The 115,343-nt window shown below is 55.4% G+C and carries 107 protein-coding genes, 1 tRNA gene, 1 other RNA gene and 7 pseudogenes (1 of these 116 only partly in view); 69 read left to right on the forward strand and 47 right to left on the reverse strand.

The genetic code is table 11. From position 1 onward, the window contains the following. Positions 1–12: 12 nt before the first annotated feature. From N6V40_RS00590 to N6V40_RS00620, 7 genes and pseudogenes are all read left to right on the forward strand, one after another. A pseudogene (locus N6V40_RS00590) lies at positions 13–470 on the forward strand (23S rRNA (pseudouridine(1915)-N(3))-methyltransferase RlmH). 82 nt (positions 471–552) lie between these two features. Then, positions 553–1,005 carry a hypothetical protein gene (locus N6V40_RS00595; RefSeq protein WP_131090476.1) on the forward strand — a complete coding sequence of 151 codons (453 nt, stop codon included), beginning with the start codon at positions 553–555 and terminating at the stop codon, positions 1,003–1,005. Further along, the gene (locus N6V40_RS00600; RefSeq protein ID WP_131090477.1) at positions 989–1,291 is read left to right on the forward strand and encodes a transcriptional regulator; all 303 of its coding nucleotides are present in this window, start codon (positions 989–991) and stop codon (positions 1,289–1,291) included. The genes N6V40_RS00595 and N6V40_RS00600 overlap by 17 nt, the downstream gene beginning before the upstream one ends. A 48-nt stretch (positions 1,292–1,339) precedes the next feature. Next, positions 1,340–1,909, forward strand: coding sequence for a nitroreductase family protein (locus N6V40_RS00605; RefSeq protein ID WP_131090478.1), 570 nt, complete (start codon positions 1,340–1,342; stop codon positions 1,907–1,909). Between the two features lie 183 nt (positions 1,910–2,092). Beyond that, positions 2,093–6,755 (forward strand): annotated as a pseudogene (locus tag N6V40_RS00610) (ATP-dependent helicase). 25 nt (positions 6,756–6,780) lie between these two features. Beyond that, positions 6,781–7,605, forward strand: a complete 825-nt coding sequence (locus N6V40_RS00615; protein ID WP_131090480.1) for a DNA-formamidopyrimidine glycosylase family protein — start codon at positions 6,781–6,783, stop codon at positions 7,603–7,605. Positions 7,606–7,643: 38 nt separating this feature from the next. Further along, complete coding sequence (locus N6V40_RS00620) at positions 7,644–8,657, forward strand: pseudouridine synthase (protein WP_131090680.1); 1,014 nt, start codon at positions 7,644–7,646, stop codon at positions 8,655–8,657. Positions 8,658–8,706: 49 nt separating this feature from the next. Here N6V40_RS00620 and N6V40_RS00625 read toward each other — a convergent pair whose 3' ends face one another. Continuing rightward, positions 8,707–8,991, reverse strand: a complete 285-nt coding sequence (locus tag N6V40_RS00625; protein WP_131090481.1) for a hypothetical protein — start codon at positions 8,989–8,991, stop codon at positions 8,707–8,709. Between the two features lie 368 nt (positions 8,992–9,359). On the opposite strand from N6V40_RS00625, the gene N6V40_RS00630 reads away from it, so the two are divergent. Next, complete coding sequence (locus tag N6V40_RS00630; RefSeq protein ID WP_262199678.1) at positions 9,360–10,001, forward strand: GNAT family N-acetyltransferase; 642 nt, start codon at positions 9,360–9,362, stop codon at positions 9,999–10,001. 199 nt (positions 10,002–10,200) lie between these two features. Here the strand turns inward: N6V40_RS00630 and N6V40_RS00635 are convergent, their stop codons facing one another. Next, positions 10,201–10,995, reverse strand: a complete 795-nt coding sequence (locus N6V40_RS00635) for an alpha/beta fold hydrolase (RefSeq protein WP_262198527.1) — start codon at positions 10,993–10,995, stop codon at positions 10,201–10,203. A 908-nt stretch (positions 10,996–11,903) separates the two neighbouring features. Between N6V40_RS00635 and N6V40_RS00640 the strand changes: the two genes are divergently transcribed. Then, positions 11,904–12,236, forward strand: coding sequence for a hypothetical protein (locus N6V40_RS00640; RefSeq protein WP_262198529.1), 333 nt, complete (start codon positions 11,904–11,906; stop codon positions 12,234–12,236). A gap of 68 nt (positions 12,237–12,304) precedes the next feature. Further along, positions 12,305–12,826, forward strand: coding sequence for a GrpB family protein (locus N6V40_RS00645; protein ID WP_262198531.1), 522 nt, complete (start codon positions 12,305–12,307; stop codon positions 12,824–12,826). A gap of 294 nt (positions 12,827–13,120) precedes the next feature. Here N6V40_RS00645 and N6V40_RS00650 read toward each other — a convergent pair whose 3' ends face one another. Together N6V40_RS00650 and N6V40_RS00655 are read right to left on the reverse strand one after the other, a co-directional pair. Further along, a complete protein-coding gene (locus N6V40_RS00650) occupies positions 13,121–13,897 on the reverse strand; it encodes an SDR family NAD(P)-dependent oxidoreductase (protein ID WP_262198533.1) in 777 nt (258 codons plus the stop codon). A 154-nt stretch (positions 13,898–14,051) separates the two neighbouring features. Beyond that, positions 14,052–15,500 carry an MDR family MFS transporter gene (locus tag N6V40_RS00655; RefSeq protein ID WP_262198535.1) on the reverse strand — a complete coding sequence of 483 codons (1,449 nt, stop codon included), beginning with the start codon at positions 15,498–15,500 and terminating at the stop codon, positions 14,052–14,054. A gap of 208 nt (positions 15,501–15,708) precedes the next feature. Between N6V40_RS00655 and N6V40_RS00660 the strand changes: the two genes are divergently transcribed. Then, a complete protein-coding gene (locus N6V40_RS00660) occupies positions 15,709–16,248 on the forward strand; it encodes an NUDIX hydrolase family protein (protein ID WP_131090487.1) in 540 nt (179 codons plus the stop codon). A 2-nt stretch (positions 16,249–16,250) separates the two neighbouring features. Here the strand turns inward: N6V40_RS00660 and N6V40_RS00665 are convergent, their stop codons facing one another. Continuing rightward, complete coding sequence (locus tag N6V40_RS00665) at positions 16,251–17,342, reverse strand: FUSC family protein (protein ID WP_262198537.1); 1,092 nt, start codon at positions 17,340–17,342, stop codon at positions 16,251–16,253. 133 nt (positions 17,343–17,475) lie between these two features. Here N6V40_RS00665 and tgt point away from each other — a divergent pair, with 133 nt between their 5' ends. Then, complete coding sequence (gene tgt, locus N6V40_RS00670) at positions 17,476–18,771, forward strand: tRNA guanosine(34) transglycosylase Tgt (protein ID WP_262198539.1); 1,296 nt, start codon at positions 17,476–17,478, stop codon at positions 18,769–18,771. 71 nt (positions 18,772–18,842) lie between these two features. On the opposite strand, the gene N6V40_RS00675 is transcribed toward tgt, so the two are convergent. From N6V40_RS00675 to N6V40_RS00695, 5 genes are all read right to left on the reverse strand, one after another. Then, positions 18,843–19,298: a GNAT family N-acetyltransferase gene (locus N6V40_RS00675; RefSeq protein WP_131090490.1), complete on the reverse strand. Its 456-nt coding sequence runs from the start codon at positions 19,296–19,298 to the stop codon at positions 18,843–18,845. 9 nt (positions 19,299–19,307) lie between these two features. Beyond that, positions 19,308–20,909 carry a DUF6297 family protein gene (locus N6V40_RS00680; RefSeq protein WP_262198542.1) on the reverse strand — a complete coding sequence of 534 codons (1,602 nt, stop codon included), beginning with the start codon at positions 20,907–20,909 and terminating at the stop codon, positions 19,308–19,310. Next, positions 20,899–21,201 (reverse strand): AAA family ATPase, encoded by a 303-nt coding sequence (locus tag N6V40_RS00685; protein WP_396268135.1) that lies wholly within the window; start codon positions 21,199–21,201, stop codon positions 20,899–20,901. The genes N6V40_RS00680 and N6V40_RS00685 overlap by 11 nt, the downstream gene beginning before the upstream one ends. After that, entirely contained in the window at positions 21,114–21,593 is a 480-nt protein-coding gene (locus tag N6V40_RS00690; RefSeq protein WP_262198546.1) for an ABC transporter ATP-binding protein, read from the reverse strand. The genes N6V40_RS00685 and N6V40_RS00690 overlap by 88 nt, the downstream gene beginning before the upstream one ends. 65 nt (positions 21,594–21,658) lie before the next feature. Next, entirely contained in the window at positions 21,659–22,369 is a 711-nt protein-coding gene (locus tag N6V40_RS00695; RefSeq protein WP_262198547.1) for a queuosine precursor transporter, read from the reverse strand. Positions 22,370–22,773: 404 nt separating this feature from the next. Here N6V40_RS00695 and N6V40_RS00700 point away from each other — a divergent pair, with 404 nt between their 5' ends. From N6V40_RS00700 to N6V40_RS00730, 7 genes are all read left to right on the forward strand, one after another. Beyond that, positions 22,774–23,430: a TetR/AcrR family transcriptional regulator gene (locus tag N6V40_RS00700; RefSeq protein ID WP_262198549.1), complete on the forward strand. Its 657-nt coding sequence runs from the start codon at positions 22,774–22,776 to the stop codon at positions 23,428–23,430. A gap of 124 nt (positions 23,431–23,554) precedes the next feature. Beyond that, positions 23,555–24,169 (forward strand): hypothetical protein, encoded by a 615-nt coding sequence (locus N6V40_RS00705; RefSeq protein ID WP_131090495.1) that lies wholly within the window; start codon positions 23,555–23,557, stop codon positions 24,167–24,169. Positions 24,170–24,203: 34 nt separating this feature from the next. Then, entirely contained in the window at positions 24,204–25,025 is an 822-nt protein-coding gene (locus N6V40_RS00710; protein ID WP_262198550.1) for a hydroxymethylpyrimidine/phosphomethylpyrimidine kinase, read from the forward strand. A 371-nt stretch (positions 25,026–25,396) separates the two neighbouring features. Further along, positions 25,397–25,873, forward strand: coding sequence for an FBP domain-containing protein (locus N6V40_RS00715; RefSeq protein WP_262198552.1), 477 nt, complete (start codon positions 25,397–25,399; stop codon positions 25,871–25,873). A 380-nt stretch (positions 25,874–26,253) separates the two neighbouring features. Next, positions 26,254–26,547 carry a hypothetical protein gene (locus tag N6V40_RS00720; protein WP_262198554.1) on the forward strand — a complete coding sequence of 98 codons (294 nt, stop codon included), beginning with the start codon at positions 26,254–26,256 and terminating at the stop codon, positions 26,545–26,547. 5 nt (positions 26,548–26,552) lie between these two features. Beyond that, positions 26,553–29,315, forward strand: coding sequence for a S8 family peptidase (locus tag N6V40_RS00725; RefSeq protein ID WP_262198555.1), 2,763 nt, complete (start codon positions 26,553–26,555; stop codon positions 29,313–29,315). Continuing rightward, positions 29,303–29,539 (forward strand): hypothetical protein, encoded by a 237-nt coding sequence (locus N6V40_RS00730; RefSeq protein ID WP_262198557.1) that lies wholly within the window; start codon positions 29,303–29,305, stop codon positions 29,537–29,539. Before N6V40_RS00725 ends, N6V40_RS00730 begins: the two co-directional genes overlap by 13 nt. Positions 29,540–29,627: 88 nt before the next feature. Here the strand turns inward: N6V40_RS00730 and N6V40_RS00735 are convergent, their stop codons facing one another. The 3 genes and pseudogenes from N6V40_RS00735 to N6V40_RS00745 all read right to left on the reverse strand — a co-directional run bounded on the left by N6V40_RS00735 (position 29,628) and on the right by N6V40_RS00745 (position 33,769). Continuing rightward, positions 29,628–30,881 carry a glycoside hydrolase family 3 N-terminal domain-containing protein gene (locus tag N6V40_RS00735; protein ID WP_262198558.1) on the reverse strand — a complete coding sequence of 418 codons (1,254 nt, stop codon included), beginning with the start codon at positions 30,879–30,881 and terminating at the stop codon, positions 29,628–29,630. 69 nt (positions 30,882–30,950) lie between these two features. After that, positions 30,951–32,276, reverse strand: a complete 1,326-nt coding sequence (locus N6V40_RS00740) for a Y-family DNA polymerase (RefSeq protein WP_131090500.1) — start codon at positions 32,274–32,276, stop codon at positions 30,951–30,953. 393 nt (positions 32,277–32,669) lie between these two features. After that, positions 32,670–33,769: pseudogene (locus N6V40_RS00745) on the reverse strand (NAD(P)H-dependent flavin oxidoreductase). A 455-nt stretch (positions 33,770–34,224) separates the two neighbouring features. On the opposite strand from N6V40_RS00745, the gene N6V40_RS00750 reads away from it, so the two are divergent. From N6V40_RS00750 to N6V40_RS00775, 7 genes and pseudogenes are all read left to right on the forward strand, one after another. Next, positions 34,225–35,436, forward strand: coding sequence for a YbfB/YjiJ family MFS transporter (locus N6V40_RS00750; RefSeq protein ID WP_262198560.1), 1,212 nt, complete (start codon positions 34,225–34,227; stop codon positions 35,434–35,436). Between the two features lie 59 nt (positions 35,437–35,495). Next, a complete protein-coding gene (locus N6V40_RS00755; protein WP_131090502.1) occupies positions 35,496–35,927 on the forward strand; it encodes a tautomerase family protein in 432 nt (143 codons plus the stop codon). After that, positions 35,924–36,664 carry an alcohol dehydrogenase catalytic domain-containing protein gene (locus N6V40_RS00760; RefSeq protein WP_262198562.1) on the forward strand — a complete coding sequence of 247 codons (741 nt, stop codon included), beginning with the start codon at positions 35,924–35,926 and terminating at the stop codon, positions 36,662–36,664. The genes N6V40_RS00755 and N6V40_RS00760 overlap by 4 nt, the downstream gene beginning before the upstream one ends. Before the next feature lie 26 nt (positions 36,665–36,690). Beyond that, the gene (locus tag N6V40_RS00765; protein WP_262198563.1) at positions 36,691–36,915 is read left to right on the forward strand and encodes a hypothetical protein; all 225 of its coding nucleotides are present in this window, start codon (positions 36,691–36,693) and stop codon (positions 36,913–36,915) included. A gap of 31 nt (positions 36,916–36,946) precedes the next feature. Beyond that, positions 36,947–37,510 carry a pyridoxine/pyridoxamine 5'-phosphate oxidase gene (locus N6V40_RS00770; protein WP_131090504.1) on the forward strand — a complete coding sequence of 188 codons (564 nt, stop codon included), beginning with the start codon at positions 36,947–36,949 and terminating at the stop codon, positions 37,508–37,510. Positions 37,511–37,634: 124 nt separating this feature from the next. After that, positions 37,635–37,811 (forward strand): annotated as a pseudogene (locus tag N6V40_RS17550) (LysR family transcriptional regulator); the annotation flags it as partial. Positions 37,812–37,949: 138 nt separating this feature from the next. Continuing rightward, a complete protein-coding gene (locus tag N6V40_RS00775; protein WP_242632608.1) occupies positions 37,950–38,486 on the forward strand; it encodes a substrate-binding domain-containing protein in 537 nt (178 codons plus the stop codon). 255 nt (positions 38,487–38,741) lie between these two features. Here the strand turns inward: N6V40_RS00775 and N6V40_RS00780 are convergent, their stop codons facing one another. The 3 genes from N6V40_RS00780 to N6V40_RS00790 form a co-directional block, all read right to left on the reverse strand. Then, positions 38,742–39,158 carry a LexA family protein gene (locus N6V40_RS00780; RefSeq protein ID WP_131090506.1) on the reverse strand — a complete coding sequence of 139 codons (417 nt, stop codon included), beginning with the start codon at positions 39,156–39,158 and terminating at the stop codon, positions 38,742–38,744. 77 nt (positions 39,159–39,235) lie between these two features. Continuing rightward, complete coding sequence (locus N6V40_RS00785) at positions 39,236–40,372, reverse strand: glycosyltransferase 87 family protein (protein ID WP_242632620.1); 1,137 nt, start codon at positions 40,370–40,372, stop codon at positions 39,236–39,238. Between the two features lie 232 nt (positions 40,373–40,604). Further along, on the reverse strand, positions 40,605–41,810 hold the full coding sequence (locus N6V40_RS00790) for an MFS transporter (RefSeq protein WP_262198567.1): 1,206 nt from the start codon (positions 41,808–41,810) through the stop codon (positions 40,605–40,607). Positions 41,811–41,925: 115 nt separating this feature from the next. Between N6V40_RS00790 and N6V40_RS00795 the strand changes: the two genes are divergently transcribed. Further along, positions 41,926–42,780, forward strand: coding sequence for an NAD-dependent epimerase/dehydratase family protein (locus N6V40_RS00795; RefSeq protein ID WP_165477394.1), 855 nt, complete (start codon positions 41,926–41,928; stop codon positions 42,778–42,780). A 106-nt stretch (positions 42,781–42,886) separates the two neighbouring features. Here the strand turns inward: N6V40_RS00795 and N6V40_RS17185 are convergent, their stop codons facing one another. Together N6V40_RS17185 and N6V40_RS17190 are read right to left on the reverse strand one after the other, a co-directional pair. Further along, the gene (locus tag N6V40_RS17185) at positions 42,887–43,435 is read right to left on the reverse strand and encodes an NAD(P)/FAD-dependent oxidoreductase (protein WP_315973737.1); all 549 of its coding nucleotides are present in this window, start codon (positions 43,433–43,435) and stop codon (positions 42,887–42,889) included. Then, complete coding sequence (locus N6V40_RS17190) at positions 43,432–44,163, reverse strand: NAD(P)/FAD-dependent oxidoreductase (protein ID WP_315973738.1); 732 nt, start codon at positions 44,161–44,163, stop codon at positions 43,432–43,434. The genes N6V40_RS17185 and N6V40_RS17190 overlap by 4 nt, the downstream gene beginning before the upstream one ends. A 526-nt stretch (positions 44,164–44,689) precedes the next feature. On the opposite strand from N6V40_RS17190, the gene N6V40_RS00805 reads away from it, so the two are divergent. Next, entirely contained in the window at positions 44,690–45,691 is a 1,002-nt protein-coding gene (locus N6V40_RS00805; protein ID WP_262198570.1) for a hypothetical protein, read from the forward strand. Between the two features lie 348 nt (positions 45,692–46,039). Here the strand turns inward: N6V40_RS00805 and N6V40_RS00810 are convergent, their stop codons facing one another. After that, positions 46,040–47,224, reverse strand: coding sequence for a sensor histidine kinase (locus tag N6V40_RS00810; protein WP_131090512.1), 1,185 nt, complete (start codon positions 47,222–47,224; stop codon positions 46,040–46,042). A gap of 306 nt (positions 47,225–47,530) precedes the next feature. Here N6V40_RS00810 and N6V40_RS00815 point away from each other — a divergent pair, with 306 nt between their 5' ends. From N6V40_RS00815 to N6V40_RS00825, 4 genes are all read left to right on the forward strand, one after another. Beyond that, positions 47,531–48,205, forward strand: coding sequence for a response regulator (locus N6V40_RS00815; protein WP_131090682.1), 675 nt, complete (start codon positions 47,531–47,533; stop codon positions 48,203–48,205). Positions 48,206–48,341: 136 nt separating this feature from the next. Beyond that, positions 48,342–50,141, forward strand: coding sequence for a Clp protease N-terminal domain-containing protein (locus tag N6V40_RS00820; protein ID WP_315973739.1), 1,800 nt, complete (start codon positions 48,342–48,344; stop codon positions 50,139–50,141). Next, positions 50,063–50,899 carry an AAA family ATPase gene (locus N6V40_RS17195; RefSeq protein WP_315973740.1) on the forward strand — a complete coding sequence of 279 codons (837 nt, stop codon included), beginning with the start codon at positions 50,063–50,065 and terminating at the stop codon, positions 50,897–50,899. Before N6V40_RS00820 ends, N6V40_RS17195 begins: the two co-directional genes overlap by 79 nt. A gap of 208 nt (positions 50,900–51,107) precedes the next feature. Further along, entirely contained in the window at positions 51,108–51,461 is a 354-nt protein-coding gene (locus N6V40_RS00825) for a GNAT family N-acetyltransferase (protein WP_262198572.1), read from the forward strand. A 53-nt stretch (positions 51,462–51,514) separates the two neighbouring features. Here the strand turns inward: N6V40_RS00825 and N6V40_RS00830 are convergent, their stop codons facing one another. After that, entirely contained in the window at positions 51,515–51,721 is a 207-nt protein-coding gene (locus tag N6V40_RS00830) for a hypothetical protein (RefSeq protein WP_165477385.1), read from the reverse strand. Between the two features lie 163 nt (positions 51,722–51,884). On the opposite strand from N6V40_RS00830, the gene N6V40_RS00835 reads away from it, so the two are divergent. Beyond that, the gene (locus tag N6V40_RS00835; RefSeq protein ID WP_207306532.1) at positions 51,885–52,439 is read left to right on the forward strand and encodes a hypothetical protein; all 555 of its coding nucleotides are present in this window, start codon (positions 51,885–51,887) and stop codon (positions 52,437–52,439) included. A gap of 62 nt (positions 52,440–52,501) precedes the next feature. Further along, a complete protein-coding gene (locus N6V40_RS00840; protein WP_131090514.1) occupies positions 52,502–53,164 on the forward strand; it encodes an alpha/beta hydrolase family protein in 663 nt (220 codons plus the stop codon). 8 nt (positions 53,165–53,172) lie between these two features. Here N6V40_RS00840 and N6V40_RS00845 read toward each other — a convergent pair whose 3' ends face one another. Further along, entirely contained in the window at positions 53,173–53,886 is a 714-nt protein-coding gene (locus tag N6V40_RS00845; protein WP_315973741.1) for an AAA family ATPase, read from the reverse strand. A 4-nt stretch (positions 53,887–53,890) separates the two neighbouring features. Continuing rightward, entirely contained in the window at positions 53,891–55,312 is a 1,422-nt protein-coding gene (locus N6V40_RS00850) for a helix-turn-helix transcriptional regulator (protein ID WP_242632622.1), read from the reverse strand. Between the two features lie 282 nt (positions 55,313–55,594). On the opposite strand from N6V40_RS00850, the gene N6V40_RS00855 reads away from it, so the two are divergent. From N6V40_RS00855 to N6V40_RS00875, 5 genes are all read left to right on the forward strand, one after another. Next, positions 55,595–56,215, forward strand: a complete 621-nt coding sequence (locus N6V40_RS00855) for an AAA family ATPase (RefSeq protein ID WP_131090516.1) — start codon at positions 55,595–55,597, stop codon at positions 56,213–56,215. 9 nt (positions 56,216–56,224) lie between these two features. Then, entirely contained in the window at positions 56,225–56,827 is a 603-nt protein-coding gene (locus tag N6V40_RS00860) for a HutD family protein (RefSeq protein ID WP_262198576.1), read from the forward strand. 328 nt (positions 56,828–57,155) lie between these two features. Continuing rightward, positions 57,156–58,469 (forward strand): isocitrate lyase, encoded by a 1,314-nt coding sequence (gene aceA / locus N6V40_RS00865; protein WP_131090518.1) that lies wholly within the window; start codon positions 57,156–57,158, stop codon positions 58,467–58,469. 78 nt (positions 58,470–58,547) lie between these two features. Further along, the gene (aceB, locus tag N6V40_RS00870; RefSeq protein WP_262198579.1) at positions 58,548–60,185 is read left to right on the forward strand and encodes a malate synthase A; all 1,638 of its coding nucleotides are present in this window, start codon (positions 58,548–58,550) and stop codon (positions 60,183–60,185) included. A 348-nt stretch (positions 60,186–60,533) separates the two neighbouring features. After that, the gene (locus N6V40_RS00875) at positions 60,534–61,400 is read left to right on the forward strand and encodes an alpha/beta hydrolase (RefSeq protein ID WP_262198582.1); all 867 of its coding nucleotides are present in this window, start codon (positions 60,534–60,536) and stop codon (positions 61,398–61,400) included. Here the strand turns inward: N6V40_RS00875 and N6V40_RS00880 are convergent. After that, positions 61,397–61,966: a histidine phosphatase family protein gene (locus N6V40_RS00880; RefSeq protein ID WP_262198584.1), complete on the reverse strand. Its 570-nt coding sequence runs from the start codon at positions 61,964–61,966 to the stop codon at positions 61,397–61,399. The two genes, N6V40_RS00875 and N6V40_RS00880, sit on opposite strands and share 4 nt — an antisense overlap. A gap of 243 nt (positions 61,967–62,209) precedes the next feature. Between N6V40_RS00880 and N6V40_RS00885 the strand changes: the two genes are divergently transcribed. Then, positions 62,210–63,559 (forward strand): amino acid permease, encoded by a 1,350-nt coding sequence (locus N6V40_RS00885; protein WP_262199679.1) that lies wholly within the window; start codon positions 62,210–62,212, stop codon positions 63,557–63,559. Positions 63,560–63,627: 68 nt separating this feature from the next. Here N6V40_RS00885 and N6V40_RS00890 read toward each other — a convergent pair whose 3' ends face one another. Beyond that, complete coding sequence (locus N6V40_RS00890) at positions 63,628–64,347, reverse strand: YoaK family protein (protein ID WP_131090522.1); 720 nt, start codon at positions 64,345–64,347, stop codon at positions 63,628–63,630. 135 nt (positions 64,348–64,482) lie between these two features. Here N6V40_RS00890 and N6V40_RS00895 point away from each other — a divergent pair, with 135 nt between their 5' ends. Continuing rightward, positions 64,483–65,169: a DsbA family oxidoreductase gene (locus N6V40_RS00895; RefSeq protein WP_131090523.1), complete on the forward strand. Its 687-nt coding sequence runs from the start codon at positions 64,483–64,485 to the stop codon at positions 65,167–65,169. Between the two features lie 31 nt (positions 65,170–65,200). Here the strand turns inward: N6V40_RS00895 and N6V40_RS00900 are convergent, their stop codons facing one another. Together N6V40_RS00900 and N6V40_RS00905 are read right to left on the reverse strand one after the other, a co-directional pair. Continuing rightward, on the reverse strand, positions 65,201–65,818 hold the full coding sequence (locus N6V40_RS00900) for a LytR C-terminal domain-containing protein (protein WP_131090524.1): 618 nt from the start codon (positions 65,816–65,818) through the stop codon (positions 65,201–65,203). 81 nt (positions 65,819–65,899) lie between these two features. Continuing rightward, the gene (locus N6V40_RS00905) at positions 65,900–66,202 is read right to left on the reverse strand and encodes a type II toxin-antitoxin system VapB family antitoxin (RefSeq protein WP_131090525.1); all 303 of its coding nucleotides are present in this window, start codon (positions 66,200–66,202) and stop codon (positions 65,900–65,902) included. Positions 66,203–66,593: 391 nt separating this feature from the next. Here N6V40_RS00905 and N6V40_RS00910 point away from each other — a divergent pair, with 391 nt between their 5' ends. Continuing rightward, entirely contained in the window at positions 66,594–67,634 is a 1,041-nt protein-coding gene (locus N6V40_RS00910) for an isopenicillin N synthase family dioxygenase (protein WP_262198590.1), read from the forward strand. 81 nt (positions 67,635–67,715) lie between these two features. Here the strand turns inward: N6V40_RS00910 and N6V40_RS00915 are convergent, their stop codons facing one another. Both N6V40_RS00915 and N6V40_RS00920 read right to left on the reverse strand, forming a co-directional pair. Further along, on the reverse strand, positions 67,716–68,105 hold the full coding sequence (locus N6V40_RS00915) for a VOC family protein (RefSeq protein ID WP_262198592.1): 390 nt from the start codon (positions 68,103–68,105) through the stop codon (positions 67,716–67,718). 132 nt (positions 68,106–68,237) lie between these two features. Further along, positions 68,238–68,325, reverse strand: a tRNA-Ser gene (locus N6V40_RS00920). 188 nt (positions 68,326–68,513) lie between these two features. On the opposite strand from N6V40_RS00920, the gene N6V40_RS00925 reads away from it, so the two are divergent. The 10 genes from N6V40_RS00925 (at position 68,514) to N6V40_RS00970 (ending at position 80,192) form a co-directional block, all read left to right on the forward strand. Continuing rightward, positions 68,514–70,046 (forward strand): HNH endonuclease signature motif containing protein, encoded by a 1,533-nt coding sequence (locus N6V40_RS00925; protein WP_262198594.1) that lies wholly within the window; start codon positions 68,514–68,516, stop codon positions 70,044–70,046. A gap of 111 nt (positions 70,047–70,157) precedes the next feature. After that, positions 70,158–70,254: signal recognition particle sRNA small type (gene ffs / locus N6V40_RS00930), an RNA gene on the forward strand. 27 nt (positions 70,255–70,281) lie between these two features. Then, positions 70,282–71,202, forward strand: a complete 921-nt coding sequence (gene gluQRS, locus N6V40_RS00935) for a tRNA glutamyl-Q(34) synthetase GluQRS (protein WP_131090529.1) — start codon at positions 70,282–70,284, stop codon at positions 71,200–71,202. Between the two features lie 9 nt (positions 71,203–71,211). After that, a complete protein-coding gene (locus N6V40_RS00940) occupies positions 71,212–73,716 on the forward strand; it encodes a DNA polymerase III subunit gamma and tau (protein WP_315973742.1) in 2,505 nt (834 codons plus the stop codon). A gap of 251 nt (positions 73,717–73,967) precedes the next feature. Then, on the forward strand, positions 73,968–74,750 hold the full coding sequence (locus tag N6V40_RS00945) for a hypothetical protein (protein ID WP_262198596.1): 783 nt from the start codon (positions 73,968–73,970) through the stop codon (positions 74,748–74,750). A gap of 91 nt (positions 74,751–74,841) precedes the next feature. After that, the gene (gene recR, locus N6V40_RS00950) at positions 74,842–75,642 is read left to right on the forward strand and encodes a recombination mediator RecR (protein WP_131090531.1); all 801 of its coding nucleotides are present in this window, start codon (positions 74,842–74,844) and stop codon (positions 75,640–75,642) included. 197 nt (positions 75,643–75,839) lie between these two features. Then, positions 75,840–77,546: an MFS transporter gene (locus N6V40_RS00955; protein WP_262198598.1), complete on the forward strand. Its 1,707-nt coding sequence runs from the start codon at positions 75,840–75,842 to the stop codon at positions 77,544–77,546. A gap of 10 nt (positions 77,547–77,556) precedes the next feature. Then, the gene (locus N6V40_RS00960) at positions 77,557–78,033 is read left to right on the forward strand and encodes a MarR family winged helix-turn-helix transcriptional regulator (RefSeq protein ID WP_131090533.1); all 477 of its coding nucleotides are present in this window, start codon (positions 77,557–77,559) and stop codon (positions 78,031–78,033) included. Positions 78,034–78,148: 115 nt separating this feature from the next. Beyond that, on the forward strand, positions 78,149–78,700 hold the full coding sequence (locus N6V40_RS00965) for a hypothetical protein (RefSeq protein ID WP_131090534.1): 552 nt from the start codon (positions 78,149–78,151) through the stop codon (positions 78,698–78,700). A 205-nt stretch (positions 78,701–78,905) separates the two neighbouring features. Next, on the forward strand, positions 78,906–80,192 hold the full coding sequence (locus tag N6V40_RS00970) for an aspartate kinase (RefSeq protein ID WP_131090535.1): 1,287 nt from the start codon (positions 78,906–78,908) through the stop codon (positions 80,190–80,192). A gap of 79 nt (positions 80,193–80,271) precedes the next feature. On the opposite strand, the pseudogene N6V40_RS00975 reads toward N6V40_RS00970, so the two are convergent. After that, positions 80,272–81,881 (reverse strand): annotated as a pseudogene (locus tag N6V40_RS00975) (alkaline phosphatase D family protein). 440 nt (positions 81,882–82,321) lie between these two features. Here N6V40_RS00975 and N6V40_RS00980 point away from each other — a divergent pair. The 3 genes from N6V40_RS00980 to N6V40_RS00990 all read left to right on the forward strand — a co-directional run bounded on the left by N6V40_RS00980 (position 82,322) and on the right by N6V40_RS00990 (position 84,147). Further along, positions 82,322–82,846, forward strand: coding sequence for a GNAT family N-acetyltransferase (locus N6V40_RS00980; protein WP_131090537.1), 525 nt, complete (start codon positions 82,322–82,324; stop codon positions 82,844–82,846). Between the two features lie 105 nt (positions 82,847–82,951). After that, on the forward strand, positions 82,952–83,407 hold the full coding sequence (locus N6V40_RS00985; protein ID WP_131090538.1) for a DUF6176 family protein: 456 nt from the start codon (positions 82,952–82,954) through the stop codon (positions 83,405–83,407). A gap of 92 nt (positions 83,408–83,499) precedes the next feature. After that, a complete protein-coding gene (locus tag N6V40_RS00990) occupies positions 83,500–84,147 on the forward strand; it encodes a nucleoside/nucleotide kinase family protein (RefSeq protein WP_262198600.1) in 648 nt (215 codons plus the stop codon). A 141-nt stretch (positions 84,148–84,288) separates the two neighbouring features. On the opposite strand, the gene N6V40_RS00995 is transcribed toward N6V40_RS00990, so the two are convergent. From N6V40_RS00995 to N6V40_RS01005, 3 genes are read right to left on the reverse strand one after another with little or no spacing between them, the layout of a single operon-like run. Next, entirely contained in the window at positions 84,289–84,960 is a 672-nt protein-coding gene (locus N6V40_RS00995; RefSeq protein ID WP_131090540.1) for a response regulator, read from the reverse strand. 2 nt (positions 84,961–84,962) lie between these two features. Continuing rightward, positions 84,963–85,268 (reverse strand): ATP-binding protein, encoded by a 306-nt coding sequence (locus tag N6V40_RS01000; protein WP_262198602.1) that lies wholly within the window; start codon positions 85,266–85,268, stop codon positions 84,963–84,965. A gap of 13 nt (positions 85,269–85,281) precedes the next feature. Beyond that, positions 85,282–86,610 carry a Spo0B domain-containing protein gene (locus N6V40_RS01005; RefSeq protein WP_262198604.1) on the reverse strand — a complete coding sequence of 443 codons (1,329 nt, stop codon included), beginning with the start codon at positions 86,608–86,610 and terminating at the stop codon, positions 85,282–85,284. Positions 86,611–86,841: 231 nt separating this feature from the next. On the opposite strand from N6V40_RS01005, the gene N6V40_RS01010 reads away from it, so the two are divergent. Beyond that, entirely contained in the window at positions 86,842–88,266 is a 1,425-nt protein-coding gene (locus N6V40_RS01010; RefSeq protein ID WP_131090542.1) for a CitMHS family transporter, read from the forward strand. Positions 88,267–88,282: 16 nt separating this feature from the next. Here N6V40_RS01010 and N6V40_RS01015 read toward each other — a convergent pair whose 3' ends face one another. Beyond that, complete coding sequence (locus N6V40_RS01015) at positions 88,283–88,897, reverse strand: mycothiol transferase (protein WP_262198606.1); 615 nt, start codon at positions 88,895–88,897, stop codon at positions 88,283–88,285. A 75-nt stretch (positions 88,898–88,972) separates the two neighbouring features. Here N6V40_RS01015 and N6V40_RS01020 point away from each other — a divergent pair. From N6V40_RS01020 to N6V40_RS01030, 3 genes and pseudogenes are all read left to right on the forward strand, one after another. Beyond that, positions 88,973–89,871, forward strand: a pseudogene (locus N6V40_RS01020) (3-methyladenine DNA glycosylase). Between the two features lie 33 nt (positions 89,872–89,904). After that, entirely contained in the window at positions 89,905–90,333 is a 429-nt protein-coding gene (locus N6V40_RS01025) for a hypothetical protein (protein ID WP_131090545.1), read from the forward strand. A 79-nt stretch (positions 90,334–90,412) separates the two neighbouring features. Beyond that, complete coding sequence (locus N6V40_RS01030) at positions 90,413–91,960, forward strand: cation:proton antiporter (protein WP_262198609.1); 1,548 nt, start codon at positions 90,413–90,415, stop codon at positions 91,958–91,960. On the opposite strand, the gene rlmD is transcribed toward N6V40_RS01030, so the two are convergent. Beyond that, the gene (gene rlmD / locus N6V40_RS01035; RefSeq protein WP_131090547.1) at positions 91,957–93,087 is read right to left on the reverse strand and encodes a 23S rRNA (uracil(1939)-C(5))-methyltransferase RlmD; all 1,131 of its coding nucleotides are present in this window, start codon (positions 93,085–93,087) and stop codon (positions 91,957–91,959) included. The two genes, N6V40_RS01030 and rlmD, sit on opposite strands and share 4 nt — an antisense overlap. 180 nt (positions 93,088–93,267) lie before the next feature. Between rlmD and N6V40_RS01040 the strand changes: the two genes are divergently transcribed. Then, positions 93,268–94,311, forward strand: a complete 1,044-nt coding sequence (locus N6V40_RS01040; protein ID WP_131090548.1) for an ankyrin repeat domain-containing protein — start codon at positions 93,268–93,270, stop codon at positions 94,309–94,311. 3 nt (positions 94,312–94,314) lie between these two features. Here N6V40_RS01040 and N6V40_RS01045 read toward each other — a convergent pair whose 3' ends face one another. Next, positions 94,315–94,614, reverse strand: a complete 300-nt coding sequence (locus N6V40_RS01045; RefSeq protein ID WP_315973743.1) for a YchJ family protein — start codon at positions 94,612–94,614, stop codon at positions 94,315–94,317. 331 nt (positions 94,615–94,945) lie between these two features. Between N6V40_RS01045 and purS the strand changes: the two genes are divergently transcribed. The 5 genes and pseudogenes from purS (at position 94,946) to N6V40_RS01070 (ending at position 100,208) form a co-directional block, all read left to right on the forward strand. Further along, the gene (purS, locus tag N6V40_RS01050; RefSeq protein WP_038991933.1) at positions 94,946–95,197 is read left to right on the forward strand and encodes a phosphoribosylformylglycinamidine synthase subunit PurS; all 252 of its coding nucleotides are present in this window, start codon (positions 94,946–94,948) and stop codon (positions 95,195–95,197) included. Between the two features lie 70 nt (positions 95,198–95,267). Beyond that, a complete protein-coding gene (gene purQ, locus N6V40_RS01055) occupies positions 95,268–95,990 on the forward strand; it encodes a phosphoribosylformylglycinamidine synthase subunit PurQ (RefSeq protein ID WP_262198614.1) in 723 nt (240 codons plus the stop codon). Continuing rightward, complete coding sequence (gene purL, locus N6V40_RS01060) at positions 95,944–98,259, forward strand: phosphoribosylformylglycinamidine synthase subunit PurL (RefSeq protein WP_131090551.1); 2,316 nt, start codon at positions 95,944–95,946, stop codon at positions 98,257–98,259. The genes purQ and purL overlap by 47 nt, the downstream gene beginning before the upstream one ends. 215 nt (positions 98,260–98,474) lie before the next feature. Further along, a pseudogene (locus tag N6V40_RS01065) lies at positions 98,475–99,517 on the forward strand (LLM class flavin-dependent oxidoreductase). 19 nt (positions 99,518–99,536) lie between these two features. Then, complete coding sequence (locus tag N6V40_RS01070) at positions 99,537–100,208, forward strand: NADPH-dependent F420 reductase (protein ID WP_396268157.1); 672 nt, start codon at positions 99,537–99,539, stop codon at positions 100,206–100,208. 51 nt (positions 100,209–100,259) lie between these two features. Here the strand turns inward: N6V40_RS01070 and N6V40_RS01075 are convergent, their stop codons facing one another. Both N6V40_RS01075 and N6V40_RS01080 read right to left on the reverse strand, forming a co-directional pair. Then, on the reverse strand, positions 100,260–100,889 hold the full coding sequence (locus N6V40_RS01075; RefSeq protein WP_131090553.1) for a cysteine hydrolase family protein: 630 nt from the start codon (positions 100,887–100,889) through the stop codon (positions 100,260–100,262). 50 nt (positions 100,890–100,939) lie between these two features. Next, positions 100,940–102,022: an LLM class flavin-dependent oxidoreductase gene (locus N6V40_RS01080; RefSeq protein ID WP_131090554.1), complete on the reverse strand. Its 1,083-nt coding sequence runs from the start codon at positions 102,020–102,022 to the stop codon at positions 100,940–100,942. An 81-nt stretch (positions 102,023–102,103) separates the two neighbouring features. On the opposite strand from N6V40_RS01080, the gene N6V40_RS01085 reads away from it, so the two are divergent. Continuing rightward, on the forward strand, positions 102,104–102,688 hold the full coding sequence (locus tag N6V40_RS01085) for a CGNR zinc finger domain-containing protein (protein WP_131090555.1): 585 nt from the start codon (positions 102,104–102,106) through the stop codon (positions 102,686–102,688). Between the two features lie 19 nt (positions 102,689–102,707). On the opposite strand, the gene N6V40_RS01090 is transcribed toward N6V40_RS01085, so the two are convergent. Beyond that, on the reverse strand, positions 102,708–104,090 hold the full coding sequence (locus N6V40_RS01090) for an FAD-dependent oxidoreductase (protein ID WP_242632611.1): 1,383 nt from the start codon (positions 104,088–104,090) through the stop codon (positions 102,708–102,710). 162 nt (positions 104,091–104,252) lie between these two features. Continuing rightward, entirely contained in the window at positions 104,253–104,600 is a 348-nt protein-coding gene (locus N6V40_RS01095; RefSeq protein ID WP_131090556.1) for a zinc ribbon domain-containing protein YjdM, read from the reverse strand. Between the two features lie 210 nt (positions 104,601–104,810). On the opposite strand from N6V40_RS01095, the gene N6V40_RS01100 reads away from it, so the two are divergent. Continuing rightward, positions 104,811–106,013, forward strand: a complete 1,203-nt coding sequence (locus N6V40_RS01100; protein WP_131090557.1) for a siderophore-interacting protein — start codon at positions 104,811–104,813, stop codon at positions 106,011–106,013. Between the two features lie 151 nt (positions 106,014–106,164). Here N6V40_RS01100 and N6V40_RS01105 read toward each other — a convergent pair whose 3' ends face one another. Further along, entirely contained in the window at positions 106,165–106,488 is a 324-nt protein-coding gene (locus N6V40_RS01105) for a hypothetical protein (RefSeq protein ID WP_262198622.1), read from the reverse strand. 344 nt (positions 106,489–106,832) lie between these two features. Between N6V40_RS01105 and N6V40_RS01110 the strand changes: the two genes are divergently transcribed. Next, positions 106,833–107,540 (forward strand): HNH endonuclease family protein, encoded by a 708-nt coding sequence (locus N6V40_RS01110; protein ID WP_131090559.1) that lies wholly within the window; start codon positions 106,833–106,835, stop codon positions 107,538–107,540. Positions 107,541–107,600: 60 nt separating this feature from the next. Here the strand turns inward: N6V40_RS01110 and N6V40_RS01115 are convergent, their stop codons facing one another. Next, positions 107,601–107,885 (reverse strand): hypothetical protein, encoded by a 285-nt coding sequence (locus N6V40_RS01115; RefSeq protein WP_262198624.1) that lies wholly within the window; start codon positions 107,883–107,885, stop codon positions 107,601–107,603. 208 nt (positions 107,886–108,093) lie between these two features. Between N6V40_RS01115 and N6V40_RS01120 the strand changes: the two genes are divergently transcribed. Continuing rightward, the gene (locus N6V40_RS01120; protein WP_262198626.1) at positions 108,094–110,448 is read left to right on the forward strand and encodes a bifunctional metallophosphatase/5'-nucleotidase; all 2,355 of its coding nucleotides are present in this window, start codon (positions 108,094–108,096) and stop codon (positions 110,446–110,448) included. Between the two features lie 73 nt (positions 110,449–110,521). On the opposite strand, the gene N6V40_RS01125 is transcribed toward N6V40_RS01120, so the two are convergent. The 6 genes from N6V40_RS01125 to N6V40_RS01150 form a co-directional block, all read right to left on the reverse strand. Beyond that, positions 110,522–110,845: a putative quinol monooxygenase gene (locus N6V40_RS01125; RefSeq protein ID WP_131090562.1), complete on the reverse strand. Its 324-nt coding sequence runs from the start codon at positions 110,843–110,845 to the stop codon at positions 110,522–110,524. 4 nt (positions 110,846–110,849) lie between these two features. After that, the gene (locus N6V40_RS01130) at positions 110,850–111,269 is read right to left on the reverse strand and encodes an MmcQ/YjbR family DNA-binding protein (protein ID WP_131090563.1); all 420 of its coding nucleotides are present in this window, start codon (positions 111,267–111,269) and stop codon (positions 110,850–110,852) included. 11 nt (positions 111,270–111,280) lie between these two features. After that, positions 111,281–111,697 (reverse strand): CoA-binding protein, encoded by a 417-nt coding sequence (locus N6V40_RS01135; protein ID WP_131090564.1) that lies wholly within the window; start codon positions 111,695–111,697, stop codon positions 111,281–111,283. A gap of 108 nt (positions 111,698–111,805) precedes the next feature. Continuing rightward, on the reverse strand, positions 111,806–113,224 hold the full coding sequence (locus N6V40_RS01140; RefSeq protein WP_131090565.1) for an NtaA/DmoA family FMN-dependent monooxygenase: 1,419 nt from the start codon (positions 113,222–113,224) through the stop codon (positions 111,806–111,808). Positions 113,225–113,226: 2 nt separating this feature from the next. Continuing rightward, positions 113,227–114,444 (reverse strand): acyl-CoA dehydrogenase family protein, encoded by a 1,218-nt coding sequence (locus N6V40_RS01145; RefSeq protein WP_131090566.1) that lies wholly within the window; start codon positions 114,442–114,444, stop codon positions 113,227–113,229. Between the two features lie 90 nt (positions 114,445–114,534). Next, positions 114,535–115,343, reverse strand: the 3' portion of a protein-coding gene (locus N6V40_RS01150; RefSeq protein WP_262198630.1) for a MetQ/NlpA family ABC transporter substrate-binding protein. It continues 67 nt past the right edge of the window; 809 of the gene's 876 nt are visible here — the last part of the coding sequence; its start codon lies off the right edge, out of view; the stop codon is at positions 114,535–114,537.

A 115,343-nucleotide genomic window follows, 5' to 3' on the forward strand; every position in this document is an offset into this window, starting at 1 on the left:
AACAATAGAAGCATGACAATCAAGGTGCTGGCAGTTGGCAAGAAACATGAGTCGTGGGTAGACGAAGGAATTTCCCGCTACGAAAAACGACTAAAAAAACCTTTAACCTCACTTGGCAGTTGCTCAACCACTCGTCTCGCGAAAACGATGCGGCGCGCACCGAAGAGTCCGCACGCATCTTGGCAAAAATTGATGACCGCGACTTTGTGGTGCTACTCGACGAGCGCGGCAAGAATGTCGACTCTCCAGCACTGGCAAACACGCTGCGCTCCCCTATCGATTCTTCGCGCAACGTCGTGATCATCATCGGTGGAGCCTACGGAGTGGATCCAACGGTGCACGCCCGCGCCGACTTCACCTGGTCCCTATCCAAGCTGGTTTTCCCTCACCAGCTGGTGCGCCTGATTCTGACCGAGCAACTCTACCGCGCGCAGGACATCTTGGCCGGTGGAAAATACCACCACGTGTAAGTCAACACGTTGACTTTCCAATATGGAAAGATAAGACTTTCCGTAACGGAAAGGGAGTGCCATGCCTTCGTCAAAGGATCAAATGGAACAGGATCGCGCGGTCAAGCTTCTTCAATCGGTCGAGCAAGATTCACAACAGATGGTTAGAGCTTCTGGTAATCCCCGTGGATTACTCACCACCGTCGTCGCGGTCTCGGCTGTCATCTTCACGTTGTTCCAGGCTTTTCCGCCACAAGCCTATTGGTTAGCGATGCTCTATCTTCCGTTGATCCTTTGGTATGTCTTGGCTCAACGCCGTCGGGCCAAACCACGATCGTTGCTCAACAGTCCCACCCTTCTGACAGGCGCTTACGCAGGGTATTTCTTTCTCTGCATCCTGCTGATCAATTGCCTCAGGTTCTGGGAAGCCACACATCTCTCAGAAGTTCTCGCGAAAATTCTTGTCACGTTCATCAGCGGCATGTTTTTGGTGACCAAGATGCAATCGGCCTACAACAAGGCGCGTATCGAGGACGGCAATGACCAAGTCCACTAGCAGCGCTCGGTTTGATGAGCTGATCCACGCGCCGCTTCGTTTACGGATCTGCGCGAGCCTGGCGCCGGTTCAATGGGCGGAATTCACGCACCTCAAACAGATCCTCGGTGTTACAGACTCGGTACTCAGCAAACACCTCAAACAGCTCAGCGATGCAGGTTACGTGCAAGTTGAACGCTTCACCAAGCTGGGCCGCAGCCACATGCGCGTTTCACTAACTACGTCAGGGCGTCGAGCATATGTTGGCCACGTCGCTGCGCTTCAAGAAATTACTGTGGGTAAATGACGCAGTGGTTTTAGGGTGCTTGCACAGCACTGTTAGAGAATAAAAGGCATGACTCAATGCCACGTCCCAGATGAACCTACAATAATTCATCCTGCGCTGGCTGGACGGTACAGTCCGGTTCGATTCAACTCCACCCTCACGCTCACAACTGCAGAGGTCCACGCGCTACTAGATGCAGCTAGGCACGCACCGTCGGCGGGCAACTCGCAGCCATGGAAATTTATCGTTGCACGACGAGGCGATGCGAATCATCAGAGAATCGTGCGGCGTCTAGCTCGAAGCTCATCGCTCTGGGCGCCAGCCGCTTCGCTATTGGTGGTGAATCTTGCTCACACCCTCGTTGAAGGCACAGCGGATTGGGAGTATTCAGAGTTCGCTCACTACGATCTCGGGCAAGCCGTCGCGCATATGACATTTCAGGGTCTAGCTATGGGACTAGCAGCACACCAGTTCAGGGCATTCGACCGAGATGGCATCACTTCTGACTTCGTTATTCCGCACCACTGGGAGGTTACTTCGATAACCGCATTCGGCACTGCCACCCACGCTGCTGGTGAACTAGCCTCTTCGGGAACCAGCCGAGAACGGATGAGCTTGGACGAGATCATCTGGTCATGAACCGGAGCAGGTTTGAACTTCCGTACCAATGCTTAGTGCACTATCCAATGTTATGACTCGGGTCCACCAATGCCTCTGAACGATGGACGGTAACCAACGGCGAGGACCCGAGACGCCGAGGCAGCACAATGATTCAAAGATGCCGTTCTCGAACTGTCGTGGGTAGAACGTAGTATCGATTCCATGAGTGATGTGCTTTCCCGGTTTGGTGCGGCCACCCGCAAGTGGTTCACCGACGTCTTCACTGCGCCCACGGTTGCGCAAAGTGGCGCTTGGGAATCCATCTCCGATGGGAAGCACACCCTGGTCATTGCCCCAACCGGTTCAGGTAAAACCCTAGCCGCGTTCCTCTGGGCTTTGGACCGACTGCACCACGCAGAACTGGATACTCCAGCGCTACCGGGACTGGAATCCGATGCGGATCACCCTGTAGGCAACGGCACCAAGGTCCTCTACATTTCGCCGTTGAAGGCCCTCGGCGTGGACGTTGAGCGCAACCTGCGCTCCCCACTTGCTGGCATTCGCGCCACTGCACACGAAATGGGTCTAACCCAGCCTTCGGTATCGGTGGGCGTACGCTCGGGCGATACCCCGGCCAATCACCGGCGCAAGCTGCTCAAGGATCCACCCGAAATCCTGATCACCACCCCCGAGTCGCTCTACCTGATGCTCACCAGCCAAGCGCGTAAAACCTTGGCTGAGGTACACACCGTCATCATCGATGAAGTCCACGCCATCGCCAATACCAAGCGTGGGACCCACTTGTCGCTGTCTTTGGAACGCCTTGATGCGTTACTGCCGACTCCGGCGCAACGCATCGGACTCTCGGCCACAGTGGAACCACCCGAAGAGGTTGCCCGGTTCTTGGCAGGCTCCGCACCGGTGAATATTGTGCGCCCACCATCCACCAAAAAGTGGAAACTGGCCGTACGCGTCCCGGTGGAAGACATGACCGATTTGCCTTCGGCTGCCGGCGCTCACGATTTAGGGCCTAGCTCGTCCCCCACAGCATCGGCAAGCATCTGGCCACACGTGGAAAATCAGTTGGTGGATCTGGTGCTGGAAAACCACTCCACGATTATCTTCGCCAACTCCCGCCGGTTGGCCGAGCGCCTGACCGGACGACTCAACGACATCTACGCTGAGCGTGAGGGATTCAGCGCAGAGGATACGTCCACCTCGTCCCCAGCAGTTTTGATGGCTCAAGCCGGTTCTACCGCTGCCGCCCATCCCGAAGCACCCTTGCTGGCCCGCGCCCATCACGGCTCGGTGTCCAAGGATGCGCGCGCCCAGATTGAAGAGGATCTGAAGCTGGGCAAGCTGCGCGCGGTGGTGGCCACCAGCTCGCTGGAACTCGGTATCGACATGGGCCTGGTGGATCTGGTCATCCAGGTCGAGTCCCCCAACTCCGTCTCCTCTGGTCTGCAACGTGTGGGCCGTGCCGGACACCAAGTCGGTTCTGTCTCTCAAGGCATCTTTTTCCCTAAGCACCGCGCTGACCTACTCTCCACTGCACTGGTGGTCACACGCATGTGCCAGGGAGCAATCGAAAAAATGGTTATCCCGGCCAACCCGCTGGATGTGTTGGCCCAGCAGACTCTGGCCGCAGTGGCCATGGACGACTTGGAAGTTGAGAAGTGGTTCGAGACCGTACGCCGCTCCGCTCCCTACCAACAGCTCCCACGCAGCGCCTATCTGGCCACCTTGGACATGCTCTCGGGCAAATACCCCTCAGATGAATTTGCCACCCTGAAGCCACGGCTGATTTGGGACCGAGATGCCGGCACATTGGTAGCGCGCCCTGGAGCGCAACGCTTGGCCGTGATTTCCGGTGGCACCATCCCAGACCGTGGACTTTTTGGTGTCTTCCTAGCCGGGGCCGAAGATGACAAGGCTCCCAAGCGTGTGGGTGAGCTGGATGAAGAAATGGTCTACGAGTCGCGGGTGGGTGACGTCTTTGCGCTCGGTGCGACCAGCTGGCGCATTGAAGACATTACCCATGACCGAGTGCTGGTCACCCCAGCCTTTGGCCAACCCGGCAAACTGCCTTTCTGGCACGGTGACGGTCTGGGCCGTCCGGTGGAACTTGGTGCGGCGCTAGGTGAATTCACCACGAGTTTGCTGGCCAGCGAACGAAGCGAAGCGTCAGGTGTTTTGCGTACCGGTGGGTTGGATGACTACGCAGCCAATAATCTTCTGAACTATTTGGGTGAGCAGCGCCGGGCGACCGGTCAGGTGCCCAACCATCAGAACTTTGTGATCGAGCGGTTCCATGATGAGCTTGGCGACTGGCGGGTCATCCTGCATTCTCCCTTTGGCCTAGCGGTCCACGCCCCGTGGGCGTTGGCGGTCGGTGCACGGGTGCGCGAACGTTGGGGTCTGGATGCTTCGGCTATGGCTGCCGACGATGGAATCGTGCTGCGCATTCCGGCCATGGATGATCAGGCGCCGGGCGCAGATCTTTTGCCTTTGAAGCAGATGAAATCATTGACGTGGTCACCTCGCAGGTGGCAAATTCGGCGTTGTTTGCTTCGCGCTTCCGTGAGTGTGCCGCCAGGGCTTTGCTGCTGCCGCGGATCAATCCGAGCAAGCGCACCCCGTTGTGGCAGCAGCGTCAGCGGGCCAGCCAACTATTGGATGTCGCCCGGAATTACCCGGACTTCCCAATCATCTTGGAAACGGTACGCGAGTGCCTGAATGATGTTTATGATCTGCCGGCGTTGTCCTCGATTCTCTCCAAGGTCTCTTCACGCGCCATCAGGCTGGTAGAAGTCACCACCGAATTGCCTTCGCCCTTCGCCCAGTCCTTGCTCTTTGGTTATGTTGCACAATTCCTCTATGAATCTGATGCGCCACTGGCTGAACGCCGTGCAGCAGCCCTGAGTCTGGATCCGGTGTTGCTCGGTGAATTGCTGGGCCGCAATGATGTGCGTGAAATCCTTGATCCTCGAGTTATCACCGGCTTGCAGGAACAGTTGCAGTATCGAGCAGATAACCGGCGTTTAGCCGGAATGGAAGGCGCAGCCGACCTGCTGCGTCTCTTGGGACCGCTGACTAGCGAGGCCTTAGCCGCCCGACTGCGAGATCCAAATGAGGACAGTGCACCAATAGATCCGGCTACCGCAAGGGAACATGCCGAAGCCCTAGTTGCCACTCGCCGTGCTTTCACCCTGCGTCAAAGTGGGTCTTTGGCCTACGCCGCGATCGAAGATGCCGGCAAGTTACGTGATGCCTTGGGCACCCCGCTGCCCACCGGGATTCCGGCGGCGTTCTTGGAGCCGGTGGCCGACCCCATCCAAGATCTGATCTCACGCTACGCGCGCACCCATGTTCCTTTTACGCTCACCGAAATTGCTGCAGAACTCTCACTGGGTGTTGCGGTGTTGCGACCAATACTCGACCAGCTGGTGGCTGCCGGCAGACTATCGGTCGGCGCCTTCCGCCCGGTGGAGATTGTGCCCGAGGGCATCAGCGGTGATGAATACTGCGATGTCCAAGTGCTGCGCACCATTCGCACCAGGTCTTTGGCTGCCCTGCGCGCTGAGGTGGAGCCGGTTGATCAAAACACCTATGCCCGGTTCCTTCCCGCCTGGCAGCAGGTTGGATCAACTCTTAGTGGCCCCGATGGCCTTTATGAAATCATCGCTCAACTTGCTGGAGCTGAAGTGCCCGCCTCCGCGCTGGAGTCCTTCATTCTTCCTGCCCGACTCAACGGCTATCAAAGCTCGTGGCTAGATGAACTGTGCAGCGCGGGAGATATTCTGGTGTGTGGCGCAGGTGCAGCCGGTGGCAAAGACGGCTGGTTGTCGTTGCATACTGCCGAACACGCAGCGCTCTCCTTGCCAACGCCTGATGTCAGTAGCCTTCAGGCCATAGATCTGCGCGTGCTTGAAGCCTTTGAATCAACCGGCGCCTATTTTGCTGAGGAACTCGCCGCCCGCATCCACCATCCGGATAAGCCTCCGGTCAGTGCCCAAGACATTGCTGAGTCATGCTGGAGGCTTTTCTGGGCCGGATATATTTCACCCGACACCTTGGCTCCGATTCGCGGTTACTTGGCCGGCGGAAGTACTGCACACAAGATCGCCAAACCGGCACCGCGCGCCCGTGCCGCACGGCTCAACAGGCTCTCGGGTCTGAACCGTCTTGCGCAGGATCACGGTGGCTCCCCGATGCGTAGTCCACGCGGTTCAGCGCGTTGGTCTTTGCTCCCCAGCCGGTAGCGGATCCCACCATTTCAGCGCATGCGACAGCAGAGATCATGCTGGAACGCTATGGCGTACTTACCCGCGGCTCGGTCGCCGCCGAAGCAGTACCTGGCGGCTTCGGTCAGCTGTACCGGGTGTTGTCCAAGTTGGAAGAAGCAGGGCATGCCCGTCGTGGTTACTTCGTGGAAAAGCTGGGTGCTGCCCAGTTCTCCACTTCAACCACCATTGACCGTTTGCGTGGATACCAGCTCTCCGAGGATCCTCGCCGTCAGCCTGTAGCCATGGTGCTCGCTTCGACAGACCCGGCCAATCCTTATGGTGCGGCGCTGGGCTGGCCAGCCACGCAGACCGGGCACCGCCCTGGACGCAAAGCCGGTGCCATCGTTGGGATGTTGGATGGTCAATTGTGTTTGTACCTGGAACGCGGCGGCCGCACGGTGCTAACTTTTGCCCAGCTTCCAGAAGAGTCATGGAACATCATTGCCATGCATCTGGTGGCTGCCCTACGCACGGCCAAGGTGGAGAAAATTGCCATCGCTACCGTGGACGGTCAACCTATACTCGACCATCCGGTGGGAGCCGCCCTATTGGCTGCAGGTTTCTATTCGACGCCGCAAGGCATTCGATTCCGGCGCTGATTCCTGAACAGAAAGAAGAGCTCTCATGCCTGAAGGTGATTCCGTCTATCGTGCCACTGCACGGCTCCACCAAGCCCTGGCAGGGCAGAGCTTACTGTCTTCTGATTTTAGAGTTCCGGCCTTGGCGACAAGAGATCTCAAAGACTATGTTGTGCATGAGGTAGTTCCAGCGGGTAAACACCTGTTGATGCGACTGCATCCTCCAGTCGCTGGGTCTTCTGAATTCTCTGCCAAGCCACTGACCCTGCACTCGCATCTTCTGATGGAAGGGCGCTGGGATCTGTATGCCTCGAATGAGCGTTGGAAGAAACCAGCGCACACTGCACGCGTAGTGCTCAAAACATCTACGGTGACGGCCGTGGGCTTTGATATTGCTCAGGTGCGCTTGGTACCTACCGAACAAGAGGCTGAACTCATCGGTCATTTGGGACCCGATTTGTTGGGTGCGGATTGGGACGCTCAGGTGGCGGTTGAAAACCTGCAAAGTCATCCACAGCAAGGTATTGGCCAAGCATTGCTGGATCAACGGCTGATGGCCGGTGTGGGAAATGTGTACCGTTGCGAAATCTTGTTTCTTAAACGTCTACACCCACTGACCCAAGTCGGCCAGATTGCTGACCTTCCGGCAGTAGTTCATATGGCCCACCGTCTGCTGACGGTAAATAAGGACCGGACTCGTCGCGTGACCACCGGCACCGAACGGACCCGAGAACCGCTCTGGGTTTATGGCCGTGCAGGAAAACCATGCCTTCGCTGCGGCACCCCTATCGCGTTACTCAAGATCCCATCAACTTCAGAAGGTTCCGAGCGAGATTGCTACTGGTGCCCACATTGCCAACCGGCGGTCTGAAGCCCTACTGAAGAGATGAAAGAATAGCCTTTATGGCTATGGAATCCCCGCTCCCCGTTCGTAACGGCGTTAATGCAACCCGTTTGCGGCTTCCGCAAGACGGAGCGTGGGCCACCGTGGCCGATTATCTGCTGGAACGCTTTGGCCATGTGGATCCTGAAGGCATCTTGCGACGCTTTGATAACCAAGAAATTGTTGGACTCGGCGGCGTGCCTCTAGACCGCCAAACAACCATGGATGAACACGAGTTCATCTGGTACTACCGCTCATTGCCGGTAGAAACGCCAATTCCTTTTGAAGCCAAGATCCTGCACCAAGATGAACACTTGCTGGTTGTCGATAAGCCACATTTTTTGCCTACCACTCCCGGTGGACGATTCATCCAAGAATCGGCTCTGGTTCGTTTGCGCAACCAAACCGGCATTGATGATCTTGTTCCGATGCACCGGTTGGACCGTGCCACCGCGGGCGTCATTCTTTTTGCCGTGAACCCAGCAACCCGCGGCGACTATCAGATGCTTTTTGAACGCCGTGAAATCAGCAAACGCTATAAAGCGGTCGTCGCACTGCAGCCCGGAGCGGGTCTGGAAACCGGCCGAGTGCTTCAGCCAAACGGCGAACATTCACTGGTCAAAGACGAAGCGCAACTGCACAACTTGCTTGGCCAGATGCCCATGGTTTACGAAAACCGCATGTCCAAGGTCAAGGGACAGTTGCGATCCGTCGTCAAAGATGGTGAACCCAATGCAAAGACCTTCATTGATGTTGAAGCCGTAGGCCGCAGTGCAGGTCACCATGCAGGAGTGGAAGTTGCGTTGATGGATCTCAAACCGCATTCGGGCAAAACCCACCAGTTGCGCGTGCATCTAGCTTCATTGGGTCTGGGAATTATCAATGATGCTTTTTATCCGCGTTTGTGGGACTTGGCTCCGGATGATTACCAGCGCCCGCTACAGCTGTTGGCGCACACCATTTCCTTTACTGATCCACTGACCGGAATTGACCGTAGTTTCAGCTCTGCTCAGCAGTTGGCCGAAGCGCCGGTCATCTAGCCGACTTACTGGAAGCGAAACAGGATTAGGCCTAAAAGAATTTTCATTCCTATCTTTCGTATAGACGTCCGGTGTCCCGTATTCGGGCAACGTCGCTTTGACTCAAATTTGTACGAACACCTATCGCACGAACGGAAACTCCATGCGACAGGGCTGAAGAAATAGCATGTTCAAGCTCTTCAATGCAGCCAGCCAAAGCATCGGTATGTGAGGACTTCTTCTCGACTGCTTGCAGCTCGACCAATCTAGCAATCAACGTGTCAATCCACGCCCAGTCATATTCAACCGATGTTTTGGCATCGTCCTCGTGATGAAATATGACCCAATCGTTCATCAGTTGAATTCCTCTCACGTGGCGACATTGTAAGCAAATACCTTGCTGCAGACTCATGAGGGGCAAATAGAACGCCCCTACGTAGACTCTAGCGCTGGTGAGCAAGCGGTAGTTGGCATCGAATCACAACTTGGTTCTCAACAATTGTGTGCAGCGCGGTCTGAACAATTGTTTGTGGTCGAAAACGGTCGTGCTTGACCAGGAAACAAGAAACTAACAAGGTGCCACTTTCCGAAGTCCTCAATACTCCTGCACATTGTAGTCAGCCCGCAAGAGGAACGGTCTACGGGACGGCGGCGGCAGTCTGCTTGCGGGTTCTCGCGCGCATCAACGTGATTCGGCGAACCCTGCCGTGCCATACTTGCGAAATGCTCAACGATTACTGGCCTCTCGCCCAATTGACGCTTTCAACCAAACATTTGGAACTCCGCGTTCCAAACGATGACGAGCTGTCCGTACTCGCCCAGGTTGCGGCCAGCGGCGTGCACGAACCTGGTGAGCACCCCTTCTTGACACCTTGGACAGATCTTCCTCCTCGTGAGCGGGCACTCCACGTGTTGCAACAGCACTGGAGCCGCCGGGGCATGTGGTGTGCGGAAGATTGGGCATTGGAAATGGGCGTATTTCGTGGAGACCAGCCGGTAGGCATGGTCACGCTAAAGGCACGCAATTTTTCTGTATTGCGTGAAGTAAAAACCGAGTCGTGGCTTGGCCTTGAATTTCACCGACAAGGCATTGGTACTGAGGCCCGGACAGCCTTGCTGAGTCTTGCTTTTGAGGGACTGGGAGCAGTTGCGGCGCTGACCGAGGTGTTCCAGGACAACGTTGGTTCGCAAGGCGTCTCGCGTAAGCTCGGATATCTTCACGATGGTATCTCGCGGGATGTTCTTGCCGGGCGAGCCGTAGTCTCCGACCGTCTGCGCCTCGATGTTTCAGATTGGGTACCGACCGATCCCGCATATTTGGTCGTGACCGGTCTGGCAAAAGCACTTCCATTCTTCGACGCCTAGGAACCTACTCGGAGAGACGACGCCCGCAAGAGGAACCCTCACTGGGACAGCTAAAGGGAAAGAACAATCGTGGATTGGGAAACGGGTCATGGTGCGGTGCCCCATAACTGAACTAACGGAAACTCGATCAAATCGGTATTGATCCACGACGGTGCGTTCGTAGCGCGTCCTGCCGCAGCACAGAACGTGAGTTGATCGTTTAGGTTGCGGTGAGGAACTCGCGCAGCACTGTGTTCCATTGCTCAAATGCATCCAGATGCGCGTCGTGGGAAGCATCGGTCAAGTCCGCTCGGGTCACGTTCCTGCCTCGGCCGACGAACTCAGTTTTCTGTTCCTCGGTGAACATGCCGCCATCCGCGTAGACCACCAATGCGGGCGCGGTGATGCTTTCCCATTCCTTCCAGCGAGGCACTGCCACCTCGCTGATGGTTCGCACCATTACGTCCGCGTCGAACCGCGGGTACAGGCCATCCTCGCGCTCTTCCAGGTCGGCCACCCACGCCTGCGCCAACGGGCCATCGCCGAGCGAATCCCTTGCATTGTCACGGCTAGAGAACGGCACCTCCCAAGACCGGAAGTAGTCGCCGAGCGCATCCTGATCTTCCGCAGACCCGTTGCCCTCATTGCCTTCCAGAAGCACGAGCCTCCGCACGAGAGCGGGATGCGCAGCTGCAACGAGCATTGCGGTATGAGCTCCCATCGATTGACCCACGAGATCCACCGGTTGCGACGATTCCTTTTTGATCACCCGGACGACGTCACCCACGAATGCGGTGCGCGACGTGTCATCTGGCACTCGTGTACTGAATCCGTGGCCGCGCTGGTCGATCAAGATGACTTTCCGTGTCGAGAGGGCCTGCGCAGTCGGGACGAATTCGCGGCTGCTGCCAGCAAGGCCGTGCAAGATTACGACCGCTGGATCGGTGCCGCTGAACACGGAATATGAAATCGTGATGTCATCACCGACAGTCACGGTGTGTCTTGTCTCGCTCATCAATCAAATCTACATCAGCGGGTGACATCTGCCGGAGAACCGGCATTCCAGAGTTTGCGATGCATGTCTCTTTGCCTACGTGTAAACGAAACAGTGCGATCTCAAGATACTCAACTTGGACTCTGTCGAATCCCGAATGCGGGCACGAGGTGTTCGAAGGCCTTTGCACTGATCAGCTATCGCGCCCGCAGGGGAACCTCTAACGGCAATGTCTCAATTCTTGAGAGGTAAGCTCACAATATGTCTGAGACTGCCCCTTCATTGGAACTGAATCCCGCGCCTGGCACTGTTGTGGAACTCGTCAGAAGATTGGTTGACGAGCCTTGGCCGCGGTGCGACGAAGAACGCGATAATCTCTTTGCGCGCCTTGGATTCACATCTGGGGACCGGACCGAGCTAGAGGATAATGAATCACCCCACCAAATAACCGAGCTGGATATCGGCCTCGGTGGACACCCCTCGGCTCATGGGACACGTACAACGGCCAGTTTCTAGGCGTAACCCTCCACCTTTACAGCACTCAAGAATCCGGTGACCCAGGTGCTCAAAGCGGATTCAGCGAACTACGGATCCAATTCACCGAACTCTTCGGAAAACCAGAACATCCATGGGATAGCGAAGAGACGCCTCCCTGCATTTGGAATGCCAACAGCTGGACGATCACTACGCACCTCTTTAATCGTCGGGACAGCAGCGTGATGTTGAGCGTAGAAGGTACGTCCCTAGCCGCCGTCGCAGAATCCGACACAAGCTCCAGATAAGCATTCACAGGTAGTCCGTAAGAGGAACCTCCAACGGGACCTAAGATTGCTAGCGACCGCTAGACCTAGTATTCGTTCTGGTAGAACTGATGCATGCGATGGATTGAGAAATGGTTCGACGAAACTGACTGGCCGAGGGATCCTCTCTTGGATGAATTCCGTGATTCAGTTTGGGAGCTCACGCTCGCCGGAGAGACCAGAGGGTGGCTGACCACTTCGATCACTGTTATGCGATCGTTCCCGTTTTTCTGGGACAAACAAGAGAATATGTGGTCCCAAATGCATTGGTTAGACGGCGAGCACGAATTTCCGGAGGAGGATTACGCGCCGGGATGGTACACAGTCGAAGAACTGCGAGAAGGGCATTTCGTCACCGATGATCCCAGGAATGGTCAAGAGACCAGCTTTACTGCCACCAGAGTCACCGGTACCGAGCGCGACCAATTGTGGAATCAACTGAATCACGGAGTAATTCGATAAACCGTGAGTTGCACAGATTACTGTCTGTTCAGCAACCTTGAGCGGACAATTTGAGTGAGAAGTGGATCATGACAAATGAGTGGTTTGATAGGCCTGGAGGGGAGCCAGTAGAACTAAAGGAATCCGATCCACTGTGGCCCTTGGTAGCGGCTGAATGGACCAACCGAATCCAATCCGCCATCGTTCCCACGGTTGCGCGAATAGAACATGTAGGGTCAACATCGATCCCTGGCCTGATCGCCAAGCCCGTACTTGACCTACAAGTATCCGTGCCAGATATAAACGATGAATCGGAGTATCGTCCGGGTCTTGAATCGTTAGGTCTCGTGCTTCGGCAACGCGAACCTGACCACCGATTCTTTCGCCCACCAGCCGGTGAACCTCGCCTCGTGCACGTACACGTCTGCGAAGAAGGATCAGTTTGGGAACACGACGTGTTGCGTTTCCGTGACAGGCTTCGAGCCGATCCGAATCTTGCCGCCGAATATGCCACACTTAAACTCGGTCTCGCTGACCGTTTCGGCACTGACCGGCTTTCTTACAACAACGGAAAAGCTCAATTTATCTCGCGCGTCATTGCTAGTGAGTAGTTGCTGCGAAGATGTTGGCTCAAGATACGATTCCGCGCAGGTCATTTAATATGTACTTTCAAAGCGTCCCGTTACCCGGTCGGCATACGGGACAGAGTCCGATCTGATTCCTGACGATTTCAAAACACCGAAGTCTCAAGAACTTAGAATTCCCGTATACCCCGCCCGCAAAACTGCCCGGTGAAGGTTCCTTATACGGACGCGAAAATCGATCGTTTCGGATGAGCCACGCGGAGCACCGGACGCAGTGTGGCAGGCCCACGGTTTATGGGACCTGCCGCGCCACATCGCGCTTTAGCGCGGAGCCATCCGGATAGCACCATCAAGACGGATGGTTTCGCCGTTAAGCATTGGATTAGCCACGATGTGTTCCGCCAATGCGGCGTATTCTTCTGGGCGTCCCAATCGCGAAGGGTGGGGCACCTGAGCTCCCAAGGAGTCTTGAGCAGCCTGCGGCAGAGAATCCATCATGGGCGTGTGGAAGATCCCCGGAGCAATGGTCATAACCCGAATCTGGTGACTGGCCAGTTCACGGGCTAGCGGCAAGGTCATCGCGGCCACCGCTCCCTTAGAAGCGGCGTAGGCAGGCTGGCCAATCTGGCCATCAAAGGCTGCCACTGAAGCGGTATTAACGATGACTCCACGTTCGGTGGTTCCTTGATCGTCAGTCAGTGCTTCGCTATGCGCCATCGCTTCAGCAGCCAAGCGGATGACGTTGAAGGTGCCGTTCACGTTGATCTCTAAAACCTTTGAAAAGCGTTCCAGCGGCAGTACGCCATCTCGTCCCAGTACCTTGCCGGGAGTGGCCACGCCAGCGCAGTTGACCACAACTCGCAGCGCACCGAGTTCCTTGCACCGCTCGATGGCGGTAGCTACCTGCTGGGCATCGGTGACATCTGCCGGGGCGTAGCGAACGTTGGCACCAATCTGTGCTGCAATTTCGTCGCCGTCCTCTCGCGCCAGGTCAAGAACGACAACATGTTTGGCGGTTGCCGCGAGCTTTTGTGCGGTGGCCCGGCCTAAACCCGAAAGTCCACCGGTGACTAAAGCGACTGAATCCTGCAGCTGCATGCTTACCCCTTTGTAGTGCGTACATTTACCAGCCAGCCTACTGCCCAGTGCACTGGGGTAAAAGCATTGCGGTAAAAGCACTAGGCACACCCCAGATGCACAAACAGCTGGATACTCAGTAGTTGAGTATCCAGCTGTTTAGGTGTTAAACCGTTTAGTGCTTTTCTGCTTCGGCCTCTTGCGCGCCTAAGCTGACCAGTTCCTTCTTGCCACCAAGAAGGAAGCCAATCACGATGATGCCAACGCTGCAGCCAGCACCGATGAGGAATCCAGGCTGGAAGCCTTCAACCGTAGCGGCCAACTGATCGCTACCCGCGGCAATCTTGGAGGCGGTAGTCGCTGCCACAACGCCCACCAGCAGAGCGGTACCCATGGCACCAGCCAACTGCTGCAAGGTGGAAAGCAGTGCCGAACCGTGCGAGTGCAGGTGGTGCGGCAATGGGTTCAGCGCGGTGGTGAACGCAGGGGTGAAGATCAGGGCCAAGCCCAAACTCATCACCAGGTGCAGCACAACCAGCAACCAAATTGGGGTGCTCTCGTTCAGGATCAGTGCGTAGCCCAACAACGAGGCCAGCAAGATGATTCCGCCAGGAACGATCAGTGGACGGGCCCCCAACCGGTCATACAACTTGCCAACCATTGGGGCCAAAATGCCCATCAGCAGGCCGCCAGGAAGCATGATCAAACCAGTGGTCAGGGTATCAATGCCCAGCACGTTGGTGAAGAACATTGGCAGCAAGATGATCACGCCGAACAGCGAGATCATGGCAAACATCATCAGCACTAGCGAAAGCGTAAAGTCCTTGAAGTTCAGCGGACGTAGATCCAGCAGCGCCTGATCTTGTTTCTGCAACCGCAGCTGCAGGAAGACAAAAGCAGCCAAGCAGAGCAACGCTACAACGAGGATGCCAATGTTCAGCGCACTCACGCCTACCGACAGTCGGCTCAGGCCAAAGACCAAGCCACCGAAGGCCGGGATAGCCAAAAGGACCGAGGTGAACGACAGCGGGGTGGATGCACCGTCTACTTCGTTGGACAGACGCGGGGTACCGATGATCAGTGCTGCGACCGCAATCGGGATGATCACGATGAACATGAAGCGCCACGACAGGTACTGCAGGATCAAACCCGAAAGTGTCGGGCCGATGGCTGGGGCCACGGAGATCACGATGGATACGTTGCCCATCAGCACACCGCGACGTTCAGCTGGCACTATGTGCAAGATGGTGGTCATCAGCAGCGGCATCATGATTGCGGTACCACTGGCCTGGATGACGCGGGCAACCAACAGGACGGTCAGTCCTGGTGCCAAGGCCGCCAGAATGGTGCCCAAGGTAAACATGCCAATGGCTAGGACAAAGACATTGCGTACGCTCAGGCGTTGCAGCAAGAATCCGGTCATCGGAATGACCACTGCCATGGTGAGCATGAAGATGGTGGACAGCCACTGAATTGCATCAGCGGTTACGTTGAATTCGTGCATCAGAACAGGTAATGCCACGTTCATGATTGTTTCGTTCAGGATGACCACGAAGCTGGATACGATCAGCACCGCAATCGTGGTGAAGTTCTTTTTGCTCAGTCGTTCTGGAGCGTTCGTCACGGCTGGAATCTGCTTCCACGAGTAATTGAAAAGGAAATATGCTCTCGGTGCCCACGGCGAACGCAAGGGGCAAGAATTGGGGAAAGCTTAACTAATTTTATCTTTAGATCTCCGGCGGTACTAGAGTGCGCTGGCGTGCAGTTGGTGAGTTGCGCAACACAGATACAGCTTCACCCATGGAGCGGGGTTTGTGTACGAAGATAGAAGCATGAACGTGCGTACCCCAGATCCGTATCCCGGATGGCTTTCTGAAGAAGATCTTTACGAAGCGCGTCAGCGCCTACCGATGCTTTATGTTGAAGCGATCCCGGTTCGCCTTGACCCGCTGGGTTATGTGAATGAAGTGGGGCTTCTGCTCACCGGTGACGATGACGGTCGTATGCTGCGGACCTTCGTTTCTGGTCGTGTGATGTACCGCGAGACCATTCGTGCCGCGCTGATTCGCCACATCGAGAAGGACCTGGGCACCATGGTGCTGCCACAGCTTCCGGCCTCGCCGGTTCCTTTCACCGTGGCCGAATACTTCCCGGCACCAAGTGAAACCGGATTAACCGACGACCGTCAGCACGCAGTTTCCATGTGCTACATCGTTCCGGTGCGCGGTGAATCCACTCCACGCCAAGATGCTCTGGAACTGACCTGGCTGACCCCGGCCGAAGCCCTGAGCTCAGATATTCAAGGCGCGTTTGCCGGTGGCCGCGAAAATATCTTGCGTCAGGCGTTGGCCCACGTGGGTATCAATATCTAAGTTCAGCTTTCGCTCTTGGGAACGAGGCCCTGCTTGCGTTTGAGTACCGAGCCGAGCCAACTTCCCAAGAGCACGCCGAGCATGCCCACGGCACAACCGATCAGTGTTTCAACCACGCGGTCATACATCACCGAGCCGCTGAGCCCGGTGCCCAGCGAGACGCCGACCAACGCCATGGGCGTGATAAAGATCTGCGCCATGAAATAGTTACGCATGACCAGCATCTCGGCCAAGAACTGGCAAACGGCGATAAAGGCGAGCAAGATCCACATCTGCGGATTCGACCAGATCAGTAGCGCCATCAGGATCATGCCCACCAGTGTTCCCAATACACGGTGCACTCCGCGACGGATTCGCAGTCTAGTCGTATGCCCGACCAGAGGAACTACAGCGGCAACCATGGCCCAATAGTTGTGTCCGGCAGAAAGCTCACTGCCCAGAGTGTTGGCAAGAATTCCGGCCACACCAGCGGAGAGTACATGGAACAGCCCCTCCCACCAGATGGCTTTACGCACGTTATCGGACAGCGGTGGAAGCTTGGTACGTTTCCATAAACTAGCCCACTGACCTATGGCCCCAGAGGCGCCGATTACTAACGCCAGCACGATGGTCAGTCCCGCTACTAACAATGCCTCGCCCATGGGGGCCGCGTGGGGAATCGAAGCGATGGCCGCAAAAGCGAAGATATGGAATAGGGATCCGCCCGGGCGCAGGCGCATAAACCCGACCAGCACCGAACACAGCCCAGCAATGAGTGTTGTGGCTCCGACGATCTGCCACTTCATGACCTCTGGGTTCTGGTGGTCAACCCACCAATACGAGGCCGCTAGTGCCAAGGCGATGACGGCAAAAAAGAGAAGACCTGAACGAACCTGCATACGCAATCGGTTCCAGTAACCATCAACTCGTCCGTAGACTCCGGTGAAAGCACCAAAGACCGCGAACACCACTAGATCCATTCGGTCAATGGCAAAGAGCGTGATCAGCGGAGCGAAGATGCCTAGGCCTGTACGCAACCCAATCCAGTGGTCCTTGCGGGCCGGTCCCAGCGTTACCAGCGACTTTGTTGATTCCTTCAGTTTCTTCAGACCCACAGTTTCCTTCCGTCGTGTTGGACACAACACATACCACCCATTATTCGCTCATTGCCATGTGAGGGGCTAGGTTTGTGGGCACTTTGACATTGTCGTTTTCCTCACCGGCGCGTTAATACGGCACACTTGGTACGTGCCCGAAAAGAACTTTGACCCCAGCGCCCCGCATGCCCGCCAAGAAGAATTTGGCTTTGAAGTCGGAACCCGACTCACTGCACCCGATGGCTCCCCAATGTTGGGTCGCACCGGCGTGATCCGCACGCCACACGGCGAAATCAAAACTCCTGCGTTCATTGCGGTGGGTACTAAAGCTACCGTCAAGGCGGTGACTCCCGCTCAGGTTAAAGAGCTTGGCGCTCAAGCAGTTTTGTCTAATGCTTACCACCTCTACTTGCAGCCCGGTGCGGACATCTTGGATGAAGCTGGCGGACTAGGTCAGTTCATGGGCTGGGACGGCCCTACCTTCACCGACTCCGGTGGATTCCAGGTTATGTCCTTGGGCTCAGGGTTCAAGAAGGTCATCGATATGAAGTCCGTTGACCAGTCAGGTCCGGATGACGCGGTAGCACCAGGCAAAGAACGCTTGGCTAACGTTGATGAGGAGGGTGTCTGGTTTAAGTCCCATCTTGATGGCACCAAGCACCGTTTCTCTCCAGAGATTTCCATGAATGTTCAGCATCAGATTGGAGCGGACATCATGTTCGCTTTTGATGAGCTGACCACTTTGCAGAATTCGCGCGGCTACCAGATCGAGTCCTTGGAGCGCACCCGTCGCTGGGCTGAGCGCTGCATCGCCGAGCACTTCTCACTAACTGATAACCGCGCGGGCAAGGAATATCAAGCACTCTTCGGCGTCATCCAGGGTGCACAGTATGAAGACCTTCGTCGCAAGGCATGCCAGGATCTTGGAGCCATGGCCTTTGATGGTTTTGGTATTGGCGGAGCCTTGGAAAAGGAAAACCTTGGAACCATCGTCGGTTGGTGCGCCGAGGAACTTCCCGAAAACAAGCCTCGCCACCTGCTGGGGATCTCCGAGCCGGATGACATCTTTACTGCCATTGAAAACGGTGCAGATACCTTTGACTGCGTTTCGCCAACTCGTGTGGCGCGCAACTCGGCGTTTTACACCCCGTGGGGCCGCTTTAATCTTTCCGGTGCCCGCTACAAGCGTGATTTCACCCCGCTGGTTGAAGACTGCGATTGCTACACCTGCCAGAACTTCACCCGCGCCTACATTCACCACCTATTCAAGGGCAAGGAACTACTCAGCCACACGCTGATTTCCATCCACAACGAGCACTTCACCGTTAGTTTGGTTGAATCTGCCCGCCAGGCGTTGGAAGATGGCACCTTCTTTAATCTCAAGGATAAGGTCTTGGCTAGCTACTACGCTGGCAAGCCGGATCCCCAGGGTCAGCCGGTGGCATAGTAGTCGGATAACAATTAAAAGGGTGCTCATTTTCCGCCGTCAGGCGGGAAATGAGCACCCTTTGTCATGTTCTAGGCTGAGGCAGTCGCCGCTCGTCTAATCATCGGCAAGTGCATGATTCCGTCATCATCAAAGTCTTCGCCACATCGTTCAAATCCGAATTTTCCATACCAGTCTTCCAACTGGGTTTGAGCGCCGAGATGAATCTGAACGTCCGGGCGGCACATAAAAACAGCTTGCTTCATCAGCGTTCCGGCCAGTCCTCGACCCCGTGCTTCCGCCTTCGTAGCAACACGGCCGATATGCGGGTTTTCACCGTGAATATCAAGAATGCGTACGGTGCACAATAAGTCGCCGTCCTCCCATGCGCCCAGGTGCAGGGTTCCTTGAACGAGGTCCAGACCATCCAAATCCGGGTAAGAAGAACGCTGCTCAACAATAAAAACGTGCGTACGCAGTTTGAGCAACGCATACAGCTGCTCAGTGCTGAGGTCTTCCGGCTTATGAATTGAAATTTCTACGCTCATCTTCTGATCCTATCCGCGTAAACCTGCGTACGCCCGTCCGAGAAATGGTCGTAGGGCCCGGAGAGCAAATAGCACGGAAATTCCCCACAGCGGCCAACCAATTCCGGTTTCAGGACTGAGCACTAAAGCAAAGAGCGGCGCGTAAGTGGCCACCGCTGGAATTAAGGTGGACGCTTCATTCATCAGAACCATGACCACTGTTGTATCGCTGGTGGAGCCACCTAACAGGCTCTCCCAGTCGCGTTCTTTACGTTGCGCATGACCTAGGCTGGCTGCTGCCCCTCCAAGGGAGACGACGATCACTGCTGCACCCCACAACCAGAAATTGCTCAGCTGAACGACGCCCAGCAACGCCAGTCCCCCAGTGAGCGTGGTCAACGCGATCACGCAATAGAAAACTGCAAAAAGTACCGCTGTTCGTTGTAGCTTAACCGCAGATTGTCCCAGGTGTTGTGTCAGTTGCGGCTGCGAGATCAAAGGCGAAATAGTTCCAGCTACATTTATCGTCAGCAACAAACACAGCACGAGGTAAAACAGCAGAGCGCTCAGCGGGTTGGCCACCTGTTCAACAGTCGCAACCAGTGCCATGACCATCACCAGATACCCCAGCGTTGCATGCCAGCGCCCGCCTCGCAGTAAACGCAACACCAGAATGCGCCAGGCCACCGGCAGTCGGGAAGCAAGCTTGTTCCCACGACGTCGCCTGCGACCAATTGAAGCCGAAGATGGCTCCACGGCGCCTCTGGTATCTGCTTGCATCGCAGAGCCCAAGGCCAAGCGTTGATGCTCGCCGGCTACGCGCATGTCGCGCGCCCCGATCCTTGGGCTGCGTTTCCATGCCCACCAAGTACTGAGCACACTCAAGCACAGCAAACCGATTGCGGCAGGAGCCCATGCAGATAACCGGAGCACAGAGCTCGACGCACCTTCGACGACACTTATTGCCCACGGAATGTTCACCTGAAGCAAGAACCAGAATGCTGCAAGGACAACTATGGCGGCCACGATGCAGCGTCCCAGCCAGCGTTGTGCACGTGGTTGCAGCCCGTAGCTTTGCAACACAACCGCAAGGCTGGTCAAGAGCACTCCGGATAATGCAAAACTAATCAGTGCGTAAAGGGCTACCAGCGGTTCATAAGCACCGACCAAACCAAACATGACAATCAGCCAAAGCACCCCTACAAAACTGCTGGTCAGCAATCCAGTCAGTAGTGCGCTTCGAATCGATCGGCCGAGAATGGGCCTGGTGCTAATTGGTAACGGCAGCCACCAGTCCGCCTTGGCAGCATTCACGCCTACAGGCCCTAGGTATAAAAACAGCCGTAGAACACAGATGGCGCTGAGCATGAGCAGTACCGGCGACAGCTCTTGCAAACTCCATACCGTCCACGGTGTCTGTACGTGAGCTACCGTCTGCCCAAGCAGAGCAAAGATGAGGCCAAAGATCGCGCTGAAAAGATATGCCAAAGCAACAACCGCGGCCAGCACCCATACATAGACATCAGAGAAGTGATCAAAGCGTTCTGAAAAGTTGCGCCGTCGCTTTGCGCGGTTGAGCAACTGCTGCGGATCAAATTTGTTTTCCTGCAGAAGTTTTTCTCTAGCGTTCAAGCCACTGCGCTCCGGCCTCGGAGTGAAGGGCTTCACCTTGATCTTCGTTCAGCAAGAAGGCGTGGTTCAAACAGTGACGCAGCATCTGCGGATCGTGGGTCACTACTAAAAGTGTCGTCCCGGAACCTCTGAGTACGGCCAATCGATCATAGAGTTTCTGCCGGATACGCAGATCTAAACGTTGCTCCGGTTCATCAAGGATCATCAGCTGTGCAGGCCGAATGAGTGTCGCCGCCAACAGCACCTTGCGACGCTGGCCGGAGGAGAGCTCGCTGGGCAGTAGCCCGGCCACTTGTTGTAGCTCAAAAACTCCAGCTCTTCACTGACGCTTTGTTTCCAAGAGTTCAGATTGTGGCCGCGAGCCACCAATTCAAGGTGTTCAGCAACGGTGAGTTCTTCAAAAAACGCTCCATCGGTGATCTGGACAGCGACATGCTGGCGGAAGGCTAGCGAGTCCTCGTTCACGGGCAGACCTAGAAATTCGACAGTGCCTTGCACCGGCGATAGGTGTCCAAGGATGGTGCGCACCAACGTAGATTTGCCACTACCGTTGGCTCCAATGATTCCCACCCCGTCGCCTGCGGAAACCTGCAGATCTAGCGGACCACAAATGACGCGTTGTTGGTAGCCAATAATCAGCTCGCGTGCTTCCAAGACAATCTTGGTGCTCTGACCTGTCTGCATGCTTGTAACGTTATCCCGCTACAACCACAAAGGGCATCGTCCTCGCGGATGATGCCCTTTGTTCACTACTTAGCGTTTACGGCTTGGATGTAGCCTGGTTCGCGTTGCTTGAACCATTTGATGACCAGCGAAGTCACCGGTACAAGAATGATTTCGACAGCTGTCTTATAGACAAAACCGACCACTACGTAGTTGATGAAGTTCGGCGCATCGGCAATGCCAATGACCGGTGCGGCGACAGAGCAGAAAATCAGGGTGTCGAGGAATTCGCCGACGCCGCTGGAACCAATCAGTCGTCCAATGAGCCCACGCTCTCCGCTACGTTCCTTGAGTTTGACCAGCACCCACGAGTTAGCAAACTGTCCAACCAAGAAGCCGCAGGCCGAAGCGAGAACGATCTGCCAGATTGGGCCCAGCGTGCGTTCGAGTGCTTCTTGACCGTCGTAGAACTCGGCGGATGGTAGTTGGATCATGATCCAGAAGGAGAACACCGCAAAGAAGGCGAGTGCGAAGGTGAGAATAATTGACCGCCGTGCAGCCTTTAGCCCGTATACCTCGGAAATAACGTCGCCGAGAATGTAGGCCAACGGAAAGAGAAAGAATCCTCCGTCGGTGATGATTGGGCCAAAGCTTACGCCTTTGGATGCACCGATGTTTGAGAGGATCACGATGGCACCCATCAGGGTGAGCACAGTGGAAAAGTATGGTGACCCCGCTGAAGCGAAGACCGCTTTATTGGCTTTGGTCAGGTTGTTTTCGGCGTTGTTCGCGCCCATGTAGTTGTCCTTGTCAAAAGTGGTTCGCCAGAACTTCGTCGCGAAGGCATGCTCGTACCTCAAAGGAATGGGTGGAGTTTCATGCCAGCGCGCGGTTCCGCTGTATTAGCACTTACCTAGCAAGTATCCCATGCTGACGGCCCTCGACTTAGGAACGCTTGAGCGTGCAACTTAGTTTTCGAACCATTAGATCTCAAAATTCCGCATCTCATCTGGCATTCTTCGAAACAGTAAATCGAGGAATCTACTCCCCTAGTGATTGCCCTCGCTTGCATCCGCATGAAAGTTTTAGTTTTTTGAACGCGTTCAATAAATGCTAGAATCAACTCCATTAGCTTCCGTTCGAAAGGCTCAAGAGCATCCAACCGCGCACTGAAAAAGGTCGACAGACGCAGGCCAAACTTTTGGCTACTGCCTTGGACTGTTTTGCCATTGAGGGATACCGCGCATCAAGCATGCGGGTCATCGCTGCCAATGCTGGGGTAGCGCTTTCACATGCGTACTACTACTTCGAGTCCAAAGAAGACATCGTCGCGCAGCTGCTGCTGAACCTACGCAATGAGCAATTGCGGTTGTGCCAAGACGGGCTCGATGAGGGCAATACCTTAGAAACCAACATTCGCATCGTGCTGGAAGCTGGCGTGCAATCTTTGGCTCCCTATCATGAGTTCGGGCCGGCGTTTTTGAAGGTTTTGCTTTCTGGCGAGCATGCGAATGAAGAAGTAACCAAAATTGAACTGATGATGTGGGAACAGGCTGTTGGTGGCGCTCGGCCTCTGCCTCCCCTAGGTATCCGCCGAGATCTCCCCCGGTTCTTGCTACTTGTTGCGCGGCAGGTGTTCACCGCGTGGGCCTTTGACCAGTCCCCTGAGCAACGACGTTCACATACGCTGATCAAAAATTTGGCACCTGTAGTCGCTAAATTTGCAGTGCTTTGCCGTCTGCCGGTAGTCCGTTCCCTCTTTGAAGACATTCTGTCGCTCATTGATCCAAAAACCGCTGGCAAGATGGAAACGGATCATTCGGTGAGCTCGGCGCTAAAGCGGTCTAAAGCTTCCTAGATATCGGCTGTCCTCGCTGACAGAGAAATCCTAGAAACACAGTTGAGTATTGCCCAGTTTTTAGGCGTAAAGTCAGTGATGCCGATAGGTGACCCCTAGCGATTCAAAAGGAGAACGCAGCACTATGAGCGGAACTGCGCGAGCACTACCAGGTTGGACCAGCGGCTACGCATTATTGCGTGATCGTATTGCGTCTTTCCCTAACCAGCAGGAAATTCGTTCAGTGAATCAAAACGGCGACGACGTAGAGATCCTTCGTTACTGGCCTGATGATTCATGGACCGCCCCGTCCGATGCACAGCGTTTGATCTTCTTGGGCCCAGCTAATGACAGCACCGTCGCAAAGTTACAGGGCGAGGGCTGGGAGCAAAGTGCAACCATGCACTTGCTAGCTGGTAAGCCAGAAGATGTAGAACAAGTCGTCAAGCTGGCGGACACCTCAGGGCTTTTTGAAGCTCCCATGGAAAACTATGATGTTGTCGAGGTGACCGACTTTGACCGCCCGGTCGCCCGCGGACGAATGCACTTTGGTGCAACGTACGGTCTGCTCAGCGACCCGGACTTGTTCTCTCCCGATGATCCAGATGTCGCCCGCCGCGCGGTACTGGCCAACTTGGCCGGATCCGCTTTCAGCCATGGACTGCCTTGGCTACTGATGGTAGCTACGCAAGAGCATGCTGCTAGCTTGCCTGAAGGTTGGTCCAAAGCGACCACGCTGACTTTCTGGCAGCACAACTAACCGTTCGAAATCCGTACTACATTCAATTGAGACTATGACTAATACAAACATTGTTGCTCCAGCCATAACCTTGACTATCGCAGGTTCCGAAGCCACCGGCGGTGCAGGTGCTCAGGCCGATTTGAAGACTTTCCAGGAACTGGGAACCTACGGCATCGTTGCCCTGACTTGCATTGTCTCCTTTGATCCTAAGGATTCGTGGAACCACCGCTTTGTGCCAGTCGATCAGCAGGTCATTGCAGATCAGCTCGAAGCAATCCAAACTTGCTACGAAGACAAGTTGAGCACCGTCAAGCTCGGCATGATGGGTTCACCAGCAACCATCAACACCGTGGCCACCGCATTGAAGTCCCAGAAGTGGGACAACGTTTTGCTGGACCCAGTTTTGATCTGCAAGGGTCAGGAACCTGGCCACGCACTGGATACCGACGAAGCGTTGAAGGCCGAACTGCTGCCATTAGCTACCTTCGTGACCCCAAACCACTTTGAAGCAGAACAGCTTTCCGGACTGAAGATCAGCACCGAAGAAGATCTGGTCGAAGCAGCCAAGAAGATTCACGAAATCTCAGGCGCTGCAGTATTGGCCAAGGGTGGGGTACGCATCGCTGGCGAAGACGCTATTGATGTCTTCTACGACGGCACAACCCTAGAAATTCTTCGCGAAAAGAAGATCGGCGAAGTCGCCGTTTCAGGTGCTGGTTGCTCACTGGCAGCAGCCGTGACCGCGGAGCTCGCCAAGGGCGCTACCGCGCTGGAAGCTGCCCGCACGGCTAAGGCCTTTGTTACCGAGGGCATTCGCAACCGCGTTTCGGGAAACACCCCATTTGATGCCTTGTGGCAGGGTGGACGCCGCTAAGCCCGGGGTCAAAACCTGATTCACCATGGTGCCGGTCGCATTCATTATTGAATGCGACCGGCACCACGTTTAAGCGTGATCACGCTCATTGGCAAGTTTCGATCACTCTTGCTACGGTTGCTTTAGAACATTTATTTCGATGCGTGAATAGGTCACGGGAAAGGGCGGTCGGCTATGCAAGCCACTTTGACGCTCCACCCGTTCGTCTGCGCGTCGAACGGGGTTAGCTAGAAAGTCTCCCGCCAAAGGTTTAGGCCTGCGGGCTTTGATTGGCGCACCCGCATCTTTTTTACGTTGCAGACCTCAGTCTCCTTTTTTGACTAAAACTTCCGTGCGCCCTTTTTCTGTGCGCGGATAATTTGAGGATTATCATGCAGCCATTGACCGAAAAAATCATTCGCTCATCTTTCGTTAACGCCACCCGCCAAGAAGCAAAGCGACTGACGCTTCCAGAGAACTTCGCCACCCTGGACTGGGATTCCATGGAGTACTTGGGTTGGCGAGATTCCAAGTTGCAGCAGCGCGGTTACCTGTTCCACACCGATAGTTCAGGAAACACCCGTGGCATCTTGTTGCGCCCAGCAAGTGGCGAGCGCAAGCCGACCAACGTCACCATGTGCGAGATGTGCCGAGACGTCAACATTCCTGTTGCCGTGGGCATGTGGACCACACGCAAAGCTGGACAGGCCGGACGTGACGGTGACACCTTGGGCACCTTGGTTTGCCTGAACTTCGAATGCTCACGCAATGTGCGCATTCCACCTCCAAAAATCCGATCTACCCGGATCCAATGGTGGTTGTTGCCGAACGCATCGAGCTACTCGACGAGCGAGTTCATAGCTTCTTGAACCGCCTCTAACCACGGCTCATAGCATCTAGGTTCACCTCGATGGACCAACAACAAACCCGCCTAGCATTAGCCAACTGCTGAGTAACAATGCGTCTATTTTTTCTAAAAAATCGACGCGCTCGGTCGCTAACGCTGGGCGGGTTTGTCGCGGTGGTGCGCGGATTTTATTGTGAAACCGCCAAGCCACGCACGATACCGTTTACAGAAAATTATTCAACAACCCCTTGATATATGCTGTGGGTCACCTAGGATTCCTAGCTATAGGCCCTCGTACTAGCGGACGTGGGCCTCGGACGATCATCAAAGCTCGCACCGCTTTGCCATTTTCGCCCGCCCATGACGGGAGCACTACCGCTATCCAGCCCAGCTAGGAGAATCATGGTCACTCGGCGCACGCAACGAGTGCCGCGTCTGATCTTGGGGTCAGCCACTGCACTTGCAATGGCTGTCACCTTGTCAGGACCGGCAAGTGCAGCAGGTATCCCCCAACCAGCAGATGGCGAACAAGCTTTCTCGCTACCAATTAGCGACACCCAGGCGCTATCAAAACTGAAGGTTTCAGGGCCACTAACTAAGGCCAGCGGCAAGGTATCCGTCTTTGTCCAATTTGAGGGCGACGGAGCATTTGAAACCGTCAAAAAATCAGGCAAGAAAAAGATGCTGCCAAGGTAAAGAAGATGGACAAGGACGTTAAGGCCAAGGGCAAGCAGCTCGCCGCCGAGTCCAAGTCTTCAATCATCTACACCACCCACAATGCATTGCAGGGTGTGGCGCTGACCGGTGACGCGGATAATCTGCGAAAGCTCGCTGAACGTAGTGACGTAGCAAAAATCAGTTCCATCGTTCCAAAGAAGCCTTCCAACCGCTCGTCGGTCGTTGATACCGGGGCCTTGGAATCTTGGAAGTCCTTGGACAAGACCGGTAAAGGCGTCAAGGTAGCTGTACTGGATACCGGCGTTGATTACACCCACGCAAGCTTCGGTGGGCCAGGTACCTTGGAAGCCTATAAGCAAGCCCAAGCATCAACGGAACTTCCTTCTGCAGAATCAAAACTGCGCGACGGCGATAAGTTCATTGGTGGCTGGGACCTTGTTGGCGATGACTACAACGCTAACGATGCCGATGACACCTACCAGCCGATTCCGCACCCAGACCCCAACCCATTGGACTGTGAAGCAGCCGGCCACGGTTCCCACGTTGCGGGCACCACCGCAGGCTACGGCGTAAACGCAGATGGTTCCACCTTCACCGGAAAATACTCGGACCTTGATGCCAAGGCCCTATCAGAGATGAAAGTTGGCCCCGGCTCCGCTCCGGAAGCACAGCTCATCGGCATTCGCGTCTTTGGCTGTTCCGGCTCCTCATCGGTAGTGGGCCAGGCACTGGATTACGTTCTGGATCCCAACGGTGACGGCGATTTCTCCGACCGCGCCCAGGTAGTGAACATGTCTTTGGGTTCAGATCACTCACCTACCGAGGATCCGGAAAACGACATTGTTGATGCCCTGACCAAGGCCGGCATCCTCTCGGTAGTAGCCTCGGGTAACGCAGGAGATGTCACCGACGTCGGCGGTTCGCCAGGTAACTCGCGATCCTCACTGACCGTAGCCAACTCGGTAGGCTCACACGTCACCCTGGATAAAATCCAGATTGATGGACCAAGTGATGTTGCCGGTTCGGCCTCCGGACAGTACTCCGCAAACTTCAACTACACCAAGGCTGATGCTGCTGCGCTCTCGGGCGATGTAGTTATGGCCCCGGCTGGCAATGAATTTGGTTGCGAGCCATTCGAAGCAGGTTCTCTGGACGGCAAGTGGGTTTGGCTCAAGTGGAGCGAGAACGGCGAATTCCCTTGTGGATCCGGCGCTCGCTTCAACAACGCTGAAGCCGCCGGTGCCACCGGAGTGCTCTTGGATTCCGAGGCTAACCTCTTCGACGCTGGCATTGCCGGTAACGCTACGATCCCAGGTGCTCAGTTCACTTTGGATCAGTCCGAAAAATTGCGTCCAGCTGCTGAAGCCGGAACGTTGAAGGTTACCCTGTCCCCTGATTTTGTTGGAGCCTCCTCCAGCGAATCAGGAGCAGGTGACACGCTGAACTCCTCATCATCGCGTGGCGTACACGGCACCAACGGTGTGGTGAAGCCAGACGTAGCAGCCCCAGGTACGCAGATTAGCTCGGTAGGCGTCGGAACCGGCACCGGTACCGCAGTCATGTCGGGCACCTCGATGGCTACCCCACTGGTTGCAGGTATCGCAGCTCTGGTTCTTCAGGACAGCGACTACACCCCGTACCAGGCTAAGAGCGTCATCATGAATACCGCTGCCACCGATATCAAGGCAGCCAATGGCGAAGCTTATGGACCAAACCGTGTGGGTGCTGGCCGAGTGATGGCCGATGCTGCATTGGATACTCCAGCATTTGCCTACGATTCTGAAGCACCGGATCTGACCAGCGTGGTCTTTGGCGTGATTGAGCTTGACGGTAAGAAGGGCTACTCCGCACAGCGCAAGATCACCGTGAAGAACACCAGCGACAAGGCTCAGACCTACAAGGCTGACTACGTAGCTGCAACCCAGATCCCGGGCGCAAGCTACACCTTGGATCAAAACAGCGTTACTGTCCCAGCTGGCGGCACCGCCGAGTTGACGGTGACCTTGAAGGTTGATCCACAGCAGTGGACTAAGACCATCGATCCAACGATGGAAACCACTCAGTCCGGTTTGGCTCGCACGTGGATTGCCGACACTACCGGTCGCGTTGAACTGACCAGCAGTGACGCTCCAACCTTGCGTGTTCCTGTACAGGCTGCTCCAAAGCTGACCTCGGATATGTCCGGGTCGGTCAAGAAGCTGAAGAAGGGTTCTAACACCACCTCGCTGAAGCTCAAGGGCAAGGACATCACCGCTGGTGAAGGCGCTACCGAGGTTACTTCGTTGCTTGGCGCCTTTGAACTTGGTGCTTCCAGCGATCGCGGCGACGCTTCGCTGGATGCCATTCCTGCAGCACGTTCCATGGACCTGCAGTACGTCGGTGCATCAAGCACTGCACCTCGTACCGGTGTGGCCGATGGTCAGTTGAACATCGGTATTTCCACTTGGGAGAACTGGGCTCACCTAGCCGGTGGCACCGAGCTGGACGTTGAGATTGATACCAATAGCGATGGCAAGGCAGACTTTGTCACCTTCACCACCGTGATGGACGAGATTGATCTGGATCTGGCAGCAACCTTCGATCTGGCGACCGGCGAACAGGTTGATCTTCAGCCAGTGAACGGTGTGCTTGGCGATGTTGATACCAACACCTTTGACACCAATACGGCAATCCTGCCAGTCTCCTCTCGGCCCTTGGCCTGGATGAAGATGCTGCAGATATCTCCTACCGTGTCCTTGGCTACACCTGGTACAACACCGATGACGATGGCTCCATGGTTCCGGTAGATCAGACCGACTGGATCAACTTCAACGTGGCAACCCCACAGGTTGATTTTGGTGCAGAAGGTTCACTGCTTACCGACCTAAAGGGCAACACGATTCCGGTCACCGTAGCCGACAGCGCCAAGGCTTCCAAGGCACTGCTGCTGCACCTGCACAATGCTGATACCAAGCGTGCCCAGGTACTGGATATCGTTTCCGGTAACACCGGAAAGCCGAAGAGCAACTAGTCTTCAGTTTTCCCTAGACCGGGTCCGGGGCACTTTCCTAGCGAGTAGGAAAGTGCCCCGGACCTTTTAATGCCACGGTTTTTCTCAGCTAGTCAGCTTGGTCTAATTTAGCTTCTAGGATCAGCACTGCCGCTTCACGAACTTGGTCGGCAAACTTCTTTTCCTCGTTAGCTTCTTTGGCTAACGCTTTAGCCATGGTGATCGCCGGGCTAGATTTGACGCACAAGGGCACGGTGCCGCCAGCGGCCACGAACTTTACTGCGCGCTGACCGACCGGTACCTGCGCCACTTGTTTGGCTTCGCACAGATCATCGGAAATCACCACACCCTGATAACCGAGTTTTTGGCGCAGCAGACCGGTGATGACCTTCTTTGAAAACGACGCTTCGTTCTGCGCATCAATTTTTGTGTAGCGGGCGTTGGAGATCATGACCCACGAGTTACCCTGGCTAATCGCCTGCTTAAAGGGTTCAAGATCGGTGGCGTCTGCACCGATCTCGGTGTCCGTGACACCACTGGAGGTATCGGTATTCTTGGTCACCCTGCCCAGTCCTGGGAAGTGCTTAACTACCGGCTGCACTCCGGCGTCATTCAACGCGTCGTTCACTGTGCCGATGGCTTGAGAAACTTCGCCGGCAGTATTGCCATACTGTCGCCCGAAATAACCGATCGGTGCGTTGCTGGTGCCAACTTTGGCTGGAACCACATCGGCGACCGGTGCGAGGTTTACATTGATGCCAGCCTCAGCAAGCTCCGCGCCGACTTTTTTGATGTTCGTGGCCTGTTTGCCCGAGGACCATTGGCCTTGCTGCGCGGCGGCCGGCAGATTGGTAAAACCTGTCCCCTGCAGGACCCGAACAAATCCACCTTCTTGATCGGTGGCCACCCACACCGGTAAATCATCGGGGACATTGGATTTCAGGCTCTTGGTGATGATAGCGGTTCGCGCCGCTGTTTTTTTCACCGAGAGTTGCGAACGTCCGCGCAAGAAAACATTGGTGATGCCCTGTTTCTCCATGGCTTTCAGTTCAGTGCTACTGGCACCCGTGGCAGGGACTCCAGCCATCACCAGGCTGGCCGCTTGTTGCTCAACGGACAGTTGATCAACAAGTTCCTCGGCCTGTTCACGAGACGTAGGCGCCTGCGGTGTTTGGGCAGCGGCGGAGCTACTTTGGGTGCTGTCCTCAGAGGACGTTGCTGATGGTGCAGATCCATTGTTACTTGAAGAGCTGGCTTTTGGAGAGCTCTGCGTACTGGTCTCGGAACTTGGCGAACTGCAACTGGTCAGCATGAGCATGGCAAGCATTCCCAGCGACATGAGCTGTCTGACGTGAGTGGTCATAACTTCATCCTCTCACCGTGATCTGCAAGGATACCGAATGTCTTCAGCCAGAATTCCGCTCTGGACGGTTCAGGCACGAACTTCTAGTAGTTCATCCCATTCGGTGGTGTAGCGCTGAGAGATATGTTCACGTTTCATTGTCCAGGTAGGGCTTTGCGCCAAGCCCGCAGGGCCTAGACCAATGGATTTCGCGCCAAATCGAGCTGAAATATCTTGGACTACCGAGGAGACATTTTTCTGTTCTGTCTCATCGTGCTCATCACCCATGTCAAAAAGATCAAGTTGTTTTTCACCCGGTGAATCGCTGAGGCCAGAGAGGATCACTCCTCCACGCACGTAGTCCGTCCCCGGCTGCATAAGATCACCCATGGCCGCGATGGCCAGCTTGCTAAGCAGAATCGGATCTCTGGTTGGCCGCGGTAGGCGCACTTGCGCGCTCGGGAATGAAGCCTCACCTTGAGCAAAGCGGCTGGTGCCTGCAGTGACGGTGAGTAAGGTGGCGTAGCGTCCTTCGCGGGCCAGTCTGCTCGCGGCCTTCTGCGCATAGATGGACATAACTTCTTCCATCGCTTCACGGGTGCGTACTGGGGAAGAGAAAGATCGAGTGAACATAACTTGTCCGCGGTCGGCTCGCTCTTCAATCGGGCCAATGCAGCGCTGACCATTAAGTTCAAAAACCGTACGCTGCAAAACCACTGAAAACTTCTTGCGGATTAACAACGGGTCAGCCGCCTTGAGATCCGCGATTGTCTCTATGCCCATGGACGCCAACTTGGCACCAGATTTACGTCCAACTCCCCAGACATCAGTGACGGGCACCCGGGTGAGAATGTTTTCTAAAACCTGCTGATCCATGAGGCCTTGGACGCAGACCCCGTTGAGTCCTGCATTGTGTTTTGCAATGTGGTTGGAGAGCTTTGCCAATGTTTTGGTGGAGGAAACACCAACGCAGACCGGGACCCCAATGGTCTTATCGATAGCCGTGCGGATGTGTGCTGCGGTTTTACGCACCTGCTCTAGGTTTCCTTCCAACCCGATGAACGATTCATCGATGGAATACACCTCGTGCCAAGTTCCAAAACGTCCCAGTAGTTCCATCACGCGAGCGGACATGTCGCCATAGAGTTCGTAGTTGCTGGAGCGCACGGCTAGGTTATGGCTCTCCATCAAACGCTGAATCTTGAAGAATGGTTCTCCGGTAGCAATTCCCAGATCTTTGGCTTCTTGGGAACGGGCAACTACGCAGCCGTCGTTATTAGAGAGCACCACCACGGGACGATTGCGCAATGAATAGTCAAAGGCGCGTTCGCAAGAGACATAAAAATTATTAACGTCCACGAGAGACACATGGTCAGTGTGTTGGTAAACGTTGTTATCGCTTCCGTTGAAGTTCATCTGATCCCATCTCAGCGTTGATCATTCAATAACGCGCTTAATGTCAGAACAAAACTTTCGAAAAATAATCTGCCATACTCAAATCATAGAACATCTGTTCCATCACAAGCTAGCTACAAGCTAACGATTCGACACCTACAGCGAGCTGATTGAGGCCCACACCAGCACAGATCTCGATGAGCCTTCACCGGGCACTATTTTTTCGGTCCAGATCCTTTGTATGCCTACCTAGTGGATCCTGCGACTGAACCACCGCTGCGTTCAGATTCCATCGCAGCACGAAGGTTCGCTTGCCCGCCATTGGGCGTCGCAACTAGGATTATTGGATCCGACTGGGGGTGCATGAAGCGGATCTTGACCACCGGTTCCAGCCGCCGGGCGGCTTAGCCCGAGTCAGCGCACTGCTGCGAGCCGACGCATGATTACTACTGTCGGCTCTTCGGTGGCGTCGCGATAGCCTGTGCCGGCCCAGATATTGATGTTTTCCGAATCATTAGCGGCCGCTGCCGCTTTACGGATAGGACTGGTCAGATGGTGAATGGCTGGGTAGCCACTGGGTGCAGCACCATGGAACTTGTCCACGAAATCATTACGCAAAGCCCTCGCCGGACGGCCCGAGAAGGCTGTAGTCAAAACCGTCTCAGTGCGACGAGGATCCGCCAGCGCCGCCTTATAAGGTTTTGAGGCTCCGCTCTCATCGCTACGCAGTAGCACGCTTCCAAGAACAGCGGCTTCTGCTCCGTGCGCGAGCGCCTCGCGCACTGCGTTGGGCGTTGAGATTCCGCCTGCTGCCCACATAGGAAGTGTGGTCCGGGAACGGACGCGGTCAAGCAACTGCGCCAATGGTATCTGCTCGATCGGCGTGCCCGGCGTTAAGGTTCCTGAGTGACCGCCCGCTTTGTACGACTGAACTACTAACCCGTCGACACCTAGGTCTGCGGCCTGCTGTGCTTCGTCCGGCTTGGTGACAGTCTGAACTACCAATGATCCGGCTTTCTGTAGCCGGCGAACAGCCTCAGCAGGGGAAGCCCAAAGGTAAAGCTGACCACTGGCACGGGATCACTGACCAGCATGTCCACTTTTTCCGCCCACTCATCGTCGTCCTCTAGGGCTTCGACCTCGTTCAGGGACAGATCGTAAGTTGCTGCTAGCTCACGCAGGGCCTCGGTGTATTCAACAAAGGCATCTTTGTCGATTGGCACCGGGTTCGGTGCGAAGAGATTTACGCCGAAAAGGTTGGCTCCGAAGGTGGAAATTCCAGTACGTACCTCGGTGATCTGTTCAGCGAGCTGTTTGGGCGATTTATATCCACCAGCCAGCATGCCCAATCCTCCCGCTTCGGCGGCGGCCAAGACAAGAGCAGGGGTGCTCGGACCGCCTGCCATAGGTGCAGAAACCAGCGGTATGGTTGCCCCGAGCTTGGCCAGGAGGCCCGAGGCTGCCAGCGGACTAGTGTCGTTTGAATACTCAGTCGATGCACTGCGGTCAGTCATGTGAGCCTCACCCTTTGTCTTTGCTAATCTTCGCGGAAGAATTCCGGGAGGACGGTTGCGCTAGCTCAGGCGCTTGAAGCGCACCCTACCTAGTAATTACCTCCATAGTAGGCACAGCCTAAGGCGCTAAAAAATGCCGTCTAGTCATCAACCATGCATGGCGCGCATAGCCGATCATGTCTACGGCAAAGATTGAACGTAAAGCGGCAACAAGCCCAGTTCTGCCGCTATAGTTCCACCGTCGTAGCTGGCTCCGCATGGACAATGTCACCAATATTCAGGGGGAGTGCCACGGAGGCGCTCACCAAACTCTATCTGCAGGAATCAGTACGCACGTCCATGCTTCTGATGCATAGATCATGCGTAAATGGCAATTTTCGTAAGACTGATCCGAGAGTAGCCTCGAAAGCAGATGAGATAGAACGTGGTGTCCTATCAAAAGTGATCGGAGATCGGTGTCATTGAAGGCGAAAGTAGTAAGCTCCGGATGGGTCATCGCGCTACGGGCCGGGGCCGCGTTGGCGGCAGCCGTCGGGGTTGGTCGTTTTGTGTTCACCCCGATTCTTCCTCTGATGCAAGAGCGAGCTGGCGTCACCGCCGAGCTGGGAGCGGCTCTAGCCACAAGCAATTACCTGGGCTACATGATCGGCGCCATAGTTATGATGGCAGTTCCACGGTGGGCGCGTTCTGCACTCGCCCTGCGTATTAGTATTTGCGTACTCGTACTCTCTCTGATGGCGATGCCCGCCACCGAACTTCCCGAGGCTTGGATCGCACTTCGCGGTCTTGCCGGACTAGCCAGCGCGATCATGTTTGTCGTCGCGGCAAGCGTCATTGTCCACACCATTCCAAAACAATCCCACCACCTGGTTGGCTGGTCTTACGGCGGAGTCGGAGCTGGAATCGCGATCTCAGGTGCGGTAGTACTTATGATCGCTCAGTTCGGAGATTGGCGTGAGGCCTGGTTTGCTTCTGGGGTGCTTACGGCAATACTTGGTGCCTTCGCATGGCAACTTGTACAGGGCGAGCAGTCAGAACACACCTCGCCTGCACATACGGAGCCGATTCATCGCCCCCACCGCTGGTTTGTCCCGCTCGTGGCGGCATACTTCCTCGAAGGTGTCGGATACATCATCGCGGGCACATTCCTGGTCGCTGCAATAGCGTCCTCTGCCTCGGGCGGACTGGGGAAGCTCAGCTGGATTGTGGTCGGTTTGGCAGCTATCCCGTCCTGTCTTGGCTGGGCCTGGCTGAGCAAGAAGTTGGCCCACCCTACTTTGCTGACCATCGCGCTATTGCTGCAAGCGGCGGGAATCGGATTAGCTGCCCTCGACCTTGGCATGGCAGGAGCGGTACTCTTTGGCGGGACATTCATGGGCATTACCACCCTCGCCCTTGATGCGGGAGCACACCTGCAAGTCCCCACAGCGGTCGCAATCCTCAGCTTGGTATATGCAGTAGGACAAACTGCCGGCCCTATCCTTGTTGCCCCGTTGTTATCAGACGGATTCCATGGTCCGCTGCTCATAGCTGCCGTAATCGTCGCGCTAGCTGCGGTGTCTACGGCGCTGATTCGGATTCGATTCCCGGCCGTCCACCGGCCTGCCAGCGAATCCACATTCGAACCGGTGACCGCCGAGACTGTCGGCGCAGGCGTGAACCGCTGAATGGACCACGCACGTAAAGCTTTGCCCATTACAACCGTTTTTATGAAAGGAACAAGATCATGCCACTGATCACCATCGATGTCATTCGAGGTCACGACGAGGATTACCTGGTCCGTCTTCTTGATGCGATCCACGACGCCGTCGTCGAAGCGTTCGATGTCCCATTCACCGATCGGTACCAAATCCTGCACCAGCATGAACCGTTCGAGCTTCGTGCCTTAGATACAGGTCTGGGTTACACCCGTACGCAGAACTTGACCATCATAAAGGTCACTAGCAAGCCCCGACCGACCGAGGCGAAACAGCGTCTCTACGAGAAGATCACCACATACCTCGGTGACCGGTTGGAGATTTCAGGCGAAGACGTCATCGTGAGTATCACGGAGAACACCTCCGCGGACTGGTCATTTGGCCAAGGACGCGCGCAGTTCCTGACCGGCGAACTTCCCGACGACACCCAAAATGCACAGGACAAGGTGGCAGAAAAATGAGTACTTTTCCCGCTTGGATCGCCCGCAAGGACGAAGATAACCGCATCCGCACCACCCTTGAGGAAGCCGAGACTAGCTTCCTAGACGACCTCGACGTAACCGTGCAGGTTCACTACTCCAGCATTAACTACAAAGATGCTCTGGCACTGCACGGCAAGCCCGGTGTCATCCGACGCACTCCGCTCATCGTCGGCATCGACCTGGCCGGAGAAGTTATCGCCTCGCGGGATCAGAGATGGCACCCGGGCGATCTGGTCACGCTCGACGGCGCGGGCCTAGGCGAAGAGCTCCACGGCGGGCTGGCCGGTCTTGCACGTGTTGGCGGCGATGATCTGGTTGTCATCCCTGATGCCTTCACCCCCGCCCAGAGCGCCGCAATCGGCACCGCAGGATTCACTGCGGCACTGAGCATTCTTGCGCTCGAGCGTCAGGGAGTAAACCCCAATGACGGCCCTGTCCTGGTCACCGGCGCTGGCGGCGGAGTCGGAACGGTCGCCATCGCGATGCTCGCACAAGCTGGCTACGAAGTCATCGCGGCAACAGGCCGCCCCGACGCGCTATGCGAGCGACTGACCGAGCTCGGTGCAACATCGATCATCAACCGTGGTGAGCTGAACACCGACCGCCCACTGGCCCGGCAGCAGTGGGCTGGAGTCGTCGACAGCGTAGGGGTCCTACCCTTGCAGGGGCGCTGGCCGGACTGCACAACAACGGCGCCGCGGCTGCCTGCGGACTAGCTGGTGGCAGCGATCTGCCAACCACCGTGCTGCCATTTATCCTCCGTGGCGTCAATCTACTGGGCGTGGACTCGGTCCGCACGAAGCCAGGGCTGCGCCGCGACGCTTGGGAACGCCTTGCCCGCGACCTCAACCCGGAGCATCTAGATTCCGTCACACGCACCGTCCTGCTCAAAGACGCCGCAGATGCAGCAAAGGACCTGCTCGACGGGCATGGGACAGGACGCACCGTCGTCCAAATCTCCGAATAACCACGCAGAACCAAGAGCTAAGGAAGAGAGAATGACCGAGCTACGTGAACGGCTAGCAAAGCTGCCATCGTTCCCCAAGGAACTATCGACCCTGGATAGCGAGACTGTCCCCGAGAATCCGAACTCTTTGTTTGAATCATGGCTGAACAGCGCCATCGAAGCAGGGAATCGGCAACCGCACGCGATGACGTTTGTTACCAATCGTGCAGACGGAACTCCCGTGGGGCGCACCCTGATCATCAAGGACTTTGACGAGAACGGCTACCAGTTCTCCACCCACCGCAGCTCCCGAAAGGGCCAAGAGCTCCAAGAGAACCCTCGCGCATCGTTGGTATTTTTCTGGCGCGAGTCCGGACGTCAAGTACGCGTCACCGGTACCGCGTCAGCGCTCAGTGACGAAGCATCGCAACTGGACTGGAGCGGACGCCCCAGCTACGACGGCCAACCGAATCCCGACTGGCAGCACTACACACTCGTGCCCGACGAGTTCGAGTTCATGCAAGCAAGGGAAGATCGCAACCACACTCGCGTGGAATATAACCGCGATAACGTCGGGCAATGGGCTCACCACCTGGTGGCAACTCCCGCGGGCTAAAGGCCAGCAACTGACCGATTTCTCATAGCAGCCATTGTCGTTGCCGCCCCTCAAATAAGGGCGGCAACGACAATTGGTTTAAATGGACAGCTAACAGATCGGCAAGGGTCTATGCTTGGGAAGCATGGATGTGGAAGTACGGCACTTAAGGGCCTTCGTCGCTGTAGCCGAAGAAGAATCCTTTACTCATGCGGCCTTGAGACAGCGGATCACTCAACCGGCCCTGTCAAGAACGGTGCAGCAACTCGAATCCGCTCTCAAGGTCCAGCTGATCCGGCGGACCTCAAAGCGCTTCGAGCTTACCGCAGCGGGAGCCTTATTCCTAGATCATGCCAGGACTACGCTGGCCAACCTTAATCGAGCAATTGCCGTGGCCCGAGGAAACACTACAATCACTCTAGGTTTCAGTTGGCTCCTGCCCACCCCATGGGCGCAGGATATGGCACGACATTTACAAGATACCGCCGGCATCGAAGTGACCTTTACCCGAGTAGATGCCACGGCTCAACCCCTGGCCCGTGGAGATGTAGACGCGGTCGTCTTGCGCTCACCGGTATCCCCAGCGCTGCTCGACAGCCCCCGAACAATCAAGCTCTTTGAAGAACCACGCGTACTCGCGTGCTCGAATCGATCCCCCTGGACTTCCGGAGCGCCAATCCGGTGGGAAGACGTACCCCAACGCCCCTTGGTCATCAACACGGTTAACGGGTCAACCACAACGGATCTCTGGCCGAATCTCACTCCGGAGATTGTGGAGACACGCAGTTACGATGAATGGATCGAAACTGTCGCCGCCGATCGCGGAGTTGGAATCATCCCGGACATCGCTCGCACCAGGGGCATACACCCTGGCGTTGAATTTGTGCCCTTGATCGGAGCGCCACCAGTCACCGTTTGGCTCAGTGTCGCGGACCAGGTACCTGCACATCGAGCGCGATCGATCCTCGACGCTTCACGTCTGGCCCTGAATGCGTAGACCGAAGGTCGGATTGTGAATTCGTTGCGCATTTGTCCTGCGACTCACGATGCGCGGTAACGAGTGCCAGCCAGGCATTTCTCGTCCTGCTTCATGGCCAAGTTCTTAGAGGTTGTTCCGGGGTATGCCCGCTAGGCATCGGCCAGGGTTCTAGCGTCGGAGCAAAGAACGAGCTTACGTCAACGTGGGGAAGCACTGTTGTTGCGGATCCGAAGGATCAGCGATTGTATGAGTCATCCGTATAGGGATTATCGGTTACCTGACATGATGCAGGCACCTAGTAATCACGCCAAAAACGCCTACTTCATCGCCCTCGGTTAGTAAGACCGGCAAGGGGGATTCGTCGCTGAGCAAGCCAACCTTGGCTCCATCAATGTGCCAGCGTCGCACCAACATCTGACCATTAAGATTCACAATCACCACTGAGCCGTGACGGACCGATAGTGAGCGATCAACAATCACTTCATCACCGTCATAGATGCCCGCCGAACGCATCGCATGTCCGCTGACGCGCATGATGAAGGTGGAGACACGATCCCGTACCAGCAGACGGTTTAGATCCAGTCCGCCGTCAAAGTAGTCGCGCGCTGGTGAAGGAAAACCCATCGCCGAAACAGCTTGTACCGGCCCGTGACTAGCTCCGGGTGGCAACAATTCATTGTCTTCAGCCACCGCCACCACCTCCTACTGCAAACTAGTACAAATATTCGAATACTAGAATTGTACAGTGCGGCGCGGAGTGCTTCATGCTAGTTGGTTTCTGCTATTTCCTGAGGCTTCGCTACTAGGGCAGTAACGAGGCAAATGAGCATGCCTACAACGGGGACCGCAGGCCAGATATACCACCACGATGCCAATTCATGATCCGGGTGGATGCCAAAGAGGCGGATGGCCCACTTTGCTGACAGCATCAGTTCCACGCTAAAGAACACAACCACCAGCAACATGATCCGTCGTGGCCAAGCCTTCAGCCGCATGGCAACCACAACCCAGGCGTAGGCCATGACTGGTCCCCACACCCAGTGGTGTGACCAGCTCACTGGAGATACCAGCAAGGGGCAGGTCGACGCTACGCCCAGAAGCACCACCGGCTCAACCTTGTCGTGAAGCCGGTAAAGAAGAGCGATGAATGCCAGGCCCACGGCGAGCGCTAGGACAAACCAGATCAGCGAACCCGCGCCCAAGCGAGTCAGTAATCCTTGAAGCGAAATGTTGTCGATATAGCCAACGTCTCCGACGCGCGAAGGATCACGCACGACGTCGAACCAGTAGTCTAGGGTGTTGCGCCACTGGAAGATCAGCCCGACCAACTGAGTGCCCAAGAAGACTAAGGTTCCGGTAATCACTGCACGCCATTTACGCATGGCCAACGGGAGAATCAGCAGGGCTATAGGTGTGAGCTTAATTCCGGCGCAAATGCCCACGGCAATAACAAACGGAGTCATTGACTTCGAATTAACTAGCGCCAGATAACAAGCGCCGAGGATCAGAATGTTGATCTGACCAAACCAAATGGTGTCCCTGAAGGGACCGGAGATCAGCATCAGGCTGGTCAAGGTCAGCGGCGTAACCCATCGCCCCAGCTGCGGCCAACGCCGCGCTATCCGCAGAGCCAGATCCTTGGCAACAAAGAAGGTCAAGACAATAGAAGCCACCATGGTCACTGCTACTGAAACCCAGTAGGGGAAGACGGCCATTGGCAGGAACATGATTGCCGCAAACGTTGGATAAGTGAAGGGCAATCCGGGCGCATTAATCGGACCGACAAATGGCCCATATAGATTCTGCGGTTCGCGCAGAAGAGTCAGCGCACCTTCGCGGTATACAGACAGATCCCAGCCAGTGGGTTCGATGGTGATCAACGTCCAGACCAGTAGCAAGACCATCACTATTTCTAGGATGGCCGTTGATCGCCTGACTGGTCTGATGATTGAGGAACGGATAAATCTTCACCCTAGCGTTGGTGGATCTGGCAATCCGGTTACCGAAGCACCAGAGAGCAGTAATAGAAATCTGTCGACACCATTTCGAATTTAAGGACAGAATGGCAATCGTCCTCGATGCCAGGCTGCGCCCATTCTACTTTTGCGCCTGCTATTAACCCTAGAGCAAAAACCGCTAGTTTAATTCCGCTGCCCGCGCGGCATTGTGCGTCGCAGTTTTTCGGGACAAAACTAGCGCCACAACCACGGACAGCGCGGTCCCTGCGCCGGCAAGAATAATGATCATTTGAGCAGAATTCATTATCAATCCCGGCGTTCCCAAGAGATATCCCAACGCCACCATGGCGTTAATGAGCATGCGCAATTGAGCCCACGCACTTCCGTGGCGTGCTTGCGGAACGTGCTCATAGATGGCGGTTCGCACCCCGGTATTGCGCAGGCCGTTGCATAGTCCCCCGACAAGGAAAATAATCAGCAATGCCGTGGCATTTGGCCAAAGTCCCTCCACAAGTATCGCCATACCTACAAGCGCTCCCCCGAAAAGTGTGGGTACTGATCCGCGCGAGTCGAACCACGAGTTGCCACCCATCAGTGCCCCTGCCACCGCACCTAATGACCAAGCGCCCAGCAACAGTGCATACCCCGTATCATCGGCGGTGATATCTCTCAGATAGAAAACTCCTGCTACGCCCTCGGCCGAGGTGAACAAAACAATGGCCGCCACAGGTATCAACAGAATCCGCAACCAACGGTTCTGAAACAGAACCGGACTACTTGTAGTCCGCTTCAGCCGGTCTTGGTTTTCGGGCTGCGGTTCGCCCAGCGCAGTCTCACGTAGAGTCCAACGCATCAAGATAGCTGCGATGCTGAGCAATGCGAACCCAACGGCCCCGCACCAAAGAACCGTGCCGAAACCCGCATGCGCTGACAACCATGAAGCAACTGCCGGAGCGATGATTCCAGACAGGGACGTGGCGACCACAAGAAAGCTGCCAGCTCTGGACAAGCTAAAGCTGCCACGAATTCGCGGAACAATCTTGAAGATCACTGAACCATTAATCACCGCGCAAATACTGGCCACTGGCATGAGAGCCAAACAAAGAATCATGTTTTCTGCCTGCGCCAATACCGCGAAGATCAATACGTGGACGCAAAGGTTAATAATCCACACGCGCCATAACGACGAACTATCCACCCATCGGCCCACTAAGCTCGCGACAAGCACCGGAGGTAACAGCCCACCTAAGAACAGTGCGGTCACTGCCCACGAACCCAGCTGGTCTGCGGCTTCAAGGGTCAAGGCAAAAACGGCCATGCCCTCACCCAAAAGTGAGAAGAAAGCGACAGCAACAAACAGCAGACAAAGCACCGACTGATTCATCAGTACAGTGACCTCCTCGTGCATGTTTAGCGCGGTCTCTATCACTGACGGAAACTTTCCGTCACGGTAATTGGTTCTATTCTAGAGAGAAGAGAAACAAGTCCGAGGGAGCATTGTGAAGGTATTACTGGTCAGCTGCGGCGACGTCGCCACCGAAGCAGGGTTACGCTTCCACGCCAAGGGACACCACGTCACAGGATGGCGCCGCAACAGTAACAAGCTTCCAGAAGAGTTCGCCGGAACGGATGTCGACTTACTCGATCCCAACCGTTGGCCAGTGGTAGATCCAGATACCGAGGTCGTAGTGCTCACCCCGGTTCCGGTAACCCGCGACGCACAAGGATATGAGCGCAGCTATTTGCAGGTGGCTCAAGAACTCAGCGCTCGGCTTCGTAGCCAGGCACCAAAGCTGCGCCGACTGATTTACATCTCCTCCACTGCCGTGATGGGCGGTGAAGATGGCCAGTGGGTTAACGAGCAGGCACCCGTAGTTGCCACCCGCGATACGGCAAAGGTCTTGGCCCGCACCGAGGCAGCGCTCACCGAGAGTGGACTGCCGGTGACAATCTTGCGCGCCTCGGGAATTTACGGCCCGGGACGTAACCGACTGATAGACCTGGTGACCTCGGGCAGCGCCCGAATCCCACACGGTTCACACTGGACCAACCGAATACACCGCGATGATCTAGCCGCCGCCATTGTCCATGTAGCCGGCTTAGATGATCAGGTAGCCGACCTGTACTTGGCCACGGACAATAGTCCTGCCCAGCTGGCAGAGGTCTACGAATTCCTAGCCAACGAACTAGGTCTAGAGCAGCCTGAACATGAGGCACCTCCGGCCGAACGACGTGCTGGCGACCGGCGCTTGGACAACACCCGGCTGTTGGACAGCGGGTTGTCCCTTCAATTCCCTAGTTACGTCGAGGGCTACCGTCAGATGTTATCGGGCACTTCCACCCGGCATGCCTAGGCCCGGCGGTTCACTCGGCAATCTGATGAGCACCTTGCTTGATTGTGCGGAGTCCCTTCAACCCTCCTACCTCCGTGAGAATCCGGCTGGTTCAAATTGCTCAGCTCTAGAACCCTTTACGCAGCGGATTGAAGTGACGTGCGATAGTGGGGACTTCTTGACCGGTGATTTGGGCAGCCAAGATTTTTCCCGTCAATGGACCAAGGGCTACGCCCCACATTCCATGGCCACCGCCGACAGAAATCCGCGGGGAACGCGTTTGGCCAACCAACGGCAACCCGTCAGCGGTGCATGGACGCCCACCAACCCACTCTTCCTTGCGGTTCTCCCAGTTGATCCCCTTGTACACCGGAGTAGCAGCGGCCACGATGGCTTCGATGCGCTTTGGCTCCAGTTTGTGGTTGACGTCCCGGAATTCCATGGTGCCGGCGATCCGGAAGCGATCCCCCAGTGGGGTGCAGGCTACGCGCTGAGTTGGGAAATAAATGGGGTGCGTTGGCATATGTTCCGGCTCCACGGTGAACGAATAACCTCGTCCAGCCTGAACCACAACGTTGACGCCGAACTTTTGAGCCATGTCGGTCATCCACGCACCGGTAGCAAGAACTACGTGGTCCGCCGTGATGGCCCGGCCTTCTGAACCAATAACCGTCACCGAGTTCTTGTTGTCGCGAATATCGGTGACATTAAAGCGCCAATAATGTCACCACCGCGTGCAACCACAGACTCAGCGAGAGAAGCAATGAACTTTGGCGGGTTGATGTAGCGCTGATTCTTGATTGCTACGCCGGCGGCGACGCGATCAGAAAGGGTAGGCTCAATGCCACGCAGCTGATCCCCGGTGAGCAGCTCAAAGTCGACAGTGCCACCGGTTTTTTCGATCATCTCAAACTCGTGCAGCAGCGCGTTCCGGTCCTTGAGCGAAGTAAAACCAGTCAAGAACGGATCGGCCGCCTTGGAATGCTCCGCAACTCCTGGGCCAGCGGCCGTGTGCTGAGAGATTTCGTCAAAGGCATCAAGTCCGGTGATTCCGATTTCCGAGAAGACTCGCATGGCTTCTTCCCATCGCTTGGGCATTGAGTGCCAGGCAAAGCCGATCAAGAAGCGCAGCAGTTTGGCATCAGCGCTCAGGGGGATATAAAGCGGAGAGGTTGGATCCAACATCATCTTCAGTCCGTTGGAGAAGATTGATGGCTCTGCGATGGGCAGAGTGAGAGCTGGGGTCAACCAACCGGCGTTACCCCACGAGGACCCCGAGGCAACCCCGCCACGATCTACTACCGTGACCTTGACGCCAGCGTCTTGGAGATACCAAGCAGTCGACAATCCGATAAATCCGGCACCGACAACGACTACATGATCTGGCGCAGTCATCCCAGCCATGATCCACTCTCCTAGAAACTCGTTGGCCCCATAATGCGAGGTTGTATGTGTTCACTGTCGCGCGATCCAGGCAGAATTTCAACGAGTTCTGAGGATTCAACGGTGAGCGCCACCACACTCCCCTGTGATCTGTATTTTTTGCGGAAATCCTTGCTCTACACCGTCTTTTCTACGGCACTTCCCTCGACTAGATCATTTTTACCCCGTCGGAAAGCGTTAGACCCCTCACAAGAAGTTCGCTCTATCTGTGCTCTGCGTACACTGAAAGTAAGCAAATAATCATCTTTCTCGACAAGCCGTTTTAAAGGATCACCACCACACACATGGCCTCACGAAAACCAGCCAAGAAGAAAACCGCACAGGGTCATCCGGCTCGTCAGTCCGGGGCGAGCTCCGTACCTTTTGAAACTGAAGTGCGCCAAGCTTTACAGCCTTTAAGTCCCAGCTGTTCCGCCACTTCCAAGAAGACGGACACCCCGCCAGCGAAACACGCGCTGCGCTCGAAGGACTCACGACGCTACTGACCGTGCATGCGCAGTTGCGCAAGAGTGTTGACGTCCAGTCGCTGGATCCAACTGTTCTTGGCGAGCAGCTCGGCCACCTGTCCTCGCTGGGCAAGCAAGTTTCAGAAGCCAGCGCTGCGATCCTCAAGCACTACCTAACCTTCTTGGGCACCACTGCAAACTTTGGTGGCAGCGTAGAAGACTTCAAGCAGACCTTCGAGTTCCTCTCCCGTATGGCTGGTGATTCACCAATCGTCGCCCCTTACCTTGAAGACGACGAGGCCAACGGAGCCTTCGAATCAATGCCATTTGTCTTTGCTGCCCGCGAACTTATCGGCTGGGTCGGTGAAGGTAAGCCAACTACACCAGCTGGCGTTCTCACCGGAGAAACCTTGCAAGATGCAGCCCAGGCACTGGGAATGTTCATCAAGGTCGACGAAAGCGCCGAGGCTATTGAGCACCCTGAGTGGGAACCAGAAGACGGAACCAGCGTTCCATCGCTGGCTGACATCCCTCGCCTTTCGGCCTATTGGGATGCACTAATCGGAACCGCATTGTTGCGCTATCAGGCACCTAATGCGACACCTACCGAATCACTGAGTGAAGCATTGCTCGCCACCAGCGGTGCAGGGTCACGCTTGATCAAGGAACTGATCGCTGAGGTGCTCTACTCGCACATTCTGATCAATACTCTTGAAAAGCCGGGCCAGGCACAGATCGCCGAGATGGTTGCTGGGGTGCTGAGTAATGCTGCCTCGACAAACACCGTCCGTACTGAATTTGCGCTGCAGATTCCTACCAAAGAGGATCTGCCCGAAGAGCAGCACCACTTGATTCCTAGCCTCGAAGAAGTTGTTCCTCAGGTGGAATCGCTACTTCGTGTCTTTGAGCGCGAGGGTCTGGTTCAGATCACTGAGGAAATCACCGTTCCGATTGTGCTGCGCTCCTCGTTGGAACGCGCACTGGGCAAGGTCTCCGAGCATGTCCTGAAAACCGACTCCGACTCTAACGATTCAGAGGCATAGTCGGCGCAGAACAAAAGCGACGGATCCGGGAGAAAATCCCGGATCCGTCGCTTTCTACTAAGCTCGCATGTATCGGCGTCCTACTGTCTCCGTAAGAACGGAAACCTGAAGTTATAAAAGGTACGTCGCATTGCCGACAGACAACGGCACGCGATGGGGGCGCAATGCCGATGAAAGATCAGTCTGTTCACACAATGCAACGTACCTTTTAATCACCCTCTGGTCCTTGATGATGCCACTCGCAAAACACCACCAAGTACCTTCTCGGTGATCGGTCTTCACCGATACATATCTAACCTATCGTGTTCAGCGAAAAATCGAAATCATACTTTAGTAGGAGGGTAAGGCCTAGAACGGAATGCTGGCGCGAAGGGTCCAAACACCTTGCTCTTGGCTGGTTGAGAACTTTCCACCAAAGGCACGCATCCTGTCGGCCATACCAATGAGGCCACTTCCGCCCGCTGGTAGCCCCTTCACTTTCCTACCGGAAACACCCACCTGATTAGTGATTTCTAGTGAGGCTTCGGTGCCGTTTGAAAGCAATTCTAATGAACAGTGACCACCCGGGACACCGTGCTTTATGACATTCGTTGTACCTTCTTGCATCACACGATAGATCGCAGTTTGCGCAGAACGAGGCAGTTCGGAGATTTTTTCATCCGTGGTCGAGGTCACTCTAAAGTTAGCATCTTTGAGCCGTTGAGCAAAAAGTTCTGCTCCCTGAAGCGCATTGACAGTAGTTGCAGCCGGCTTATCAAAGTTGGCACTGCCTTCTGTGGACATGGTGCCATCGGCCCGTAGGACGTTGAGCATCAGTCGCAAGTCATGCAAGGTTTCGGTACTGAGCTTAGCGATGATATCGAGTGCCTCTAGCGCGGCCTGCCCGTCGTTGGCGAACTTGGCCGCCTTTGACTGCATCGCGACGATAGTGATGTCATGAGCAACGATGTCATGCAGATCGCGGGCGATGTTTTTACGTTCTCTGTCTATGGCTATACGCGTCTGTTCCCGAGCCTTTTGCATCTGATCAACAGCGTGATCATTCTTCTCTCGCAATGAATAGATACTGCGCGTTACAAAGTAGGACAGGGCAGTCAACGGCACCAGCGCGACGAGCAATATGGCGTCCTGATGGGCTTGGATAGCAAACAGAACCATCCAGGCCGCCGATAGCGTGAGGAACAATCCTCGAACACTTCGTGCATCAACAGTTGCTGCCAGCGCCGCAAAAATCATAAACGCAGTGAAGGTGAAGAAGAATAGGAAGCTCTCGTTGAGGAAGAAGAAGGCAACGGCAATAAACAGTCCGAGGGACGCTGCGACCCATCGAAGACCGATAGCCAGCACCACGCAAAGCACGAGCCCTACGAGGGCTCCCAAGATGGTTGTTTGTGACGCTCGACTAAAACCGTCCCTAAAGAGGGTGACGGACTCACTGCCCGACAGGAGAACAAGGACAGCGATCCCCACCCAAATAATGACACCCCGGCCAGCGAGGTGCTTGGTCAGGGTGCCTTTTAGTCGTTCACTCATATGCCGAATAATTCACGGCGACAGCGTTCAAGTCAAATAGCTTATTCGCAACCTACGCCGTAGTGAATGCATATCCACTTCGAAAAGTCTGCACCCCATCCGGCTGGGGTTGCAACTGATCCGGAGCCGATTGACTGACTCTGCGCCGCTGATGCGGGAGCAGCCACTGCGGTTAACGGTGCCAATGCCAATGCGGCAACGGCCATCATCTTCAAAGCCTTCATAACAAACTCCACATCTCGACAACTTATATACTTTCAAGTGAGCACCCGTTTGGAGCTTGCAGCATCGACGCTAAGGAAACAGATGGAACAAATAAAGGTCCTAATCGCTGATGATGAGCCACTAATTCGGCATGCGTTGGGAACAATCCTATCAACGGATTCTGGGCTTGTAACCGTATTTTTTGCAGAAAATGGACAGCAGGCAGCCGACTATTGCGTGGCAAACGAAGTTGACGTTGTTTTGATGGACTTACAGATGCCAATCATGGACGGGGTTAGCGCGACTCGCGCCATTAAATCTCGCATAGACAGCCCCGCAGTCCTTGCAATTACGGCATTTTCCTCGGATGAGTATTTAGTGCCTGTACTTACCGCAGGCGCCAGCGGCTATTTAGTTAAGGATTCAGAACCGGGAGAAATAATTAATGCCGTGCACGCAGTTCATCACGGCACTGCGGTCATTTCCCGCTCGGTTTCAGCCGACCTGATTTCCGCGGTGCGCAAAGCACATACGGATAATTCTCAACAGGTCGAAGATCTCATTGATGATCTGGGCATAACCAGTAGAGAAATCCAGATTCTAAAACTCCTTGCTCAGGGATTTAATAATGTTGAAATCTCCAAAACCCTCGGCATCACCGAGACCACGGTCAAGACACACATGGCAAAAATCTTCGTCAAGCTCTCAGTCCGCGACCGCGTTCAGGCCCTGATAGCTGCTGCGCGACTGGGGATTGTTGAAATCCCGAAGGATTAAGTACTTCCCCTCCGAAGCACCTCGAAGGGTGTGAGCTCGAGTGCTAAAAAGGAATTTTGGATCATGCGGGAATATCTTGAGGTCCTATGCGTTGAACATGAGCATAGACCGCTCAAGTTTCTACTAGGAGGCTCACTTGCCAGCATTTTTTGGTGCACCATCTGACGGCTCGTTCGAGGAATTCCTCTCACGGTTCCTCTCTTCACGGGCTCAGGCAGCACGTCCGATCGACATCACCCGCCTACTTTCCACCCGTACCCACGAGGCAGTAGCTACCGCGGCAGCAATCTCCCAGGAGCACGGCCACGATGAGATTGACTCATTGCACTTGCTCACCGCGCTTCTGCGCACCGAACCAGTTGGCGAACACCTGACCGCCATGGGCATCGACATCGAAGCCCTCGGCAAGGACGCAATTGCGCACATGCCAAAGAGCCAAGAGTCCGGAGAGAAGCCAACACGCCTTTCCTCGGCCGCTCAGCGCAGTCTCTTCGACGCCTACCAGGTGGCCCGCAACTACGGTTCCACCTACATTGACCCGGACCACCTGTTCCTTGCCTTTGTCTTCAACCCGGAATCGCCGGTCAGCAACCTGTTGGCACAGCACGGCATCACCGGCCAGTCACTCCAGCAGGCTGCCATGGAGCAAGCCCAGCGCGCCCAGAACGGCGGAGGCGACCAGGGGCAGGAAGAGTCCGATGCATCCATGTTGGAGCGCTTCGGAACTGACTTGACCGCCCTGGCTGCCGACGGACAGATTGACCCGGTCATTGGTCGCGATGACGAACTGGATCAGGTAGTTGAGATCCTGGCTCGTCGCACCAAGAACAACCCGGTATTGATCGGTGAAGCCGGCGTGGGTAAAACCGCCATCGCTGAAGGCCTGGCTCGCGCCATCGTAGATGACCAGGTTCCAGAACAGATCCGTGGCGCCCGACTCATCTCTATCGACCTACCCGGCATGCTCGCCGGCACCCGCTACCGCGGTGACTTTGAGCAACGCCTCACCGGCCTGCTTGAAGAGATTGCCGACTCGGAAGGTCAGATCTTGGTGTTCATCGATGAGATGCACCTGCTGGTCGGCGCTGGCTCCGGAGAGTCGGGCAATATGGATGCAGCTAATATCCTCAAGCCTCGTTTGGCACGCGGTGAGCTGCACCTGATCGGTGCCACCACGCTGGACGAATTCCGCAAGGTAGAGAAGGACAGCGCGTTGGCCCGCCGCTTCGGCAAGGTCACCGTGGATGAGCCATCGCAGGAAGTCAGCTTGGCCATCCTCGAAGGTCTGCGTGAATCCTACGAAGATCACCACCAGGTGCAGTACACCCCAGCAGCGCTGAAGGCCGCGGTATCACTCTCGGCGAGGTACCTCACCGACCGCCAGCTGCCAGATAAGGCCATCGACCTGATCGATATCGCCGGTGCACGACGCTCAATCGCCGCCGGAGATACCGAGGACGTGCAGTCCCTGCGCACCGATCTGATGGAAGCGGAACGCGAAAAGTCCCGCGCCATTGGCGAGGAACGTTATGAGGACGCCAGCGCCTGGCGCGATCATATAGCGGAGCTGACCACTCGGATTCATACCGCCGAGGCCGCCGGCGATGCGGGCGTAACCCGCGTGGTGGACGAAGCTCAGATCTCTGAGGTTATCGCCCGCTCCACCGGTATCCCTACCTCGCGGATCACCGGGGACGACAAGTCGCGTCTGGCTTCGCTGGAAGAATCCCTGCACGCCTCGGTGATCGGCCAGAAGGATGCGGTCTCTGCCGTGGCTCGCGCCGTGCGTCGAAACCGTACTGGCCTCTCCCTGCGGGTCGTCCAATTGGTTCGTTCTTGTTCCTGGGCCCAACCGGCGTGGGCAAGACCGAGCTGGCCAAGGCACTGGCGACCAACCTCTTCGGTTCGGCTGACTCGCTGGTCCGCGTTGATATGAGCGAATACGGCGAGAAGCACACCGTTGCTCGTCTGATCGGTGCCCCTCCGGGATACGTTGGCCACGACGAGCCCGGGCAGCTCACCGAGAAGGTTCGCCGCAATCCGTACTCGGTGATCCTGCTTGATGAGATCGAGAAGGCCCACCCAGATGTATTCAACGTACTACTGCAGGTCCTTGATGACGGACGGTTGACCGATTCGGCCGGACGCACCGTGGACTTCTCGAACACGCTGATCCTGATGACCAGTAACCTCGGTGGCGAGTACCTGGCCAACAAGGCCGGAAACTTCGGTTTCACCTCGGCCAAGGCTGCCAGTGAAGCCGGCGAGATCCGGGCCAAGGTGATGAGCAAGGTGCGCGAGTTCATGCGCCCCGAGTTTCTGAACCGTCTGGACGAGGTCCTGCTCTTCTCCAAGCTTTCGCAGTCGGAGATCGGCCAGATCGTCAAGCTGGTCATCGCCGATACCGAGAAGCACCTGGTGGATCAGGAACTTGCTTTGGAAGTCAGTGATGCTGCCGTGGATTGGCTAGCCTCTGAGGGTTACGATCCAGAGTTTGGTGCCCGCCCACTGCGCCGCTTGGTGCAGCGCAAGGTGCAGGACGCCATCGCCGATCTGCTCATCGATGATTCGCTGACTGCCGGTGACACCGTCGTGGTGGACTACGCGCAGGACAAGCTGGTGGTGCGCAAGAAGGTGGATGCACCCACCCCGCCAGCACAGAACGAGCAGGTACCTAGCTACTTCGATAACTAGGAAGCACTAGCCTGTTGGGGGCTTGATACGCCGGAGCTTTGGCTTCGGCGTATCAAGCCCCTTTGTGTGTGCACTGATCTTTAGCGGGAGCTCAGTTACTGCGTGTTAGGGTGAACCCAATTCTTGGACACGATGAGAGCAACTGCGCTATGGAAATCTCCACCACTAAGGTCCCCTCCCTGAGCAAGTTATTGCTCTGTACAACTCCGTGGGGTGGAGCGCCTATACGGATCACCCCGACGTACTGGCCACGGCACTGAAAAACTCTGACTTTCTTGTCTACGCCTACGACAAGGAACACCAACTCATCGGCTTAGCCCGGGCGATTTCCGATGACGCGACCATTTGCTACGTGCAAGACATCTTGGTTCACCCAGAAGCCCAGCGCAGCGGTGCCGGCAGGGAACTATTTACTGCCGTTCAAGACCGATACAAACACCTTCGCCAGTTTGTGCTTATTACCGATGATGAGCCAGGGCAACGAGCGTTTTATGAATCGATGGGGCTGACTGAAGGTGCAGATTTTAAATCTGGGCCAATCAGGGTATTCGCGCGATTCTAAAATAGATAGCTTTGAGCGCAGGTCCCCTAATAGACTGGGAATTCATCACTCTCCTAGGAGCTACTCTTGCGCATCCGAAGTTTCATGACCTTGTCTCTCGTTGCCATTTTGATGACAGGGTGCAGCGCAAGCCAAGCCCCAACACCTTCTTCCGAACCCTCAGAGTCAGCAACTGCCCCGGCTAACGCCCCGGCCTCTGCGGTAACTGCTGACACCGAGCTTGCTGAAAATTCGCTCGCCCCGTCTCCGACTAAATCCACTGCAGCACCCTTGACTGGTCAGGCATGGGCGGACTCCAAGATTAAGATGTGGAAAGACAATTCGGGCATCAAATCCACTCAAGGATTCTCGTACCCCTACAATTTGATGACTTCATGGGAGTCGCCAAAGCCGGGCGTCATAAATATCTCGTTAGACAACAGCATGATTTTCAACCGGGACGGAATGCAAGAAAGCTACCAGACCCGCGAGGATGAACTCCGGTTCATGGGCCTAATCATGTTCGAGAGCGTGGGTGAGAAGTCGCCGGAGTTGGAAAGCATCACTTTCGCCACCGAGGACGGCAAGAATTCCGGAACCTACTCCCGCGCCCGAACCGGAGCAGACCCCAACGACCGCAAAGCCTGGGCCAAAGAAAAATACGCGCAGTGGCTTTCGGGCATGAATGACGTTTACGAATCCATGTGCCACGCAGAAATTACCACCTTAGAGGTGTACCGCCGCTGCCTTCCGGATGACCCACATGCCTACGTAGATAAGGTGGAGTCACCGGCCTTTGGTGAACTTGTCGTCACCATCAAGGACGGTCCGTGGATGGGTGGAACCTATGACACTCCTGCCTCAAGCTTCGTCTCCTCAAACATGATCATCAAGATCAACGACAAAGCTGCTGCCGGAGAGCAAGTCGATAAGCTGACCGTCATCGCTAGGTCCGGCGGGGATACAGGCACTGCCAATCGTGAAGACTGGATTCAATAGAGCTAGAACCCCGGCCTCAACAGATTCTGCCGCTATCCGCATCGCGCCCTAGGTTTAAATCTATGACGCAAGAACTGTCGATTCCTTTTAACGATTCTGTGCTGAGCGCACTGTGGATGCCGGCATCGAAGGCTAAAGCCCTGATGATTTTGGCCCATGGTTCTGGTGCGGGCAAGGACCACGAGTTCATGACTGGGTTCGCTCAAGCAGTCGCTGATCTCGACGTCAGCGTACTGCGTTTCAATTTCCCGTATATGGACGCAGGAAAGAAATTCCCAGACAAGGCACCTACCGCCATCGCTGTCTGGCATCAAGTGCGTTCATGGGTTGAAGATCATTTAGCCGGCGGTCTGCCAGTGGTTGTTGCCGGCAAGTCATTTGGTGGACGTATGGCCTCATTGGCTGTCGCCGAAGGTATGCCGTCGAACGCTCTGATCTTCTTGGGTTACCCATTGCACGCACCTAAAAAGGAAGATAAGCTTCGCGACGAGCACCTCTACCCCTTAGCAGTTCCGATGCTGTTTTTGGAAGGCACCAAGGATCCGTTTGCCAACCCGGAAAAGATGGAAGCAGTTGTTGCGAAGCTAAATAAGTCGACGGAACTGGCCTGGTTCGAAGGCGGCAATCATTCATTCAAGGTGGCGCGTTCACAACGAACGGTGGCACAGGATGGCGCTTGGTTGGCCGGTGCAACTGTGGACTTCATTTCCAAGCACGCTCTATAGACCGCGCCTTAACGCCAGCAACTTTGCGGGTCATCAAAAAACTCTTGCCATCCACGCACAAGATCTAGTTGCTCATATTCACTCTCACGCAATCCCCACACACCGACTTCCAAGATTCGCGCGCCTGGGAACGCCGCAAGCATTGGTGAGTGAGTTGAGATGACTATCTGAGACCCGGAATCAAGGATGGTTCGAAGCAGCTTCATGAGCCGCAGACAACCTGCCAAAGACAGTGCTGATTCCGGCTCATCCAAGATCCATAGTCCTTGGATATAGGGAATTCTCTCTTCTACAAGATCAAGGAAGGACTCGCCATGGCTTCGCTCGTGCAACCTTGTTTTGAATCGCGATTCTTCAAGATAGGTATAGAAACTGTGCATGGTTTCAGCACGCAGAAAGAATCCTTTGCGCGAAGCTGCCGCACCGCGCTGAAGCTTTAGCTGTTGCCATAGCTCCGATTCGCTGGCTCGCGTTGTGTTCATAGCACCCGTGGAGCCACCTTCAGCATTCATTCCATAGACCATGGCCAATGCTTCAACGAGTGTCGACTTTCCTGTACCGTTTTCGCCGACAAGAATCGTGACCTGCCCTAGGTCCAGACCATCATGAAGAAGCTGACGCACCGGAGGAAGAACAAAAGGCCATTGCTGATTTCCCTCTAGAGCCTGAGGGTCGATAGCTTCCACCCGGCGCACCGGCATGAACATCTGAGAAATTTCCACAGGATCAGTATTGCTGACGTTGCAAGAAGCTATAAACCTCTGTTTCATCCACACCAGGGAAGGCACCAGTCGGCATTGCAGCTAGCAAGTGCGTGTTGGCACGAGTGGCTGGCCACGCGTTGCCAAACCAGCGGTCAGAAAGATCTGCCGGTGGGCGGCGACAACAATTTTCGTCCGGGCAGGTGGACTGACAACGCTCTTTGGTGTCACGACCGCGGAACCATTTCACGTGCTCAAACGGGACACCGATTGATAGCGAATACAGCCCTGAGGAGTGCCGTTCGGTGCGTGCCGAGCACCAGTAAGTGCCATTGACCGTATCCGTGTACTGCTCAAAAGACCGAAACTTGTCCATCTGTTCAAAGACCACTCGGCTGGTCCAATAACGGCAGATGCTCTGTCCCTCGATGGCGCCCGTATGATCCGCAGGGAAATTCACGCGGTCGTTTTCATAAGCTTTGTGCAGGATTCCTGACTCGTGCACCTTCTGGAAGTGGCAAGTCATACCCAAGTGTTCGGTAGCAAGATTGGTGAATCGGTGAGCAGCCGATTCGTAGGACACCGCAAACGCATCGCGCAGGTCCTCGATGGCCAGCTCACGATTGTTCTTTGCACGACGCAGGTAATCAACAGTCGATTTCTCCGGCATCATCAATGCTGCGGCAAAGTAGTTTGTGGCCACACGCTGGGACAGAAAGTCAGAGTAATCCGTCGGTGTTTTATGTCCCAGGACATGATGCCCTAAGGCCTGCAAGAGAACTGACCGCGGATCATGATCAGTGCGATTGGCCTGAGTCAGGTAGATACGCATGTTCTTCAGATCGGTCACCGAACGTGTGGAGTGAGGCAAGTTGCCTACAAAGCGCAGACTGAAGCCAAGATGTTCAGCAATGTCTGCTGCACGGTGATGAGACAGCGGACCAGCATCGTGGCCTACCGCCGAAAGAACCTTGGAAGCTTCTTGCTCAATTTCTTTGTAGTAGTTATTGCGACCTCGCATCTCGTGACGCAATGCCGTATTGGCTCGGCGGGCTTCTTCCGGAGTCGCTGCCTGGTCGTTCAGTCGGCGTTCAAGTTCATGCTGAAGTCCAACCAATGATTCGAGCACGTCCATGGGAAGGCGCGTACCCACACGTACGGTGGGTAAACCTAGTGACTCGTATAGCGGTCCACGTTGAGCGCGCTCCAACTCGATTTCCAGGGCCGCTCTACGTGAAGGAGGCTCGGTGCCCAACAGGTCATCAACTCCGACGTCGAGGGCCCCGGCCAGCGACTTGAGCAAAGAAAGTTTTGGTTCGCGCTTGCCATTTTCAATCAGTGAAAGCTGGCTCGGCGCAGTATCAACCACGGCCGATATATCGTCCAAAGTCATCTGCTTACTTTTGCGAAGGAAACGTATCCTTCGTCCCAGAGCAATGGCGTCCATCTCCGGAGCTTCTCCGGGTCCGTTGCTATTTTCCGGCTTCTTTGCGCGGTTCCATGTGGTTGCAGTCACATACCTAGACTAGGCGAAGAACGCTCAACTTTTCCAGAAGTCCGAGAGAAAAGATCCATTACTCCGGTCTTGCGGAGCGCAACCAAGGAAATATTTTCAATTCTTCCGATTGCCTCTAAGCCTCGTCACTCACAACAAATGCACAGCGCTACACCGGAATCTTGCACCCCTGCCACTCGTTGAAAATATCAATAGTGAACTACGAGGAGAGCCATGACAGCCATTGTCGAAAAAGTACTATCCGCGAAAAACTCCGCCCACGATCCACCACAGACTTTTGTCGTGATGGGTATCGACGGCGCAGGTAAGAGCACCGTCATCACCGCTCTGGTGCAAGAACTAAATAATGAGCAGATCCCGGCACGCAAACTCGCTAATGTTGCGGGGCGCCGCTGGCTTAATAACTTTTCGCGAACCTCCGGCATCCCGGTGCCACACCTTGCTCAGGAATTAATCGAGACAACGTTTCGACTCTTCAACGTTGCCCGAAACTCCCTCACCGCCGCACAAGCTCCGGGCCTCACGGTGATGGACCGCCACTTGTATTGCCAGTTGGTGCTACGCCACGTTCGCGGCCACAAGCCGGGGATCCTCTTGCCGTGGCTTGCGAAGAAAAGCGCCGAGGGAACCACCGTCATTCTTCTGGACGTTGATCCTTACCTCGCCTCACAACGCATCAATGCGCGAGATGAAGACGAAGAATCCGTGGAATACCTTCAGGCAGCACGAACCGAATACCTTCGTTTGGCCGAACTCAACGACTGGTTGGTACTTGATGCATCAAAGCCGACGACGCTATTGGTTGATCAGTTACGCATGATCGCAGGCAAGTAGACTCGACTCATGAGCGAAGCACAGGCTACCTACGCACCCGAAACCATTCTTGAGCTTTCCAAGAGCACCAAGAAGCAGTGGGAACTGGGCCAAGTCCGACTTATCGCCGCAGGCACTCTGGCCGATGACGGCACCTTGCAGCGAGGCGGTGAAGCTGAAGCGTCCTGGCAAGTTTCCATTCGCTCCATTGAGAAGGAAGCTTCTTTCACTGCCACTCTCCCAGCCCAAGTTATTACCTTGATCGCTGGAGACTTCGTTGAGTTGGATGTTGATGGAGAGCAGCACGGTCTAGAACCGTTGCGTCCACTGAAGTTCACCACCGAAGCACCGGTTGGAGCCAGCCAGCCTACCGAAGAACTACTCACCGTTTATGTTGCCGCCGATCCGCAGAAGGTTCGCCCTACGGTGAGAATCGTCGAGCTGTCCAAAAAGCGCGAGCAGTACCTCTTTGATGGACAGCTAGGCATCCTGCTCCAAGGCTCAGCCACCTTGCTACTCGGCGAAGATCAGCTGCCCGTTAATCTTCGCGACACCGTGGCAGGTTCGGACGTTCAAGAGCCACGCATTTCCGGTCGCGGTGTCATGGCGGTTGTTTCTTTCGACCTTGCCTAAAAGCGCACGTCCTTTCCCGTAGAGGGCCGGCACAGTGCACCCCTCAACAGAAGGTTTCGGTTATCTGCACGCTCGTCATCACGCGAGACATTCTAAAATTTCATACTTCTTCTCGGCCAGACCACTAGGTCTGGCCGATTTTTGCGCTTTGGGACACTTTTGACCAAAGAAGCGTAAATCTTTCATATTTGAGAAGAAGTGAAGATCTTAAAGTAGAAAACCCCTATTTCAACCCCTGCGCTTGAGGAAAAGTAGTTCTCACGAAGAAGTTCACAAGATCATCTACCGATCAACATGAACCCGGAACTTGCGCAAAGGAGCCAAGGTAATGACTACCGAGAACACCAACGAAACCTCGATCGACAACCGCATCGCAGCTATCGAGACTGACTGGGAGAACAACCCCCGCTGGAACAATGTCACTCGTGATTACACTGCCGCTGACGTTGTAAAGCTGCAGGGACGAGTTCAAGAAGAGCACACCCTGGCTAAGCGTGGTTCGCAGAAGTTGTGGAAGCAGCTCACCGAGGAAACCCCAACCGGTGGCTACACCAACGCACTGGGCGCACTGACCGGCAACCAAGCAGTACAGCAGGTCAAAGCCGGACTCCGAGCCATCTATCTTTCAGGCTGGCAGGTTGCAGCAGACGCCAACCTTTCAGGCCAGACCTACCCAGACCAGTCGCTCTACCCAGCAAACTCGGTCCCACAAGTGGTTCGTCGCATCAACAACGCACTACAGCGTGCCGACCAGATTGAATTCTCCGAAGGCATTCACAGCGTTGAAGACTGGATGGTCCCAATCGTCGCTGACGCAGAAGCCGGATTTGGCGGTCCACTGAACGCCTACGAACTGATGAAATCAATGATTGCGGCCGGCGCCTCAGGCGTTCACTGGGAAGACCAGCTGGCCAGCGAAAAGAAGTGCGGCCACCTCGGCGGCAAGGTGCTGATTCCAACTCAACAACATATCCGCACCCTGAACGCGGCCCGCCTGGCCGCCGACGTGGCTGGCACACCCTCGGTGGTGATTGCCCGTACCGACGCAGAAGCAGCAACCCTGATCACCTCGGATGTTGATGAACGAGATCAGCAGTTCATCACCGGCGAGCGCACTCCGGAAGGCTTCTACAAGGTCACCAACGGCATCGAGCCTTGCATCGCCAGAGCCAAGGCCTACGCACCGTATTCGGATTTGATCTGGATGGAGACCGGAACCCCGGACTTGGAGCTGGCCCGCAAGTTCGCTGAGTCGGTCAAGAAGGACTTCCCGGATCAGATGCTCGCCTACAACTGCTCGCCTTCGTTCAACTGGAAGAAGCACCTTGACGATGCCACCATCGCTAAGTTCCAGCGTGAACTTGGTGCCATGGGCTTCAGCTTCCAGTTCATCACCCTGGCTGGTTTCCACGCATTGAACCACTCAATGTTCGATCTCGCCCAGGGTTACGCAAAGGACGGCATGAGCGCCTACGTCGAACTGCAGGAACGCGAATTTGCTTCCGAGTCTGCCGGCTACACCGCCACCAAGCACCAGCGCGAAGTTGGCACCGGCTACTTCGACGCAATCTCCACGGCGCTGAACCCGAACGCCTCCACCCTGGCCCTGGTGGGATCCACCGAAGAAGGCCAATTCCATTAGACCCTAATGGGTCGATGGTGCTAGCCGGCAAGGTCGCCGGCTAGCACCACCACCATTTTGATTTTTAAGGACGCTGCCATGAACTCCCCCATCACCTTGAACAACATCACCATCACCGCTATCCCAGTTCGCCATCAGGAACAAATCCTCTCCAGCGATGCCTTGGACTTCCTGTCATCCCTGCACAGTGCTTTTGAAACCCGCCGTGCCGAACTGATGCAGCGTCGCCAGGTCAACCGGGCACGCATTGCCAACGGACGCGATCCAAAGTTCTTGGACGAGACCCGCTCAATTCGCGACGATGATTCATGGCAGGTTGCTCCGATTGCTCCGGGGCTGGAAGATCGCCGCGTAGAAATCACCGGTCCAATCGAGCGCAAGATGGCCATCAATGCTTTGAACTCCGGCGCCAACGTATGGCTGGCTGACATGGAAGATGCTTGCTCGCCCACCTGGCAGAACGTGATCAAAAATCAGGTAAACCTGATCCGCATCCTGGATAAGGAACTGGACTTCACCGCACCAGATGGCCGCGAGTACAAGCTGAACCACACCGAGCTGCGCGAACTGCCCACCATTGTGGTTCGTCCTCGTGGCTGGCACCTTCCAGAAAAGCACCTGCTGGTTGCCGGTACCCCAATGTCCGGTGCCCTGGTGGACTTCGGACTGCACTTCTTCCACAACGCACACCGCTTGCTAGCTGCAGGTCGTGGACCGTACTACTACCTGCCAAAGCTGGAAAACCATCTGGAAGCACGTTTGTGGAACGACGTCTTCAACATGGCTCAGGACCTGATGGGCATCAAGCGCGGCACCATTCGCGCCACGGTTCTCATTGAGACCATCACCGCTGCCTTTGAGATGGAAGAGATCCTTTATGAACTGCGTGAACACTCTTCGGGGCTGAACGCAGGTCGTTGGGACTACATCTTCTCGATCATCAAGAACTTCCGTTCCCGCGGACCACGTTTTGTTTTCCCTGACCGTGACACGGTAACCATGAGCGCACCGTTCATGCGGGCTTACACCGAACAGTTGGTTCGTGCTTGCCACCGACGCGGTGCCACCGCAATCGGCGGCATGAGCGCCTTTGTTCCAAACCGCAAGGATGCTTCGATCAACGAGATCGCTTTTGGCAAGGTACGTGAGGACAAGGCTCGCGAAGCTGCCGATGGTTTTGACGGTTCCTGGGTGGCTCACCCAGATCTGGTATCGGTAGCCCGCGAGGTCTACGACGAAGTGCTCGGCGAAAACCCGAATCAGTTGCAGCGCACCCGTGAAGATGTTGAGGTCTCGGATTCGGCACTGCTGAACATTCAGAGTGTGAGTGGCAGGATCACCGAGCGCGGTATTCGCGACAATATCGAAATCGGTATCCGTTACATCGAGTCCTGGTTGCGCGGCAATGGCGCAGTGGCCCTACGTAACCTGATGGAAGATGCAGCTACCGCTGAGATTTCACGATCCCAGCTGTGGCAGTGGATCCACCAGTCAGCCATCACCGATGAAGGCGAAATCATCACCCGTCGTTGGGTACAGGATCTGGCCGAAGAGACCATGGATCACTTGGAGCGGTTTGAAGGAGACCGTTTTGAGGAAGCTTTGGAAATCTTTGAAGCTTGCGCCTTGCGTGATGACTTCCCAACCTTCCTGACCAAGAACGCTTACCTGCGCTACCTTGATGCTCCAGCTCGCACGCTGGAAATGGCAGGCTAAGTAGCTACTAATACCCGGCCGATTGTCACCAGTCGTCCTCAAGATCGGCCACGAAAAGCGGCATTCATCCGTTGGTAACCAGTCCAGCGGGCGGATGCCGTTTTTTGTGTGCACTGGTTAGGCTGTAGCCATGGCCTTCCAGTTCAAGAATCCAGCCGAGGATCTTTGGCAACCCGATGTACTGGGCGAGAACTTTTCTGCGCGCCAACTGCCACTGGTTGATGGTTCTACTGCGACGCTAGTTAGGCACAAGCCCAAGAAGAAGCAACGGCTACGTTTCTCCCCACCATTGCGTGGAATTGCGGTGCTCTACGTACATGGCTGGTCTGACTATTTTTTCCAAAAGAGTTGGCTGAATTCCTCAGCGAAGCCGGCGCAGATTTTTATGCACTGGACCTGCGCCATTACGGACGCAACCTCGCCGCCGACCAGGCTCATGGTCTGCATGCAAAAACCAGCCCGGGGTTCACCACCGACCTCGAAGAATATTTTGAAGAGTTTGATGTTGCGCACCGGATCATTTCCAGTGCCCACCCGGGCACCCGCTTTGTCCTGCTGGCACATTCCACCGGTGGGTTGAGTGCTTGCCTCTATGCCAGCGCCAATCCTCACAAGGTAGATGCGTTGGCGCTCAACAGCCCCTGGCTGGAATTTCAGGCCAGCGAGTTTGGACGCACCGCTCTGGCCCGGATGATTCAACCTGCCACCACACGAAACCCGCACCGTTTTTTGCCCACCATTGATCCCGGGTTTTATACCCGTACCGTCTCCAGCCAATTTGCTGGCGAGTGGGACTATGACCTTGCGTGGCGTCCGGCCAACGGGTTTAAACTCACCACCGGTTTCATCTCTGCAGTATTTTCCGCACAGGCCAAGGTGAAAAAGGGGTTAGACCTACAGATGCCCACCTTGGTGATGCTCTCAGCGCATAACTACTTACTGCCCCGTTGGAATGACACAGCCACCCGTGCTGATGTCGCCCTCAACGTCCAAACGGTGGCGCAGCGCAGCCTGAACCTAGGACGAGAACTACATATTGTGCGCCTTCCCGGAGCACTACACGACATCTTCTTGTCCACCCCACCGGTGCGTGCCTCCGCCTACCGTAGCCTCGGCTCGTGGCTTGCCGCCCTGAAAACCAGACAACGTGATTCACAGTTGGCCTCCTGCATCCGCGCGGTATTACCCGAAGGCAACGAAGTACTGGATAACTAGCGGACCAACTTTTCTGGAACTGCGTCGTTGACCAGTTCCAGCTCCCAGGCCCCAGTCTGGCCCTGGCCCACAATGGCTACCGAGCCATTGCGGATGGTATCCAGCTTGTAGCCGGCTAGGTGCGAGAGCGTGTAGCGAATGATGGTGCCGTGGCAGATGATGGCAACATTTTTGCCCGGGTAGTCTGCCGCGATCTGATTGATTGCGCGCAGGCCCCGGTCAACGACGGAGTCCAGTGGTTCAATGCCGCCACCGAGCTTATCTGGCCACAGTTCAAGCGCTTCGGCCTCCACCATGCCTTCACCCTGCGCGTAGTCGCGTTCGATCAGCAGGTCGTAGCTAGGACCAAGTTCCAGGCCCAGACCGTCGGCGATGATTTGCGCGGTTTCCCGTGCTCGGGATAGCGGGGAGGAAACGATAACGTCCCAGTTACCGCCGGCGAGTACGCTCACTGCTTCGCTTGCTTGGGTCCGTCCGGTGTCGTTCAGCGGAATATCACTGGAGCCTTGCAGTCGGCCTTCAAGGTTCCATTGCGTCTGTCCGTGGCGGACGAATCCAAGTTTCATAAGCCCATTCTCCCACCTCAATGGTGCTACCGGGCAACCGCTGGTGGTCAAGCTCACGATTGATCTGTGCCACGTTCTACACACCAAAGCCTTGTGAACACATAGGATTTTCTCGGCTGATTTCTGTTTTTGAACGCTTTCAGGCCCAGATCGAATGCACCCCAATAGGATCCGAGCAATACTATCGTGACCGATATCAAGGCCTCACTTGCCCGCGGGCTCACGGCCCGCCACATCCGCTTCATGGCCCTGGGCTCAGCGATCGGAACGGGCCTATTTTATGGCTCCTCCTCCGCTATCCAGGCTGCCGGCCCCGCCGTACTTTTTGCGTACATGATTGGCGGCGCAGCCGTCTTCATCGTTATGCGCGCCATGGGTGAGATGGCCGTGAAGCATCCGGTTTCCGGATCCTTCGCACACTACGCTTCGCGCTACTTGGGCAACTTTGCAGGCTTTGTCACTGGCTGGACCTTCAGCTTTGAAATGGCCATTGTGGCCATCGCCGATGTGACCGCTTTTGGCATCTATATGGGCTTCTGGTTCCCGCAGGTACCGCAGTGGATCTGGGTTCTGGTGGTGGTGCTGCTGATCGCCACCATTAACCTGATGAAGGTTAAGGTCTTTGGCGAAACCGAATTCTGGTTGGCCATTGTGAAGGTTACGGCGATTATCGCCATGATCGTTGGCGGTGTTGCCCTGATCATCTTCGGCTTTAACGCCCCAGACACCGATACCGCTACTGGCTTTGCCACGCTCATGAGTGCCGGCACGCTGTTCCCCAACGGCTTTATGGGCCTGCTATTGTCCTTCGCCGTGGTGATGTTTGCCTTTGGCGGCATCGAAACCATCGGTATTACCGCCGGCGAAGCTGATGATCCTTCGAAGTCTGTTCCAGAGGCCATCAACACTGTGCCATGGCGTATCTTGCTCTTCTACGTAGCTTCCCTGGCTGTAGTGATGATGCTCTTTGATTGGCGCCAGATTGACGGCTCCGCCTCGCCATTTGTGCAAATTTTTGACGGACTGGGATTGCCGGCAGCTGCACGCGTACTCAACGCCGTGGTTATCACCGCGGCCATTTCAGCCATTAATGCCGATACCTTTGGCGCTGGACGCATGCTCTACGCCATGTCTCTGGCGGGCCATGCACCGAAGTCCTTCGGCCGGGTTTCACGCAACGGCGTGCCGTGGATGTCGGTGATAGTCATGGCTATTGTGTTGCTGGTTGGCGTGGTGCTCAACGCCCTGTTGCCTGAAGCGCTGTTCACGATTATCGCCTCGATCGCCACCTTCGCGACCGTGTGGGTTTGGATCATGATCTTGGCTTCCTACCTAGCCATGCGCCGCAAAGAAGCGAAGGCTGGGCGCGATAATTCGGTAGCTCGCGAGTACGCAGTACCGGGCGGAACCATCGCAGCCTGGGCAGCGATGATCTTCATGGTCTTTGTTGTAGTACTGCTAGCACTGAGCGCGGAAACCCGCGTGGCCTTGTACACCGGCGTCGTCTGGTTGATCTTGCTGGGTGTGCTCTACAAGGTGTTGCTGCGCCCTACCGATTCAAGCAAACAAGATAGCGACTCGCTGCTGGGCTAATAACCGGCGCTTGCAATATGGCACCCAGCTTCATCGTGAAGCTGGGTGCCACTGTTTTAAGCAGGAATCTAGTCGACTCGGCGTCTATCCCCGGTGCGTTCTGCGATTGAAAGAGGATCTGCAACGGAGCGCAATTCTTGGAACAGCGCCAGAGACGCCCACAGCAACATGCTCAGTCCCACGATCCACAAACTGGCTAAACCGAGGTTTAGGTAGGCCAGCACTCCGCCAAGGGAGCCGATGGTGATCATTACCCACAGCACCGCATAGCGCAGCCATAACAGCCGAATAGTTCCTTGATTGGAACCGGTCAACAGCCCAAGGATCGCTCCGCCGAGCGCTTGGCCTAATTTCACCAAGGTGCCAGTCATATAGGTCAGACCGAGTGACACTTCCCCGGAACGGGTATAGGAAACATTCACCACGCCCATCGCACCAGCCAATAACAAGGCCGTGGCATGTGGGAAAGCCGAACCGGTTGCTGCGGCAGTCAAAAGTAACGCGGCACTGAAATACATGGCTACGGGCCTGCGTAGAGCTGCCAGTGGAGCGGTAATCAACGTTGCAATAACTACGCCGATAACAAAGCTAGCCACAAGCGACATGGCGTTAATCCAACCGGTGTTATCCCCGGTCATCAGTGCGGCCGAAGAGCGGGTGGAGTTACCGGACATGAACGATAGGAAGTAGCCACCAAAGTGCACAAAGCCGACACCGTCGACAAATCCTGCCATGGCGGTGATGGTTCCTGCGAAGAGGATAGCTCGCCAGCGAAGATTCTTTGCCACGTGCACTGCTTTCTTTGTTTTCGGTGTTCGCCTCGTTGCTGAGGCGCTAGGCCTTCTCTATTATTCCAGCTCTAGGTCGTACTCAGTACAAAGGGATAGTGGAATGCAATCGGCATAAAAGTTGTTGAGTCAAGCATGACTGAAAATACTGGCAATCAGCCTCTTGAATCTAAGCGCCTGCGGGTAGATATCTTCTCCGACATCGCCTGCCCTTGGTGCTTCATTGGTAAGCGTCGTTTTGAGCATGGCGTTGAAGCTTTTGAATACTCGGAGAATGTTGACGTGTTCTGGCACGCTTATCAGTTAGATCCTTCCCTGCCCGATAACTATGAAGGTAGCGAAGCTCAGTATCTTTCAGCAATGAAGGGCATAGACCAGTCCCAGGTTCAGCAGATGCTCGAACATGTGACCGCTCAGGCAGCTTCCGAGGGGTTGAAGTACGACTTTGACAACCTAAAGGTTGCAAACTCGTTCACCGCTTTGCGTGTACTGGAATACGCAAAGCAGCATGGCGCAGGCAACGAGATGAAGGAAGCATTGCTCTCTGCACATTTCGAAAAGGGCCTGAACACCGGCGATACCCCGACGTTGCTTGAAATTGCCGAATCATTGGGGCTCGATACCAAGGAGTTAGCGACGCAGCTTGAAGCTGGCGCCTTCGCTGAGGACGTCAAGGCGGACATCTCCCAAGCCCAGCAGATCGGTGTCACGGGAGTTCCGTTTTTCGTTCTTGACGGTAAATACGGCATCTCCGGTGCACAACCAGCCGAGGTATTTGCTAACGCACTAACCGAGGTTTACGCAGAGAAGGTTAACGCCTAGTAGACACCGATGGTCGGATCAGTACCTCCGACTATTCGCAGACGAGTTTGCCTGCAGAAGTATCCAATTTGCGGTCCTTTTGCAGGCTTTCGAATTTTTCACCGAGCGCCAGGTCTACGTTGCTGCCCCATTTGTCTTCGTCAAAGATGAAGACCGTTCCTGGCACCTGTCGTTGTACGGTAAAGGCTTGAGCGTATCCATCAGGTCCGGCGATGACTGCTCCAACCGTGTTTGACAGGGAATTCCAGCCAGACGTTAGCGAAGAAATCTTGAAGCCACGGTCTTCCAAGGACTTGGCTGTATCTCCGGCCAGGCCGGAAATTTCAGTGGTGTTCAAAACCCGGATACGGAAACTCGCGGGGTCCTGATAGGAGAAGTTCACTTCAGGACACTTGGTGTTTTCAATTTTTGTGGGACTTGGCGTTACTTCGTTCGCGACGGTGGGTTTCGCGCCCGGTTTCCAGTTTCCAGTGGCGATGAGTAGCGCTCCAACGGTCACTGCAAGAACTAGTACCGCCATCGCCATAAAGACAATATTCTGTCGTCTGCGCGCAGACTTTTTCGCTTTGTGATCTGAGCTGAAGCTCAAATCTTGCCCATTAACGATGTGTGCCCCGTGCCATTGATCCGGGTCTTCACTTTTACGCATCTTCCCACCTAGCTTCCGGCAACCCTTCGGCTGTAACTAGCTGAGGAGAACAGCTTCGTTATCCTCGTGGCGATAGCTTATCTAATTGACGTCCAAATCCAATATCCGGGCGTGTATTACGGAACGGTGATGTAACGCAGAACGTAATGCACGGTGCACCCCGTCTTCAAGATACAAGACGCCCTCATACCGGACCACGTGTGAAAACAGATCCCCGTAGAAGGTGGAATCTTCAGACAGCAAGGTTTCAAGATCCAGAGTCGACTTAGTCGTGACCAACTGATCCAACTTCACCTGCTGTGGTGGGATTTCGCTCCAATCGCGCGAAGAAACCAACCCGTGTTCTGGGTACGGACGGCCATCGCCTACTGCTCGAAATATCACCCATTAAGCATACGATCTGAGTGTTTGAATCGCTGGAAAGAACTTACGCGTTAGTGATGTGCGCTTAAGCAAGTTTTCTTGGTAAACATCCGAGTTTCAAGTTCGTCACAGCTTCCAAACCGGCGCTCGGGAGACCGTTACATTACCGCGTAACCCATGCGCGGCAATCCGCATGCGGACCCTATGCTGTTGAAAGCTGGTGACGGATTTGCCGACTCCACGCGATTTTTCCTGAAGATTCAAGGGTTTCGCCACTTGCACTAAGTGCGTGAGGGCGAATTATCTTCCTCTCCCAGGCGCTTTGCAAGCAATGTTACAGCGCAAGAAACTTGAGGGAACCGGGCGTAACTTTAGCTGGTAACAGTCGCGTCATAAGGTGCACGCTGGAGTTATGAAAAACGTAGTCACCGAGATCCCACTCCTCGACATCTCTACCTCGCGTAACGCAGACGGAAGCTTCGACGAAGATTTCGTCGCTGCACTTCGCGATGCGGCCCATCGTGTTGGATTCTTCCAAATCGTTGGCTACAGCTCCCAAAATGGTCAAGATCAGGAGCTGTTGGACACCATCGCTGAATTCTTCAACAAGCCTGTAGAGCAGAAGATCAAGCTAGATAACCGCAACAGCGCACAGTTCCGCGGCTACACCCGCATGGGCACCGAAATCACCCGTGGTCGTGCCGACGCCCGTGAGCAGATTGATTATGGACCAGAGCGTGATGCCTTGGCCGTTGTTCCCCAGGACAAGCCTTACTTGAACCTGCAGGGCCCTAACCAGTTCCCAGAAGATTTCCCGCAGCTCGAAAACCGCGCCATGGCCTGGGCAGAGCTGATGAACAAAACCGGACATGAACTACTGTCGGCCATCGCAGTAGGTCTAGGCCTGTCCGAAGATCACTTCGACGAACCGTTCGCCAACACCCCATCATGGATGGGCAAGTTGGTTCACTACGTTTCCGGCGATGTAGTTCCTGAATCGGGCAACCAGGGTGTTGGCCTGCACGCAGACTACGGTTTTGTCACCCTGCTACTTCAGGATCAGGTCGGCGGACTGCAGGTCCAGCCATATGGTCAAGAAGAGTGGATCGAAGTTCCACCAACTCCAGGAGCCTTGGTGGTGAACCTCGGCGAGATGCTTGAGGTTGCTACCGACGGTTACCTGATGGCAACCATCCACCGCGTCATTGCACCACCAGCGGGTGTTGACCGTTACTCGGTTCCTTTCTTCTACTCACCACGTCTAGATGCAGTCATCGACAAGGTCGAGTTGCCAGCAGAACTAGCTGCAGACGCCCGTGGTGTTTCTGATGATCCGCAGAACCCAATGTTGGCTTCCTACGGGGCCAACGTCCTTAAGGGTTGGTTGCGTGCTCACCCACAGACCGCGGCCATCCACTACCCGGAGATTGCCAAGGCCAAGAAAAGCGCCTAATTCTTCCTCTCTACCCTGATTCTGGGCAAAGACAGACAAGACCTGTTGGTCTCAGCTCGAAATTGATTTTCGAAGTTGAGATCAACAGGTCTTTTTTATTGCTACATAATCCTTGCCGGCGAGCACGCAAAACTCATTACCTTCAGGATCAGCGAGAACTACCCAGCTCACGTCTACGTCTTGACCAACATCGGCGTAGGAAGCACCTAGGGACAGCAACCGGTCAACTTCCTGTTGCTGACCAAGCTCGCGCGGGCTCACATCTAGGTGCAATCGATTCTTGATGGTTTTTGCTTCCGGGACTTGAGCGAAGGTCAAGATCACGGGAAACACTTCTTGCGATTGTGGACCAATGCTGATCAGCCCGACTTCTTCTTCAAAGACTCGATAATCTAGCGCTTCACTCCAGAAGCGAGCCAAGAGCACCGGGTTAGCGCAGTCAATGGAAATCTCACTCAAAACGCTTGCCATGATTACTGCCTCGTCGAGTCATTCATCGATTGATAGATGTCTCGGATCCTACCGGGAACTGCTCACGGGATCTTGATAGGCAAAAATAATGTCCTGATTCATCATTTTCATGATGAACCAAGACATTAAATTTGGCGGAGGATAGGGGATTTGAACCCCTGAGGGCGTTAACCCAACACGCGTTCCAGGCGTGCGCCATAGGCCGCTAGGCGAATCCTCCTCAGTTTGCTCCGTGGAGCAGAGTCCAGCATATCTAAATTCTCGCCCAATAACGAATCGGGCACTCTCCCATCGTATCCGCCCGAAGAAACCAAGGCGCATTCCCCTGAAATCCGGTGATTTTATGGGTTATGCCCAGCTCGGAACTTTCCCGTTTTGCAACCCACAGAAGCATTGATACTGCTATTTATGAGCAAAAGAGAGGTATTTCACAGCACCGATGATCCTCGGCGCCTGCACATTAGCCCTCCCGGAACGCGGACAACTCCGGGTGATTTCGGCCGGTGGGCAGCGCATCTAGATCAAGATAATCTCTTCACGCAAATTGCGGCCACCGCCCGGCAGCTCTATGAACAACCGCCGGTTTCTTCAGCGGCCCAAGGTTTGGATGCCTTGAAGACTATGTCGCGATTACGCAGCATGCTTGATGCTGCAGAAGCCGCCGTCTTAGCTGACTCGTTTGAACATGCCGTGAAGTCAGCATCTGCTCAAGGCACCCAAGAGCCGCTCATTGATTCGTCACCAGACCCATTTCAAGAGCAAGCCACCGCGTACTACAGCGTGAATCCCTCCGATGAGGCGATAGTGCGTTCTTCCTTCGTTGCCGAGGCGTCCATAGCCATACGTGCATCCGAAGCCAACATTAGAGATCGATTATTTATCGCTGAAGGTCTGCGACATTTATGCCCGGAGACTCTTGAAGAACTCAGTTGTGGTGAGATCACCACCAGGACCGCGCAGGAAATCGTTAAGCAGTCTCAAGATCTTGAACCAGCAGACGTGCGCTACATGCAACAGACGCTTTTGCCTATCGCGCGAACCGCAGCTGATTCGGCAGTGGCTCATAGGGCACGAAAAATTCATGAACGGTTACATCCTCAACCCATTGAAGAGCGCCACAAAAAGGGCGTCCAGGACCGCAAGGTCATCTACTGGCATGAGCCCAATGGAATGTCGACGCTACAGTTGCACGTCCCTGCAGAAAAGGCCTTGAGCATCATCAACACCGTCAACTGGCACGCCTCGCAGCATGATGACCCGGATGATGAACGAACCGAACAGCAACGAAGACTGGACATTATTTGTGATGCCCTGATCGACGGTTGGCCTGCCGCGCCGGGAACGCCGTTGAAGGCACGAGTCGCCGTGACGATCCCCGCACTGGAGATGTTGGCCAACCCGAAGCGTGCACTGGCAGATTTAGAAGGCTACGGACCAATACCTATTGGGACCGCGCTGCGCATTGCTCAGGACGCCCCGTCATTCATGAAGGTACTCACCGATCCGTGGTCCGGCGCTGTGATTGATGTTGGGCGAGAAAAGTATCGTCCTTCAAAGGCCTTGCGGGACCTCTTGCGCAACCGGGACATCTGTTGCCGGTTCCCTGGCTGTAATCGGCCAGCCGAGACTTCAGAAATAGATCATATTGAGGCATGGGCTGCCGGTGGACATACCTCTAGGACCAACACCCATCTGCTGTGCAAGCGGCACCAGATGTTTAAACACGCTTTGGGCTGGCAAGCCACATACTTGGCTGATGGTTCGGTGAATTGGCGTTCTCCGCACGGGGTGATCTGCATTGAGCTGCCAGGCAGTGTCACCAATGTGCAGAATTTCGATTTTGAAAAGGACCAGACCCCGATGCTTCCTCCCATGCAACTGACCGATCGGGTACGCCGAGTATTAGGTTGGATTGATCCGCCAGATCAAGAAACAGGGTGAAAACAACCTAGTTGAGATGCGTTTAATCTGCGCTCTTCATTGCACTTGAAAGCTGAGAGCAAGCGCACGCTCACCGATTTTTATCAGGCACGAGTCTCGGGTAGTATTTTGGGTGACCCCTCGTGTGGTGTCATCCTGTTGAACTCCCCCAGGACCGGAAGGTAGCAAGGGTAGATAGGCTCTGGCAGGTGCATGAGGGGTCTTTACTTTTTCACGCAAGTCGAATGGAGTCCACGTGGGCGCTGGCCGTTTCGCCCCTAGCCCTTCTGGGCCACTCCACCTTGGCAATTTACGCACTGCTATTCTCGCTTGGCTTTTTGCCCGCTCAACACAACGCGAATTTCTACTGCGCGTTGAAGACTTGGACCGAGTTCGTTCCGGTGCCGAAGCCACCCAAATTTCTGAACTTGAAGCTTTGGGACTGAATTTTGCTGGTCCCCTCCTGCGTCAGTCAGAGCGCTTCCCGATTTACTTTGCAGCCATTGAGCAGCTCAAACAACGAGATCTCGTTTATCCATGCTTCTGTTCACGCAAGGACATTGCCGAAGCTGGCAGTGCACCGCATGCCGCACCCGGGGCTTATCCGGGCACCTGCCGAAACCTGAGCGATAGTGAACGCGAAGCTAAGGCGAAAATCCGTCCCGCAGCCCTGCGCCTGCGCGCTGAAGTGAACGAATTTTCTGTTCATGACCAGTTCGCAGGTAACTACAGTGGCACCGTGGATGACTTTGTTTTGGTCCGTAACGATGGGGCGCCAGCATACAACTTGGCTGTAGTCGTTGATGACGCTGCCTGTGGAATCGACCAGGTAGTGCGCGGTGATGATTTGCTCTCCTCGGCACCGCGCCAAGGCTATCTTGCCTCACTGTTGGGCTACGAAATTCCCGACTATGTTCATGTGCCGCTGGCACTGAATAGCAAAGGCCAGCGCTTAGCCAAGCGTGATGGTGCAGTAACACTCGAAGAGATCACCGAACACGGGGTACATCCAGCCGATGTTGTGGCGATTTTGCTAGAGTCGTTGGGCTTGCCAAGCACAAGTTTGCAGGCAGCCCTAGAAGCTTTCGATCCGGTGAACTTGCCTCGTGAACCGTGGATCGTAGAACCTGAAAATATCGTCCAACAGCTGATGCCCCGAGCATCACGCAACCGATAGGGAACCGGTGTGAGTACAGCGCTATATCGCAGATATCGTCCCGATACGTTTGGCGACGTCATCGGACAAGAGCACGTTACCGCTCCCCTGATGACGGCTCTGGAAAAGAACCGTGTGAATCACGCGTACCTCTTCTCCGGCCCTCGCGGTTGCGGCAAAACCACCTCGGCACGCATCTTGGCTCGTTGCCTGAACTGTGAACAGGGTCCGACTCCCGTTCCGTGTGGCACGTGCCCTAGCTGTGTGGAGCTAGCCAATGGTGGCCCGGGCTCCCTAGACGTTATCGAAATTGACGCTGCCAGCCATGGTGGTGTGGATGATGCTCGTGACCTTCGTGAACGTGCAACTTTTGCTCCTACCCGTGACCGCTACAAGATCTTCATCATCGATGAGGCTCATATGGTCACCGCTGCAGGTTTCAACGCGCTTCTGAAAATTGTTGAAGAGCCACCGGCTCACATCAAGTTCATCTTCGCGACGACCGAGCCTGAAAAAGTTATCGGCACTATCCGTTCGCGTACCCACCACTACCCATTCCGTCTGGTTCCACCAGAGGCGCTGTTGGCGTACCTGCAGGTGTTGTGCGAACGCGAAAACGTTGCAGTAGCCGAGGGTGTACTCCCCTTGGTAATTCGTGCCGGTGGCGGTTCAGTCCGCGATACCCTCTCCGTTCTGGACCAGCTGATGGCTGGCGCTCGGGAAGGCACCCTGGATTACGAAACTGCGATTGCGTTGCTTGGTTACACGCACTCCACCTTGCTGGATGAAGTAACCCTGTCGCTTCACGAATCTGATGGTGCTGGGCTCTTTGGCGCTATCGATCGCATTATCCAGACTGGCTTGGATCCACGCCGATTTGTTGAAGATATTCTTGAGCGCTTCCGTGACTTGATCATTGCCAAGGCAATGCCTGAAGGTCTGGAAAAGATCTTGCGTGGAGTCCCCGAAGATCAGCTTGAGGCATTGCATCTGCAGGCAGGGTTGGTTGGCGCTGGCGAGCTTTCGCGCTGGGCCGATGTCACCAATCAGGCTCTGAGCCAGATGACCGGCGCGACCTCGCCGCGGCTGCATCTGGAATTGCTGGCAGCTCGTCTGATGCTGCCGGGTTCAGAGAATTCTGATTCTGCTTTTGCAGCCCGTTTGGATCGACTCGAACGCCAAGCAATGACTGGCGGCCCACTGCCGGCCCTTGAAGAAGGAGATGCAGCGACAGCTGCTGCTTCCTTGGGCGCGCCAGTTAATCCGGTAGCCGCCCGTCAGGGTGCTGCCGCAGTACGTGAAGCATTAGCGGCAGCCAAGGCCCGCCGTGAAGGCGCTCCAATGCCTGCTGCCAGCGAAGCACCCGCTGCACCTGAGGAACAACCAGCGCAACCGGTCCAGCAGCCAACGCAACCAGTTCAGCCGGTCCAGCAGCCAGTGGCGCAGGTCCAAGAGCAGCCGTCAGCCCCAGCACCAGCTCAGCATCCGGTTCAGCAGGAACAGCCTGCCGAACCTCAGGGCGAGCTGCAGGCACCAGCGGTCGAAAACGAAGATCCAAATGCACCATTGGATCCGGGCGCAGATTCGCTGAATACCGGTGAAGCTGCGGACTGGGGAGCAACCTGGGGACCAAAGGACGATAGTCGTTCGGTCACCACTGAAGTTCAGCCTGGTCCTAGTGTTCCGGCTGCACGTCCAGAGGGTGTTGCGCCGTTCAGTCTGGTTCCTGACCCATCTAGTGGCGAAGATTTGTCCTTCGGCACCGGTGTATCTATTGATGACGTCAAACAGAACCCTGCCATGGCCGAATTCGCTCGTCGCACCGCGGCAAACCGCACTCAGCAACCAGCAGCCCCCGCACAACAGCAACCGCAGGCACCGCAAGCGCCAGTAGCGCAGCCGGTTCAAGCACCGACACAGCCAGCGGCACCGGCTGAAACTGAGCAGCCTTCTCAAGCTCAAATTGATGCGCAGCGTCAGGCTGCCCAGCAGGCTCAGCAACAGCAGGAGCAGCAGGCGCAACGCGAACAGGCTCAGCGTGCACAAGCTGAACGTGAAGCTCAAGAAACTGCATCGCGCGAACAGGCCCAACGTGAGCAAGCTGAGCGTGAAGCTGCCGAACGCGCAGCTCAACAGCAAGCCCAGCAACAGCAAGCACCTGCTCCACAGGCGCAGCAACCGGCTACAAGTTCTGGCGTGCAGAAGTTCCAGCAGGCTTGGCCGATGATTCTGGAACAACTGCAGGGCAGTTCGCGAGTTCTTCATTCGATGGTGTCCACCTATGGTTCGGTGGCTGGCTTTGATGGTCGCACGCTCACGTTGGCCTTCAGCAACACAGGCCCGATTGTGAATCTGCGCAATCGTCCAGATTTGATGAATACCATCACCGGTGTGGTGTCCCAGGTCGCTGGTTCACCAATAGAGATTGTCCTTACCGAGGGCGGCTCTAACCCGGGCGGTGGTGGTTCCCCAAAGGTGAGCGCCGGCCACTCCCGGCGCAAATCCCAGCACCAACTAAGTTCAACAAGCCTGTAACTTCCGCTGGGGTAGCCGCACGTGCCGCAGCACGTGCGCAGGCCGCTGCTCCTGTACCGGATCCGAGCGCTCCGCCTTCGGCCCCAATACAGGCACCGCAACCAGTTGCACCGCGTTCGGGCTCTGCCGATGGCTACACCAGTAGCTATGACGACGTTCCGCCGCCTTACGACGAGCCTTTTATGGATGAGCCTCCGTACCCGGATGATCCATATTATTCTTCTCAACCGGTAGCGGAAGCACCTGTCCAGGTGGTAACCGAACAGCCGCAGCGTGCTGAGGTTGTTGCTCCACAGTCCAGTGCTCCGCGCAGTTTTGGTGGTCCCCCGGTCGCGCCTAAACCACGCATGACCGCTGGCATGAGCGCGCGTGAAGCTGAGGGCGGAGCGCTCAATATTCCGCGCCCAGTCTCTTCCACGCCGCTGCATCCGCAGAGCACAACTGCGTCGTTCCAGAATTTGACTACCCCTGAGCCGGATCCAGCACCGCAGGTTCAAGAACCTGTCGCTGCTCCGCAGTCGCAGTCGGAGCCACAGCCGCAGTCACCTGTAGCATCGGCACCAGCTACCGTACCGACCACTGCTCCCGCCGTTGTTCCTGCGCCTGCCTCGGCGCCGGTTGAACAGCAACAGCAGCCCGCGCCGGTTCAAGCTGCGCCGGTTCACGCCGCACCGGCTCCAGAAGCAGCCCCGAGTTGGGGCACGCCACAGGAACAAGCCGCTGCACCGAGCGAGCCTGCAGCCAGTGCCGCAGGACAACGCATGAGCCGCTACCAGCAGCTGATGAACCAGGCCAAGGATTCGCCCACTGCACCAGCACCGACTCAAGCCGCCAGCGGTTGGGGCGGTCCGAGCGCAGCTCCGGATCGCGCCGCGATCCAAGAGCCTGAAGAGTTCGTCCCGAGCGACGACGACATCCAGGTCGAAGATTCAGCGCTCATCGGTGTTCCCGCCGTGGAACGGTTGCTCGGTGGTCTAGTCATTGAGCAGCGAGACGTTAACGGCAATGTTGTGGAAATCAAGCGCAGCCTGTAGCCCGCACCACGGCGAACTGTCGGGGTGAGACACTAAGGTGTAACACGGAAGTTTTCCACTAGATCTAAGCAAGGCAAGAAAGAAGGCGCACGTGTACGAAGGTGCTGTACAGGAACTGATCGACGAGCTCGGTCGCTTACCTGGCATCGGCCCAAAGTCGGCTCAGCGCATTGCTTTCCACATTCTTGATGCCGATTCTGAGGATATGACCCGGTTGGCCGCTTCCATCCAGCTGGTCAAGGAAAAGGTTAAGTTCTGCGAGATCTGCTTTAACATCTCCGAGCAAGAACGATGTGCAATTTGTCGTGATGAACGTCGTGACGGAACCAAGATCTGCATCGTCGAGGAATCCAAAGACGTCATGGCCATCGAGCGCACCCGCGCCTTTGGTGGCAAATACCATGTGCTTGGTGGCTCGATTAATCCGTTGGCTGGCATTGGCCCGGAACAGCTACACATCCGTGAATTGGTCACCCGCCTGGCCGATGAGTCCATCACCGAATTGATTCTGGCTACCGACCCGAACCTTGAGGGCGAGGCCACGGCAGTTTATCTGGTGCGCGCGCTGGCTCCTTTGGGCATTCGAATCACTCGCCTGGCCTCCGGACTTCCGGTGGGTGGCGACTTGGAGTACGCCGATGAGGTCACCTTGGCTCGTGCCTTTGAAGGTCGACGCACCGCAGGGTCAAACTCTGCGGCAGCACGACGCAACGATGCACCTACATCTGCTCCAGCGCGAAACGACGAAGCAGAAGAGGACAAAGCACCCGCTTCTTCGAGCGCAGAACCCCGGTTGTTCCGCGCGGTTAACCCGGATCAGGCTCCCGCCGATGAAGCTTCGCGCCCGTCACACCCGGTAGTTCCACCGATGGATGACCACCGTAGCCGGTAACTAATCAAGGCTTCGCCTAGTGAACCTCGCCCACCCGCAGCTCGCGGGAACGGCGGGGTTTATTAGTTTCAGCCGACGGTCAATACATAGGTGTGCGATGGAACACGCTTAGTTGAGAATTATCAACTATCGGCGTATGGTTGATATAAATCAACCAATCGGCTCTCATAGCCGACCCTTTTTTCTTTGGAGCTTTAATGACCGAAACCGCACCGGTCGTCAAGGTAAAGATGACGCACCGAGAAATCCTCACCGCCCTCACCGGCATTCTCATGGGCATGTTCGTCTCGATCTTGGCTAATACCGTCGTTTCCAGTTCACTGCCGGTAATCGTTTCCGATTTGCACGGCAGCCAAACTTCCTACACCTGGGTAGTAACCGCCACCTTGCTGGCAACTACCATCTCTACCCCTATCTGGGGAAAGCTCGCTGACCTCGGCAACCGTAAGCTGTTGCTGCAGATCTCGCTGGCAATCTTCGTTCTCGCATCAGCGGCTGCCGGCTTCTCGCAGGACACTGCCTTCCTGATTTCCATGCGTGTCATCCAGGGTCTTGCCGGTGGTGGCGTTGGCGCCCTGGCACAGATTGTCATGGCCGACTTCCTCTCCCCACGCGAACGTGGCAAGTACATGGGGCTGTTCGGCGCAGTGATGGCCATCGGTACCGTCGGTGGACCATTGATCGGTGGCTTTGTCACTGACACCATCAACTGGCGCTGGAACTTCTTTATCGCCCTGCCATTTGCCATCGCTGCAGTCATCCTGATTCAGCGCACCCTGCACCTGCCAGCTGTTGCCAAGCGCAAGGTCAAGATCGACTACTGGGGCATCGTGTTGCTCTCCGGCGGCGTTTCCTTGCTCTTGATCTGGATGTCGCTGGGCGGCTCCGAATTTGAATGGGCTTCTACCACCAGCTTCCTGATGGTCCTTGGCGCGATCGTTCTGATTGCTTCATTCATCATTGTTGAAATCAAGTCTTCAGAACCACTGTTGAACATGTCCCTGTTCAAGAACCGCACCTTCACCTTCGCTGTCATTGCCTCGTTGGCTGTTGGCGTGTCAATGTTCGGCACCTCGGTGTTCCTCAGCCAGTACATGATCATGGCTCGTGGTGCCTCAGCCACCATGGCCGGACTGATGACCTTCCCACTGATGGGCGGCCTGCTGGTGATCTCAACCATCGGTGGCGCAATCATCTCGCGCACCGGTAAGTGGAAAGCACTGGTAGTCACCGGTTCGGTACTCATCGTCATTGGACTGTTCCTGCTGGGAACCATCCACTACGACACCAACTACGCGGTAGTTGCTTCCTTCATGTTCATCCTTGGCGCCGGTATGGGTCTGGTCATGCAGAACATGGTGCTGGTAGTGCAGAACTCGGTGGACATCAAGGAACTGGGTGTTGCTTCTTCCTCGGTGAACTTCTTCCGCACCTTGGGCGGCACCGCAGGTACCGCAGGTTTGGGTGCCATCTTGGCAGCCACCATCCCGGACATGATCGCTGATCGCCAGGCAGATTTGATGCAGGCCATCGGATCGCTCGGCGAAAAGGGCAAGGCCGTGGCAGAGGTTCTCTCCTCGGGCAACCTGCCAACGGTCTCCACCCTGCCAGAGCCGGTACGAGTGATCTTCGAATCCATCTATGGTGATGCAGTGCCTTCACTGTTCACCTTCGCAGCTCCGCTGTCCTTGCTCGTTGTTGTCGCCGTATGCCTGATCCCTAATCAGTCACTAACCACTCAGAACGCTTCCGAGCGTCTGCAGGAAGTTGAAGCCGAGGCCGCCGTTCTTGGAGCTAGTTCCACCGGCACCAGCAATAACGCTGAGCGCGAGGCTGAGACAAAGGAAGCTGTTGCGGCACACAGCGCAACCTCGCAGTCAGCGCAGAAGTCAGCCGATAGCTAGGAGTATTCCCATGGATACCACTAGAACGGATGACGCAGTCTGTAGCCAGGAGCGCACCGACCGCTATTCGAAGGCCGAACAGGAATTGTTTTCCTTGATTGCCCTCACCTCGCGTTTTAAACGTGAACTAGCGGTCCGCCTCCATGGTCAGCTGACCCCGGGATATTTGCCGGTACTCGGACTTATTTTGCGCACTGAGCGCATCACCCAATCCGAGATCTGCGAAAAGCTGTTGATCGATAAGGCCACGCTGTCTCGGATGGTTTCCAAGCTGGAGCAACTTGATCTGATTGTTCGTGAAGTCAATGCCGAGGACCGCAGGGCCTTCGACTTGCTACCAACGGAGCACGCAAAAAGTCGTTGGCGTAGCGGCTTTGAGCAATGGCGAGGAGAACTTCGCTCACGTATGACCAACTGGGAAGATGCGGACTTGGATACGTTGGTTGATCTTCTGGGTAGGTTGAACTCGGAGATTCAGACAATCTAGCTGCAAGCCTGCTTCGTCAACAAGATCGGTGCGAAGACTCGGGCACCACGGGATAAATCCCGTGGTGCCCGAGTCTTTCTGGTCCGAAGCAACTGGCCATGCCTAAACTTCAGCTATGGGAATCAAGAGCAGCAATACCGGCGCCATCGCCAATGCCACCGGCACCTCGTGGGAACAGTGGAGCGCAACGCTGGAGTCGAAGAACGCAAGCGCACTGACACATAAGGAAATTGCCGAGCTCGCTTACGCTCACATGTCCGAAACAGTGCAGAACCCAGGCTGGTGGGCGCAGTCCGTAGCAGTAGCCTACGAGCAGCAAATTGGACGGCGTCTACCTGGACAGGCCCAAGATGGAACCTTCCAAGGTTCGGTCAGCACCACCACCGATGCCGATTTGGACGCTGCACTGGCCAAGTGGGAATCTACCATTGCACACTTAGACAAATTCAATTCCCAAGCTCTCAGCGACCCCGCCCGTACCAGTAGCTCCGAACGCTGGCGTTACTGGCGTGCGAGTTTTTCCGACGGCACCAAGACCCAAGTAGACATTGGGCTCAAAGGGGACAAATCCTCGATTGCCATTAACGTTACTAAGGCTAAGACACCAGATCAGTTGTCGGATTGGAAGAGCTTTTGGCGACAAATATTGGCCGAATTCAAGAAGTAGTCAGCGATTTTCAACAACAGCTGTGAAAGTTTCTAGGCAATATGACCAATGTTTACCGTCACAAGTAGGTGAACTTGGCCTGCAACTGACACAATATTTATTTGGTAGATGTCTTGCGCTGTGCCATGGACTAGAAACCTGAACGTTTCTACCCGTGCAGCACCAACGCCGAGACATAGCTTTCAAACAGGTGGAGTGAGTGCCCATGGGCCTAATTGTTCAAAAATTTGGCGGTTCGTCCGTATCGGATGCCGACGGCATCAAGCGTGTGGCGCGTCGAATTATTGAAACCAAGTCCCAGGGTCACGATGTCGTAGTTGTCGTCTCCGCGATGGGTGACACCACCGACGACCTGCTGGATCTGGCGGGTCAGCTCACCGATGATGCACCTGCACGAGAAATGGACATGCTGCTCTCCGCCGGAGAACGCATCTCGATGTCTTTGCTCGCTATGGCCATCAACCAGTTTGGTGAGCAAGCTGCTTCCTTCACCGGATCCCAGGCCGGTCTGATTACTGACTCATCCCACGGTAAAGCACGCATCATGGAGGTCTCTCCACAGCGTGTGCGTAAGGCCATTGACCGCGGCTTCATCGCGATTGTTGCTGGCTTCCAAGGCATGAGCAAGGAATCCAACAACATCACCACCATGGGTCGCGGTGGTTCTGATACCACCGCAGTGGCATTGGCTGCAGCCCTCGGCGCCGACGTCTGCGAAATCTACACCGACGTTGACGGCATTTACACCGCTGACCCACGCGTGGTCGCCTCAGCTAAAAAGATTGAAAAAATCACCAGCGAAGAAATGCTGGAAATGGCCGCTAGCGGCTCAAAGATTCTGCACCTACGTTGTGTGGAGTACGCGCGACGCTTTGGTGTGCCGCTGCATGTGCGTTCTTCATTCAGCACTCACGAGGGCACTTGGGTGCTCCCGAACCCCGACGACAAAATCAAAATTCAAGAGGGAGAACCCTTGGAACAGCCAATCATCTCAGGTGTCGCCCACGACCACTCCGAAGCCAAGGTCACCGTTATCGGCGTGCCAGATATCCCTGGCAAAGCAGCCCAGATTTTCGGTGTCATCGCCGCAGCTCAGGCCAATATCGACATGATCGTGCAGAACATTTCGACTCGCGGCTCGGGCAAGACCGATATCTCCTTCACCCTGCCAATGACTGAAACCAAGAACGTATTGGGCGCGCTCACCACCGCTCAGGGCGAGATCGGTTTTGAAGACATTGAGCACAACGACGAGGTCGGCAAGCTGTCGCTGATCGGTGCCGGCATGCGCTCGAACCCAGGTGTCTCCTTCACCTTCTTCGAAGCCCTGCACACCGCAGGCGTGAACGTGGATATGATCTCCACTTCAGAAATCCGCATCTCTGTGGTCACCGACGCTGACAAGCTTAATGACGCTGTGCGTGCCATCCATACCGCTTTTGATTTGGATACCGACGTAGAAGCTACCGTTTACGGCGGCACCGGACGCTAAGTCCGCTCTACCCAAGATCAGGCCGGTGTCTGCTGAATTTTCAGCGGACACCGGCCTGATCTTTGAGCGGATATTTCGATTACTTGGCTGGTTCCAAAGTTTTGGAGTAGACAGTTTCGCCCAACCCGTTGCGCAGGCTGACGGTAAACATGTCTTGATCATCCAGATCAACATGTCCAAAGAACTGGCTCTTGCCATCGCGAGGTGACTGGTTAGCGACGGTACCGGCCAGAGCGAAGTCCACCTTCGGCCCAAAAGTTCCGTCCATCTTGTTAGGGCCGAAGGAACCGGCGTTAACCGGGCCGGCAACAAATTCCCAGAACTCGTTAAAGTCGCTGAAGGCCGCTCGCTCAGGCGAGTAGTGGTGTGCCGCGCAGTAGTGCACATCCGCGGTCAGGAAGACGACGTTCTTGATGTCACGGTCTTTAATGGCTTTGAGCAGTCGCGCCAATTCCAGTTCTCGACCCAACGGGGCACCGTGATCAGCGTTAGCAATGGATTCTTGTGCCTTGCCGTCAGGAACGATGATGCCCAGAGGCAGATCATTGAGGATGACTTTCCAGGTCGCCTTGGACTGGCTTAGCCCGTCGACCAACCAGCTCAGCTGTTTTTCACCGAGGATCGCAGTTTCCTTTGACTCCATGCCAGCGGTGTTCTCTGACTTGAAGGTGCGCATATCCAATGCGAACAAGTCCAAGGCCGGACCGCGGGAAATCTTGCGGTAAATTCGTGCAGCTTCAAAACCGGTGCCACCGCGCAAAGCACGAGGATCAGCGATGGGCTGATATTCCTGCCACGCTTGGCGTCCTCGGGATGCCAAGGTATTGATATCACGCACGGTGTAACGCTCATCAGTGATGGTCTCCCCGGCCACCAGTTGTTGTGCGTTTCATGGTCATCCCACTGCGCGATGACAGGGACTTGTGCATACATCGCCCGCACGTTAGCGTCCATCATGTTGTAGCGGTGGCGCCCACGGTATTCGGCCAAAGTTTCGGCAACCTTGGAAACTTCTTCAGTCACTAGGTTGCGCCAAATCTGGCCATCGGCTTCTTTAACCTCGGCAAGGATCGGACCGTCAGCGTAGATCGTGTCACCACTATGCACAAAGAAGTCAGGCTTGGTGGCGTGCATCGCGGCGTAGGCACGCATGCCTCCGATTTCCTCATTGATGCCCCAGCCCTGACCGGCGGTGTCGCCCGACCAAACGAAGCTTTGCGCTCGGGCAGCCTCATGGTTGCGGCGGCCGTTGAGGGATGGTGCGGTGCTAAACCAGCCCTGTTCGGTTTCACCTACGGTTCCGTTCTCATCTTCAAAACCGATGCTTACCGAGAAGCGTGTTCCAGCTGGCAGATGGGCGGCACTGATTTTTGCGGTGAAGTCGCTCGCCTCGGTAGCCTGGGCACCTCTTAGGGTGCGGGCGAAGGATCCCCGACCGCGAATGATCTGTCCGGTTTCATCCACGGCACGCAACTGTGCGCGCAGTCGGCCTTCACCAGAACTGCGGGCCCAGAGTACCGCGCTGTTGGTGGAAACGTCACCCATGGAGAAACCACTGGTGAGTCCCAAACGTGAACGGACCAAGCGTGGGCTGCTAGAGGCCAGAGCGGCACCGGTGGGCCCAACGAGGCCTAGGGCTCCTGCGCCCAAGGCGCCGGTCAGCAAATTTCGACGCGAAATATTAGTCATGGAATTCAGTGTTCATGACTAATTCAGCCGCTTCCTTGAGCTGAGATGAATACAAAGAGAAATTATCCTAGCGACCGCTGCACCGAAAACTCGCTGGGCTAGATCGCTTGAAAGCACCTTCTTCAAATGCCAAGCTCACATGGTGTCACAGCTTGTATTGAATGGGCCCCTACTCCGAGAATTCTATCCGGCGGGGTGTACGGGAAATCAAAACTTTTGAGAATTCGCAGTCATGAAATCATCACGAGTCAGATCGACGCCTGTCCCGTAAGACGACCGGCTCACGGGACTCTCCAAAATGGCATTCCGGGCACACCCCTCACGGCGCTGTTTCAGCGGTGAAGCAGTGCACTTGCCGGTTAGACGCTCATTGAAGTTCGGCGTCATTGGAGGTGGTCCGAAGTCACTCTGCCTGCTGGTCACATGCGACAATTCAATGCATGGATACGCTAGCTTCGCTGCATCGTGCCACTCGCTCATCAGCAAATGGAATCGTTGAACTTCGCGACTCTTTAGCTCTTTGGCAACAGGAACAGTCGATTCAGCAATGGTCACCAGGAGAACTCCCCGTTAGCGACGTTGCAGAACAAATCAGCCTTGCTGAATGGTGGATTCGCACCGACGCACAAGATGTCACAGCCGCCGTACGCCTAACAAATACTGACGACCTCATTTGGCCTGACCGCAATCCAGCTGCGGCATATATCCACGGCCTGATGGTTGATCGTTCTCTATCCGGGCAAAGGATTGGTCAGGCTATCTTGAAATGGGCGGAAGAAAAAATTCGAGGCAGCGGTCGTGCTGTTGCCCGACTGGACTGCGTCGCAACAAACGACAATCTACGTAGATACTATGAAGGGCTCGGTTACCGCGAACGCGGAATCATTGAATTCGGGCCTGACTCGACATGGCATCCGGTACTCAGATTCGAGAAGGACATTATTTCAGTACAGAACGTGGACTAGATGCTCGGTGATTTACGGAATCCCGCGGAGCATTTATCCTGCGAGGCTAGTCGACGAACTGGTTCAATCAAGGTTTCCGGTGCGCGTATCTGGCAGGATTCTGTCATGGATAACAACTACCCAGCCATCCCATTTCGTCCCGAACCACGCGACTTCCCGGGGCACCTGATGCCACTGTCCGTGCCAGAGGGGTTACGTCTCGAGCTCAGCCGCTCAAAGAGCGTTGAAGGCCAAGAAGAAAAGTTTGAAGAATGGATGTCCGTTCTCAACGATAGATACGATGAGTGCCTCGCATCAATACCTGCTCAACGTGCAGTTTTTGAAGCGACCTTCCGCCATGAGGAAGCTGATGGTTCAGCATGGATGTATCACCTGAGCCTCACGGGAACCGAGGGGTCTGGTCTCGATGAGGAGCACGCTATTGATGCGACCCACGCAGGATACAGTCGCCAAGTTAAACAGCCAGGTTGGGAAGAGCTAACACCGAAGTTCATGCTAACCCCAGAGCATCTTCGTTCCGCGATGCTCAGCTGGGCAAAAAGCGGGGAGGAGCCAAAGTAGGGTTTCGTTCATTGCACTCGGCTCTCAGCGCATCCGTAATCCGGCACTTATCTTCAGCTGATTTCATGGAAAATGAGTCCATGAAGAAGTTCATGAAGTCATTGGCAGAAAGAGTTCTCGACAACGTCGGGCCAGGACGCAGACTAGTGGCGATCGACGGTGTGGACGGCAGCGGCAAAACATCTTTCGCAGCTAACCTCATAGCGGAGATCAATGAACGGCCTGTCATCATCATCCACGTAGACAATTTTCTGAATCCAGCTTCAATCCGTCATGCCCGGGGGCGCTCCTCCCCCAAAGGCTTCTGGGAAGACACCTATGACTATCATTCGTTGATAGACCACGTGTTAGAACCACTCAAGGCCAACGGCAACGGACAGTATTCGCCGGCTTCATACGACGTTCAAATGGACAAGTTCAGGTTGGCTGACAAGGCACTGGCCCCATCAAATGCACTCATCATAGTTGAAGGCATGTTCCTCCACCGTGACGAACTAGTTTCACACTGGGATTGCTCAATGTTCCTCGACGTCCCATTCATAGAAACTGCCGCTCGGATGGCAGTTCGCAACGGCAGCAATCCAGACCCCGAGCATCCAACGATGAATCGATACGTCGGCGGCCAGCGACAGTACTTCGAAGCCGCCAAACCGTGGGAACGCGCCACCTTCATCATTGACAACACTGATTACTTGTCTCCGAAGCTTATTGATGCCGGATCAGTTTCAGCTACGCGCTAGAGGATTCGCACTACGGACAGTTCAGTTACGCTGAGTGCTAACCTGACCCTCAACATCTAGTATTCAGATCAGCCAAAGGCAGGATTGCCTTGTTAGCGGCAACCGTCATCACGTATCTGGGACGCTACCTAATCCACGTTTCTAGCGTGCCACGTAGCGATGCTCGGGACGGCCTCGGGTCCCGTAGCCCAACTGCAGCTCCAAGGATTCGTTGGCTACCAGGGCAGCGAGATAACGCTGGGCAGTAGCTCGTGCAACGCCTACGGCTTCTGCCACCTCGGCCACACTCATTGGTTCAGCTGCTTCCTTCACGCAGTTGAGCACCGCCTGTTCGGTGGGAGCAGCACCCACACTCGGGGCTGTTTCTTCACTGCCTTGCAAGGCTCTGAAGAGTCGGTCAACACCCTGCTGATTAAATTCAGTCACACCGGTGAGTTGACGTCGATACCGTGCCCACCCTTTGAGTTTGGCGCTCAAAGTTTTAGCGTCAAAAGGCTTGATAATAAATGCCAGGGCGCCGTGCCGAATGGCTTTGTCAATGTTTTTTGGCTCGGTGGCCGCCGAGATCATGATGGCATCTACGTCCAGTTCACGCAGCAGCTCAATGCCACTGACATGTGGCAAGTACAGGTCCAAGAGTAACAAGTCAGGCTTAAGCGTAGTGACAAGTTTGGGTACCGTGCGCGGGTCTTGGACTGGTTCCAAAGCTTGGAAACCCGGAATGGAATTGACCATCTCTGCGTGGAGGGCACCTACACGAAAGTCGTCATCGACGATCATGACTTGATAGTTTCCATTGGCGTTTTCGCTCATCACTACGCTCCTTCAGTCTTGTTGTTGTTCTCTGGGGTGGAAGGTTCCACCAGTACCGCAGGCAATCGGGCGGCAAACACCGCGCCGTCGGTGCCGTTGCCCGGATCAGCAATCCAGACATCCCCACTGCGGGCCTGTGCCAGTCGCTTGATCAAGGGCAACCCGACCCCGCGCCCATGTTCATTGCCTAGATGCGATCCGGTACTGACATCCCGGGCAAAAATGTCTTCCGTGGTGGTGATGCCGGGACCGGAATCTGCCACCGCCAGGTGCAGCGTTGTCGCCTCGGAGAGCAAATCAATTTCCACCCACGGCTCTCCGCTACCGCGCAAGGCCGCGGTAAAGGCGTTGTCTCAGCAGATTGCCCAGCACCGCGGTGGCGTCTTGAGCATCATGAGCCGAGGCGATCTGGCCAAAGAGCATCGATTGACTCGACACCCGCAATTTGATGCCCTGTTCGTGAGCACGGACCGCCTTGGCCGAGATAAATGCCGAAAGATAGGCGTCTTGGATCGCTTCCAGTCCGGGCACCTGTGCGATCTTCGGCCCGGTTTCCATCACTTCACGCAGGTAGGCTTCGGCCTGCTCAATTTTGCCCAAATCAATAAGTCCCAATACCGCGTGCATACGGTTGGCGAACTCATGGCGCTGAGCACGCAAGGCATCAGCCATATCTTGAACCGCATCCAGCTTGGTGCCCAGGGCCTCGATGGTGGTGACATCATGGAGCAGCACCACCTGCCCCAAATCCAGTCCGTCACGGTTCACCTCGTTTACTCGGGCAACCAGTGAATTGCCGTTGGCTTCCAGGCGCACCGGGGCCGGATCTCGTTCTTTAATGGCCTTGACCAACCGTCGGTCCAGACCAGCAGATTCAAAGTGCCGCCCAACTACGTCTTCGAGTTCGGTGCGATGTGGCAGGCCCAAAAGTTGCCGGGCCGCTTTGTTGCGCACGGTGATCCGTCGGTCAACGCCGATGCCCATCACGCCTTCGGTCACACCGTAGAGCACCGCCTGCTGATCACGGACCAGCTGGGCAATTTCGGTCGGTTCAAGTCCCAGCGTCTGGCGTTTGAGTCGGCGCACGGTGATCCGTCCGGCCACCGTGGCCAGCCCGGCAGCCAAGAGGGCAAAGAGCACGATCCAGCTAAACGATTGTAAGAGTGCACCGGTCAGTGACTGGGTGGTCACGCCCACCGAAACCTCGCCGATGATCTGGCCGGATCCGCCATGGATAGGGACCTTGGCGCGCACCGATTCGCCCAAGGTGCCATGCTCCCTAGACACCGCTTCGATTCCGTCCAGTGCCACCGGATCGGTGGAAACCATCTGGCCTATTTCTGCTGGATTGGGATGACTCAGGCGCAGTCCGCGGTCCTCGGTAATCACCACAAAGTACGCCTGTTTTTGTTCCAGAATGGCATTGGCCAGCTGCTGCAATTTCCCGTTGGATAGCTCTTTTTCATCAAGGTCTTCCATCGCCGAGTAGCGGTTCACCTCGTCAACAACTTCCGGAAGTACCGCGACAGATCTAGCGATGGTCAGCGAGGTGTCTTCGGCGCGCGAATACACCCGGTCATAACTGGCATAAAGCGTTCCGGCGGTGACCAGCACGATGAGTACACCAACAACAAGGAACTGCAAACGCATAATGCGCGATGCAAAATGCCTCGAGCGAGGGCCAGAACGGAACATGCCACCCAGCATAGACGCACTGAAGAGCCAACGCGATTTTAAAGAGCAAAAAGATGGTTAAGAACTTAAGCGTTCAATAATCAGCACAAGGCGCGCAACGTGAGCCCCGCCACGTACTTTTGACTGGTGCCCTGAACTTCTGGGTGACACAAAGACGTACCACTCACCGAAATGGAGGTCGGGGCAATGCTTGTTGCACTCGGATTCCTCATGGTCGCCACCTTTATGGCGCTGATCATGACAAAACGCATGACGCCACTTCTGGCATTGATTCTCGTCCCAACCATCTTCGGTTTGTTCACCGGCGCCGGCTTCGGCCTGGGCGACATGATCATGGACTCCATCAAGGACATGTCCGGCACCGCAGCACTGCTGATGTTTGCCATCATGTACTTCGGCATCATGATCGATGTTGGCCTCTTTGACCGCCTGGTTGCTGGCATTCAAAAGCTTGTAGGCAATGACCCGGCCAAGGTAGTTATGGGCACCTCGCTGCTCACCGCAGTCATCTCGCTAGATGGTGACGGCTCCACCACCTTCATCGTGGTCACCGCAGCCCTGCTGCCGATCTACCAGCGTCTGGGCCTGAGCCCAGTAGTACTGACCTGCGTTGCAGGTTTGACCAACGGCACGCTGAACATCGTTCCTTGGGGCGGCCCAACCGCTCGTGCTGCCGCAGCGCTAAAGGTTGATGCAGCTGACGTCTTTGTTCCAATGCTTCCTTCCTTGGGTGTCGCACTGGTTGTTATTGCCCTGTTCGCATGGCAGATGGGCGTTGCTGAACGCCGTCGCTTGCAGCGTGAACGCCCAGAGCTCTGGGGCACCGAATTCGGTGGCGGCAACATGAGCTCCCCAACCGGTGGCACCTCACCAGCTGGCACTTCGTCATCCGGTGGAAACCTTGCTGTCCTTGAAGCTGTAGCCCGCAAGGGGGATGGTTCAGAAGCTGCCACGATGAACGGCACCGTACTGGATCCAAACCGCGAGACCCTGCGTCCAAAGACTTTCTACTTCAACTTGGTGCTCACCGTAGCCATCATGGTGTTGCTGGTTGTTGACGTTCTTCCACTGTCCTACCTGTTCATGGTTGGTACCGCAGTTGCCTTGGTAGTGAACTTCCCGAAGGTCTCCGACCAGGTGAAGATGATTGCAGCGCACTCCAGCGAAATCATCGCTGTGGTCTCCATGGTTCTCGGTGCAGCAGTACTCACCGGCGTGCTCTCCGGCACCGGCATGGTTGATGCCATGAGCCAGTGGCTGGTTGATATCATCCCTGACTCCATGGGCCCATACATGGCAGTTATCACCGGTTTGATCTCCATCCCGGCCACCTTCCTGATGAGCAACGACGCCTTCTACTTCGGCATCCTGCCAGTGCTCACCGAAGCCGGTGCACACTTCGGTGTTCCAGCCGTAGACATGGCTCGCGCCTCGATCACCGGCCAGCCGGTACACATGCAGTCCCCACTGGTTCCTGCCATCTTGCTGCTGGTATCGCTCTCTCGCGTAGATCTGGGCGATCACCACAAGAAGGTATTGTGGCGCGCATTGGTTGTGGCCTTGGTTATGCTTGCCACCGGTGTGATCTTCGGAGCAATCCACATGGGCTAATGCCCGCAGACAGTAATTAGTTCAAAAGCGACGTCCCGCAGTCCTCAATCTTGAGCACTGCGGGACGCCGCATTTTAAGCGTCAAACCATGAGGGAGAAAATCCTGCGGCGGATCTTCACCCACCCTGCCGTCGATGGCTTCCCGCAGTAAATCAGCGTGTCCGGTATGCCGGCCGTACTCTTCAATCAAGTCGCAAACGATCCGACGTACCGACAAAAATTGTCCTTCAAAATCCAGGGCTGATTCGGTATCCAACAGGTTGTTCTCGAGGATCTGTTGCGTGATCATTCGACTATTGTCCACCGCTTGGTCATAGAGTTCATAGAGATTTTCAGCTGTTTGAGAGCTGTCTACAGCAAATGGATCGTGTCCCTGAGCGGTGAGTTCCAGCAACACTTCGGGACGCTTTTGTGCAATGAGATAAGTGAATTTCTCATCCTCTACTGCTGCAAGGTGTTGGAGCAGACCGCCAAGGCTCAAGGCACTACTGGGCAGTTGTGCAGTTAATTGCGTGATCTGCAGCCCGTCAGCCTTGTACCTAAAAGTCACCCGCAACCGATCAAGCATGGCAAATAGGTGCAGCTCTTCGCTAGCAAACACTGGCGGTTCCCAAACAGGAAAATCATCCATGGCCTACTCCTGAGGTTGGTGTGAGTTGGCGTACCAAAGTGGTCTCACCGAGCGATGAATTGAATAATGAGAAGTATGCCCGTTACCGCCACCATTTTGGAAGCCTCACAGTGGACGCCCTTGGCCAACCACCACGAGGCCCGCGCGCGTGCCTTCGGTGAACCATTTGTAGACCGACGCATGAAGGGAAAGAAGCATCCGATTGAGGACTTTCTTTTCACTTATTACACGCAAAAGCCGGGTCAGCTGTATCGCTGGCATCCAGGAATGAATGTTGTGCTCAGCGGGGAGCAGGCTCAACAGCGTGCTGATTGGAAGTTCTATCGACCGGTTCAAACCGCCTCGGGCACCGGCTACGAGTTTGATGCACAGGCCTTTGTTCAGGCACGTGCCCGGGCCATAGATTTTGCCCGAGTAATTCTGGCTGGCACCTCGGAACGGGCCGGAAATTTTGCGTGCTTCGGCTTGCACGAATGGGCCATGGCCTACAAATCTGAGGTTAATGGCATCCGTCATGAGTACCTACCCCTGCGCTTGGGCGCAGCGGCTACCGACGAAGTAGTGGAAACCGAAAAATTCGTTGCACGCACTTTGATGCCTTCCGTTTTTATACGCCACAAGCAGTGGGCCTCAACGAGCTACAGCCCACCCGCGAAACTCAACGCGACCTGGAACAGCCCGGTTGCCTGCACGCCAACATGGACCTCTACAAGTGGGCCTATAAGCTCTCCCCAGCCGTGCCTAGCGACTTGGTTATGGATTGTTTTGAACTCGCATGGGATATCCGCACCATGGACATGCAAGCTTCTCCCTATGACCTGGGCGACTGGGGCCATGAGCCGATTCGTATCGAGACTCCTAGCGGAAAAGCCGAATACGTTCGGCTGCAAAAACAATTTGCCGATAGGGCTGATGTGCTGCGTCTTAGACTGCTGGAAGTCGCCAACAACCTACCGCTTATCGTCCAAGACTAGATCTTGGTTAGGGTCACGGAGCACAATGTTTTTATGGGCACCAATACTCGCCCTAGTCGGGTTCTAATCCATGGATTCATCGTCGTACTGATCTTGGTGGCGACTTCTTGCTCAGCGCCACAGCAACCTTCTGCGCAAACTCAACTGAAAATCATCTTCCGTGCCGACGGTGAAAAAGTTACCGCCCAGCACACCCTGGACTGCAATGGGGAAAAGGCCACCAATACCAGCACTCTGCCCGATGCTTTGGCTGCCTGTGCTTCTTTGGAAAAGTTAACTACCCTAGTAAATTCCTCGCCCAACCCCACTAAAGTCTGTACCCAAATTTACGGTGGGCCGCAACGCGCCCAGGTCTCTGGACTGTTGCGCGGACAAGCGGTAAACCTCGAATTCTCCCGATCCGACGGCTGCTTGATTAGCCAATGGGACGCAGCAAAATTCCTCTTGGATTCCGGTACATGAGGGAAACAAACCACAAATTAGTTGCAAGAATCTACTACAATTAGAAGACTATGGATTTTTCCTTCTGGTCATCGGATTATTGTTCGCCACTATTCTGATCGTCGGTGTCGGAGAACGCATTAAACTGCCTTACCCGATCCTGATGTTGATATTCGCGTCGCTGGCGGGCTTCCTCCCGTTCATGCCCGAAATGCATATCGAACCAGAACTGATCCTGCCAATATTCCTACCGCCTCTGCTCTTTGCCACAGCGCAGCGAAGCAGCTGGTCGGTCTTCCGACTTCGGTGGAAAGCCCTGATCCGGCTAGCGGTAGTGCTCATTGTGGTCACTGCGGGTACGGTCGCGGCCACAGCCATGGCCTTCACCCCCGTCGTTTCGATCCCATTGGCACTGGCTTTGGGCGCGATTGTTGCCCCGCCTGACCCGGTAGCAGTGGACGCCATTGCGACGAAGGTAAAAATGCCACGACGATTAACTTCGTTGCTGGAAACCGAGGGTCTGTTCAACGATGCCATGGCTATCGTGATCTTCCAGTTGGCTGTTCAAGCCACCGTGGATAACTCAAGTGTCGGGCTGGAGCTCATCCCACAGTTTGTCATCGGTGCTGCTGGTGCAGTGGTCTTGGGTCTAGCCATGGGTTGGGCTATTGGTGCGCTGAACCGCTTTGTTCCTAACCTGGCCGCACGTAGCGCCGCCACCTTGGTGGCCCCCTACGCGGTGTACATGATCGCTGAAGAAGTCCATGTCTCAGGGGTTATTGCAGTGGTGGTCACCGCCCTGGAAATGGTTCGTCGTGACCGTCCTCAGGACTCGGCGGAACGCTTGACCCGTCAGGCCTTCTGGGAAGTACTGGAACTGCTCGCCACCGGTCTGGCCTTCGGCTTGATGGGCATCGAAATGAACCAGGTTATTCAGGAGGAAGGCAGCAACCTGATTGGCTACATCCCGGGTATTGCCGCCATCTGTTTCGTAGTAATCGCGATACGTGCACTGTGGATGTTCGGCACGTATTATTTGCCTAACCGCAGCAAGGCCAAAATCCCCGCACGCAAGGACTCACTGGTACTCACCTGGTGTGGCATGCGCGGTCTGGCAACCTTGGCCCTCGCCTTGGCGCTACCTCATGTACGAGCCGACGGAACGGTCATCGAAGAACGCAACTTTGTTGTGGTGACCGCGTGCGCGGTATTGCTGTGCACCTTGGTGGTGCCAGGTCTGACCCTTCCAGCTCTCATGCGTGTACTGAAGCTGCGCAATAACGAGCAGGACACCAAACGTGCTCGTCGTGCTTTGGCCCGTCGCGCTGAAGCTGTTGCAATGTCAACGCTGCGCAAGAACGTTGACTTGCAGGAGTTACCGGAGAACTACCAGCAGGCAGTACGCCGCCGCATGAACTCATTGCATTCAATCTTGTCTAAAGATCCGGACCCGCACGATGCGATCTCTGATGAAAAATACACTCAGATTCGCGCCGTGATCGCCAAGGCAGATTCGATCCAGGCCATTGCCTTGGAAGCGGCCCGCGACGAGTTGCTCAAGGCTCGCCGCGAACCGAATATTGATCCGCATTTGGTGGACGAGATTGTTGTCCGCTTGGACCGACGCACCGCCACCTTGGACCGCTAGGAGCTCTTGCGCTCCAGCTTGACCATGACTTCGTAGTGGTCAGTCTGCGGGAACATGTCCATTACACGGGCCACCCGAGGCGTGTAGTTTTCTAGACGCTCAAGGTCCCGGGCCAAGGACTTGGCATTGCAGCTGGAATAGATCAGGTGCTGCACATCAGATTTGTTCAGCCACTGCGAAAGTTCAGCTGAGATCCCTCGTCGCGGTGGGTTCACAATCACTGCGTCCGGGGCCCAGCCTGCGTTCAGTGCAAACTCGGTGGCATCTGAGACAACAAAGTGCGCATCGGTGAAACCCATTGATTCAGCGCTGATCTTTGCGGCAGCAACTGCCTCTTCGCTAGTTTCAATTCCGTAGACGGTGCGGCCTTCGCCAGCGGTATGCAGGGCAAAGCCACCGACTCCGCTATACAGGTCCCACACGCTTTCAGGTTCAACGTCATCAATCCATTGGCGTGCCTGACGATACAGGGCCGCAGCGATCTCGGTATTGGTTTGGAAGAAACCTTGTGGACGCAGATGCATTGGCACACCGTTGAGCCCAAATTCCAAGGTGGTGCGACGGGTAAGGATAATTTCTTCCTCACCTTCCAGCACTGCCTTGTGCTCCGGAAGGAAGTTCACCGAAACCACACTGTGGTGCGGCAACAGTTCCAAGAATTGTGGCAGCGAATCGCGCAAGGCCACAAAGTGCTTCTTTGTGCGCAAGACCCAACGCACCATCACCGCTCCGGTGTCCGAAAGTGTGAGGATTACATGCTTGAGCTCACCCTTGCGCTTGGGAACGTCATAAGGGATGAGTTTGAGTTCTTTGATGAATCGCTCAATCACCGGCAACAGTGTGCGCAAGGTTGGCGCAATGACGCCACAGTTGCGCAGGTCCACGCCGTGCCCCTCGGTATCGAGGATGCCGATGGTCGGAGCCTGGGTCGTTCCGGAGATGACCATTTTGGCTTTATTGCGGAAGCCCTGTTCATTGCTTGGTTGAGCGGGCAAGAATTTCAGTGTGTCAAAGTCGGCAAGCAGATGTTGGCAATCCTCAACTTTTGCTTGCAACTGGCGGGCATAAGGAACCGTCATTTGTGTGCATGAGCGGCAACGGGAGGCAGAAAAGTAGAGGCATTCCATGATGTCTACGATTTTAGCGAAGATCTGCTACAACAAACGCCAAGAATTTTTGGCGCTGATTGACCGTAAATTTTCAGCTTCAGCCGATATGCTCACAAAGGAAATCGAAAGTTTCCAAGCGAAATCCCCTATTGGCATTAATTGTCATGGGAAACGGTTGCCGAAACCGCGAAAGGACAGATGGCACTTCTAACCGGGCTCTCCACGCGCCGCCGTGGCATCGCGTTAATTGCGCTTCCATTGGCAGCCGCGATCGGTGCATTCACTGGTTGCGCCCCGTCCTCACCGCAAGCCCAAGGAACGCAGTCCAGCAGCCCTTCGGCAAGCAACGCCCCTAGTGCCTCCAGTGCCACGCCAGCTCCAACCGTCGCTCAAGAATCTTCGACAGCTTCAAAATCCTCAGCGCTACCGTCTAGTTCCGCTTCGCAGGCACCAGTTCAAAGCACGGCGGCCACACCGTCAGCTACCCCCGCAGCCACTAGTGCTCCAGCAACTGTTGCTTCAGCAATTGCTACAGCTAGCGCCACCCCAAGTAGTGCAAGTTCGCAGAGCACCCTCTCACCTTTGGCTTCCGGAGCCGGATCCGGCGAGACTCTGAAATCAGTGGAATCCACCGTGGCGGCTCTTCCCGCCGAATCAAGCAAGCTATTTGCTGCCATCAAGGCCAATAATCTGAAGGGCGTCAAAAAGGTCCTGAAGTCCGGCGTTAATTTGGCAGTCAAAGATGGCTCCGGACGCACGGCACTGATGCAGGCAGTCATTGCCAAAAATGAGCCCATCATCAAGACACTCTTTGATGCCGGCTCCAACCCGAACATCAAGGACAATTACCAGGAATCCCCGTTCTTACGCGCCAGCGCTAACGGTCAAACCGGTGCGCTGCAGATGTTTATCAAGGGCGGCGCCAACGTCCAAGAGGTCAATCGGATGGGTGGCAGCGCCTTGACTGTGGCCAGCGAAAACGGCCAGGTTGCGGCCGTACGAATTCTGTTGCGCACTAACATCAACATTGACCACGTGAATGATCTGGGTTGGACTGCCTTGCATGAAACTATCGTGCTGGGCCAAGGCACCAAGAGTTCAGTGAATATCGCCGAGTTGTTGGTTGCCAACGGCGCAGATCCACGACTCAAAGACCGTACCGGAGCCGACGCTTTCAAGATGGCCCGTGATCGCCAGCAGACGCAGATGTTAACCATGCTGCAGACTGCTAGCCGCCGCTAAAGCTCACAGGGCGTTAACGTAAAACCAAGCATCAGCTTCGCGGACAAAGGTGCTCACCTCATGTTGCGCAGCTGCATTGCCCCCATCAACATAGTGCGCGGCAAATTCCACAACACCACGGGTGGCCTGAGCACCACCAGCACGAGTGGACAGGATTTCTAAACCCGCCCAGCGCATCTGGGGGTCCAAATCCAATTCTTGAGGGCGAGTACTCTCATGCCAGGTGGCCAGAAGATAGGGAACCAGGCCCAGCACAAATCCGCTGTAGCGCGAACGCATCAGTTCTTCAGCGGTTTCAGGCAATACCGAACCGTCCGCCCGTCCGTCATGAAAGCGCTGGCAGCACTGAGCGTAACTGAGCTTGACCGAGTCCAATTCACGGCATGAACACGTTGTCTGACTAGAGTTTTTCACGCTTTCAGAATACGCGTCGCACACAGTTTTGCGCCCCGTGAGCCAAAGATCACATGACTTATATCTAGGGATATCGGCCCGATCAGGCACAGGCACGTCTGGCCGGTCACATTCACGGGTAGACTGTTAGGGCAAGCTCGCGGAGCGCCAAATCCCCCTGGTGTGAGACGGCATCTCCGTGTGGCATTTAACTTAACCTCGCCAACAGGAGATATGCCGGATGCCCCGCATCGTTGTAGATGTCATGCTCAAGCCAGAAATCCTTGACCCTCAGGGCAAGGCCATCGCGGGAGCACTTCCCCGCCTAGGCTTCACCTCCTTCGAAGCTGTCCGCCAGGGCAAGCGCTTTGAACTTTCCGTGGACGGCGAGGTGACCGAAGAAATCCTTGCTCAGGCTCGTGAGGCAGCAGAAACCCTGCTCTCCAACCCGGTGATCGAAGATGTCGTCAACGTCGAGGTAGTCGAAGACTAATGAGCACCGAACTCCCCTGATTGGCGACTACTCAGCGCCAACAAACGAATTGTCAGGAGCACGCGTCGGCGTGGTGACCTTCCCGGGCACCCTTGATGACCGTGATGCCGCCCGTGCAGTGCGCGCCTCCGGTGCCGAGGCAGTGTCCCTGTGGCACGCCGACACCGACCTGCAGGATGTTGACGCCGTGGTAATCCCTGGTGGCTTCTCCTACGGTGACTACCTGCGGGCTGGCGCGATCTCGCGTTTTGCTCCAATGATGGCCAAGATCGCCGACGCTGCGAACTCCGATGCCAAACTGCCTGTACTGGGTATTTGCAACGGTTTCCAGATCCTCACCGAGTCGCATCTTTTGCCTGGCTCGATGATCAAAAACGATCACCTGAAGTTCATCTGCCGCGATCAGCTGCTGCGTGTGGAGAACAACCAGACCGCTTGGACCAATGGTTTTGAAGCTGGCCAGGAAATCACCATCGTGCTCAAAAACCAGGACGGCCAGTACGTGGCTGACGAGAAGACCCTGGATGAGCTTGAAGCCGAGAACCGCATTGCGTTCTCCTATGTGGGCTGGAACCCGAATGGTTCGCGCCGTTCGATCGCTGGCGTCAGCAACAAGGCTGGCAACGTGGTGGGTCTTATGCCTCACCCGGAGCATGCCATTGAGGTCGGCTTTGGCCCCGATGCCCGCGGCACCGATGGGCTAACCTTCTTCACCAGTGTTCTGACCCACCTTGTTGGAGGAAAAAGTGAGCCAGGAAGTCACCAAAGAATTCAACATCGACACCGTCGATAACGCCGCCGGCACCCCAGATGTAGAACTGCCTTGGGCAGAGCTGGGCTTGAAGGACAACGAATTTGCCGAGATCGTGAAGATCTTGGGCCGTCGTCCCACCGCTGCTGAATTGGCCATGTACTCGGTGATGTGGTCCGAGCACTGCTCGTACAAGTCCACCAAGAACCACCTGCGCCAGTTTGGGCAGAAGGTCACCGATGAGATGAAGAAGGACCTGATGGTCGGCATGGGCGAAAACGCCGGTGTTACCGACCTGGGCGACGGCTGGGCCGTGACGTTCAAGATCGAGTCGCACAACTCGCCTTCCTACGTTGAGCCATACCAGGGTGCTGCTACCGGCATTGGTGGCATCGTACGTGACATCATCTCCATGGGTGCCCGTCCGATCGCCGTGATGGATCCATTGCGTTTTGGCGCCATCGATCACGAAGACTCGCAACGCGTGGTGCACGGCGTAGTCTCGGGCATCGGCGGCTACGGCAACTCGCTGGGCCTGCCGAACATCGGCGGCGAAACCGTCTTTGATCCGATCTACCAGGGCAACCCACTGGTGAACGCCTTGGCTGTTGGCGCACTGCGCCACGAAGACCTGCGCCTGGCTAACGCCTCGGGTGTGGGCAACAAGGTGGTGCTCTTCGGTGCACGCACCGGTGGCGATGGCATCGGCGGCGCTTCGGTGCTGGCTTCCGAATCCTTCGATGACACCAAGCCTTCCAAGCGCCCTGCTGTACAGGTCGGTGACCCGTTCGCCGAGAAGGTACTGATCGAGTGCTGCCTGGAACTGTTTAAGGCTTCACTGGTTGAAGGTATCCAGGACTTGGGTGCTGCAGGTATTTCCTGTGCAACCAGCGAACTGGCATCCAATGGTGAAGGCGGCATGCAGGTTGAGCTGACCGACGTGCTGCTGCGCGACTCCACCCTGACCCCGGGCGAAATCCTGATGTCGGAGTCCCAGGAACGCATGATGGCAGTTGTCACCCCTGAAAACGTTGACGCGTTCGAGGCTGTTATGGCCAAGTGGAACGTGGAGTACTCCTGGTTGGGCGAGGTGACCGATACCGACCGTTTGATCATCACCTGGAAGGGTGAGGTCATCGTGGACGTGGACCCTAAGACCGTGGCCCACGACGGCCCGGTTTACGACCGCCCTTACGCTCGCCCAGAGTGGCAGGATGCTCTGCAGGCTGACACCTTTAAGTCTTCGGAGGCCGGCAAGAACTTGCCAGCAACCGGTGATGAGCTCAAGGCTGCCGTGCTGGAACTGATTGCCAGCCCAAATATGTGCGACAAGTCCTGGATCACCAACCAGTACGACCGCTACGTTGGTGGCAACACCGCATTGGCCGCCCCGGATGATTCCGGTGTGGTGCGTATTGATGAGTCCACCGGTTTGGGTGTGGCCATCGCTACCGATGCCAACGGCCGTTACACCTATCTGGATCCATACGCTGGCGCTCAGCTGGCACTGGCCGAGTCCTACCGCAACGTTGCTACCTCTGGTGCAATCCCTGCGGCGGTCTCGGACTGCCTGAACTACGGTTCCCCAGAGAACCCAGATGTCATGTGGCAGCTAGCCGAGGGTATCCGTGGTCTGTCTGATGCTTGCATGGTGCTTGGTGTTCCAGTCACCGGCGGTAACGTGTCGCTGTACAACCAGACCGGCGACAAGCCGATCCACCCAACCCCAGTGGTTGCCACCTTGGGCAAGTTCGACGACGTTGCTCGCCGCACCCCTTCGGGCTGGCGCGAAGAGGCCGACGGCCAGGCGATCTACCTGATCGGCACCACCAAGGACGAGCTGGATGGCTCGGAGTTCGCCAACCTGCGCGGTCACCTCGGCGGTGTACCGCCGGTAGTTGACCTGGAAGCGGAAAAGGAACTGGGCGCGATCCTGATCAACGCTAGCCGCGATGGCATGATCGATGCAGCTCACGACTTGTCAGAAGGTGGTCTGGCCGCAGCATTGACCGAGATGGTTCTGCGCTTCGGCGTTGGCGCTCGTGTAGCACTGGATGAGATCAAGGAACGTGACGGCGTAGATTCCTTCACCGCTTTGTTCTCGGAGACTCAGGCCCGCGCCATCGTTGCTGTCCCACGAAGCGAAGAAGTTCGTTTTAAGGATATGACCAGCGCCCGCGGTGTGACCGTGGCTCGCTTGGGCATCGTTGATGCGCAGTCCGGTTCTTTGGAAGTCCAGGGTGAATTCACCGCTTCGGTGGATGAGCTTCGTGAGGCTAACGAAGGCACCATGAAGAAGTACTTCGGCTAATACCCACCGGTTGAAGCCTGATTGGCCCGCCTCCCTTTTCTGGGAGGCGGGCCAATTGCTTTGATGGCCCATGGCTGGGACCCCGCCTACCCGTCAGCCGCACACGACGCCCAGACGCGCGCCTTTCCGCAGTACATTATTTATATAGTTGACACGTCAACAATATTGAGTCATGATTGATGCATCAACTTAATTCGTGGTACGAGGAGCGGGTCATGGACAGCATCGAAAATATCGAATTCGGCATCGACACCTTTGGTGATGTACCTAGCGGAGCCAATGGCCAGCTACTAACTCAAGCGCAAGCCATTCGTGCCACCGTCCAAGAAGCCATGGTTGCTGATCAGGCAGGCGTTGACGTCATCGCTGTTGGTGAGCACCACCGACCTGAGTACGCTATTTCCAGCCCGGAAACCGTACTGGCTGGCATTGCCACCGCAACGGAAAGTATTCGCCTCTCCTCCGGCGTTACCGTCCTATCCTCTGATGATCCGGTGCGCGTTTTCCAACGTTTCTCCACCGTAGATGCGCTATCCAACGGACGCGCTGAGGTCATGCTGGGGCGCGGCTCATTCACTGAGTCTTTCCCACTCTTTGGGCACGATATGGCCGACTATGAAATCCTCTTTGATGAGAAAATCGACCTCTTCCACAAGCTGCTCGACGAGAGGCCTGTTACCTGGCAAGGCACCAAGCGTCCTTCACTAGCCGACATGGACGTCTTCCCAAAAACTGAATCCGGCCGACTGCGCACCTGGGTAGGCGTCGGGGTTCCCCACAGTCCGTGATCCGCACGGCGCACTACGGTTTCCGAATGATGCTCGCAGTTATCGGCGGCTCACCGGAACGCTTCGCACCTTATATCGACCTGTACCGCCGCGCCAATGAGCAGTTCGGCCACCAATCGACTCCGGTTGGTCTACATTCCCCGGGCTTCGTAGCTGATACCGATGAACTGGCCCGCGAAGCAATGTTTGACGCCTACAAGGAACAGCGCGACCGGATCGGCGCCAGCCGAGGCTGGAGCCCAATGAGCCGCGAAGAATTTGAGCATGAAGCAATCGAAGGCTCGTTGTACATCGGATCGCCTGAAACCGTTGCCCGCAAGATCGCCAACACGGTGAAGTCCCTTGATATCGGACGCTTTGATTTGATCTACTCCGGCGGAGCCGTGGATGCAGGCGCTCGACTTCACGCTGTGGAACTGTACGGAAGCAAGGTCATCCCAATGGTCCGCGAAATGCTTGCCCAAGCATAATCACTTAGCATCACCGACTTTGCAGGAAGGCACGAACATGGAACAGCAAACTATCGGCATTCTAGGTGCAGGAAAGATTGGCACCGCACTGGCTCGGCTAGCCCTCAAGGCCGGCTACAAAGTGCTCATTGCAGGTTCCGGTGACCCCAGCGCCATCGCACTCACCATTCAAATCCTCACGCCAGGTGCAGTAGCCGTTGATGCGCATACCGCGGCTAAAGACGCCGGCATTGTGATCTTGGCTCTGCCGCTGGGAAAGTACCAAAGCATTCCGGTACAGCAGGTGGCCGGAAAACTGGTTATCGATGCCATGAACTACTGGTGGGAAACCGACGGTATCCGTGAAGACCTGAACGGACCAGAAGTTTCCACCAGCGAACTGATTCAAGAGTTCTTGCCCGGCGCCCGTGTAGTGAAAGCCTTCAACCACATGGGTTATCACGAGATTGAAGAGGAATCTCGTGCAGCTGGCGTCGCTGGGCGCAAGGCCATCGCAGTGGCCGGCGATCTTGAAGCAGATCTGGAAATTGTTGCACGAATTGTGGACGAGTTTGGATTTGATCCACTGCGCATCGGCTCGCTGAGTGAAGGTCAACGATTGCAACCGGGGCAGCCAGCGTTTGGCGCCAACCGGCCAGAGGCGCAACTGGCCGATCTCATTGGATCGGCTCAGTTGGCGACCTCCGCCTAACTAAATCAAACTACGCAGGGCCCTCACTGGCTTTATTAGAGCCAGTGGTGACTACTGTTCGGTGCGCCCTCGGGCTGCTGATTCAATAAGGTTATCCCCGGCTAATGCACTGCCGGATTCAATCGCGCTGACCCATTCGGCGCTCGGTGCCACGGCAGCCCAATTGGAGTTCAAAACAGCCATCAAGGTTTCGTGAACTTGCTTGGCGGGGATTGAACCAGCGGAGTTGACGATATCAATAGCGCCGGTGGCATCGGAGAGCACCTCGACCGCGAATCCCAGTGGTTCGGCGGCAGCGGCCGAACCGATCACGCAGTTGTTGGTCATGTAGCCAACAAGGGTCAATGTGTCGATCTCTCGCTCGCGCAACCAAACTTCAAGTCCGGTGCCTTCAAAGATACTGGCGAAGTTCTTAGTGATGCGCAGAGCTGCCGATTCAAGCCGGTCATGAATCTGTGGCTGAAGGGCGAAGGTTGAAGATTCAGGAGCGAAAACCGGTGACCCTGCAGGACCCTGGTGCTGGACTACAACAACAGGGGTATCGGCTTGTTGTGCAGCGTCCATTAGCTGCGCAATGGCTGCTACGGACTTCTCACGCTCAGGGTATTGGATCTTGAGCAGGCCTTCAAAATATTCTTGCTGAGCGTCAATGACGACTAGTGCACGACGTGGTGTGGACATGATGTTCTCCTTTGATTCGGTATAACGGTGGCACCGGTTGGTGCCGTTTTTCAAGACTTGCTGGCGGGCTTGTAGTGCTCTGCCATCAGTTGCACGGTACCTAGCGCGGCGTTCCGCACGTGAGAACCAGTCACTAACATCAGCTCATCGGCGCCAGTTCGCTCTTGCAATTCTTCGAGCCGCCACGCAACCTGTTGCGCTGTTCCTGCGAAGGTACGGTTGGTGTACATCTGAATGATGGCTCGTTCGTTGAGTGTCGCCGAGTAGTCGGCCACCTCTTGAGGGCTCAGCAATTTATAGGATTCGCCCTTAAACATCCGCAGCATAGCCATGGCCCCGGATGCTGCCTGTGCCCCGGCAAATTCGATATCTTCGGAGGCAATGGCACTAAGACTGACCAGGACGTAGGGGTGCTCCAACTGCGCTGATGGAACAAAGTTATCTCTGTAGATACGCAGCGCAGTTTCAATATCAGCCTCACCAAATTGCAGGGCAAACGCATATGGCCGGCCCAGACGCGCCGCTAATTGCGCCGAATAAGGCGAAGAACCCAAGATCCACAGCGGGGTTTGATGCTGCGCTGCCGGCACTTGGTTCTGCTGGTTTTGCCATGGCCCAGGAACGGCGTGCACGGTGCTGTATGGGTGATTCTGCGGAAAGTCGTCGGCCAAGAATCCAATAAGTTCGGCTAGCTGCTCATCAAATGATTGCGCGCTTCCAGTTCCCCGACGAAGCGCTGCTGCTGTTGCGCCATCGGTACCGGGCGCTCGCCCCACCCCAAGGTCTATCCGCCCTGGCGCCAGCGCTTCAAGCATTCCAATCTGTTCAGCAACAATCAACGGTGCATGATTTGGCAGCATGATTCCACCGGCACCGAGCCTGATTTGGCGGGTATCGGCGGTGAGCCTGGCCATCATCAGCGGGGGCGAGGCCACGGATAGTGCGGGCATTGCATGATGTTCCGACGTCCAGAATCGGTGGAAGCCCAGTTGATCCGCTGCCTTGGCAAGATCGATGGTGTCACTCAATCCATCTTGAGCTGTTTGCCCGACGCCTGGTCCGCCACCAGTGTGTACAGACAGAGCGAAAGGCGCAGAGCCAAATCGTGGCGCTGGTTGCAAAGCAAATCTCATTTCTCATGTTTATTTTGACTTTTACCGTGATACTCACCCTAACAGGAAATCACGTTAAAACAAGACTGATACCATGAGAGTATGACTCAGATGCCACTTCCCCCGAGCCCCGGTGCGCAGCAACACAGCAGCATCGATCTGGTCAACAGTGAAATCCAGCTACCCGGTAACAAAACATTCGACGCGCTGGCCTCACCAGAATCCACCACTGACTGGCTGATTGACAGAGAACTCGTACCTGAAGATGCGCAGCTTCAGGAGTATTGCCAGAACCGGCTCGTCACCTTGCGCCAGTACGTGCGCCAGGCTTTTTCGGCAAGCACTTCGGGTACACCAATTGATGAAGTGGCGCTGCAAGGAATCAACGCGGCCTTGTTGGCAGCACCAAATACGCCTTTGCTGAAGCAAGAGGGCGGTAAGGGATTTTTCCGCGCGCTGGAACACCCCGCCACGCAGCTAACTGAACATGCGTTAGCCACACTGGCCGAAGATGCGGCTTCCCTGTTGAGTAGCGACGAGGCCACTCAGTTAGCCCAATGCGAATCAGAGCCTTGCACCAGATATTTACTGCGCACCCACGGCCGCCGGCACTGGTGTTCAACACGCTGTGGCGACCGGGTCCGCGCTGCGCGAGCCTACGCGCGGAAGAAAGAACGGCAAAACTAAGCCCGCTACTCGTTCGAGATTACGAGAGCTGGCCAAGGACCTCGTTCAAGGCCTCAGTGGATGATGGGTGAGTAAAAATCTGATCGCGTAGCGAGCTGGCGGTCATTTTCTGGCGCATGGCTAAAGCCACAAGGTTGATCACTTCTTGGGAATCAACGTGCATGAGCGCTGCACCAAGAATCTGGTCGGTGTGCGCATCAACGACAAACTTGATCACGCCTCGCGGGTCACCGACTATTTTTGGCCGTGGCATGGCGGCAATCTCTGCGACTTTCTTCACCGCAATCTTGACCTCTAAGCCCTGCTCGATAGCTGCAGCTTCGCTTAGCCCAACCCTCGACAATGGTGGCGTAGTGAAGATGGTATAGGGAACAGCCACGCGATCTTCGGTGCTACGCGAACCATCACCTAAGAGGTGATTGGCCAGAACTCGATGATCATCCAGTGATACATAGGTGAATTGCGGGCCACCGTTCACGTCACCCAGAGCATAAATTCCCTCGGCGCTCGTGGCCAAGAATTTATCTACGACGATTTCCCCTCGCTCACCGACTTTTACTCCGGCAGCTTCAAGACCCAGATGACTGGTGTTTGGGGTTCGGCCTAAGGCAATTAATACTGCGTCAGCTTCAAGTTGCTGCGCTTGCCCGTCGAGTTCAAAACTGACCGTTGCGCTGGAATGATCCTGGCTAATCTTAGTGACTTGAGCAGAGCTGATGATAGAAACTCCAGCATCAACTAATGATGACTGAACCTCGCTGGCGATGTCCTGATCTTCTTTGGACAGCGCACGCTCACCACGATCCAAGACGGTAACTTTAGCGCCAAACTGCGCAAACATTGACGCAAATTCAATGCCGACATAACCGCCACCCACAACAATCAGGGACTTTGGCATCTCCGCATGCTGTAACGTCGTGGAGTCATGGACGCGGCCACGAATTTCGACTCCCTCAATTTTTGGTTGGGCAGGAACCGAACCGGTGTTGATGATGATCCGCCGCGCACTCAATTCCAGCTCTTCAGTTTCGGTACTGACCTTTATGGTTCGAGGTCCACTGAAGGTGGCGTGCCCGGTGAGGACCAAGACCGACTCAAGATCATCAAGCATCGAGAAGTTCTTGGCGCGCATCATCGAGGTCAGCTTGTCTCGGCGTTGCACCGCGGCTTCAAAGCGTTGCGGATCAAAATCAGAACCGTGGGCTTGCTCGGCTTCATGAATCAAGATCTTGGTGGGCACACACCCAATGTTGATGCATGTTCCGCCATACATTTGGGCCGACTGTTCAACCATCGCCACTCGTTCACCCGAGCGAGCTAGCGTGCCAGCCAGCGTTTTGCCACCTTTGCCCCAGCCAATAACGATGGTGTCGAGCATGCCTGCCGTGTTTTCTGCGCTCACAATAAACCCTTTGCTGGTGCCTTTGCCTTCTAGCTAGAGTCTTGCGCTAAATTGGCGTTAGAGTCAATCGCCATTAAATTCCCACAATTTTTGTCAGGTTAAAACTGAGGCGGCCAGCTTCCTCGAAGGAAAGCTGACCGCCAGTATCACCGTGGTGAAGTATTAGATCTTCTTCACGATGGAAGACTTGAGTTCCATGTGGCCGAAGCCGTCCACCTTTGCGGCGATATCGTGATCGCCGGAGCCTGGCTCTAGGCGAATGTTGCGGACCTTAGTGCCGGCTTTCAGTGCACTCTGGGCGCCCTTGACCTTCATGGTCTTGGTAATGCTGACAGTGTCACCATCCTGCAGAACGTTGCCCACTGCGTCCTTAATGACGGTCTCGGTTGGTTCCGATTCCTCGGTTTCAGCGTTCCATTCATGTGCGCATTCAGGGCAAACCAGCAACGCATCAAGTTCGTAGGTGTACTCGCTGGAGCACTTTGGGCACGGAGGCAAAGAATCAGACATGGGGCTAATTTTAGTTACTCAGAACTCCCATTGTCGAATGAATCGAATATCGAATACCGTTGCCAACTTCGGCCCTAGAATCTCCCATTCACCAAGGTGGCCCAAAGCGGGCAGGCTGTTATAAGACCACTTGTTTTGTTTCATCAACCGCGCTCATACTCAGCCATAGGAGCCAAATACTGCGACAGCACTTTGAGGGGCAGCGCACCAATGTCTAAACACTACAAGCATCGCGGGCACCACGTTTCAAGCGCGATCCCCGCAGGTGAGCGACTGACCTTAGAAGTATTGGCCATCGCCGAAAAAGCTGGGGCCAAGGCTGGATATGCGGTGGCAAAAGAAGAGCTCTACCGCAGCATTGGTAACAACAACGAGATCCTCAACGAACAAGAGACCGAAGAGTTGCTGGCAGCAGCTCAGCGCGCCGGATCAGCAGCTGCGCTGCTCGCCGCCCGTAAGGTGATCGACAAAACGCTTCGAAGTTCTTTCCGTTCAAACGCTGAGCCACAGCTGTCCGCTGATCCTGAAACTGTTGCTACTCAAGTTTCTCCAAAGAACTATGAAGAACCTCTGGCCCAGTACTCCCCGTCGCTCGGAAACTTCCAGGCACCTCGCAAAAAAGTTGAGCAACATGTCCTGACCATCACGCGGATAGAACAGCTCTCTGCCAATATGGTTCGCATCATTGCTGCCGCCCCAGACTTAGCTGGCTTTCGTTCCAACTCGGCGTTAGACCAATACGTCAAGGTCTATGTAGCCGACCCTGAACTTGGCTTAGTACCGCCCTATGACATCCATGCCTTGCGTCACCGACTGCCGCGCGAACAGGTACCCCGCTCAAAGTCTTATACGATCCGTTGGGTCGACACCGCGCTCAACGAGCTCTCCATAGATTTTGTAGTTCATGGAGATCCGGGGACGGTTGGGCATTGGGCAGCACATGCAAAGCCGGGAGAACCATTAGTTATTTCTCCAGCTCGCAGCAAGTCCTCCCCTTCGCTGGATGCTCAATACTATGTGCTTGCTGCCGATGAAGCGGGGTTGCCTGCGATTGCCAAAGTTCTAGAAGCCCTACCGGCACAGGCACAAGGGGTGGCACTGCTCGAAGTTGCCGAGGCAACTTCAATGTTTGACGTGAAACATCCCGAAGGGGTTGTTTTAAGCTGGCTTCCGCGGAATCAAGATCCAGCCGGGCGCAGTCACGTTATCGCCGAAGCGCTACGCACTTTGCCGTTACCAACGGCACCAATCGGGGTAATCGCTCACGCCGAGCGTTCAACGGTCAAGGCCATTAACCACATCACCAAGTACTGGAATCTAGATAAACGAGCAACGCATATCTCTTCATACTGGACCCTTCGCGAAGGCAGGCTAGGAGTCAATCTCCCGAGGCACTCGACCCAGCTATTCTGAGGACCGATTTAGTCGTAAAATGCTATCTCGTAGAATCCGCGCGTCTCCGGGCTAGGTTGTTCTATGATCGTTACTTCAGGGCCGGCCGGGACATCAAATTCCATGCTAAGCTCATCGGCCGGGATTGCGCATTGCGCGGTATCTTCAGCGATCATTTCCTGACCCACCCGCACTTGAAGTTGAACCGCTCCGGTGCCTTGGCAGGCTCACCTGAGAAGATTTTTGTCCCGAATTGAACTCGATAGATCAAAGTCTCCGGCAGCGCTTCACCCTCGTCGCTAAACCGAAATGTGTTTACCGATGACGCCACCGAGTGGTTACCGTTGACTGCCATGAATTCGCCACCCTGATCATTTTCGATATTCAGCAAACCATTGCCCACTAGAATCGTGTGGCCAAAATTGGCCATTGGCGGAAACCACGACGGGTCAAGACCGGACGATTGTTCTTGCGTGGTCTCTTCAACAACGGACACGGTCGGTTCTTGCGAAGGTTTCAGCTTCGAGACCGGAGTGGTGCACGAGGTGAGAGCACAAACAAGCACAACAGCCACTGGCACAATCCGCTTCATATATTCTCCGAGTCACCACACTGCAAAACTTTCTTTGACCCTATGCCACGACGCCCAGTTAAACAACGGATATTGGCGCACGTAGAGAGCAAGTAATTCGCAGTCAACGGATACTTCACCACAAATTTCCCATAGATCTCACACTGAAACACGTCGCGCAGCCGTCTAAATGGTCCGCTGCGATCCATATAGTTTTCTAGGGGGCTCTCCCCTACTTTTCGTCGTCGCCCTAGGAGCCGTACCACCGCATGCGTTTGCTGCGCCGCACCATTGCTTTTGCCCTCATCGCTTCATCTATGGTCATGAGCGGTTGCTCAACCTTGGATTCCATCGATCTTTACACAACGCCGGATGCTCAGGCGGCCCCTTCACAAGATTCTGCCAAGCAACGTGCCGGCTACGCTGGCTCCCTGGATCTGTTGGCGAACATTGACATTAAGGGCCGTGCGCCAAAGACCGGGTACGAGCGAGAAAAATTCAGTAATGGTTGGAAAGATCCGGATCACAACGGATGTGATGCCCGCAATGACATTCTGACCCGCGATCTGGAAAACGTGAAGTACAAATCAGCGTCAAGGCCTTGCGTAGTGCTCAGCGGAATCTTTCACGATCCGTATACCAATACAACTATCAAGTTTGTTCGCGGTCAGAACACCAGCACTGCAGTTCAGATTGATCACGTTGTTCCCCTATCCGATGCCTGGCAAAAGGGTGCACAGCGCTGGAGTGAAAAAGCACGCTTCGAATTTGCCAACGATCCGCTAAACCTCATGGCTTCGGACGGACCGACCAACGGATCCAAGAGCGACAAGGACGCAGCTTCCTGGCTCCCGCCCAACAAAAGCTTCCGCTGCGAATACGTCTCACGCCAGACACAGGTCAAAGCCAAGTACGGCGCGTGGATGACAAAGGCAGAACACGACACCATTGAGCGCATTCTAAAATCCTGCGTGTAATTAATGGCTATCGACCCATTGTGCAGACACAGAACTTGGCTATGCGGAGAAATATCCTCCTTAAGACCTATAGTCAACCTGATGGATTTGTGGCATCATGGTGTTTATCAAGCTAATGGTCATTATGTTTTGTGACTGCCAGTAAAATTCTCTGCTGCTAAGGCGAACAATGAAGACTAAGTTGTCAGCTGCCCTTCTGCTGCTAGCAAGCGTCTGCCTTTTTGCGTTTGCCTTGAATACTTCCCATCGCGATGCAGCCATGGGTTGCTGGGTGCTTTCAACAATATTCTTCATTGCTGCAGCGATGCTGCTGTTGGGAATTATCTTGGGTTCTTCTGCGGTCACGTCCCCGGAACCACGAAAAAAACGTCGCCGCTAGAGCCCCAAATTCATTTCGAAGCAATACGTCAGCCCACCGCTGGTGTATTGCTTTGACTATTTAATCGCCAGAAGTCGTAGTCCTTCACGGCAATTTAACACCGAGGCATCGACAGGTTCATATAGATGGGATAGATATGTAAGTAGTCACACTCGTCACTCTTTAGGAGCATCTATGTCTGCATTCAAGCAGATGAGAAAACTCAGTCTCGCATCATTGGCAACACTTTCGCTCGTAGCTACCGGCACCGCTCTTGCGCAGGCAGCTTCCACCGAGGAGCCAACCAAAAGCTCAGCCTCAACCGCAGCAGCAGATTCGGTGACCCTGGACCTTGTGGGAATCAACGACTTCCACGGCCGGATTGCAGCCGATAGGGATTCCGCCGGCGCGGCTGTTTTGTCCGGAGCAGTTACCCAGCTTCGAAGCGAAAACGTAAACACACTTTTCCTCTCCGCTGGTGACAATATTGGAGCTTCGACCTTCGCCTCCGCATCCCAGCAGGATGCTCCTACAATCGACGCATTGGGTGCAGCTGGCCTGGACGTATCGGTAGTTGGTAACCACGAGTTCGATAAGGGCTACGAGGACCTCAAAGGACGGGTAGTTGACAGGTTCGCCAAAGCAACGGGAAAGCCAGGTGCGGACTTCGCGCTAGGCGCCAACGTCTACAAGGCCGGCACCAAAACTCCAGCTCTGAAAGAGTACGCAATCCGTGAAGTGGGCGGGCTATCCGTTGGCTTCATCGGCACAGCAACAGAAGACATTCCGTCCTTGGTTTCACCTAGCGGCATCTCAAGCTTGAGCATCGGAAGCGAACTTGAGGCAGCCAACCGTGTTGCTACCCAGCTCAGCGACGGCGACGACGCCAACGGCGAAGCCGACGTGATTGTGTTGTTAACCCACAACGGTTCAGCCAATGCCGAATGCCCAAGCATCGCTGCCGAAGACACTGCGTACGGAGATCTGCTGCGCAAAGCCAGTGGCAAGATCGATGCGATCTTCTCCGGGCACACTCACAACTCCTATGACTGCTCTATTGCTGGCCCTTCCGGCGAGCGCCCAGTGATTCAATCGCACCAGTACGGTTCCACTCTGGGCAAGGTCAGCCTCGATGTTGATCCTGCTACCGGTGAGGTTTTGAAGTCCAGCAGCGAACGTCTTCCGCTGGCCACTGAAGATTCCGAGGGAAACTGGACGGCAAACTACGCGGCGGATCCAGCTGTGGCGAAGATTGTGAAGGACGCCGAAGACCAAGCTGAAGTTGTTGGCAGCAAGAAGGTCGGCGCAATTTCGGAAGATATCTTGCGTGGTGGGCAGACCCCAGGCTCAGACCGCGGCGTTGAATCTACCTTAGGCAACACCGTGGCAGATATTCACCTCTGGGCCACTTCCAATGAAGACTTCGCTGGCAAGCCAGCTCAGATTGCCTTTATGAACGCCGGCGGTCTTCGTGCTGATCTGCTGTATGGCAAGGACGGAACCGTCACCTATCAGGGCGCCGCAGAGGTCCAGCCTTTCGCTAATACCCTTGTGACTTTTAACCTCACGGGAGCTCAGATCCGTGAAGCCTTAGAACAGCAGTGGCAGCCTGAGGGCTCTGAACGTAACAAGCTGCAGCTGGGTATTTCTGAAGGTCTGGCTTACACCTACGTTGAGGATGCCCCAGCAGGCAAACACATCAAGAAGATCACCTTTAACGGCAAGCCGCTGGATGAGTCGGAGACCTTCCGCGTAGCCGCCAATGCTTTCTTGGCTGGCGGTGGCGATAACTTCTTGGCCTTCGCTGAGGGCACCAACCATTCTGATTCTGGTCAGGTTGACCTTGATGCCACCGTGAACTTCTTCAAGGCTCACGATGTAGTCTCGCCATCTCCACTAGGCCGTGCAGCATTGGCTGGCACCGACTGGGCCAAGGTTGCGCTTGCGCCAACTGAAGCAACCGCTGGTGAAAACGTTACGGTGACGGTCACCGGTTTGGAAGAAAACGCGCAAATCTCGGCTTCTGCTTTTGATGGCGCCGTTGAGGTTTCTGGCATCCCGGCTGCGGATGCATCCGGAACCACCAAGTTCCAGCTTCCAGTCGAAAGCTCTGTAGCCCCTGGCGACTACCAGCTGATTGTTTCGCAGGTACAGCATGAAGACATTACAACTGACTTCTCGGTCGTTGCAGCGCCAGTACAGCCGACCCCGTCGGCTTCGCCGTCAGCTACGCCTTCGCCGTCCGAAGATGTAACTGAAACACCGGAACCTTCCGAATCTGATTCTTCAGATGATCCATCCTCACCATCTGAGGATGACTCTGATTCTCCGGAGCCGACTAATAGCTCAGCGCCAACCAGCGACTCATCTTCCCCGTCAGAGGACGATTCGAAGGATAACTCCTCGGATGATTCTCAGCAGCAGGACACCGAGGATTTGGCCGATACCGGTTTCACCGCTGGCTGGATTGGCATCGTTGCAGGAGTCATTGTCTTGGCAGGCATCATCTTGCTACTGATCCGCCGCTTCGGCAACAAGGCCGGACGCTAGAAACAGCCGGACATGAACGAAGGGACGTAGCCACGAATTATCTCGTGGTTACGTCCCTTCACTGTTTGGGAAATTAGTCGATGACCAATTCGCCCATGGAATCCCAATCGTCGCCTTCAACCTTGCGCGAGATGATCTTTGGAGTAGAAACTAGCAGCGGACGCATGGACTCGATGCCAGCTGCGAAGTGTGCGGAATTTACGTGGGCAGAAGCTGCCTCGTCATCACGGAAGGCTTCAACAAGAACGAACTCGTTGGGATCCTCCACGCTCACGGACCAATCGAACCAGAGGTTACCTTCTTCGGCGCGGGTGGCCTTGGTGAACTCTGCAACGTGATCCATGAAGTTCTCGGTGTTTTCTGGCTTTACCTGATATTTAACAACGATGAAGTACATGCCTCTAGTATAGGGCTCCGTGGCTAATGGTGTCTTGCAAACGAATGTATTCTTTATCCCTCACCGACATGCCCTCGACCACAAGATCATAGCTATCTTCAATGAGTTCTCGCATCAGTTCAAGGTCTAAACCAGATCTGACGGTATTCCAATGCTTTTTGTTCATATGGTAGCCAGGCGTGATTTCCGGGTGCTCGCTGCGTTGCTGATCTGACAACGCTGGCTCGCATTTGAGGTTCAACGCTGGCTCACCTTGCAGGCTTATCACCATCGCGAACATTTTTGCCTTGCTCGTGTCCCGCCCCGAAACTTTAAAGACGGTGTATTCGGGACCGAAAGGATAATCAGCGAAGGAACAAGGCAGGCTCAAACACAGCTTCGCCCATGCTTGTTCGAGTACTTCTTGGCTTTTATCGTTTGTCATTCTCGCCTCGACTACTGAAACGGGTACTCAATTTTGGGGCAGGTATTCATGACAACATCGAGCCCAGCACGCTTGGCACGTTGGGCAGCGTCTTGATCAATGACACCTAGCTGCATCCAAATAGCTTTGGCCCCGATCTCAATTGCCTGGTCGACGATATCGCCAACTTTTGACGAGTTTACAAAGCAGTCAACAACATCAACAGGTCCTGGAATGTCGGCAAGCTTTGAATACCCTTGCTCCCCCATCACATCCTGAGCATCTAGTGAAACCGGGATGATTTGCATAGACAGTTCATCACGCAGGAATCGTGCAATGGACGGAGCTACTCGGGTGGGATTGTTGGTGAGTCCAACTACTGCCCACCTGCCCGGGGTACTCAAGATCCGACGAATCACCGCGGGATCATTTACGTGACTATTGTGCATACGCGCCACATTACTCGCTCCACCTGCGACACTGCATAGTTTGATAATCCTCAGTTGGTCAGCAGCGATCCTTGACCTGAGACTGCTGACCTCACTGACGTGATCCTTCTACTTCTGCAGTTGGACGTCTGCCTCGGTATCTGCTGCGCTCAGCGAGGAAAATGCTCCCCGATACTGCGCCGCAGGATGGTTCTGTGGCAGGTAGTCTCCTCGTCCAAAGATTTTTTGTCGCAGGCTACCCTGCTCATATTCGCTTTGTGCCAGACCTCGTCGGCGCAACTCAGGGATAAGTCCTTCAATGAAGTTGTCGTAGGAGCCAGGCAGCACATGGTTCATGATATTCAAGCCGTCAATTCCTGCATCCTGCCAGCGTTCAAGCTCATCAGCGATACTTTCTGGGGTACCCACGATTTGCTGCGCCTTGGCCCGGTAATGGGCCAAGTCCTTCAGCGTAGGATTGCCGCCCGGGACAGAAGCTTTGATCGCTTCAAGTACGCCTTGGGCACCCTGGGTCTGAATGTCTCCCAATGGGGTGTCCAGATCCAACCCGCCTAGATCTACTCCCAGACCGCCACCAATGTGCGCGACAATCGCATCTAGATCCAAGTACTCGTCGTATTCGGCTTCCAAGGCTTTGGCTTCAGCCTCGGTGGATCCAACAACAAAGGACAACCCTGCGAAGACTTTGATGTCTTCTCGCTGGCGTCCTGCAGCAACGAGATTTTCAGTTAGCTGAGCGTTTTTCTTTGCAACATATTCTGCGTGCGGTGCGAAGAGGAAGGTTGCTTCTGCGTGCGTTGCTGCGAACTGCGAACCGCGCGCTGATGATCCAGCTTGGAAGAGGAACGGCGTGCGTTGTGCGCTGGGCAAAGCAAGATGTGGGCCATCAATTTGGTAGTAGTCCCCACGGTGATTGATCTTGTTGACCTTGGACGGATCAGCATAGATTCCGTTGACCTTGTCGGCCAGCAACGCGTCCTCTTCCCAAGACCCCTCCCACAGCTTGTAGGCAGCTTCCACATACTCTTCAGCCCACCCGTAGCGGTCATCGTGAGCTACGAGGTCCTTGCCACCAAAGTTGCGGTGTGCATTTTCTAGAACGCTGGTCACGATATTCCACGCAACGCGGCCCTGCGAGAGGTGGTCAAGGGTTGAAATCTGTCGGGCAAATTGGAAAGGGTGACTCTGAATGACAGAACTGGTCATGGCCAAACCAATATCCTTGGTGCTTGTTGCCAAGGCAGAGAGCAGTACCAGCGGATCATGGCTAGGAACCTGTAGGCCCTTGCGTACGTGGGATGCCCAACCACCCTCATGATCTCCATAAAGGCCCACAACATCGGCAAAGAACAACGCATCAAATTTGGCGTCTTCCAGCTTCTTTGCCAAATCCACCCACAAATTCAGTTCATTAAAACGGTGCTGCTGCGCTTCTGGGTGACGCCACATGCCACCAAGAATGTGGCTTGAGGTATTCATTAGGAATGCTGAGAGCAGCAAACGTGGACGTGATTCAAAAGTTCCCATGATTACTTCCCTGCTTTTGCTTCGCCGATAGAGTTCAGGCCATTTGGCACAGTGCCGTTGATGAAATAGTCGCCCACAGAGCGAGCCTTGAAGGCTACCGGGTTGTGGGTCGCAACTGTGCGTGCATTGCGCCAGAAACGATCTAACGATTTAGAGGTCGATACCGCTGACGCGCCGGTGACATCAAAGAGTTCGCTGGTGGCATCCAAAATCAGCTTTGGTGTGGTTACGTGAGCTTGTTGAACTGCCAACTCTGCACGCAGGTACGCAGCATCAGAATCCAAAGCCAGCTGCGGATCTAGGGCCGCGTCTAATTCGCGGGCTGCTGTGGTGACTATGCATTCAGCAGCAAAAACATTCGCCGCCAAGCGTCCAACCAACTCTTGAATCTGCGGATCATCCTTGAACAAAGAACCCGAACCGGTGTTAAAGGTGCGGGTACGCGTAGCTACGATCTGTGCTGCCTCATTGCGGGCGGCCTTACCGATGCCTACAAGTACCGACAGTAGACACAGTTGAAAGAACGCAGGTTCCAGAGTAGATGCGATTTTACGCTGAATAATGTTCTCGGCCTGAACCGGAACATCAGTGAATATGGCAGTACCGGTACCGGTCAATGGCTGGCCAAACCCATCCCAATCATCCAGGATTTCCACCCCGTCAGCGTTCCGGTCAACGATGGCGTACTGACGCCCTTCAACACCTTGCGTACTGGTCATGACCACAACCCAATCAGCAAAAATCGATCCGGTGGTGTAGTACTTTTCACCGCGCAAGACCCAGCCATCAGCGTTCTTCACGAGCTTGGTATTCGTGGTGCCTAATGCGTTGCCGCCACGTTCAGTTGCAGCGTTGCCAAAGATCTGACCATCCAGCACCCGTGGGAACCAACGGTCCTGAAACTTCTCGGGTTGCAATGCGATGGTCTCTACAAAGGCGAAATGGCTGCGCAACAAATGAGCCACATTGGAATCTGCCGTGGCAAGTTCAATCAGCAAACGGAAGAGGTGCTCGTGACTGACTGGTGTGCCACCGTGACTTTCAGGTACGCGCAACGTGGTAAATCCTGCGTCCTTGAGCCACTGCACCTGCTCAAATGGCAGAACACGGTTTTGTTCGCGTTCTCGGCTTCCCTCAGCTATTCGTGCGAAAACTTCACTGAAACGCTTGAGCAGTTCCTGGTAGTGGCTCTCTGTTGTTGCCGCGGCGATTGTCGTCATTGCTTCTCCCTGCAGGACATCGGTATCTAAGTTCAGTATCAAAAGTAGTGGCCCCACGACGCGGATCAACTATCGTCGTGGGGCCAAGGCCTACTTATTCCAGGTGGCGAAATCTGCTTCCAGGTCGCGGGCCCATGGGGTGCCTAGAGCGCCGTCAAGGTAATCTGCGTACCACTGCTTGACCTCATCTGAGTGATAAGCCTCTTCAAGGACTTTGCCCTTCTCGGTATCCATGAATCCAGGTTTGGCACCAATGATGTTGATGTATGGAAGTGCTTCTTCTTCCTTTTCAAAGAGCAACGCGTCGTCTGGGTTCAGACCAATCTCGGCGCCGAGGCGAGCAAAGAGGAATCCGGCGTCAACGTCCGGCAGAGTCTTGGACAATGACTGCTGATCAACTTCAACAAACTTGAAGTTCTTTGGGTTCTCCAAAATGTCATTCTGCGACAGGCGAATCACGCTCTTGTTTGGCGTGACCTTCAATACCCCTGCCTTATCAAGCAGGGCCAATGCGCGACCATTATTAGCGGTATCTACAGGCAATGCGATGGTGGCACCGTTAGGCAGTTCCTTGATGGAATCGTACTTTTTCGAGTACACGCCGGCTGGTGAACTGTACATGTAGAAGGCTGTATCCACATCCACGTTCTGGTCCTTCTTGAACTGCTCAAGGTAGGCACCGTGCTGGAAGAAGTTCGCATCATACTCACCGTTAGATACCACGTGGTTTGGCTGCACGATATCGGTGACATACGTGGCATCCAGCTTCCAACCCTTCTCAGCCAGTAGCTTCTGAGCGATCTTGGTGGGCTCCTGCGACGGAGCCGATTCGGTGACAATGATCTTGATGGTCTTGTCCCCAGTTCCGGAAGCTTCTCCGCCTCCGACCAGACCACATG

The organism is Glutamicibacter sp. M10, assembly GCF_025452055.1.
Classification (GTDB): Bacteria; Actinomycetota; Actinomycetes; order Actinomycetales; family Micrococcaceae; genus Glutamicibacter.

What these genes read in the sequence shown, in the direction of transcription:
- N6V40_RS00595 (WP_131090476.1), top strand. Translation starts at nt 553, where the DNA reads ATGGAACAGGATCGCGCGGTCAAGCTTCTTCAATCGGTCGAGCAAGAT.
- N6V40_RS00600 (WP_131090477.1), top strand. Translation starts at nt 989, where the DNA reads ATGACCAAGTCCACTAGCAGCGCTCGGTTTGATGAGCTGATCCACGCG.
- N6V40_RS00605 (WP_131090478.1), top strand. Translation starts at nt 1,340, where the DNA reads ATGACTCAATGCCACGTCCCAGATGAACCTACAATAATTCATCCTGCG.
- N6V40_RS00615 (WP_131090480.1), top strand. Translation starts at nt 6,781, where the DNA reads ATGCCTGAAGGTGATTCCGTCTATCGTGCCACTGCACGGCTCCACCAA.
- N6V40_RS00620 (WP_131090680.1), top strand. Translation starts at nt 7,644, where the DNA reads ATGGAATCCCCGCTCCCCGTTCGTAACGGCGTTAATGCAACCCGTTTG.
- N6V40_RS00625 (WP_131090481.1), bottom strand. Translation starts at nt 8,991, where the DNA reads ATGAACGATTGGGTCATATTTCATCACGAGGACGATGCCAAAACATCG.
- N6V40_RS00630 (WP_262199678.1), top strand. Translation starts at nt 9,360, where the DNA reads ATGCTCAACGATTACTGGCCTCTCGCCCAATTGACGCTTTCAACCAAA.
- N6V40_RS00635 (WP_262198527.1), bottom strand. Translation starts at nt 10,995, where the DNA reads ATGAGCGAGACAAGACACACCGTGACTGTCGGTGATGACATCACGATT.
- N6V40_RS00645 (WP_262198531.1), top strand. Translation starts at nt 12,305, where the DNA reads ATGACAAATGAGTGGTTTGATAGGCCTGGAGGGGAGCCAGTAGAACTA.
- N6V40_RS00650 (WP_262198533.1), bottom strand. Translation starts at nt 13,897, where the DNA reads ATGCAGCTGCAGGATTCAGTCGCTTTAGTCACCGGTGGACTTTCGGGT.
- N6V40_RS00660 (WP_131090487.1), top strand. Translation starts at nt 15,709, where the DNA reads ATGAACGTGCGTACCCCAGATCCGTATCCCGGATGGCTTTCTGAAGAA.
- N6V40_RS00675 (WP_131090490.1), bottom strand. Translation starts at nt 19,298, where the DNA reads ATGAGCGTAGAAATTTCAATTCATAAGCCGGAAGACCTCAGCACTGAG.
- N6V40_RS00690 (WP_262198546.1), bottom strand. Translation starts at nt 21,593, where the DNA reads ATGCAGACAGGTCAGAGCACCAAGATTGTCTTGGAAGCACGCGAGCTG.
- N6V40_RS00695 (WP_262198547.1), bottom strand. Translation starts at nt 22,369, where the DNA reads ATGGGCGCGAACAACGCCGAAAACAACCTGACCAAAGCCAATAAAGCG.
- N6V40_RS00705 (WP_131090495.1), top strand. Translation starts at nt 23,555, where the DNA reads ATGAGCGGAACTGCGCGAGCACTACCAGGTTGGACCAGCGGCTACGCA.
- N6V40_RS00710 (WP_262198550.1), top strand. Translation starts at nt 24,204, where the DNA reads ATGACTAATACAAACATTGTTGCTCCAGCCATAACCTTGACTATCGCA.
- N6V40_RS00715 (WP_262198552.1), top strand. Translation starts at nt 25,397, where the DNA reads ATGCAGCCATTGACCGAAAAAATCATTCGCTCATCTTTCGTTAACGCC.
- N6V40_RS00720 (WP_262198554.1), top strand. Translation starts at nt 26,254, where the DNA reads ATGGTCACTCGGCGCACGCAACGAGTGCCGCGTCTGATCTTGGGGTCA.
- N6V40_RS00725 (WP_262198555.1), top strand. Translation starts at nt 26,553, where the DNA reads ATGGACAAGGACGTTAAGGCCAAGGGCAAGCAGCTCGCCGCCGAGTCC.
- N6V40_RS00730 (WP_262198557.1), top strand. Translation starts at nt 29,303, where the DNA reads ATGGTTCCGGTAGATCAGACCGACTGGATCAACTTCAACGTGGCAACC.
- N6V40_RS00735 (WP_262198558.1), bottom strand. Translation starts at nt 30,881, where the DNA reads ATGACCACTCACGTCAGACAGCTCATGTCGCTGGGAATGCTTGCCATG.
- N6V40_RS00740 (WP_131090500.1), bottom strand. Translation starts at nt 32,276, where the DNA reads ATGAACTTCAACGGAAGCGATAACAACGTTTACCAACACACTGACCAT.
- N6V40_RS00755 (WP_131090502.1), top strand. Translation starts at nt 35,496, where the DNA reads ATGCCACTGATCACCATCGATGTCATTCGAGGTCACGACGAGGATTAC.
- N6V40_RS00760 (WP_262198562.1), top strand. Translation starts at nt 35,924, where the DNA reads ATGAGTACTTTTCCCGCTTGGATCGCCCGCAAGGACGAAGATAACCGC.
- N6V40_RS00770 (WP_131090504.1), top strand. Translation starts at nt 36,947, where the DNA reads ATGACCGAGCTACGTGAACGGCTAGCAAAGCTGCCATCGTTCCCCAAG.
- N6V40_RS00775 (WP_242632608.1), top strand. Translation starts at nt 37,950, where the DNA reads ATGGCACGACATTTACAAGATACCGCCGGCATCGAAGTGACCTTTACC.
- N6V40_RS00785 (WP_242632620.1), bottom strand. Translation starts at nt 40,372, where the DNA reads ATGGTCTTGCTACTGGTCTGGACGTTGATCACCATCGAACCCACTGGC.
- N6V40_RS00790 (WP_262198567.1), bottom strand. Translation starts at nt 41,810, where the DNA reads ATGAATCAGTCGGTGCTTTGTCTGCTGTTTGTTGCTGTCGCTTTCTTC.
- N6V40_RS17190 (WP_315973738.1), bottom strand. Translation starts at nt 44,163, where the DNA reads ATGGCTGGGATGACTGCGCCAGATCATGTAGTCGTTGTCGGTGCCGGA.
- N6V40_RS00810 (WP_131090512.1), bottom strand. Translation starts at nt 47,224, where the DNA reads ATGAGTGAACGACTAAAAGGCACCCTGACCAAGCACCTCGCTGGCCGG.
- N6V40_RS00815 (WP_131090682.1), top strand. Translation starts at nt 47,531, where the DNA reads ATGGAACAAATAAAGGTCCTAATCGCTGATGATGAGCCACTAATTCGG.
- N6V40_RS00835 (WP_207306532.1), top strand. Translation starts at nt 51,885, where the DNA reads ATGATTTTCAACCGGGACGGAATGCAAGAAAGCTACCAGACCCGCGAG.
- N6V40_RS00840 (WP_131090514.1), top strand. Translation starts at nt 52,502, where the DNA reads ATGACGCAAGAACTGTCGATTCCTTTTAACGATTCTGTGCTGAGCGCA.
- N6V40_RS00850 (WP_242632622.1), bottom strand. Translation starts at nt 55,312, where the DNA reads ATGGACGCCATTGCTCTGGGACGAAGGATACGTTTCCTTCGCAAAAGT.
- N6V40_RS00855 (WP_131090516.1), top strand. Translation starts at nt 55,595, where the DNA reads ATGACAGCCATTGTCGAAAAAGTACTATCCGCGAAAAACTCCGCCCAC.
- N6V40_RS00860 (WP_262198576.1), top strand. Translation starts at nt 56,225, where the DNA reads ATGAGCGAAGCACAGGCTACCTACGCACCCGAAACCATTCTTGAGCTT.
- aceA (WP_131090518.1), top strand. Translation starts at nt 57,156, where the DNA reads ATGACTACCGAGAACACCAACGAAACCTCGATCGACAACCGCATCGCA.
- aceB (WP_262198579.1), top strand. Translation starts at nt 58,548, where the DNA reads ATGAACTCCCCCATCACCTTGAACAACATCACCATCACCGCTATCCCA.
- N6V40_RS00880 (WP_262198584.1), bottom strand. Translation starts at nt 61,966, where the DNA reads ATGAAACTTGGATTCGTCCGCCACGGACAGACGCAATGGAACCTTGAA.
- N6V40_RS00885 (WP_262199679.1), top strand. Translation starts at nt 62,210, where the DNA reads ATGGCCCTGGGCTCAGCGATCGGAACGGGCCTATTTTATGGCTCCTCC.
- N6V40_RS00895 (WP_131090523.1), top strand. Translation starts at nt 64,483, where the DNA reads ATGACTGAAAATACTGGCAATCAGCCTCTTGAATCTAAGCGCCTGCGG.
- N6V40_RS00900 (WP_131090524.1), bottom strand. Translation starts at nt 65,818, where the DNA reads ATGCGTAAAAGTGAAGACCCGGATCAATGGCACGGGGCACACATCGTT.
- N6V40_RS00910 (WP_262198590.1), top strand. Translation starts at nt 66,594, where the DNA reads ATGAAAAACGTAGTCACCGAGATCCCACTCCTCGACATCTCTACCTCG.
- N6V40_RS00915 (WP_262198592.1), bottom strand. Translation starts at nt 68,105, where the DNA reads ATGGCAAGCGTTTTGAGTGAGATTTCCATTGACTGCGCTAACCCGGTG.
- N6V40_RS00925 (WP_262198594.1), top strand. Translation starts at nt 68,514, where the DNA reads ATGAGCAAAAGAGAGGTATTTCACAGCACCGATGATCCTCGGCGCCTG.
- N6V40_RS00955 (WP_262198598.1), top strand. Translation starts at nt 75,840, where the DNA reads ATGACCGAAACCGCACCGGTCGTCAAGGTAAAGATGACGCACCGAGAA.
- N6V40_RS00960 (WP_131090533.1), top strand. Translation starts at nt 77,557, where the DNA reads ATGGATACCACTAGAACGGATGACGCAGTCTGTAGCCAGGAGCGCACC.
- N6V40_RS00965 (WP_131090534.1), top strand. Translation starts at nt 78,149, where the DNA reads ATGGGAATCAAGAGCAGCAATACCGGCGCCATCGCCAATGCCACCGGC.
- N6V40_RS00970 (WP_131090535.1), top strand. Translation starts at nt 78,906, where the DNA reads ATGGGCCTAATTGTTCAAAAATTTGGCGGTTCGTCCGTATCGGATGCC.
- N6V40_RS00980 (WP_131090537.1), top strand. Translation starts at nt 82,322, where the DNA reads ATGGATACGCTAGCTTCGCTGCATCGTGCCACTCGCTCATCAGCAAAT.
- N6V40_RS00985 (WP_131090538.1), top strand. Translation starts at nt 82,952, where the DNA reads ATGGATAACAACTACCCAGCCATCCCATTTCGTCCCGAACCACGCGAC.
- N6V40_RS00990 (WP_262198600.1), top strand. Translation starts at nt 83,500, where the DNA reads ATGAAGTCATTGGCAGAAAGAGTTCTCGACAACGTCGGGCCAGGACGC.
- N6V40_RS00995 (WP_131090540.1), bottom strand. Translation starts at nt 84,960, where the DNA reads ATGAGCGAAAACGCCAATGGAAACTATCAAGTCATGATCGTCGATGAC.
- N6V40_RS01005 (WP_262198604.1), bottom strand. Translation starts at nt 86,610, where the DNA reads ATGCGTTTGCAGTTCCTTGTTGTTGGTGTACTCATCGTGCTGGTCACC.
- N6V40_RS01010 (WP_131090542.1), top strand. Translation starts at nt 86,842, where the DNA reads ATGCTTGTTGCACTCGGATTCCTCATGGTCGCCACCTTTATGGCGCTG.
- N6V40_RS01015 (WP_262198606.1), bottom strand. Translation starts at nt 88,897, where the DNA reads ATGGATGATTTTCCTGTTTGGGAACCGCCAGTGTTTGCTAGCGAAGAG.
- N6V40_RS01025 (WP_131090545.1), top strand. Translation starts at nt 89,905, where the DNA reads ATGGGCACCAATACTCGCCCTAGTCGGGTTCTAATCCATGGATTCATC.
- rlmD (WP_131090547.1), bottom strand. Translation starts at nt 93,087, where the DNA reads ATGGAATGCCTCTACTTTTCTGCCTCCCGTTGCCGCTCATGCACACAA.
- N6V40_RS01040 (WP_131090548.1), top strand. Translation starts at nt 93,268, where the DNA reads ATGGCACTTCTAACCGGGCTCTCCACGCGCCGCCGTGGCATCGCGTTA.
- purS (WP_038991933.1), top strand. Translation starts at nt 94,946, where the DNA reads ATGCCCCGCATCGTTGTAGATGTCATGCTCAAGCCAGAAATCCTTGAC.
- N6V40_RS01075 (WP_131090553.1), bottom strand. Translation starts at nt 100,889, where the DNA reads ATGTCCACACCACGTCGTGCACTAGTCGTCATTGACGCTCAGCAAGAA.
- N6V40_RS01080 (WP_131090554.1), bottom strand. Translation starts at nt 102,022, where the DNA reads ATGAGATTTGCTTTGCAACCAGCGCCACGATTTGGCTCTGCGCCTTTC.
- N6V40_RS01085 (WP_131090555.1), top strand. Translation starts at nt 102,104, where the DNA reads ATGACTCAGATGCCACTTCCCCCGAGCCCCGGTGCGCAGCAACACAGC.
- N6V40_RS01095 (WP_131090556.1), bottom strand. Translation starts at nt 104,600, where the DNA reads ATGTCTGATTCTTTGCCTCCGTGCCCAAAGTGCTCCAGCGAGTACACC.
- N6V40_RS01100 (WP_131090557.1), top strand. Translation starts at nt 104,811, where the DNA reads ATGTCTAAACACTACAAGCATCGCGGGCACCACGTTTCAAGCGCGATC.
- N6V40_RS01110 (WP_131090559.1), top strand. Translation starts at nt 106,833, where the DNA reads ATGCGTTTGCTGCGCCGCACCATTGCTTTTGCCCTCATCGCTTCATCT.
- N6V40_RS01120 (WP_262198626.1), top strand. Translation starts at nt 108,094, where the DNA reads ATGTCTGCATTCAAGCAGATGAGAAAACTCAGTCTCGCATCATTGGCA.
- N6V40_RS01125 (WP_131090562.1), bottom strand. Translation starts at nt 110,845, where the DNA reads ATGTACTTCATCGTTGTTAAATATCAGGTAAAGCCAGAAAACACCGAG.
- N6V40_RS01130 (WP_131090563.1), bottom strand. Translation starts at nt 111,269, where the DNA reads ATGACAAACGATAAAAGCCAAGAAGTACTCGAACAAGCATGGGCGAAG.
- N6V40_RS01135 (WP_131090564.1), bottom strand. Translation starts at nt 111,697, where the DNA reads ATGCACAATAGTCACGTAAATGATCCCGCGGTGATTCGTCGGATCTTG.
- N6V40_RS01140 (WP_131090565.1), bottom strand. Translation starts at nt 113,224, where the DNA reads ATGGGAACTTTTGAATCACGTCCACGTTTGCTGCTCTCAGCATTCCTA.
- N6V40_RS01145 (WP_131090566.1), bottom strand. Translation starts at nt 114,444, where the DNA reads ATGACGACAATCGCCGCGGCAACAACAGAGAGCCACTACCAGGAACTG.